The sequence below is a fragment of the Bartonella sp. AU55XJBT genome (genome assembly GCF_028618525.1).
In genome coordinates, this window is sequence record NZ_JAQITC010000009.1 from 1 (window position 1) to 100,882 (window position 100,882).

A 100,882-nucleotide genomic window follows, 5' to 3' on the forward strand; every position below is an offset into this window, starting at 1 on the left:
AGGTTTTAAAGACCCTTTTAAAGGTCTTTGAAGACCCTTTGAGAACCCCTTAAAAATCCTTTGAAAAAAAATAATTTGGTACAAAACCTAGTGTCAAAATATACAAAACCCGCCGACAAGCTACAGCAAAATATACAAAACCCGCTGGCAAGCTACATACATACAGTCAAAATATACAAAACCCGCTGGCAAACTACATCGGTAGCGGAGGAGGGATTTGAACCCCCGACACAAGGATTATGATTCCTCTGCTCTAACCTACTGAGCTACTCCGCCACAATAAAATTATAAGTGCAAATAATTACATCTTCTGCGGATATAAGAGGTAGAATAGTGAGATGTCAAGCATCGTTTTTAAGCTTTTCTCTTGTCATTCTATTTTATCCTCGATATGTAAAAGTATAATTTTATAGATAAAGTAAGGTAAGGCGTAAAAATGGTGCCACGTGTAGCGGTTTTAGGATGCGGTTATTGGGGTGAAAACCATATACGGACACTCCACTCTCTTGGCGCTTTAGCAGCAGTTTCTGATATTAATGCTGATCGTTCTGCCAGTTTTGCAGCGATGTATGGTGTAGAGGTTGTTCCACCAGATGATCTTTTCACTCATCAAAATATTGATGCACTCGTATTAGCGCTGCCACCACAATTTCATACGCAAAATGTGCTGCGTGCTGTTAAAAATGGCAAAGATGTTTTGGTGGAAAAACCAATAGCCTTGAATGTTGCTGATGCTAAACGCCAAGTTCAGGAGGCTAAGGACTATGAGCGGGTTTTTATGGTGGGCCATATTTTACGTTTCCATCCAGCTTTTGAAAAAATGTGTGAATTGGTGAAAAACGGGAAATTGGGGGAGGTGCGATATATTTACTCTCATCGATTAGGCTTTGGAAAATTTCACACGCACAGTGATGCTTTATGGGATCTTGTCCCTCATGATCTCTCAATGATTTTGGCATTGACAGAATGTGAACCCTCCGAAATTCGAGGTGAGGGGGCTGCCGTTGTTGATCAGATTTCTGATTTTTCTCATGTTCATATGACTTTTCCAAATGATGTGCGTAGTCATCTTTTTGCTTCACGTTTGAGCCCTTATCGTGAGAGGCGTTTAACTGTTGTTGGGACAAAGGCTATGCTCGTTTTTGATGATATGGAACCGTGGAGCCGTAAATTGGCAATGCATCATTTTGCCGTTTGGAAAGAGAATCAGGAGTGGGCTTTTAGCATGGATGAGCTAAGTTACATTGATGTTTGTGAAGATTTGCCACTTACTTGCGAATTGCGGCATTTTCTTTATTGTATTCAAACGCGTCAATCGCCTCGTACAAATGGTGATGATGCTATTGCGGTTTTACGGATTTTAACAGCTGCTGGTGTCAATTATGATAAATAAAAGAGATAAGTAGTGCTTTTGTATTCTTGTGATGATCAATGGAGTTAATATGCAATTCATCGACCTTGGGGCGCAGCGGGCGCGTATTGAAGATAAAATTAATTCTGCAATTGCGCATGTGGTCGCGAGTGGTCAGTATATTTTGGGGCCAAAAGTAACAGAATTTGAAGAGAAATTGGCTGAGTATCTTGGCGTTAAACATGTCATTGCATGTGCTAATGGAACAGATGCTTTGAAGATGCCTCTTATGGCTAAAAATATTGGTCCAGGGGATGCTGTGTTTTGTCCTAGCTTTACGTTTTCGGCAACAGCTGAAGTCGTTGCTTTGGTGGGGGCTGAGCCTGTTTTTGTGGATGTTTTACCCGATACATTTAATATTGATGTTGAAAAACTTTCTCACGCTATCGAAATGGTTAAAAAAGAAGGAAGGCTAAAGCCAAAGGCTATTATTGCTGTTGATTTATTTGGACTTCCTGCTGACTATGTGCAAATTGCTCAAGTGGCAGCAAAGGAAAATCTGTTTGTCATTGAAGATGCTGCTCAATCTATGGGTGGAAGAAGCGGTAATATGATGTGCGGTGCTTTTGGTGATGTGGCTGCCACAAGTTTTTATCCTGCAAAACCATTAGGGTGTTATGGCGATGGAGGTGCTATGATCACAAATAATGATGATTTGGCAGAACTTTTACGCTCTATTTTGTTTCATGGGAAAGGTAAAACACAATATGATAATGTACGGATTGGTATGAATTCACGTCTTGATAGTATTCAGGCTGCAATTTTACTCGAAAAGTTTGTGATTTTTGAAGATGAAATGGAAAAGCGTGGAGAAATTGCTCAACGTTATTCCAATGGGTTAAGAGATATTGTTACAGTTCCAGAAATAGGAGAAAATATTCGTTCTGCTTATGCCCAATATACGATGAAGGTAAGAGAGCGTGATAAATTAAAAGACTATCTACAAAAAAATTCCATTCCTACCATGATTTATTATAAAACTCCCTTACATCAACAGCTAGCTTATAAGCACTTTCCTTATGTAAAAGATTCCCTTTCTGTTTCAGAGTCTTTAGGAAAGTGTGTGTTAAGTTTACCAATGCATCCTTACTTGACGCAAACGGATCAGGATATGGTTATCCAAAAAATAAGAGATTTTTATCACGCTTGAGAGTATACTTTTATCTTTAAAACTTATGGTAAAAGCTTTATGGGTGGTCCATCTTAGAAGGTATTTTTTATTAGAGTATGCGATGAATATTTTAAGGTATTATTTGCCTCTAGGACTCGTGAAATGCCGTCCTTTAGGGCGCTGATGTGACAGGCAAGTGGAATCGTTAGATAAGAAGATGGATTTTTTCAAGTCGGTGTAGAGTAAGAAATTTTTTCTTTAGTTTAGCGGGAAAGTCACGTTTAGTAAAAGGCATTTGGATTATGAGAGCTACAATGAACCTTTATTAATTTTTACTCTTCATTGAAGGTGTTGTAAGAAATAATTTATTTAACGGGGCTTTTAGAGGAGAGATAAGTTATTTTTTTGCGAATACGTGATGCTAAATCATTTTTGCTTTTGGATTTTTGAATCAGTGTGTTGATGGGTGATGTATGCCCTTCCTGTAGGGCTATTTGAGCGGCTAATGTTGCTGCAAGGTCTTTTGTTTCTTCACGGAGCTCTTCCAGTAGTTGGTGGTTAGCAGTCGTATCAAGCGCATGAGTTTGGATTTTTTGTATACGTTGCTGATAATATGCGATTTTTTCACGCATCATTTTTGATTTCCTTTGAAGGTGTTTGTTTTGACAATATTTTGTTTGATGACGATTGATTCTTTGGGAGAAGTGTTTTGTGCGGGGAGGTATAGCCGATAAAGTTGTTCTGTTACTTGGCTCAGGTGTATTTTTTGTTGGGCGTATTTTTTTTGCAAAGATTCGTACTTTTGTTGGTTTTTTGCTAATTCTACAGCATGTTGTGCGCGGATAAAATCGTGGTTTGCTTGGATTTCCGTGAGTGATAATGGAATTTGTGCACAAACATCTTTATGCGCAAAATGAACGGCTTTACGCCAAATAAGAGGGGATAAAAGCACCAGTAACCAAGAAGTGGAGGCAGCCCCAAGAATAAAAAAAAGAAACGATTGAATAAGCATAATACCCCTTTTCAAATAAGAAGACGTTTAAAACGGATTCCATGTCGGTCTAGGTGTTAATTTTAAATATCCTATGTTGATACCAAGGCGTGCACCGATTCCTGTCCGTATTGGGATTAACAAGGTGTCATGGTATTTGAGCACATGAAAACCAACACCTGCAATTAAATAGGCCGAACCTGAAATACCACCATAGCGTCCCCATAAATTATTTATGTTCTTAAGATTGTAAACCAAGATCATGAGACGAGAACCTTGTCCACCAAAATCCCAGCCTACTGAAGGACCTTGCCAAAAAATTTTATGCTGACCATAACTTTTGGTAAAAACTTTTCCTTCGCCATAGGTTAATCCAGCAAAAAAGGCACCGGAAGCTTCTTCTCCTAAAATATAGGCATTGGGATAGCCGTATTGTGAAAAAATATTTTGAATTGCGATCGCTAGACCACTGGTTGTTTTTCCAAAAAAAATATGACCAGAATCAATTATTTCTTGAAGTGAATAATGAGGCTCATTTTGCTCTATTGGTTTTAGTTGAGCATGTGTAGTGTTTATGGTGACGAATAAAAGGAAGATTAAAGATATAATATTTTTGTACCAGTATTTTAGCAGAGAGAGAGCCATAGAGTTTTCTCCTTTTATTAGTGACGAACAAAAAGATAATATTAGGATTTTCATTCTATTCAAATAAAAAATAAGATGTAAGGTTATTTAAATTCTTGAATTTATTTCTGAAAACTTTTTAGCATGATTGTTAATGTTTTCTCTTATGCATCAGATGTTAAGAGTTTTTCTTTAAAATAAAGTTTGTTTTTTTGAATTTAGGAGTTTTCAATCGTTATGACGTTCGCTATTTCTTTGAAGCCTATGGATCTTGCTGCTTTGCTTTGTAGTCGTATGTGCCATGATTTAATTTCACCTGTGGGGGCTATTCAAAATGCAATGGAGCTTTATGACGACGGAGGCGCTGAAGAAGAGGCTTTGCAATTGGTGCGTTTATCCGTTGCAAGTGCTTCTGCACGTCTACAATTTGCGCGATTGGCTTTTGGTTTTGCTGGTGCAAGTGGAGGACAAATAGAGACACGTGCCGCAGAGCAGGTTGCGCAGCAATATATGCTGCAAGAAAAAGCAACTTTAAAATGGCAGGCTCCCTCTCTTTTGTTACAAAAAGATGAAGTTAAACTTTTGCTTAATTTGTTATTGATTGCAAATGCAACAGTTTCTCGTGGCGGTGAAATTGTTGTTATGGTTATGCAAGAGGGGAATAAACGTTCTTTTCAATTTGAGATTTTTGGTAAAACTCTCCGTATTCCTCCTTATTTTCTTGCGTTATATCATGGAGAAGCTCAAGAAGAGCTTATTGATGCACATGTCATCCAATTTTATTACACAATGTTACTTGCTGAAGTGACAGAGATGAAAATAAATATTGATGAACGGGATCATTGTATTGTTTTAGAAAGTGTGAAAAAGCTTTGAATAAGAAAGAAGCGCTTAAGCCGTATTGGGGAAAAAGAAACTTCGATTAGATTTACAAGCGATAAGATTATATTTGTGAGTAGAGTGTATTATTTCTTAAGCTTTAAGCGCTTTCCGTATGAGACTTTTTGTTTGTGAGTTTTTTATTTGCAACAGAGAAAAATCTGGAGAAAAATCTCGGCCCGCTACACTCCGAGATTTTACAATGTGTATTTTCACTGCTTAAGCGGTTTTTCGTACGTTCTCTTCAACTGGATCACGCAAGACATAACCACGTCCCCAAACGGTATCAATGTAGTTTACATTAGAAGAGACTGCTTCCAATTTTTTCCGTAATTTACAGATAAAAACATCGATAATTTTTAGTTCTGGTTCATCCATTCCACCATAGAGATGATTGAGAAACATTTCCTTGGTAAGTGTTGTGCCTTTGCGCAAAGAGAGAAGCTCTAACATTTGGTACTCTTTACCGGTTAAATGAACAGGACGTCCTGCAACTTCGACAGTTTTTGCGTCAAGATTAACGGTGAGATCACCGGTGACAATAACTGATTGTGCATGTCCTTTAGAACGACGAACAACTGCATGAATACGCGCAATGAGTTCATCCTTATGAAAAGGTTTTGTCATATAGTCGTCTGCCCCAGAACCAAAACCACGAACCTTGTCCTCAATGGCATTCATACCGGAAAGGATAAGGACAGGCGTTTTTATTTTTGCTAACCTTAGAGTTCGTAAGACATCGTACCCTGACATATCGGGCAAATTTAGATCAAGCAAAATGATATCATAATCATAGAGTTTTCCTAAATCGATGCCTTCTTCACCAAGATCAGTGATATAAACATTAAAATTGGCTGACTTTAGCATCAACTCAATGCTTTGAGTAACCGCTCTATCATCTTCAATTAATAATACGCGCATTTTAGATCCCTCACTTCGCTCCTTGACGAATCACAAGGAGCATTTCTATTTTATAAACAGTTGGTAAAACCACTGTTGATAAAAACAATTCATGAAATTAAACACTTAGCAATAAAGCGTTTATAAATATTTCAGTAGTACGCGTAACAATCACTACCAAATTCCCCACTATCCATGATAGTGGTTAACAAAATATTTTTATTTTTGAAAGAGGCTACAAAATTATTTTAAAAAAAATCGCGTATTTTTTCACATAATAAGAAATGAAGGGCTTTTCCTATAAACTTTAATCTAAAAAAATCTTTTAAAAAAAGTCTTATAAATTACTTTTTTACAATTTCAGTGTTTATTTACGGAGCTTTAAACCTCTTCATTTTATAGTGGAAGGGAAAAATAAAGAAATAGTTATGGCTCTTTAAAGAAGGTTGTGTTTGCAGATGCTTTAAGGAAGGGCGGAGTTATAGTCTCATTAATGGACTGTTTTTTCGGCTAGACATATAACTAAAACGATATGAATTGAGTATGAATGCGCGTTTTGAGTTGGCACAATCAAGGAGTAGTGAGTATGAAGCCACGGGAAAATATGGTGCGATTGAGAATGTTTCAAGTGCGTGGAAAGCGCCGTGAAATTGCACAGCTTGAGATGATGATCACAGAATTTGAACGAATGGTGTTAGAATTGGAAGCACAGATTTCTCATGAAGAACGTAAATCTGGAAACAATGATGTTCACCATTTTGCTTATTCTGCTTTTGCACGTGCTGCTCGACAAAGACGTGATAATTTGATCAATTCCATTCGTGATTTACAGCTTCAAAAAACAAATGCTGAAATTGCTCTTCATGAAGCGCATACAGAGCTGCAACATGCACAGCTTTTGGAAGCACGTGAAAAAAAGACTGCTGCCGATGATGTGGATGATGAAGGTATTTTGATTCAATCAAATTCAATGGTTGGCTAATTCAATGAATGAGTAATCAAAATAATTATTGAAAAAGCAATTCTTTCAGATTTATCTATTGAAAATAATATAAAAACAGCCAAACTTAGTAAAAGTTTGGCTGTTTTTATAAAGTGCTTTATGTTATCAAACCATGATCAATGGCAATTTAATGCCTGTAATGTTGAATCTTGGTCGTTCGTAATCCCGCTAAGCCGTGTTCATCGATCAAACTTTGCCATGAAAGAAATTCTTCCACAGTCAAAGTATAACGATGACACGCTTCGTCAAGACTTAACAATCCGCCTCTGACAGCCGCAACAACTTCAGCTTTGCGACGAATCACCCAGCGCCGTGTTGTTTGTGGCGGTAGGTCGGCAATTGTAAGTGGACTTCCATCTGGCCCAATAACATATTTCATTTGTGTTTTTATCAAATTGGTCATTCGTATCCTCTACCTCTCGTCAAGGATTTGATTCGTTTATAGAGTATGAAATTTAAAAAAGAGCTAAACGCGCTGAAAGAAAAAATTAATAAAGTGATTGAGCGGGTAAAAAGGGGCTTAAGCGAACTGTGTAGAAGCGCCTCTTGCAACATTTTGCCAGATTGGAAAAAAGAGAAAAAATTTTCCCTCAATGATTTTTCTAACTGATTTCCCCCAAGTGATGACCATCGTGCCTTATTTCTATCACTCTTTTTTATTTACAGCTGCTTTTAAGAAAATGATGCTACGGTTGTGGAAAGGATGAAAAAACAATATAAAGGCAATCAATAGCATAAAAGTTGCAATAGCATAAAAGTGGTGAAGAAGCGCATATAAGAATGTTAACATATGGGTATCCATTAATAGAGTACTAAATAGAGAATGAATACATGTTTTTGAACAGTCTTGATTTACCAGGACAACCTAAGGATTCTCGCATTGTTGTTGCAATGTCAGGGGGCGTTGATTCATCGGTTGTTGCGGGTCTTTTGAAAAAGGAAGGGTATAATGTCATTGGCATTACATTGCAGCTTTATGATCATGGGGCTGCAACGCATCGGGTAGGGGCGTGTTGTGCGGGACAAGATATTGAAGATGCGCGTCGTGTTGCAGAAACATTAGGAATACCGCATTATGTTCTTGATTATGAGAAACGCTTTCGCGAAGCTGTTATTGATCCTTTTGCAGAAAGTTATGCTCATGGAGAGACTCCAGTGCCATGTATCGCGTGCAATCAGACAGTTAAGTTTGCTGATTTATTAGCAACAGCGCGTGAATTGGGGGCCGATGCTTTGGCAACGGGACATTATATTCGTTCGCGTTCTCATGGGGCACATCGAGCACTCTTTCGTCCTCTCGATAACGATCGTGATCAGAGTTATTTTCTCTTTGCCACAACACAAGAACAGATTGATTATTTGCGTTTTCCCCTTGGCGACCTTCCAAAAGCGCGCGTTCGTGAAATGGCCGCGGAAATGGGCTTTGTGGTTGCCAATAAGCATGATAGTCAGGATATTTGTTTTGTTCCACAAGGAAAATATTCAGATGTTATCGCAAAGCTGCGTCCAGAAGCAGCCAATCCTGGCTTTATTGTTCATATCGATGGAAAGATTTTGGGCAAACATTCGGGGATTGTTAATTATACGGTTGGTCAACGTCGTGGTATTGGGGTGTCAACAGGGGAAGCGCTTTATGTGGTTTATCTCGACGTGGAAAATGCTCGTGTTATTGTTGGTCCGCGTGAAATGTTAGAGACATATAAGCTTTTTTTACGGGATGTGAATTGGCTTGGTGATGAGTCGTTAGATGATTTCCCTTCTCAAGGTATTGAGGTGGCTGTAAAGGTGCGTTCAACACGTCCGCCTCACCTTGCACGTTTACATTATAAAGAAGGTATTTTTTCCGTTGATTTGTTGGAATGTGAAAATGGTGTGGCACCAGGGCAAGCTTGCGTTCTTTATGATGGAAGTGCCCATGATGCGCGTATTCTGGGGGGAGGATTTGTAACGCATTCAGAGCGTGCGGCTGACATTGAAAGGATGTTGAAGCGTGTTTTGTGCAATCTTGAAACAGAAGATTCTGTTTCCTCTGAACTTAAAACAACAGCTTCATAAAAAGATAGTAAGTTAATTTATAATGATAATTTTTATCCTTCAATTTGAATGAGAGACTTATGTAAAACTTTCTCATTGTAATTTTTTTTTGTGATTGAATGCCTTCAACCATGTCTTTTGCCTATTACAAGGGGGGATAGTGGACAAGTGGGCATATGGTGGGGAAGTTGATAAAAAGAAATGTAAAAATGTCTTTGATGAATGCTCTCAAATGCTAGGGGATAGCAACTTGTGGGGTTGGCAAAGAACATACATCATTGGATATTTGTTACAACTTAAAATTTTATCATCTTAAGTGTTCAAAGTCGGTAAAATGGGCGAGGGCAATCCCTGAGGCTGTGGCAACATTGAGGCTGTCAAAGCCATCCGTCATGGGAATTCGTAAGGCTTTTGATTGTTGTAGTATATGGGGTGGTAAGCCATCACCTTCTGTTCCAAAAATAAGGGCCATTCTTTTGGTTTTGTTGGCTTGCTTAAGCGTGTGTGAGGCAGAAGGGGAGAGTGCATAAAGATGAAAGTTTTCATCGTTTAGAGCAGCTATAATGTCATCAATATCGGCGTTTTGCGTATAGGGCACTTTTAGAGCAGCGCCGGCAGAAACTCTGATTGATTTGCGATAAAGTGGATCGCATGAGGTTTTGTCAACAATAATTCCGTTAATGGCAAAGGCTGCTGCATTACGAAAAATTGATCCCATATTATCGTGATTTGAGATACCACATAAAACCAGAATCAAAGCTTTTTCTGGAAGATTTTGTAAAAAACTTTGTAATGATGGGAGCGTTTTGCGTTTACCAATACCCAGAACACCACGATGAACATGAAAGCCGGTGATATTATCCATGACTTTTTGTGGAACGCAATAAATGGGACAGAGAGGCTGTGTTTTTTCTAAAAGCGTTAGAAGTCTAGGCAGACGTTTTGCTACGATAAGCAGCGAGAGAGCAGAAAATTCTTTCGAATGCAATAATGCGGATAACGTTATTTTACCTTCAGCAATAAATTGATGTTGTCGTCCAACGAGATCTTTTTCACGAATATTATGATAGTCTCTCAGCCGTGGATCATCTGTTTCATTGATTGTTGTGATATTCAAATGCATGCGAGATTTTTAAGGCTTTTTTCTTTCAATTTCCAGATATTAGAATTTGCTTTATTAAAAAAAAGAGAGATGAAAAAATATTATTTTAAAACTTATGGTAGAAATTTATGTTGACAGCATATAATAATGGGTGTATTGTGAAGACACTGATGCGGGATAATAAATTTTGTTTTCGTATCGGGTGCAGTGTCTTGGGTCCCCGCTATTTCCCAAGTTCTGTATGCCCTTAAATTATAAGGGAAAAGAATCTGGGTCCCCAATGCCCAGATTCTTTTTGGGGGCATAACTTTTTTTCTAAATTTTTTAGCAATCATATTTTAAAATGTCCTTAAGCTGTGAGGTTACAGGAGAGCGCTCAGTCATTTTTTCTAAGGTGAAAAGATGTTTATAGATGAGTTATAATGCACATCATAAGAAGTGAAAATAATGCTTGATCATGATATATTTGAGCAAAAGCTAAGTTCTTCGTTCATAAGACGTGAGATGGCTTTATGTTATTCAGAAAACGTTTAATAGAGGGGATGTATTTGATTTTTGATGTGTATATTTCTCTCGGGAAAGCTGTTTGTTTATGACTTGTTTTCTTCATCCTTTATTGCTGATGTTCGTGTAACTTGAGCAGTTTTTGCGATAACAATAGTGAATTGAGACGTTTAGTATATGATGAAGCTTCTGTAATATTGAGAAAATATTGGTGATATGCCAAAAATATCATTATAGGGCTAAAAATATTATTCCTTGTTTTGTGAGGAAAAGGATGGGGTTCATGAATGTGAAAATCAATATACAAAGCTTAACTTTATACTCTATTTTTATTGCGTGTATTGTTTTTGCTTTAAAATATTGGGCATATCACATTACAGGGTCGGTTGCACTTTATTCTGATGCGTTGGAATCAATTGTCAATATCCTTGCGTCATTGGCGGCATGGTGGGCTGTTAAAGTGAGTATGAAGCCAGCGGATCATGATCATCCTTTTGGACACCATAAAGCGGAATATTTTTCCGCGATTCTTGAAGGAGTTCTCATTATTATTGCGGCAATTGTTATTTTAAGAGAAGCATGGATAGCACTTGCCACCGTTAAATTATTGCAGAAACCTGGAATATGGCTTGTTATTCATTTTGTTGCAACTGTCATAAACTGTATGTGGGGAGTGGTTCTGATTTGGCAGGGAAAACGGCATCGCTCACCGGCTCTTAAAGCTGATGGGGTACATTTTATAACGGATGTTTTTACTTCGCTTGCAATTTTAATTGGTCTGATTGCTGGTTTTGTCGGGGGATGGGGCGTTTTAGATCCAATTTTAGCGATAATTGTTGCCGTTAATATTCTCTTACAAGGCTGGAAGGTGATTAGGAATGCTGTTCAAGGATTAATGGATGTTGGCGTTGAATTGAATGAAACCATGCGGATTCGGGAGCTTATTTCTGCCAATGCATCTGGTGCACTTGAGATCCATGATTTACGCACGCGTGTTGCTGGGAGGGTTACTTTTATAGAGTTTCATTTGGTTGTGCCTGCTGTCATGCAGGTCGGAGAAGCCCATAAAATTTGTGATAAAATTGAAGGTGTTCTTCAAACAGAATTTGATAATGTGCGTATTTCTATTCATGTCGAACCTGAAGATGAGGCAAAATTGCCTCCCGGTACAACGATGATACCTTTTATATAAAAGGTATCATTTATATAAAATACTTTAATGAGATAACCATCATAACATACCTCGCTTTACTTATTCTTACAAAAAAATATGTCTTTCATATCGCTGTGATGTTATTAAAGAGCCCTTAAAACAATGATTCCTGGTGTTTTTGCAACATAATCCATAAAAGGGGAATCAACTACTTTTTCATTTGTTTTTCGTGAAGAAGCATTGCGTAACATTGGCCCTTTATCCGTCATGATAAAGAACCCCACATGTGTCACGTCTAATCCTGCAATTTTTGTATAAATGCCAATGAAATCACCTGATTTTAAACGGCTTATAACCTCTTCATTAATAAAGTTACTTGGAATATAGGTTATTGTGCGTTTTACAATTGGCAGTCCGAGAAGATAGGTTCTATCATCAGCTTTTTTATTGAGATACTTTTCTATGCTGACGGCATGAGGACTTATTTCAGCGGTAATATCAGCGGCGAGTTTATATTCTCTATAAGCCCAGTCTGTAAAAAAATGTTTTCGATTTAAAAAATGAACATTACCTTTAATGTAACGCGTTTTTATGACGTTATTGATGAATTCTTTTGGGGATGTTGATTTGCGCAATGCTTCAACATAATCTAGATACGTAAAGCAATCTAAGCCTCTAAAATCAATAATGAGTTTTTCTGGTGTATTTTCTGAGCCCTGTAACATATTTGCTTTGTAAGGTGTCCCTAAAAATGCTTTAGAAAAAAAATCAATCAGGGTTCCCTTTTCGTGATCATTTAATTCTGAACGTTTTTTGAGAAGAGCATTTAATTTATTTAAAGTGTAGGGATCTAGCTCTACGTTAGTTGTTTGTTGGTTTTCTCTTTTATTTTCTAAAGCACCCTTTTGTGAATCAGAATTTTGAACATCACATCCTGTCACAAACATTAAAGTAAGAATTAATAGGGATATTTTTCGCATTTTATACACTATTTTTAAATTCACAGCTCATGGACAACTGTCTCTAAAGGGGTAGAGCCTCATGCTTATTCGTTAGATCATTATTGGATTTAATAATAGCATATAATCATTGATGTCCTCAATAAATATGATCCGTTTTTACAGTGTAAAGCTATTCTGATGATGTTTCTTTAATCTTATCGTATATTCTGAGGATGAAATTTTTTTTAAGAGCTTATCTTTTGTAATGTTTTAATGATTATAGGGTCTCTGAGCTATTCAATAAAATTGCGATTTTTGAAAGGTGTGGTATGAGTGTGGAAATAATGATTGATAAAGTCAATTATAATTTCTTTAAAACTATATAATATCTTTAAAATTATTGTGATGTTCTATCATCTTATGAGATCTTATTCATTATTTTCTTTCATGAATATTTATTTGTTTAATGTAAAAAAATAATTTTTATACATTGTATACAAAGTAAAAAATAATTTTATATTTTTATCTTGACTCTTTTTAAAATTTTTACTTTGTTATTATTTTGTATGTGAAACTTATACGGTATAGAGTACTTAACAAGAAGAGGGTAAAAGAAAGCGGGGGCGTAACTGTGCGTGTAAAATGAGTGACTGAGTGTAAAATAGTATGTATGTTATGCAAGATCACAGGCTCAATCCGAAATTTGTTCGGCGTGGGCTCATTTTAGTGTTTATCACTTTATTGTTAGATATCCTTGGCATTGCAATGATTTGTCCCGTTTTGCCTGAATATTTTTCTCAGTTAACTGGAAAAGATGTCAGTACATCTTTTGTAGAAAGAGGAAAATTACTTGCAGCTTATTCAGTGATGCAGTTTTTGTTTGCTCCTGTTATTGGCAATCTGTCTGATCGTTATGGTCGTCGTCCTGTTTTACTTGTTTCTATTATCTGCTTTGCTCTTGATAATCTGATATGTGCTATAGCATGGAGCTATTCTATGTTATTTATTGGGCGTCTTTTGTCAGGAATAAGTGGGGCTAGTTTTACAACTTGTACAGCTTATCTTGCTGATATATCAGATGAAAAAAACCGTACACGCAATTTTGGTCTATTAGGGGTTGCATCCGCATTAGGGTTTATTTTTGGGTCATTTATTGGTGGTTTTTTAGGTCAGTTTGGTCCGCGTATTCCTTTTTATTTTGCCGCTGCTTTTTCGATCATTAATTTTATTTTTGCTTGGATTATGCTTCCTGAAACTCTCTCTTTATGGAATCGACGTTTTTTTGATATTAAGCGGGCAAATCCCTTAGGCGCTTTTTGGCAACTGAAGCAATATCCGATGGTTCTTTGGGTATTGTTGGTCTTTTTTCTTTATTGGTTTGCGGAATCTGTATGGCTAAGCATTTGGGCGTTCATTGCAAAAGAACGTTATGAGTGGAGTTCGTTTTCCATAGGGCTATCCTATAGTGTTTTTGGGATAGGCCAATTTATTGTTGTCGCTCTTATTTTGCCTTATTTTTCTAAACGATGGAGCGATTGGCGTATTACAATAGTGGGGCTTTTGTTTGCATCCGTTGCTATGCTAGGCTATACATTCGCAATAAAGGGGTGGATGGTTTATATGGTTTGTGCATGTACAATGCTTGAATATCTTGTTCATGCACCTATCCGTGCTATTGCTTCAGCGCAGGTGCCGACAAATGTACAAGGAGAACTACAAGGAGCCATGACATCTGTTGTTTCATTGAGTTTAATATTTGGTTCTGTTTTTTATGTATTTCTCTTTGAATGTTTTACAGATAAAAATGCACTGTTTTATTTTTCTGGTGCTCCTTTTGTTGGAGGTTTTTTGCTGCTTGTCGTTGCAACGATCATTTTTACCTTGCGGGTACGTTAATTTGTCGAAGAGAGCTGGTAAAAATATTTTGCGAGAGAATGCAATAATTTTTAATTTTTTTGTGATGTTTGTTTGGTAATATGAGTATGTATCGTAAAGCTCTTGTTTTTTGCTTAGTACCATTCAGTATTCATGGAGCATTACGTTAAAAAAATGCTCCAGTGTTAGATGCAGCAGTGTTATACGAATAATTTCAAATTTTTGATACTCAAACTGGAAATAAAATACTGCGTATATTTATTTGCATTTTATTTTAAGATATTTTTTTATAATTCATAATGAGATCAGAAAAATGCTGAAAGAGGTAGTGACTATCTTGTGGTCCTGGGGAAGCTTCGGGGTGATATTGAACAGAAAAAACGGGTTTTCCAATAATTCGAATACCACAGTTTGAACCATCAAAGAGAGAAATATGTGTTTCCTGAACATGTTTTGGTAAAGAGGTTACATCGACAGCAAAACCGTGATTCATCGATACAATTTCAACTTTTCCAGTGTTAAGGTCTTTAACGGGGTGGTTTGCACCATGGTGTCCTTGGTGCATTTTTACGGTTTTTGCACCAACTGTCAGAGCGAGAAGTTGATGACCAAGACATATTCCAAAAATTGGTAAATTATGATCAATCAATGTGTTGATTGTTGGTATGGCATATTGAGCTGTCGCTGCGGGATCTCCAGGCCCATTAGAAAGAAAAATACCATCAGGATTCATTGCCAGAATTTCTTTTGCACTTGTGTGGGCGGGTACAACAGTAATGCGTGCTTTTTGTGTTGCCATAAGGCGAAGAATATTGCGTTTAATACCATAGTCAATGGCAACGATGTGAAGATTGTGTACATTGTTTGTGCCATATCCTTTATTCCAACACCATGGTTCTTCATCCCATTGCATTGACGATTGAGATGTCACTTCTTTCGTAAGATCAAGATTGACGAGACCATGCCATTTTTGTGCACGTTTTTTTAAAGAAGGAATATCAAAATTTCCATCAGGATCATGCGCAATGACAGCATTTTGAGCACCCTTTTCACGAATAAGAATTGTGAGTGCGCGTGTATCAATACCACAAAGTGCAATAATTTTACGGGCTTTAAGCCATTGATGAAGGTTTTCATTGGCACGATAGTTTGAAGGATGCGTAATATCTGCCTTGAAAATAGCCCCAACAGCACCGTGGTCGTGGAGAGGCGTGAGCGCTTCAATATCTTCACTATTTGCCCCTACATTTCCTATATGAGGAAATGTAAAATTAATGATTTGTTGTGTGTATGATGGGTCTGTGAGGATTTCTTCATAGCCTGTGATGGCAGTATTAAAGCATACTTCAGCTTCAGCAATACCTGTCGCACCTGCTCCTTTGCCTTCAATAACGGTTCCATCAGCAAGGACTAAGAGGGCTGTAGGTTTGCTAACACTCCAAGGGCTGCTCGATGAAATCGTTTGTATCATAGTGTGTACCCACAATTTATTTTCTGAAAGGTATAATAATTAACTTTACACAAAAATCATACCTCTAACAGATGCTGTGTCTATTATTCTAGTCATGTTTTGCTTAAAACAGAGAGTATAAGGACATTCCATGAAGAGGTAAAGTCTTGTTTTATCTTTTCTAAGATCGAGTTCTTAATTATTTTTTTTTATCCTCCATTGCAAGATGGATAAAGATTGGTTAAAAGGCATTTTCCGTTTGAACAAAATTGGATAAATTTATGTTGCGTGACCAGATTGATGGGGCTCTTAAGGCTGCTTTGAAAGCGCAAGATAGGGCGCGTCTTGCTACACTTCGTTTAATGAATGCTGCGGTTAGAGATCGTGATATTCTTTATTATGATGAAGGAAAGCTAGAAGTGAATGATCAGCAGATACAGTCTGTTTTCATGAAAATGCTTCAACAGCGTGAAAAGTTGATGCGTGTCTATAAAGAGTCTGGCTGCTTGGAATTGGCAGAGAGAGAACAAGCAGAAATAGAAGTTATTCGTGAGTTTCTTCCTTATCAACTTAAGGAGATGGAAGTAGAACAGGTTCTTTGTGAAGCTTTGGCACAAACGAAAGCTAAAAAATTACGTGATATCGGTAAGGTGATGGCGTGGCTTAAGGAGCGGTACGCAGGGCAAATGAATTTTTCTAAAGTGTGCAATAGTCTTCGTAAAAAATTGCAATAGAGCTTATTAATTCAAGCAATTGAAAAATATTTTATTGTGCGTCACTTTTGTAAGTCAGTAAAAATATCAGTATATACTATTTATCTTTTACAATAAAACTCTTATCAAAAAAAATAACTCTTTGAAGTGAACGAATCTTTCTTAGGGATCATGGCGCAATAAAATATCTTTTCTATCTTATTATTTTCTGTTCTTCAAAGCTTTTAAATCATTAAAAAAACAAAAAGATTATAGAATTTTTCCTTTTAAAAAGATTTATTGTCTTCAATGTTAAAGATAAAAAAAGAGGATGATGAGAAAAGCTAACACATAAAAATTTCAAACTTTTTGTAGGTGTGTATTTTAGGCTTTTTTGGTGATTCACAGCGCTGGTTTGGTAAAGAATTGCTATTATTTTCCAAGAATGAAGATTATTCGGCAAAAAGTTTAAATCCAGATGATTTTATCGATATGGTGCGTGTCTGCTTAATTCAAGCACTTGTTGTCATGTTTGGGATAAGAAAGGCAGAACTTTAAACGTTTTTTCTAAGGAACATTTTTAAGCTAAAATAACAAGGTATTTCGAAAAGAAGTTTTCGTTTGTAATCTGTTTTGAGATAGTTTTGCAATTCTTTTCTTTGATTAAATCCCTTATAAGCTATATAAAATCTATACATTATGCAGAATAAAATGAGTATCCTCACTTATGGTGGAAGTACAGTGGTGAGTCTGCTAAAAACAACTCAGTGAGCAACAATGGCTCATCCGCTAGCCGCAAACGGGAACGGCGTGCCCAGAGCGCGCCTTGTTGCCCCATATGAATGTAATCGCGAGTTAGTTTGTCACTATTAAATAAATAGTGTCCTAAGGGGATCGTTCCTAAATGCATCAAGGCTTGATTGTGTTGAAGAGTTTCTTGTGGAATGACAGTGCGTCCAAGGAGCCAAGGTTTATTATCTCCCATCAATATGACTTCGCGGAGCCAATAATGCGTACTTTTGGGGAGATGTTTTGCTTCTTCTTTTAATTCATCTCGCGTAATAAAACATTCACGTTGTGGTTGAACTTGGAGGCAGGTACAATATTTTTTTAATCGAAGCGTCATCGAGCCTGATTCCATGAGCCAATCCTGAATGTTTTCTGGTACAGGAGGATTTTGATCAGAGAGCCACTTTAGAGGGGGTAAAATGGAATCTTCAAGATCAGACATTATTTTACTCCACATCTCAAATCCTATTCCATATGTTATGCTGAATGCGCTAAAGAGATGGCCCTATTGTAATATAGGCGTATAAAAGCAGCAAGATTTTAACAGAAAAATATTAAAGGGAAAATCGAAAGGAAAGATCTTTAAAACAAGATATGTGGAAAATAGGTTATAGAGTTATTTTCATTAAAAGAGCCAAATAATATATTGGTGCTTTATCTAAAGTGCTTTCACATAATGCGTTATAGAATTTTCTTTATGGCATGAGGGGGAATGGATAGGATATTTCGTGTTTTAGCATTCGTTTGTAACGCATATAAAAAAGAGATGAAGAATTCATCTGTGTAAGATGATGTAAAGAGGAAATTTTAAGAGGCGCAAAAGCGTTGTTTTATAGTTTAGAAAGTGAAGGGATCTCCAAATATTTTGCATTGAAATGGAAAGGTGATCGCATTTTTTATAATACAGAATTTTATAGTAATGTATTTTGGAAAAATTAAATAACGCATACACCCCTCCTGATATGCGGAGGCTTATATAGATATGGAAGGGTGCATTACAAAAATCTTTATTGCTTTTTGTTAAGGTACATGACTGTGTATGTCAGAAATCGCGACTTAAACACCTCTCACAATCATACCAAAACTGGTAGCGATGAGTTACGGGGAAATATTTCAAACTGTGACGGTTATTTCACAGTTTTTATTGAATCCCAAAAGGTGATTGAATAAATAAATGCTCTATGATCGAATTTTTCGTCCTATCCATATAAGAATACAGGCTCCTATAAAACCTGAAACAAGATAACCGAGCCAACCAGCAAAACTTACGCCTAAAAGACTAAAAAGGAAACTCGCTAACGCAGCGCCAATAATCCCTAAGATAATATTTAACAATATTCCTGTTTGGCTTTTCATAATATATTGTGCAGCCCAACCTGCAACTCCGCCGATAATAATAGCTGCAATCCAACCGATGTTTGCATTTTCCATGATACTCTCCTTTGCCTGAATTTAAATTGTAACTAGAGTAAACTTTTTAAAGATCAAGGTTTATTCCTTTTTTACCCAGTGAAAAGGACATTTCTGTTAGAGGTTTTACTTATTACTTTCTTGTATATTCAAATAATATACATTTATATAATGTATAATACTTATTAAATGTAAATATATATAACATATTTTAATTTATAAATAAATTATTTAAGTGAGAAATATGAATAAAAAAAGAAAATATTGGTAAAAATATTTTAAGAATGTATAAAGTGTATTTATAAGATTTTTTGCAATCTCTCTCTTAGGTTAAAAAAACAATAGTGATTAAAGCAACCGGTAAAATAGATATTTAAAAGTTTGGAGTTTGCCAATTGGTTTCAATGATGTTTGAAATGAAATTAAAACTGTTTTGTTGACGCGTTATAAAATGCTTTGTAAATTAGGTTTCTACAAATATTGATATAAATGTTGTAGTTGGGTGGGGTTTTGCATCTCTTATAGAAGATTTTTGTTTTTTGCTGTTGCTGTGGAGTGGTTCCATTTTTACAAGACGGATTTAGGTTGGCACCATCATTTCTTTTACCTTCTCTTTTATGTGGTTAACAGTTTTTGTTTTGAGATGGTGAGGCATTTTATGTCTTCCTTCAAGAGCTTTATTCTGTATGCTGCTCCGCGTGTCATGTGTAAGCAGAAGACTTTGAGTCATTCATTATGAATAATGAATAGATTAAAAATAAAGAAATTTACGATGAAGAGAGCTCATTCAAATCGTCAAATGATAAAATAATTTTATTAAATCAATATATTTGAATGTTCAAAATTGAGTAATCGATGCGATGCCTTTCTTGTTTGGAAAGTTTAAGATTTTTCTATCTGTTCTTCAGCAGGGTTGCGTAGGCGAGAACTTTGAAGAAGTCCCTGTTCTTCTAAAATGGGGTAGATCATTGAGGTCAAAAGAGAGTTAATTTGTTTGAGGTCACGAACAGTATCAAGATGAAGACTAGATGATTCTACGTTTTTGAGATCCCCTTCACGCAAGCGTTTAAAATGTTTTAAACTCATCTCTTTTTCTAAGTTTCGTAGTTGATCTTTTTTTTGTACCAATAGATGTGCTGTGTGCGTGTCCCGGGAGACAAGAACGTTAAATGCTATATGTGCGTTGGCGAGTACAATGGCATGGAAACGAAGGAGATCATCCCAGCCTTCGTTGCTGAACTTTAGATTTTTTTGTTGTTTCTTTTTAACTAGCATCAGCATATTGTGAATAATGATATCGCCTGCTTGGTCTAATTTTATACAGGCGCCTAGAAGTTCTTGCGTTTGAAGAGCTTCTTCATCGGATAATTTTTGTCCCGCTAATCGTGCAAGATAAAGTTTGATGGCGATATGTTTTCTGTCCAATATGGTGTTTAGTTGATTGAGTTCAGCAATAATATTGGGATCTGGTTCTTCATAAAGTTCCATGATTTTTTCTAACATGATGTCGACAAGATCACAAATATGAATAACTTCACGCATGACATTCGAGAGCGCTAAAGCTGGGCTTTCAAGAACGCTATCATCAAGAGCTGTTTGATCCGATAAATTAAGCGTTTTATCGGTTTGCATTTTTTTTGTACTCATATGAACGATTTTAGTGGTCAATTTCAAAACCCATTTTGAAAGCGGTATTCCAGCGAGGAGAATGAAAACATTAAAAATGATATGGGCATTGATCACTTGAGTAGGGGCGTTATTGCCAAGCCATGTGATGGGGGGGTGAAAAGACAGAAATAAGATCAGCACAAGGATTGAACCGGCTCCACGCATGAGTAAATTCCCCAAAGGAACAAGGCGGGTATTTGGAGAAGCGTTGCGTGTTAAAAGCGGTGCTATAAGAGAAGAGCCAAAGTTAACACCAAGAACCATGACAACGCAAAGTTGCGTATGGATAAGGTCGTAGTTGGCAAAATTAACCAGCAAAATGATTCCTGCAATGGATGAATGTAAAAGATAGGTTAAGGTGGCTGCCAGCAAAAAAGTTGAAACAGGATCGGTTGAAAGGTAACGAATGATGCTCGGCAAAATTTCGCTATCCCGTAAAGGTTCTGTCGCTGTACTGATCATTTGTAAAGACAAAATCAAAAGACCAATACCGATGACAATACGTCCTATTTGACGCCACTCACGTTTTTCTGTTGTCATGAAGATACAAGTGCCAATTAAAAGGCAAAGGGGTATAATAAGGGTGAGATCGTAGGTGAGAATTTTAACAACGAGTGCTGATCCTAATTCTCCTCCACGTACAGCCATAAGTCCCGCTAGCCCAGAGACAAAACCAGATTCAACGAAAGAACCAACGAGAAGCGTTATGGCTGTAGAGCTCTGTAAAATCATTGCTGTAAAAAGCCCAAAACTTACAGCAAACAATGGTTTGGAAATGATGTGGCGCATGTTATATTTAAGCTTGTCACCATAGGCGCGTTCAATTCCTGTGCGCACCATGCGTGTGGCCCAGAGAAGTAAAGAAACAGCGCCAGCAAGATGGAGGAGTACCAATGAGCCATTCATGATACTTTTTCTTTCTCTTTTGTTTATGAATAGGGTTAACTCAAAATTGATAACTTGAAGTTTATTGTTTTTACTTTGCTTTTAATATTTGATTAAAATCAGAACCGCTAGGATTTTGAAAAACCTTTAAACCAAAAAAGGGAAGAATGGAATAAAGGTGGTCAAAAATATCTCCTTGAATTTGTTCGTAGTCTAGCCAAACGGTGGTGTTCGTAAAGCAATAGATTTCTAAGGGTAAACCATTTTCTGTAGGGGGTAATTGTCGGGCCATAAAGGTCATATTGGGGTTAATGTTGAGATGCTGTTGTAGATAAGCAAAAACATAAGCGCGAAAAGTTCCAATGTTGGTTAAGCGGCGCGTATTGGCTAAAATATCATGATTTTTATCTAATTGTGCATTCCATTGATCGATTTCTGCTATTTTTTGCGTGAAATAATTTTCTAATAAATTAAATCGGGAAAGATATTTTTGTTCTTCTTCTGTGAGAAAATGGATACTTGATTGATCAATAAAAAGAGAGCGTTTGATGCGTCTGCCCCCTGATTCTTGCATTCCACGCCAATTTTTAAAAGGGTCGGTTACAAGCTTACGGATCGGGACAGAGGTAATGGTGTTGTCGAAATTTTGAACTTTAACAGTATGAAGGGCAATTTCAATTACATCACCATCAGCACCAAGATTGGGAATTTCAATCCAATCACCAACACGAACCATATCCGTGGATGAAATTTGAATGCCGGCAACAAGAGAAAGAAGTGTATCTTGAAAAATTAACATGAGAACTGCGGCCATTGCACCAAGACCGGAGAAGAGAATAAGAGGGGAACGGTCAATTAAGGTGGCGACCATTAAAACGGCTGCAATAGCAAAAAGTGCAATTTTAGCAATTTGAATATAACCTTTTATTGGTTTTAGTCGTGCTGTTGGTCGTTGTTCGTAAAGAATGTTAATGATATTGAGACAGGCAGAAATTGTCAGAACAACAAAAAAGATAATGAAGGCGTTGGCAACATTATCAATGACAGTGCTGAATGCATCAGGTAATGTCGGTATAAAATTAACACCGACTGAAAGAATAAAAGCTGAAATGATATTCGCTAGGTATTGAATAGCATTTTTAATATCAGTCGTTGTATTCTTGGGGAGGAAAGAAGAGAGCTTTTTTGCTCCGTGAATGAGTAATTTTCGTCCTACAAAGTTGATTAAAAGGGCCACTATAGTAAGAATAATAAGCCAAGAAATAGCTTCTAACCACGGATATTGAACAATAAATTCGATCACTTTATTTACTCTCCATTTTTAAAATTATAGGCAGTTGAGAGATTAAAATTTTACAACTGTTTAAGAGGAAGCCTTGGAATTATGCTCTAAAGTCGTTAAATATGCAAAAAAGAATTTTTAAACTCTGTGAGAGATAATGCGTTTTCCGCCTGATTTTCTTAATGAACTACGTAGCAGACTTCCAATTTCAACAGTGATTGGTCAACGGGTGGATTTTGATCCTCGAAAAAGTAAGCCTTCACGGGGAGATTTTTGGTGTTGTTGTCCATTTCATGGTGAGAAAACGCCCAGTTTTCATTGTGATGATCATAAAGGGCGTTATTATTGTTTTGGTTGTGGTGTAAGCGGAGATATTTTTACCTTCCTGTGCGAGCTTGATGGATTGCACTTTTCCGAAAGTGTCCAGCGTTTGGCTGATTTTGCAGGAATGAAACTCCCTATTTTGGATCCACAAAGTTATCAACGTCAAATAGAAAAAGCTGATCTTTATGATGTGATGAAAATTGCGACAGATTTTTTTCAATATCATTTACGCGATCAAGAAGGTGTGCAGGCACGTCGTTATCTGGAGGAACGTGGTGTTACGCAAAAGCTTATAGAGCGTTTTCGAATTGGTTTTGCACCGGTAAGGCGTACAGCTTTGAAAGAAGCTTTAAGTGCCCGTGGTATCTCAATAAAGCAAATGGAAGAATGTGGACTTCTCACAGCGTATGAGGAGAGGGCGGATTCTTATGATCGATTTAGAAATCGCATTATGTTTCCTATCGAAGATTTGCGCGGTCGTGTGGTGGCTTTCGGAGGGAGGGCGTTAGAGAAAGAGACACGCGCAAAATATCTTAACAGCCCTGAAACAGTGCTCTTTCATAAAGGCAATATACTTTACAATGCGGCATCGGCGCGCAAAAATAGTCGCTTTGTTGGCGATGAAAAAATTCATTCACTTCTGGTTGTTGAGGGGTATATGGATGTCATTGCATTGACTAAAGCCGGTTTTGAAGGAGTCGTAGCGCCCTTAGGGACAGCATTAACGGAAACGCAAATTGAGCTTTTATGGCAGATGGGCAAGGAGCCTATTTTGTGTTTTGATGGTGATGATGCTGGTTTAAAGGCTGCTTTTCGCGTTGCTGATCGGGTATTGCCTCTTTTAAAGGTTGGGGTTTGTGTCTGCTTTGTTTTGTTGCCACAAGGAAAAGATCCTGATGAAATTGTTCGTGCTGGTGGTGCGCCCCTTTTTTCTTCTTTTTTGCAAAAAGCCATTCCTTTGATTGAACTTTTATGGTGGAGGGCCACCTATGGAAAGAATTTTGAAACGCCAGAGACATGTGCGGCGCTTGAAAAACAACTCAAACAACAAATTTTTACGATTAAGGATGAAGATGTCCGTCGTTATTATTTGCGAGATATAAAGCAACGCCTTTTTGAGTTTTTTCGTCCCTCTTTTTCAAAAAAGAAGGGAGGAGGACGCTATGAAAAGACTTCACCCAATAGGATCTTTAAAGATCAATCCTTTTCTCTGTTAGAAAATTCTGAAATAGTACGAAATTCCTCGCAGGCTATTCCTTTACGTGAAGCTGTGATTTTACTCACTTTAGCTTACTATCCTGAGTTATGGCATGAAAATTTTGAAATTCTCTCTGAGTTAGAATTAAAAAATACACAATTGATGTATTTTCACCAAACGATGTTGGAAATTCTCGGGAATCAGCTGCTTCATGATAAAGAAACGATGGTTGCGTTCTTAGAAAAAAGAGGGCAAAAGGCTTTATTAGAGCGTATGAAACATCTTGTGCAGAATATTGGTATGCGTATTATCTTTGCTGGAGCTCCTATAAAAGATGCACGTGCTATATTAAAACAAGCTGTCTACTTGCATCTTCAGGAACACCACCTACATAAGAGGTTACAGGATATTGAAGAGCAACTTATAGAAAATCCTAAGAGTGAGGTTTTTGATCTGCTTCGGGAGATAAAAAGTGAGCTGGAGCAGATGCAGGCAACAGAAGCGTTAATTGAAGGGTTTGGAAGTTGGTTGGATGAAAAAATAGACGGGAACATACAAGATACGATAAAATGATTCGCTTTTTTAATGCGAATCAGTCACTTAAATTTTAGATGAGGAAGTGTATGTGGAGTGACATTTTCATAAAGATGACAATTGAATTTTAGAGTAAATTTTAGGAAAAGCGGGAAATTGGTTCTTACGATAGGGTACAGAGATTATCTCAGAAGGGCTGAGAGGTGTCGGGGAAACTTCTGGAGTTTTCCCGCGTTTTTGTCTGGATGGCAAGTTTGTCTGGATATTAAGGCGTATACAAAATGTATTCTTTCCAATAGTAATCTCTTAAAAGGAAGTATATATGAGAAACTGTTGGTTGATTTAAGTGAGAACAAAAAAAGCTGGTCACATGAAGACTATGGTTACATGGAAGCTATGAAGTGATCGAGTGGAGTTTATGGTATGGCAACAAAGGTTAAACAGAAAGATAATGCGGAAGTCACAAGCCAAGCGAGTTTGGATGGTCCTCTTCTTGATTTTTCTGATGATGCCATCAAGAAAATGATTAAACTTGCCAAAAAAAATGGTTACGTAACGATGGATGAACTCAATGCCGTTCTTCCTTCCGATGAGGTTACGTCCGAACAAATTGAAGATATCTTGGCGATGTTTTCTGAGATGGGGGTTAATGTTGTCGATGATGAGGATGAAGTTGAGTCTGAAAATTATGAAGACGAAGTTACGGTAGAGGGGGGAGACTTAGTAGAGGCCTCTAGCCACGCACTTGCAACGACAACAAATAAGCGCGAAGTAACAGATCGTACGGATGATCCGGTGCGTATGTATTTACGTGAAATGGGAGCTGTTGAGCTTCTTTCACGGGAGGGCGAAATTGCTATTGCTAAGCGTATTGAAGCAGGGCGTGAGACAATGATTGCCGGACTTTGTGAGAGTCCTTTGACTTTTCAGGCCCTGATTATCTGGCGTGATGAGTTAAAAGAACAGCGTATTCTTCTTCGTGAAATTATTGATCTTGAAACGACTTATGCTGGTCCAGAAGCAAAGCAGGCTCCTGTTATTGAGCGAAGTGAAGTTGATAAGATAAAAGAAGAAAAGGTGTCTTCTGCTATACGTAATATGGGGGAAAATGTAGGAGAAAGAAGCATTGAAGAAGATGATGAAGAAGACGATGATGATGTTAACTTATCTCTGGCAGCAATGGAAAATGAGCTTTGTCCTCAAGTTATGGAAACATTGGATTTTATTGCTCAAACCTATGTAAAATTACGCAAATTACAAGATCAGCATGTTGAAAGCAGTTTGGCAGAGCGTAAGGAGGGGGCTCTTACAGCTTCTCAAAAGAAAAAATATATTCAATTAAAGGGTGAGTTGATTCAAGCTGTGAAATCTCTCTCTTTGAACCAAAATCGTATCGAAGCTTTGGTTGAACAGCTTTATGACATCAATAAGAGATTGATTCATAATGAAGGTAAGCTGAAACGAATCGCGAACAGTTATGGGATTGGTCATGAAGATTTCTTAAGAGAATACCAAGGACGCGAATTGGATGCAGATTGGATGAATTATATTGCCGCTTTGCCTGCACCGGGTTGGAAAGAATTTTCAATGCGTGAAGCAAAAGAAATTCAGAAACTACGGAGTGAAATACAAAATCTCGCACAGGAAACGGCTATTTCAATTGGTGAATTTCGCCGGATTGTTATGCAGGTACAGAAAGGTGAACGCGAATCAACCATTGCAAAAAAAGAGATGGTCGAATCTAATTTACGTCTTGTCATTTCAATTGCAAAAAAATATACGAATCGTGGTTTGCAGTTTCTTGATCTTATTCAAGAAGGCAATATCGGTTTGATGAAGGCTGTGGATAAGTTTGAATATCGGCGCGGCTACAAATTTTCAACTTATGCCACATGGTGGATTCGTCAAGCCATTACACGTTCAATTGCGGATCAGGCACGCACTATTCGTATCCCTGTGCATATGATTGAGACAATTAATAAAATTGTTCGTACCTCACGTCAGATTCTCCATGAAATTGGACGAGAGCCAACACCAGAAGAATTATCTAGCAAGCTTTCTATGCCGTTAGAAAAAGTGCGAAAGGTTCTTAAAATTGCAAAAGAACCTATTTCACTGGAGACGCCTGTTGGTGATGAAGATGATTCTCATTTGGGTGATTTTATTGAGGATAGGAATGCATTATTACCTATTGATGCTGCTATCCAAGCGAATTTACGCGATACGACAACACGCGTTCTTGCTTCATTAACACCACGGGAAGAACGTGTTTTGCGGATGCGTTTTGGGATAGGGATGAATACAGATCACACCTTGGAAGAAGTGGGACAACAGTTCTCAGTTACAAGAGAACGTATTCGTCAGATTGAAGCAAAGGCACTTCGTAAATTGAAGCATCCTAGTCGCTCACGAAAATTACGCAGTTTTCTCGATTCTTAAATAAAGAATTGATGCATTCTAATCATTCCCCTTTTTTCTTCATAGAGGGGAAGATTTGTTACTGTGTACTTAGGTGTTTTTTTAAGAAAAATATGGGAAGACTTCGAATAATCTAGAAAATTTACGATATTTAACGTTTTTCGTAGCTTCGAGACTTTGTGCTTCTCTGTTTCAAAAAAACAGACATAGGGCAAAGAGTGGGTATGGAGCAGAGAGGTGAGGGAGGCTCAGTCAAGAAATGAACGATAAAATATTCTTTTCCCTAGAGCAGTTCGTTTTTTAAAAGATAGGATATCTCAAGACTACACTATAGTGCAGTGAGTTGAAGCTTTTTAAGAGACAGTAATAGATGAAATTATAAAAATTAAATTTTTAATTTTTTATCAATCGTCTTCATTAAAAAAGGTGTGCTTAAGTTTATGAGTGGAGAACTTCCTTTTTGGAAAGTAAAAAAATTAGAAGAGCTTTCCTTCTCTGAGTGGGAAAGCCTTTGTGATGGCTGTGGTCGTTGTTGTCTCCACAAAGTTGAGGATGATGATACGGGTGATTTGTATGCAACTAGTATTGCTTGTCGTCTTTTAGATGGGAAAACTTGCCAGTGTCGAGACTATGTTCATCGTAAATCAATTGTACCAGATTGTATATCGTTAGACATTACAACAGTTAAAACGGCGCGTTGGCTTCCAGAAAGTTGTGCTTATAAATTAATTTATGAAGGAAAAGATCTCCCATGGTGGCATCCATTGGTATCAGGAGATTGTCAGACGGTGCATAAAGCACACATTTCTGCACGTGGATACATAGAAATCTACGAAGATGAATTATCATCTGAAGAAAATTATCTCACTCATATTACTGGTCTTCTCTGTGAAGGCCAGTGATATGAGCGTTTTATACAATGCTTGGTGATTTAATCGATCGCAAAGACGACGGTGACACTCACATTATAATTTAATTCACCCCCTGCAAAATTTGTATCTGCGTAGCTTGCATCTGCTGCTCTACTCATGAGACGTGGGGTTGGATGATAGTAATCATCTCTTTCATTGATCTCAATAATTTTTCCTAATTTTAAATCAGCCGCTTGTGCTATTGTTTGCGCTTTTTCAATGGCTTCAGTAATGGCTTTTTTACGTGCTTCTTGATAAAATGGCTTCGTATCTGCATTGGTGAAAGTAATGCCGTTCACTGAATTAATCCCCAGAGCCATCGCTTGATCAAAGATTTTACCAGCATTGCTAAGATCACGAATGCGTACAGTTAAAGAATTTGAAACGTGATAGAGTTTTTCATTATTCTTTTTTTCCTGTGATGACTGATAAATAGATAAACCTGATGTTTGCAAATCATTTGCTTGGATGCCATTATTTTTAAAAGCTTTTATAATATCATTGATCGATTGATTATTGGACGCTAATGCTTTCTGAGCTGTTTTGTCATGGGTAACAACGGCAAGATTAATAATTGCCATATCCGGTGCAGCTTGACTTTCTCCGATTGCAGTCACTGTAATCGTTGCATCTCTTTTGTTTTCTTCAGCATAAGCATGGACAACAGTCAATGAAGTGGCTAAGAGTGTGAATGTTAATATAGCTATTTTAACCAAAGAACTCTTCAGTAGTTGAATTTTCTTTTCTATCATATCTATTCCTTTACATTTATCATGACGACTCTCTCATTTTTGAGAGTTCTTGTAAAGAAATTAGGGCATTAGAAAAAAAACCAATAGAAAAGAGAAAAAGATGGGTTATAATCTCGGTCAGCTCTTGTATCATGGAGCATTTTAGTTTAGAGAGAGACCACCTATATGGGGCCTGTAGCTCAATTGGTTAGAGCCAGCGGCTCATAACCGCTTGGTTGGGGGTTCGAGTCCCTCCGGGCCCACCAATAGGAAATTGTCCAAGAGAAAAATGAATAGCTGAGTGAAAGTTTGAGGATTCTGCATCCTTCATTCTTTTGATTTATTTCTCTGTTTGTTCTCAATTCTTTTGTCATTTTTTGTTGCAATGTTTTTCTATAAATCATTTTAATATATAAAGTGATGATATAATTTTCAGGCTCATTAAAAAAATGCTTTGATTTGCGGCATTAGTGCATCTGGATTAAATTTAATATGTATTGCTGTTTGCATTCTTATTTTTACCATTGTGCATTTTCTGCTTCATGCTCAAATTACAGTTTTTATGTCATTCAATTGAAGTCACGAGGTTTTTTTTGATTTTACGCTCATAAACTATTGGCTGTATTTCCTAAACCTTATCTTTTTTATTGCTAAATTTTTTTCGTATTGATTGTAAAAAGAGTTTTTTCTTTTCTACAAAATGACTGGCAAGGGAAGTGATTTTTTTTGGAAAAATTTAAAAGTCATGATTTTTTATTGATGTGAGAGAATTTCTTCCTTGTTGTAAATCGATATACAATTTACCTATGGAGATCATGGGTGATGATTCATTTTATTTTTTTTAACATCGCCATTTTTATTCATGATAGAGAATCAGTATTTAAAGAGTGTTTTTAGAGGGGAGTTTGCCTTGTCAATGTGTTACAGGGTTTTAGGGGACGCGGCTATTTATAAGGACTTATTCCTATAACATTGTTATATTCTTGCTTTGTAATATTGTTAAAAAAATATAGGTGGTGCTAGTTAGAATAAAATTTTGATATATTATCTCTTTTGAAATAAGCCTTTTCGTGTTCTCTTATAAAGAGTTCAGGGATATTTTCACATTAATTTGTTATTGGTTCGAATCAAAAGATTTGCGTAACATTATTCGCGTTGTTGATAGATCATACCAATTTTCATAAGAAGGTCTGGATCAAGCGATGCTTTCTTTTTCACCATGGTACATAACTCATAGAACTTTATCTGATTTTATAAAATAAGTTTGTACACAATTGCTTCCATACTGCCTATTGCAAATATTTTTTTCTAAGGTATGAGATATGTTTAAACGCTTTAGCGTTATATAGTTTGACAATATGGAGTGTGACTATGAAGAATGATGAAAAGTTTGAGGCGGTTTTATCGGATATTATTGTGAAATGGGAGTCTTTATCGACGTCTCAAAAGCAAGCGATATTGGATAGAGTGGAAAATTCTACAACTGCTTCTCATTCAACAGAACATTTAAAGCTTCAATCTTCTTTTTATCTCCCGACGAAATCAAAGCTATAAGTTTTAAGTCTTCATCAGAGATGTTGAAGCCAGTTATAACGTATATGGCACTAGCATTTCCGAGTGTGTTTAGAATCGCCATAAGTTTATCGACTGAAGGTCTTTTTCCTCCTTTTATCATTTGTTGGACATAGTTTTGTCCACAGCCTGCTGCTCTGCTTATTTCGATCATTGTCCGTCCGTCACTTTTTATTAATTCAATTAAGCGTTGGAACCAATCTTTTTCAGTCTTTGTCATTTTTAGACCTTTACACATTTACGCTATAGCGTTAATATTGCATCGCGAATCCAGAATACATGATACAAGGAGCGTGAAAATATCCATGTGTAGCTCTTCGCTAATGAAGCATATAGAGTTGTTTTTAACTAATAACAAAATGTCCCCATACACTTTTAGATTCGAATCAATAAAAATGGTTCCTTAGTTCCACGGTTGTGAAGAAATCAGCGCGTATACCAGAAACGGTGATACGCACGCGTGTGTTCATAAGATTTCGCTGTGATAGTATACGTAGCAGCATTATAAATCAAGATATACCCCAACATCAGCATTTGTAAAAATTCTGTGTTAAGCCGGTATATGAGCATATAACGAAGCTTTACAGCCTTAAGAGACAAGATCGTGATTGGAGAAAAAAAACATAAATTCATAGGTTTTAAACGCCTATTTCTCTTTTATTGTCATAAATTAGGTCACTATCAGCTGGTGTGTGCATTAAAAAACTTTGGAAAGATCAAAAAAAATGATTTTGGTGTTTTTATAGAATACAAAAATAATTTTGGGCACGAAGGTGGTTGTTTGATGGAATGGGATACACGTCACCAATGCTCCTATGAAGATGAGGGTGCTTTTGACGATACGACGGTTTATCATAAAGTTTGTGTTTTTGAGGATATTTTTGTTTATGATAATGCGCTAATATATGGTTGTCTTGGGGGACAAGAATTTGCATGTTTATGAGAGGGGAGAACTTTATTGTCATTTGAATATAAATGGAGAGGCATGTTTTTTCACTAATGTAGTTGTTTTTAGCTAAATTTTGAATGCTCAATATATTGAAGTTTTTAGGGATACTGGTGATTATAGAAAGATTTGTGGGAAGGTAAAAGATTACAGAAAAGCTGTGTTTTGTGACATCGAAGATTTTTGTAATAATGAAAGAATTCCCACATACAGCCATATTCCACATAGCGTAAAAGAGGAAGATAGGAGTGTTTCAGAGAAGACATGTATTGATTTTATTACGTCGTTCATTTTGTTGGAAGTTCCTTATTTTTTATATTTTTGATCAATAAATATGTCGCAAATAATTGGTGTAAGCGTGTGGATTTAGCCGCTTTCAGAGTATTTTGCGTTATTTATCATTATCTTAATGGAGAAAATACGAATACCGAGAGTGATTATTCGCACTTGGAGTATGGAGTTTATTAGCTTCTTTTTTGATGGAGGATGAAACAAAACAAATTGTTTAAGATGATCACTTGAGCGGCAATGAGAGGAGATCAAAATGAGTTTAAACGAGATTTTATTGGGAGCAATAATTATTATTTTGTTGTTCTGCGGGATTATATTCCGGTTTTCTTTATATTATCGTAGTCAAATTAAAGCTCTAAAAGAGGAATCCAGAAGGATAAAGCATGAATTTTTAAAGGATTCTATGAAGATGACTGAAGAACGAAATAGAACTCTTAGAGAGCAGAATATGGTGATTAAAAGACGCGATCAAGCAATTGAAAAACTGAAAAAACAAATTAAGCAATATGAAGAAAACGAAAAGAAATATCAAAAAGTGTTTAAATCTGAAGATGATAAAGAGTGATTGTATTCATATTTTGTATCGAACTTATGCATTAAAAGATTTGGAGATGTGTTAGAAAGATTGGAAATAATGAGAAAGAAATAGGCTTGTATGAAGTCCATAATGGTTGCTTGTGGAGAGGTTGTCTTGGAAGAGAATATTCAAGCTTACTCTGATCTATAATTCATAAAATCGTTAAAGTTGACAGAAAGGTCATTGTGACAAAATAAAAGTTTATAATGATGTCCCAGTTTATAGCTATGCTAAAGTATTAAAAAGGGGATCTATGCAATTCAGCTATTGTTGTGGTGATTTATATTATTGTAAAAAAAATTGCGCGTTCCTTTTAGATTTTAGGTATAATGTTGCGATATTATTCAAGGAATAGGCATAAAAAATTGCATCATAATAGAAAGAGATATTTGATAAAGACGAAGGGCATAAGTCAGTTATGATGATCTGATATAAAATAGGACGATGGACGCAAATGATATTGATAGCTAGGAAAGCACTCACATTCCTAATCTATAATCTATTTCTCTTCATGGGCGTTTGTTCTATAAAGAGACACAAGGCTTGAGGGATTTTCTTCTTGATAGATGCTACTAAAATCCAATTATCTTTGAATATAAACATACAGCTTGCGAAAAATAACGCAAAAAAATCCTCTTCATTGAGAAAAAATCAACCCCCTTTTATTCATTACAAAAATGTAACCAAAAATCTCATTATACAAATCAAACTCTTAATCTTAATGGTAAAGAACGTTAAGATTGCAGTTCTTTAATAAGAGCTTTATGGGTAATTTCTTTGATTTGCTCAATATTCATTAAGATATCTTGTTTCGTTGGATATCCTTTACTCGAAAAAGCAATTTTTTGTGCATCTCCTGAGATTAAACGCCAGTACCATTGATTGTGAACTCCTTGAAACACCTCAAAATACATGTTTCTCACCTCATAAAATAGCTGATAATTTTCAGGATAAATACTCAACTAACCCATTTACGAATACTAATGTATGTCTCTATAGGAAGTCGTCAATATATTCCCCTTAAATTTTCTGACCTAAAAAGTAATTTCTATGAGAGCTACTATTCTTTTAACGAGAAAAAATTTCTTGTCAATAAGATCTGAATGAGAATTTTATACTATAAAATCATTTTTTTAATTTAATGACACTATATGTCTATTTACAATACAAATATTTTTCTTTTACAGAAGTAAATTTTATAAAGCATACAAACCGCCACCCGTATAGAGAAAGATTTTTTTCCTCTCTCTATACGGGTGGCGGTTAATCATTTCTTGTTTTTTCTTTTGAAATAAACGCTTATTGATTAGCGATAACTTCTTTTTGGGACACGCTTCGAATGAGTAAATCAATGAATAAGCTGAGGGTATAAGAATTAGCCATTTTGGCTTTCATATCGATCAGAGATGTTGCAGTTTTAGGGTTAAGGCCATTTGATAAACCTTGTCTTGACAAATATTGCTGCAATTTTTCATAAGAGCTGTCGATTTTTTCTTGATTGAGTTTTTCATTACGATCACTATTGGCAAGTGTTTCTTCTAGTCCCTCAATTTTTTTAATAAAATAATTCCAGTCAAAATCACCTTTTGTATATTCTGCGTCAAACATTTTTCCTTGTCCGGTTAAAAGCCAATTAATATTGACACCATATAATGTGCGGTATGTTTGTAAGACACTAAGATTGGGTTCTCTTTCTCCACGCTCATAAAAAGCAATGGAATTTTTTGTCATGCTAAAACTTTTAGCTAAGGTCTCACGTGATGGATCGCCTAAAGCAAGACGTACATAACGTAAACGTTTTCCAAATATAGTTTTTGATTCAGTTTCAGGACGTGCCACGAATTATCTCCCTCAGTAAATCATCATGGTATAAATTATTAAATAATAAAAGCACACTATGTATTAATATTCTATGACATAATGTCAATATTTATCGTTTTAATTTTTCTTTATTTTTTTATTTTAACGGATAAAAAACAATCTCTCAACTCTATTGTATTGACGATTAATATTCATTTTAAAACAAAATTCTCTGTTTACTGCATTTATCTCTTGCTTTTTTTGAGAAAATTTTCATGTAACTTTACCATGTATATTCTATACACCTCTGCATTAGGAGATGCAACTTTAAAGAAATACAAGCTTTTGATTTGCACTATGTATGTGCTGTAGGTGGATTAGAAAATAAACTTTGAGGAATGATCATGGCCCTACTACGTTATTTTGGGTTTGCTTTTTTTTTCACGATTATTGGTGTCTTTTTAGGAGGGGCTATTGGTTGGTTTGAAACGGGAAGCATGACTGGTTTTCTTAAATATTTTTTTATTTGCTGTGTTTTAGGGGTTTTGGAAATTTCTTTATCCTTTGATAATTCTATTATCAATGCACGTGTTCTTGGTAGAATGAATCTGTTATGGCGTCGCCGTTTTCTTATATGGGGTATTTTGATCGCTGTATTTGGGATGCGGATTGTTTTTCCGTTGTTGGTGGTGGTTGTGGCTGTTGGGATTAATCCAATTGCTGCAGTTCAATTAGCAATAGGGGAACCTCATCGATATGCAGAAGTTTTAATCGATGCGCATATGGGAATTGCCGCTTTTGGAGGAACTTTCCTTATGATGGTTGGCTTAAAATATTTTTTTGATTCAGAAAAAGAGGTCCATTGGCTTAATGCTATAGAGAGATCTGCTCAAAAGTTTGGGGCGCTTGTGGGGGGTGATATTGCAATTGTTTTGATTTTGATCTTATTCGTGTCAGGGCAGATTGGTGCGGAAGATAAAGTCACTTTTTTATTAGCAGCCCTTTATGGGCTTTTGACTTTTATCGCTGTTGAAGCTGTCGGTCATCTCTTGGATGCTCCTAAGAAGACTTTGACGACAGTGACTCAAGGGGGAGTAGGGGCATTTCTTTATTTAGAAGTGCTCGATGCGAGTTTTTCTTTTGATGGTGTGGTTGGTGCTTTTGCTTTTTCACACAACCTTTTTATTATCGCAATTGGTCTTGGGATCGGTGCATTTTACGTTCGTTCTATGACAATTATGTTGGTCGAATCAGGGACATTGTTGCATTATCGTTATTTGGAGCATGGTGCTTTTTATGCAATTTTAGTTCTTGCCGTGATTATGTATCTGCAAACGATTATATCGGTTCCTGAAGTTTTAACAGGACTTGTGGGAGTCTGTATTATTGGAATGGCATTATATTCTTCGATTCGTTTTAAGCGTCGTCAATTGGATAAACATGTTGCGTCTTAAGTCATTAAAACTTCATGCTTTTGTTTATCGCATATTCTTAATAGAAGAGATCTTTCATGCAAAACAAAATGCCATTGTCTTTCTTATTGGAGTCCTTATTTTAAAGCTGAATCGATGGTATGATTCTTCCCGTGAAGGGAATAATGTAAAATTTCTTGGAGCGCTTTGACTTAAATACAAGGTGCAAATGGGCATTATGCTTTTTATTCGCTTTCAGTACGACGACAGCTTTTGTCTTTAACGATGCATAAGAAGCATTTTTGCTGCTTTTCTAGTTTCTCACTTAAATATGCAAAAAAATAATTTATTTCTTATTCATCAATACCTTGTAATATATTTCGAGAATACAATATTTTAGGAGACCATTAACAATTCGATACCAGCTTTGTTCATTGTTTTAAGCATCGTGTTTAGGGATTCGTTTACATCAATACCAGCGCAGGCATTTAATGAAACACTGACTTTAAAACCACATTGTATGGCGTGAAGAGCAGAAAATCCAACACAAAAGTCTGTTGCTAAGCCACACATAACGAGCTTGGTAAAACCATGTTCTTTGAGATAAACTTGTAAACCTGTTGGTGTTTTTTGATCATTTTCAAGAAAGGCAGAATAACTATCCATTTTTTGATTATAGCCTTTTCTAAGGATAAGTTGTGCCTTTTCCACTCTGAGAGATGGATGAAATTCTGCTCCTTGGGTTCCTTGTATGCAATGATCAGGCCAAAGTATTTGCGGACCATAGTCAAGATTGATGGTATCATAGGGCTTTTTTTCAGGATAGCAGGAAGCAAAGCTGCAATGATTTTTGGGGTGCCAGTCTTGGGTTAAGATAATGTGGTCAAAATGATTGATGAGATTATTGACGGCGGGTAAAATAGCATCACCTTGTGGTACTGCGAGTGCTCCACTGGGTAAGAAGTCATTTTGAACATCAATGACGAGTAAGGCTTTTTTTTCCATAAATATATTCCTATAGAAGATGAGCTTTTATCGTATTTTTAAAAAGCTATATTTCGTCTTGAAGTTTTGAAATGACTTGCTGAATATTGATCTTATTTTTATAATTATCAAGCCAAAAGAGGGGGATAGATAAGTTTTTACAATTCATTTTATAGTTTTTTACGAAGTGTAACCACGTACCAATGGGAAGTGCACTGTCGTTATTTGTTGCGACATGTTGACGTAAAGCTTTCATGATCATTGGGCTTGGGACGTCAGATCCCATAAGGCGGCGGTCGCTTTGTAAACGTAATTTAAGCCACATCAAGGCAAGGGGCGAAGTCCATTGTTTTCCGTAACAAAAAATCGATGAAAAAAGGGAAGGGTTTTTTACTGCGTAATATAAAGCCCATAAAGCAAAAAAAGAAGGTGCATAGAGAATTGCTTTTCTTTCTGGTTCCAGATTACACTGATAGGTTGGTTTAATACGGTAAAAATACACTGTTATCTCTGGTATGGAAAAGAGGGGCAATGTTTGATAACATGTTTCAGGTACCGCTAAAAAAATTTGCTTTTTGCTTCGTGAGAGGATGTTTTTTTGCATTTAGAACCATACTGGGGCTTGTGAGATGAGAAAAAATGTACCAATATTAAGGCGAAAAGCTTTTGAGATGATGTAAGCTCTATTTACTGTACAGTTTCAAAAAGCGAAAGCAGTTTTTTCAAAATCCTAATCTTTAATATCGCACAATATAAAAAGAAATTTATATAAAGAGAAATTTATGGCACGTCAATTTATCTACCATATGGCTGGGCTCAACAAATCTTACGGCAATAAAAAAATTTTAGAAAATATTCATTTGTCTTTTTATCCAGATGCAAAGATCGGTATTTTAGGGCCAAATGGTGCAGGTAAATCGACTATTTTACGGATCATGGCTGGGCTCGATAAGGAATATACGGGAGAAGCGTGGCTTTCTGAAGGAGCACGTTGTGGCTATCTACCACAAGAACCTGTACTTGATGCAAGCAAAGATGTGCGTGGCAATGTGATGGAAGGTGTTGCAGATAAACAGGCCATTCTTGAGCGTTATAACGAATTGATGATGAATTATAGCGAGGAAACGGCTGATGAAAGTGCAAAGCTGCAGGATATTATTGATAGTCAGAATCTTTGGGATTTAGAAAGTCAAGTGGAAATGGCAATGGCTGCTCTTGGTTGTCCACCAGCTAAGGGGGATGTGACAAAACTTTCGGGTGGTGAAAAGCGGCGTGTGGCGCTTTGCAAATTGCTTTTGTCAAAACCTGATTTGTTGCTTTTGGATGAACCGACAAACCATTTAGATGCTGAAACGACAGCTTGGCTTGAAAGGCATCTGCGTCAATATCCTGGCGCCGTGCTTTTGATAACCCATGATCGTTATTTTCTCGACAATGTCACGGGGTGGATTTTGGAGTTAGATCGCGGTAAAGGTATCCCTTATGAGGGCAACTATTCCGCTTATTTGGGGGCTAAAGCTAAGCGTTTGGCTCAAGAAGGGCGTGAAGAGGCTGCGCGTCAACGTGCTTTATCGCGTGAAAAAGAATGGATTGCTTCTAGTCCAAAAGGGCGACAAGCAAAGTCAAAGGCGCGGATTAAAGCTTATGATGAGTTGGTTCAGGCAGCACATGAGCGCCGTCCTGGAGAGGCGCAAATCATTATTCCTATAGGAGAAAGATTAGGACAGGTTGTCATTGAAGTTGATCATCTCTCTAAAGCTTATGGCGAGCGTGTGTTGATTGATTCTCTCTCTTTTAAGCTTCCTGCTGGGGGCATTGTCGGTGTTATTGGGGCTAATGGTATGGGAAAGTCGACCTTGTTTAAAATGTTGACAGGACAAGAACAGCCCGATTCAGGTCAAATACGGATTGGTGAAACAGTTAACATGAGTTATGTGGATCAGAGTCGCGATTCCTTGGCAGGGGATAAAACTGTTTGGGAGGAGATTTCTGGTGGAAATGACATTATTAAGTTAGGCAAATATGAGATGAATAGTCGTGCTTATTGTGGGGCTTTTAATTTCAAGGGGGCTGATCAACAGCAGAAGGTGGTAAATTTATCAGGAGGTCAGCGCAATCGCGTCCATTTGGCAAAACTTCTAAAAGAGGGGGGGAATGTGCTTCTTCTTGATGAACCGACAAATGATCTTGATACTGAAACATTGGGTGCATTGGAAGATGCTTTGGAAAATTTTGCTGGTTGTGCAGTGATCATATCGCATGATCGTATGTTTCTTGATCGATTGGCAACGCATATTTTAGCCTTTGAAGGTGATGGTCATGTGGAATGGTTTGAAGGAAATTTTGCTGAATATGAGGCTGATAAAGTTCGCCGTCTTGGGGCTGAATCCCTTAACCCTAAACACACAAATTATAAGCCTCTTACACGCTAGAATTTCTTATCTTATTGGAACTTTATTGAAAAAATAGTGTGTTTTTGTATTTATGACTTCATCAATAAAGTCGTGTGTCTTGCGTGGAGGTTTTTATTCATTGGAGAGAGGAGAGACCCTTTATGAGTCCATGGTGTAAATAAAGTCATTCTCTTCGTGATATAGCTGTCCTTGCTTGTAAAATGGCCATGAAGAGGGAGAATCTTTTTATGGAAAATGCCATTCTATAAATGTTCAGGTCGTTGAGCTTAAGTCTTACTTAAAAAGCGACAAGCTAAACCGTTCTATTATTTATTTTCCCTCCATGTTGGATCATTTTTGTTTTGAAATAGCTATAAGAGGCATTTCATTTACCTTTATGTTTTTTTATCCATAGGTCGCCGTTTCTGAGGGGCAAGAGAATGGTTTTGTTTGATTTACCATGAAATAGGTTTGAAATGAAAAAAATTACGCTACTTTAGTTTTTTATTTAGGTTGTAAATTATGGATTACTATTATAAATCAATATATTATAATTTCTTTTGGGCAATTGGATAAGATTTGTTCATCTTTTACAGGGGCCTATTTTTTTCATAGTATGATGAAATAGCGGGAACGAAATATATAAGAATATGCGTATTATGCTTGACTTTTGTCCCTATAAACAAATCTTTATAGGAATGTTTAAGGGGTAGTTATGAAAAAAAGTACAAGTTTAGATGCAATGATTGTACTGCTGAAAGCGGTTACAGAAGTGAGCCATTTACGTGTTCTCAGACTCTTAAATCATGAAGATTTAACAATTCCTGATTTTATTTTTATTCTTGATCAGTCGCAAGCGTGTATATCACGACATTTGTGTTTATTGTACGAAGCACGATTGATTGAGCGTTATCAGAAGGGAGGTTGTCTTTATTTTAAGCTTTGTCATGATTTTTGGAGTAAAGATATTGTGATGAGCATTCTTTCGGCTTTGCCAAAGCATGATATGTTGTTAGCGCACGATTTAGAACGTTTGAAGAATGTCAAAAAGCAGCGTCAAAAAACGAGGAAGAAACATTTCTTACAAAATACGTCGCAATGGGATGTCTTGCGATCGTCCTATGTGGCAGATCAAGGTGTGGAAAATGCTTTACTTAAAATCGTGGGTGATAAGCCATTTCAGACGATGCTGAGTATTGGGATGGGGGGAGATTCTCTCTTAAAATTGTTTTCAGATCTTTATACGCATGCGGTTGAAGTTGTGCTTGATCGTGATGTTTTGCATTTGCCTGTTGGAGAGACAACTTTTGATTTAGTTATTCTTCATTGGGTTTTACATTTTCTTGAAAACCCTGAAGTGGTTCTTCATAAGATATCAGGTGTTTTGCGTCCTCATGGGCGTTTATTGATTGTGGATTTTTGTTATCATAAAGTCCAGTCTTCACATTCTGATCAAGCGCCTATGCATTTTGGATTTTCGGCTTCACAAATAGAACAATGGCTTAAAAATGCGGGACTTGTTTTAGAGCAAACCATTTGTCTTACGCCTATACAAAATAAAAACAGTGAGGCGTGTGTGGTGACAATTTGGCTTGCTCGTGATCCGCGTTTATTGGTTGATGATATTCAAGATAAACAAATCGATTTTGCATAAATCACGTTTGTTAATGTGCAGTATTCTCCGGTTTCCTAAATAACATATAGGGATGCGTTGGCTATTGTAAGGTAGTTTATCGTTATTGGGAATGATTATAGGGTATGATTCGAAATAAATACCTTCAGAGGTTTCATTTTTTCGTAAGCTGTTTCAATTCTTTATTGATGTTGTTGCGTAAGAGATTTTACAATATTTTTAAAGGATCATTTTCAGAAATTTTCATGAAGATAGATAAGATTTTTTCTCTAATTTATTGTTTTTATTTAAATAATTCATCTGTTCTTTTGAACAGGTGTTTCTGCTTTTATTGTATAAGGCTTAAAGACGACGTTTTTCTTTTGTGGTGATCGCTGCTGGGCTAGTGATTCTGCTGATTCTATTTTTTATAGGGCGAATATATACAGATTACTTATTTTTTAATGATGATCATCAGGGTTGTAAAAGAAATTATTATAAAAATTATAATGGTTGTAGATTCTGATTGACGCCTATTGAAATAAAATTGCTTCAAATTGGGTCATTTTGAATTTTTTTTGCCTAAATTTCACCATTTTTAAACAATTTATAATTCTTTTGTGTTTTTTTTCGTAGAAGATAATAAGAATTTCTTGTTGTTTAAAGCATTTTATTCCATAGCAAGAATATTGCATCGGCTCTCTTAGTGGTTGATGCGAGAAGACGATCGGGGAACCTCCTCCCCCCCCCCCGCGTGGATCCCCTAGATTGTCTGGCCTGACTGAGGATTTCCTCAGTCAGGTTTTTTTGTAAATTGTTTTTAGGGCTTGGTAAGGTGTTTCTAGGGGCCTTAAAAGGTGTAAAATTTATTATTACGTAGCATGTAGTCTTAGGGGGATAAGAGTTCGTTGAGTGGTTCGTGTTATCGTGTTCATTTTCAATAATGAGAGTTTTTCTTTATTGAAAAGTCGTTGAATGCTATAAAGAGAATCTGTGTTTGATTCTGTAATCTTTAGGTAAGAGATAATGGGATTTTTCTCCAGTCGTATTGCTTTCATTTTATTTATGTTTTTTATTTTTGGTGTGAGCATTTTTGCTTCTCGCAGTGTTGTGAGTCATAAGTTTTTTTCCGGCTACGTATCTTCTTCTTCTTCTCAGCAGGTTGAGGTAACAGAGGCGTTATTGCTAGAGAGATGGGCGATGGCTTTTCCAGATGTTATTGAGCGCCTTTCTAAGATGAGTCCTCAGCAGCAAGAGCTGTTTATTGAGCAAGTACGTCGCGATGCGGTTTCATTTGCTTCTGAAAGTGGTCAGAGTCGTGAAGAGGCCTACAAGTTTGGCGAAACTGTCGCTATGGCTCTCTTAAAAGCGATGTCTCGTCCTTCCATTGCTAATGCTTATTTTTAATTATTTTTTTAATCATGCTTTTGGATTTGATTTTAAGGGGTAGAGCTTTTTGTTACGTTTTGAAAAGCACGAGGGAAATAATCAGAACATAAGGAAAAGGTTGCGATCATTACAAGAGTGATCGCAAGTTTATTGAGGGCACTTCAGGTTAGCTGCATCAATGACAAAGGAATAAAAAATAGCTTATATTTTTTAGAAAAGCAAAGATATGAATTGTTATAACAAAACATGTTAAGCGGATTTTAGGATGTTTATTCGTTGGTATGATTTGTAAAGATAAGGTGCAAGACTGATAAGATGCCAATCTGGAATTAAGTAAAAAATATTTAGATGAGGAGGAGAGGTCTCTTTTCCTTCAGAAGTCTTTGAGAGTGTAGCATTTTCGAGAAGTAAAAAACAAATAAAAGTGATCGTTAAGCTCTGTTATAGCAACAAAGAGGGTTATAATTTTTTCTAGCATATCGTTTTATAATTGTTATTTATCCTTTTACATGTGAAGTGAAAATCTCGAATATTTTGGAATTCTCTTGTTTTCAATCTGTTAAGAAATCAAAATCAGTTTTTTTATACAACACAAAGCGGGGGGCTTTTGTGGATAAAAACCCTTTTTAGAAAGAAGTAAAAAGCTTCTTTGAGTTATCTCAAAGACCAAAAGCTGTTGCCATATTTTGAATTGATAAAGAGTATGAAGGTTTTGGTATATTTATGAGCTTTTTATGCACGATGCTGGGGTGAGAGATTGGTTTTGGTTAATGGTTTATTGACGATAAAGAGTGTTGCGGTCATTCATTGGCGCGTGAGAAGCATGGATAACGGTTTTTATTTTTTGTGAAACTTGTGCGATATCGAGGATCTTCAGTAAAGATGATTCTGTCTCTATTTCTTTGTGGAATTGATCTCAATAAAGAATTTGCTCATTGTCTGTAAAAAAATATTATGCCTATTTAAATTGCTATTTTTGTTCTATAAAAATTGAGCGATACAATAGCAATAACAGAAATGGATAGAGTATATCATTTTATTGAATATTCTATAAGATTAAATATAGTCTCTTTATTTTTTTTATTTTATAATATAGGAAATCTATAATTTGTGCATAAAGAGATTTTCTTTTGTTGCAGAATTTTATCTTGAAATTGTCTTAGTATTTCCTTTTTAAAGCCGTTCTTTTGCTTTCTTTTTTTGTACAATACGCTCGCAAATTATTTGCGGATAGAATTTGAGAATGTTGTGAAGAGAAAGAAAATGCAATTTTTGAAAATCTTGTTAAATACAGCGTGTGCTGTATTTTTTGTATTTGATATAAGCTGGACTCATAGTGCTTTAAATTTTGCAGAATCAAAAGAAGGCTCAGTGATTGTTGCTTCTAAGACACCTGCTCGTCCTTATGAGTTTCTTATTCAGAAACTTGCAACTAAGCATAATGTTCCCGTTAATTTAGCACATGCTGTTGTAAAAGTTGAAAGTAATTATAAGGCGGGCATAAAAGGGGCGGCGGGCGAAATAGGTTTGATGCAAATAAAACCCTCTACGGCACGAGGCTTGGGCTTTAGTGGTTCTGTAAAAGATTTGTACGATCCTGCAACCAATCTTGAATATGGTATGCGTTATTTAGCACGGGCCTATAAACTCAGCGGAGGAAGTACGTGTGGTACAATCCTTAAATATAACGCAGGTCATGCAGCAAAAAAAATGAATTCCATTTCGGCGAAATATTGCGCAAAAGTGAAAATGTATTTGGCTTCATTAAAATAAAAACGTCTTTTGAAAGGGATTGGCTATAAAATATTTTAAGATGCTATTTTCACGGAGCAAAAAATGTTTTATAAGTTAGTGCGTCAGTCGGCTGGGCAGCCGCGCTTGTCCAATACTGAAAAGCGGCAGGTGAGGAAAGTCCGGGCTCCATGGAAAGACGGTGCCGGGTAACACCCGGCGGGGGTGACCCTAGGGAAAGTGCCACAGAAAGTAAACCGCCTATTTTTATAGGTAAGGGTGAAAGGGTGGAGTAAGAGCCCACCGCGCATTCAGTAATGAATGTGGCAAGGTAAACCCCACCGGGAGCAAGACCAAATAGAAATGACGTGCAAGATTTAATTTGCAGCCGATTTCCGGGCGAGTCATTCGGGTAGGTTGCACGAGGCGGGTGGTAACATCCGTCCTAGATGAATGGTTGCCATGTAAAGTACAAGCTTTACTATACAGAACCCGGCTTATAGGCCGACTGATATTTCATGATGATCTGCGATATTTGATAAGATCAATGACATATAGGCTTTTATGAAGTCTGTGTTTGAAATGGATACTTGAATAAAGAGCATTTAAAAAAAATTATAACATTTCTTTAAGTATAATACGTTAGGATGTGTTTTGGGATAGCTTTAACTTTTTTCGTTCATAGGGATTCATATGAAAGTTAAAGGTTGAGTTTTTCTGATCGGTTGCCATGAAAGAGCTGTTGATTTGAAATAGCATAACTTCAAGACGGATTATTTTGACAAAACAGGATCAAAGAGCTGAACGCCATATTCCAGTGTTGTTGCAGCCAGTTTTGGCTGGGCTTATGCCATTGGTTGGAGCAAAAGTGATTGATGGCACCTTTGGAGCTGGTGGTTATACGCGCGCCTTGTTAAAGGCAGGGGCACAAGTGATTGCTCTTGATCGTGATCCGCATGCTATTGGTGCCGGTCAGCCCCTCGTTGATGAATTTTTTCCACGACTTCGTTTGGTTCATATGGAATTTTCACAGCTCGATCGTGTCGTTGAAGAGAAGGTGGATGCGGTTATTTTGGATATTGGTGTCTCTTCAATGCAGCTTGATGAAGCAGAAAGAGGCTTTTCTTTTCAAAAAGATGGTCCCTTGGATATGCGAATGGCACAGACCGGTTTTACAGCGAGTGATGTTATAAATCATTTAAAAGCAAGGGATTTAGCGCGTATTTTTAAGATCTTAGGAGAAGAGCGTTATGCAGGGCGAATTGCACGAATGATTGAAAAGCGTCGTGTTATTCAGCCTTTTTTGCGTACAGGTGATCTTGCGCATGCCATTGAGGTGTTGGTCGGGCGAAAGCCTGGAGATCGTATTCATCCTGCAACACGGGTATTTCAGGCTCTTCGTATCTATGTTAATGATGAAATTGGTGAATTAGCGCGTGGTTTATTTGCTGCTGAACGCGTTTTAAAAGCTGGAGGCCGTTTGGGGGTTGTCAGTTTTCATTCTCTTGAAGATCGTATGGTGAAAAGATTTTTTGTCTCTCGTTCTGGAGAAGGTATGAGATCACGCCATTTACCTGAAATAAAGCATTCTCCAGCAACATTTTTCCCTTTGTTTAAAGGGGGAATAACGGCAAATAAAGAGGAATTACAGCAGAATCCTCGTTCACGTTCTGCAAGATTGCGTATGGGGGTGCGGACTGATGCAGAAGCTCTTGGGGAAGATATGAAATTATTTGGTTTAGCAGAGATTGCCGGTTTTGAAAGTGGCAAGAAATGACAGTTTTCCGTACATTTGATATGATTTTAGTGATGATTATGATTTGTATGGCAGGCCTTACTTATAAAGTAAAATATGATGTTCAAAAACGTATGAGTGAGGTTCGTCATCTTGAGCATGAAATTGCTGCAGCAAAAAATACAGTGAGTTTGCTTCATGCTGAGTGGGCTGTCATGATAAGGCCTTCACGCATGCAAAAACTTGCAAAACGTTATCAAAAACAACTTGGGTTAGAGGTTATAGAGCCGCATCAAATCGTGGAGCTTAAAGATATTCCGGTACGAGAACACGATCCAATTGAAGAAATAATTAAACAAAATATCTTGGAAGATCATCAGGATATTTTAGCAAATAATCGGGCTTCTCAAGTCAATCGCGTTGTTCAAAAAGGCGCACAGCAATGAAATCGTCCTTTTTATTCTCAAAGAAAAAAAAGTGCTTAAAGGATTCGTTGAATCATCATCATGTTTCTGTTCGTCGTTCGTACTCTAGTCGTCCACGTTTACTTTTTTCGTTGTTCTGCTTTTTAATTTTATATGGCATCATGGGAGCTTGCCTTATTTCTTACGGGCTGGAAGGTGGACAGATTGAAGAAGCAAAGGGACCAAGCATTCTGCAATTGACGGCACGACCTGATATTGTTGATCGTAATGGTCGGCTTTTAGCAACAGATATTAAAACCTATTCACTTTTTGCTGAGCCACGACGTATTATTGATGTGGATGAAACAATTGAATTGCTTTCAACAGTTTTGCCTGATCTGAATTGGCAGGAAACTTATAAGCGTTTAAAAAGAAAAACCGGTTTTTCTTGGATACAGCGTGGGTTAACACCCATGCAGAAAACGCAAATTATGGCTCTTGGTATTCCAGGAATTGGTTTTCGGACTGAAATTCGTCGTTTTTATCCCGATGGACCTATAAATTCCCATATTCTCGGCATGGTCAATGTGGATAATCAGGGCATTGCAGGTATGGAAAAATATATTGATGATACGGGATTGAGTGCTCTGCGTGCTGCTGGTCTTGCCGTGGAAGAATCATTAAAACAAGTTCAGCTTTCGATTGATGTGCGACTTCAGGCAATTGTTCATGATGAACTTATTCAGGCTATAAAGCGTTATAAGGCAATTGCTGCAGGCGCTGTTATTTTAAATATACACACGGGGGAAATTTTGGCTTTGGCATCACTTCCAGATTTTGATCCTGGAAATCCTATTGAAGCTTTAAAAAGTGATCGTCTTAATCGGATGACGGCTGGAACCTTTGAAATGGGATCGATCATTAAAAGTTTTACGACCGCTATGGCTCTTGATTCCGATATTTTTCATTTAAACAGTGTTATTGATGCTTCAAAGCCCATAAAAGCAAGTAGTGGCTATACGATTCATGATTTTCACGGAAAAAATCGTCCCTTAACGTTATGGGAGGTTTTTATTTATTCTTCCAACATTGGTTCTGCTAAAGAGGCATTAGCGATAGGGATTGATAAACATCGCAGTTTTTTGCAAAAGCTTGGGCTTTTGGATCGCCTTACAACAGAATTGCCTGAAGTTGCCCATCCTATTGTGCCCCATCATTGGAAGGATATCCATTCTATGACAATTTCTTTTGGGCATGGTATGGCAACAACACCCTTGCAAACAGCCGTTGGGGCTGCTGCTTTAATGAATGGTGGTTGGTTGATTACGCCGACATTTTTAAAACGGACAAAAGAACAAACTTTGCATCATGCAAAACAGGTTTTGAAGACTAAAACAAGTCAAAATATGCGTTACCTTTATAAATTAAATAGTGATATTGGCTCTGGACGTAATGCAAAAGTAGAAGGCTATCGAGTGGGCGGAAAAACAGGAACAGCTGAGAAAGTTGAAAATGGAAAATATTCTAAGACAAAAAATTTCAATAGTTTTCTGGCTGCTTTTCCGATTGATGATCCTGCTTATGTTGTTTTAACAATTATTGATGAACCTAAGCCAGAGGAGGGAAAGCATTCCGCAACAGCAGGGATGAATGCTGGACCAATGCTTGCTAATATTGTTCGTCGCTCAGCGATTTTTCTTGGTGTAAAGCCCGATTTTAAAAAAGAATATGAGCCTCTTTTAGGTCAAAAAAGCCATTCAAATTTTGTTAAACAGCGGTAAAATGAATATAAAGGTGCGTCGTTATGTTGTTTGGAACAGTTTTTACAGAATGTCTTGAAGATCAGAAGCTTTCTTCAATGGAAATAACAGGAATCAGTGCAGATTCTCGACAAGTTTTGCCGGGCTATGTTTTTGTTGCTGTTCGAGGAAAACAAGGGGATGGAAGAGATTATATCCATGATGCGATAAAGCGGGGGGCACGCGCAATCGTTACAGATTGTCATGCTGTTCTTGAGGATTTATCTGTTCCCATTTTACGAGTTTCTAATGTTCGTCATAGTCTCGCGTTGGCCGCTGCACGTTTTTATGGCGCTCAGCCTGAAACGGTCGTGGCTGTGACCGGTACAAGTGGTAAAACATCTGTTGTCTCTTTTGTTCGGCAAATTTGGACTCATGTTGGATTGTGTGCTGCCAGTATAGGAACGGTTGGTGTTGTTTCACCTCACCGGAATGATTATGGTTCTCTCACAACACCTGATCCGGTTGTCTTGCACCGTCTTCTTTGTGAAATTTCTCATGAAGGTGTGACTCATGTGGCTCTTGAAGCTTCTTCACATGGGCTTGATCAAGGACGCCTTGATGGAGTCCGTTTAACGGCTGGTGCCTTTACCAATTTAGGGCGAGATCACATGGATTATCACAGATGCGTAGAGGATTATTTACGGGCTAAAATGAGGTTGTTTGATACACTTTTGCCTGTATCTGCTCCTGCTTTGATTTTTGCTGATGATGTCTATTCACAAAAAGTTATTGATGCTGTTACACAAGCGCGCCGCCGTGTCTTGACTATTGGACGTAAGGGACAATTTATCACAATTAATCGTGTTGAACATCAACGCTCAAAACAGTGTATTGAGTGTCGTGTGGAAAACAAGATTTATACATTTGATTTGCCTTTAGCGGGAGATTTTCAGGTGGCCAATGCACTTGTGGCGGCAGGGCTAGCCCTTGCAACAGGACTTTCTCCTGATAAGGTTTTTTCTGCACTTGAAACTTTGCAGGGGGCACCTGGTCGGTTAGAGTTTGTTGGAAAGACAGAAAATAATGCGCCTGTCTATATTGATTATGCGCATAAACCAGAAGCTTTGGAGCAGGTTTTGCTTTCTGTTCGTCCCTTTACGCAAGGGCGTTTGGTTGTTGTTTTTGGTTGTGGAGGGGATCGAGATCAAGGAAAAAGAGCTTTGATGGGAAAAATTGCAGCAGATAAAGCGGATATTGTTATTGTAACGGATGATAATCCGCGCACAGAAATACCAGAAAAAATACGCAAGGATATTTTACAGGCGGTCCCAACAGCCATAGAGATAGCAGATCGCGGTGAAGCTATTTCTTATGCGGTGGGGCTTTTGAAAGCTGGTGATACACTCATTATTGCTGGAAAAGGTCATGAAGATGGCCAAATTATAGGGCAGACAACTTATCCTTTTTCAGATCGTCTGAAAGCGATAGAAGCTCTAGAGGACCGGAGGAGATGACAGCTTTATGGGATAAACAAGCACTTGTTGCGGCCATTGATGGTATTGTAATGGGAAGTGTACCAGAAACTTTTCCTGGGGTTTCCATTGATAGCCGTACTCTTGCAGAAGGCGATATTTTTTTCTGTATTAAGGGGCATCATCTTGATGGTCATGATTTTGCTGCGCAAGCTTATGCACGAGGTGCAGGCGTTCTTATTGTTGCAGAACACCGTTTGAAGGATATGGAAAAGATATCGGCTCCATTGATTGTTGTTCCTGATGTTTTGCAAGCCTTAGAAAAACTCGGAAAAGCCGCGCGCAAGCGTTCAAGAGCTAAAATTATCGCAATAACAGGATCGGTGGGAAAAACAACAACAAAAGAAGCTTTAAAACAAGTCCTTGCAACGGCTGGAAACGTTCATGCCAATCTCGCTTCTTTAAATAATTGCTGGGGGGTTCCGCTTACTTTAGCGCGGATGCCGATGGAGAGTGATTATGGTATCTTTGAAATTGGCATGAATCATAAAGATGAAATTCGTCCTCTGGTTAAGCTGGTTTGTCCGCATGTTGCTCTCATTACGCATATTTGTGCAGGACATATGGGTTTTTTCAAAGATCTTGAAGAAATAGCAGAGGCAAAAGCTGAAATTTTTGAAGGATTGGATGAGGAAGGCATTGCCATTTTAAATGCAGATAGTGATTTTTTTTCTTATCTTGTTCAAAAAGCAAAGCAATGCGGTGTGAAAAAGATCTTAAGCTTTGGTGAGATTGAAAATGCTGATTATCAGGCACAGAATATACGTCTTTTAACCGATCATTCTTCTATGATGGTGCGCATTGGAGAACAGGATAGGGAGGTTCAAATTGGTGCTCCTGGACGCCATATTGTGCAAAATTGTTTAGCTGTTCTTGCGGCTTGTGATGCCATTGGTGTTGATTTAGACCCTATTGTGCTTTCTTTGCGCCATTTTTCTTCTCAAAAAGGGCGGGGTGTTCGTTATCGATTGTCTTTATCGAATGGAGGCGAATTTTATCTCATTGATGAAAGCTATAATGCTAATCCCGCATCTATGCGTGCGGCTCTTGAGCTTCTTGCGACAGGGGAAGTCGGGGAAAGGGGGCGGCGAATTGCTGTTTTAGGGGACATGCTAGAGTTAGGGGGGTATAGTGAAAAGCTTCATCGTGATTTAATAAAGCCAATACGCCTTTCTGGTGCTAATCCCGTTTTTTTATTTGGTGAGGCGATGAAATCTTTAGTCAGTGATTTATCTGCTGATGTTGAGGTTTATTATGCTGAAAATATTGAGAAAATTTTACCACTTCTTTTGACAGAAATTTCTCCTGGGGATCTGTTGATGATTAAATCATCCAATAGCCTTTGTTCATCAAATATTGTGACGGCATTGCTTGAGCGCTATAAAGCGGTTTCTTCATAGTTTTAAGAGGTTTTTTGTTCCATGATGCTGTTTTTTTCTTCGTTGAGTGATTGGCTTCCAGGTGTGAATGTTTTCCGCTACATTACTTTTCGTACGATAGCAGCGATGCTGACTTCGGGACTCATTGTTTTTTTGTTTGGACCTAGCATCATTGCTTCTCTTAAGTTGCGACAGGGCAAAGGGCAACCAATTCGTGCTGATGGTCCTCAAACACATTTTAAAAAGGCTGGAACACCTACAATGGGTGGATTGATGATTTTAACCGGCATTGTTGTATCGGCATTTTTGTGGTGTAATTTATCGAATATTTATTTTTGGGTATCGCTTTTGGTTATGCTTTCTTTTGGAGCCATTGGATTTTATGATGATTATCTTAAGGTCACAAAACAAACAGACAAAGGATTTTCTGGGAAAGCACGGTTAAGCTTGGAGTTTGTTGTTGCAGCAATTGCTGCTTTTGTCATTCTGCAAATTGGCTCATCTGGATTCGCTTTGCCTTTTTTGAAAGATTATCTTATCAGTTTGGGCTGGTTTTTCATTCCTTTTTCTGCGTTTGTCATTGTTGCAACGGGGAATGCGGTTAATTTGACGGATGGACTTGATGGGCTTGCGATTGTTCCTGTAATGGTTGCTGCCTTATCTTTTGCTCTGATTGCTTATCTTTGTGGGAATATGAATTTTGCTGATTACCTCCAAATACACTATGTATCGGGAACAGGTGAACTGGCTGTTTTATTGGGTGCTGTTGTGGGGGCAGGGCTTGGCTTTTTGTGGTTTAATGCACCGCCTGCTGCTATTTTTATGGGGGATACTGGCTCGTTGGCTCTTGGAGGTCTATTGGGGACTGTTGCGGTTGCTACAAAGCACGAAATTGTTTTGGCTCTTATTGGTGGGCTGTTTGTTGTGGAAGCGTTTTCAGTCGTTATTCAGGTTGGTTATTTCAAATTGACAAGAAAACGTGTGTTTCTTATGGCACCAATCCATCATCATTTTGAGAAAAAAGGCTGGACTGAAAGCCAAGTGGTGATACGCTTCTGGATTATTTCGATTGTTCTTGCTCTCATTGGTCTTTCAACACTTAAATTGCGGTGAGATTTTGATTTCTGTTACGTGTTATAAGGGGAAAAAAGTTGCTCTCTTTGGATTAGGGAAGTCTGGATTAGCAACGGCACAGGCATTGATGCGTGGCGGGGCAGAAGTGGTGGCATGGGATGATCATCCTGCGAGCGTGCAAGCAGCTTTTCGGCAAAATATTCCAACAAGAGATCTTCACGGTGAAGATTGGTCAGAATTTGTAGCATTAATTCTCGCACCTGGCGTTCCTTTAAATTATCCTCAACCCCATTGGGTTGTTGAAAAAGCACGTCAAGCAAATATAGAAATTATCGGTGATATTGAATTATTTGTTCGTGCGCGCCATCATTTTTTACAGCATTCTGGTTTTTGTGATGAGGATATTCCTTTCATTGCGATTACGGGGACGAATGGAAAGTCGACAACAACAGCTTTGCTTGCGCATTTGTTAGAAAAAATAGGCTGTGATGTGCAAATGGGGGGCAATATTGGACAGGCAATATTGACGCTTAAGCCCTTTGTTAAAAAACGTATCTATGTCATTGAATGTTCATCGTTTCAAATTGATCTTACGCCTTCTTTACAGCCAACTATTGGACTTTTATTGAATTTGACACCTGATCATATTGATCGTCATGGGAGTTTTGCTTGTTATGTGCAAACCAAAAGGCATCTAGTTGCTCAAGCTTCTCAGGCTTTTATTTCCGTTGATGATGCAGCTTGTGAGATGTTGTATCAACAATTGCTTCACGAGGGGCATCAAATTGAGGCAATTTCCAAGGATCATTTTGTTGAAAATGGGTTTTATGCAGAGGGGACCAAGCTCTTTTCTGTTCGTCAAGGGCAGCGCCATATGCTTGCAGATCTCGTGTCTATGACTGCTTTGCGCGGTTGTCATAATGCGCAAAATGCTCTTATGGCCTTGGCAACGTTGCAGGCTTTAAAAATAACGGATCCTTCTATAGAAAAACATTTAGCAAGTTATAAAGGGTTGGATCATCGTATGCAGCAGGTGCGTAAAATAGGGACGGTTTTATTTATCAATGATAGCAAGGCGACGAATGCGGATGCAACAGCGCCGGCACTTTGCGCCTTTAATGATATTTTTTGGATTGTTGGGGGGCAGGCAAAAAAGGGAGGAATTGAGTCTCTTAGAGAATTTTTTCCTAAAATTCGTAAAGCCTATTTGATTGGGAGTGCAGCGGAAGAATTTGCGCGCATGATTGGTTCTGCTCTTCCCTTTTCTATGAGCTTAACTTTAGAAAATGCAGTGCGTGAAGCCACCATTGACGCAATGCATTGCAAGGCAAAGGAGGTGGTGGTTCTTTTGTCACCTGCTTGTGCAAGTTATGACCAATTTAAAAATTATGAGGTGCGAGGCGAGGCATTTATCTCTTTGGTGATGCAATTACAATAACAAAAAGCATTACTTATAAAAAAATATTTTTGCGTTAAGACTCCAGAATCTTTTTTTGTGTAATTTAGTTTTTAAAGTGTTTGTTGGACAGGTTGGGGAACCTTATCACTTTGAGATAATTTATAAAACGGATAAGGTGGCTATAAATGATTACGCGTGCAGATAGAGACCCAATTGCGAATTGGTGGTGGACGATTGATCGCTCTATCTTTGCAGCTTGTTTAATTTTAATGGGGATTGGCATTATGCTGTCTTTTGCTGCTAGCCCCACTATTGCAAAAAAAATCGGAATTGCTGATAATTTTTATTTTGTTCGCTGGCATATCATTTTTAGCATTTCAGCATTTTTTATGATGGTTACCATTTCTTTTTTTTCGCTTCCTAATATTCGTCGTTTATGTGCTCTTTTGCTCATTGTAACGCTTGCTCTTATGGTTGCAACACTACTTTGGGGTCCTGAATTAAAGGGAGCACGGCGGTGGATTTTGCTCTTTGGTTTTTCTGTACAAGCCTCAGAGTTTATGAAGCCAGCTTTTGTGGTGATGTCCGCTTGGCTTTTTTCAGAACAGATACGCAAGAGGGGAATTCTAGGTTACATATTAGCAACTCTACTTTATGCCATTTGTTGTGTTCTTCTGGTTTTACAGCCTGATATTGGACAAACAATTTTAATAAGTGCAACATGGGGTGGGTTGTTTTTTATTGCTGGTGTGCCTCTTACGGTTATTTTTTTCTTTCTCATTTTTGGCGTTGTAGGAATTATTCTCGCTTATCTTTTTCTGCCTCATGTGCGCGATCGTATCAATGGTTTTTTGACAGGGGAAGGAGATACCTTTCAAGTGGATGTAGGACGTGAGGCTATTTTAAATGGTGGTTGGTTTGGACAGGGGCCTGGAGAGGGAACAGTAAAACGGATCATTCCTGATAGCCATACAGATTTTGTATTTTCTGTTGCTGCTGAAGAATATGGTATTATTCTTTGTTTGTTAATTATGATGCTTTTTGGCTTTATCGTTATGCGTTCATTGTATATAGCTATGAATACACGAGATTCCTTTATACGTCTAGGTATTACGGGCGTAGCCATGATGATAGGCTTTCAATCAGCTATTAATATGGCTGTTAATCTTCACTTAATCCCTCCCAAAGGCATGACATTGCCGTTTATTTCTTATGGTGGTTCATCAATGGTGGCAATTGCGTTTTCAATGGGAATTTTACTCAGTTTAACACGTCGTTGGCCAGAGGCCCGTCTTTCAGCTTTTTCTTCTTCTGTCTTGGATGGCTCTTCATGAATGATAAAAAAGTTATTGTTTTGGTGGCGGGGGGGACAGGTGGACATCTTTTTCCTGCTGAAGCACTTGCTGTTGAATTAAGGCGGCGTGGATATGATATTCATTTAATAACAGATGAAAGAGCGCGATCTTTTGTACGGAGCTTTGATAAAGAACATACACATATCGTTTCATCGGCAACATTTACACGACGTCATCCTTTTGCTTTGATAAAAACGTTTTGGTCTTTGCTCAGAGGTATGGGGCAATCGTTGAGGCTGTTTTATAAGTTACGTCCTGTTCTGGTTGGTGGTTTTGGGGGATATCCGAGTTTTCCTCCTCTTTTTATTGCGGCCTTAATGCGGCGCGTAACATTTATTCATGAGCAAAATGCTGTTATGGGACGTGCCAATCGGGTGTTGGCAATTTTTGTGCGTGCAATCGCTGGTGGTTTATTGTCGCCACATGGTCCTTATGCTCATAAAACGCTTTTGACGGGGAATCCTGTCCGTGAGTCTGTGCTAAAGGCGGCCGAAATTTCCTATCAGCCTTCTACAGGTGATGAGCCATTTTATTTTTTGATTTTTGGGGGTAGTCAAGGGGCTTCTTTTTTTTCACATATTGTTCCAGAAGCGATTGCTTTGCTCGATGATCAAAATCGTAAACGCTTACGTATTGTACAGCAAATTCGTGGTAACGCTGAAGAATTGATTAAAACCTATTGCGATATGGGCGTACAAGCTGAGGTTGCTTCTTTCTTTGATGATATGGCTGAACGTATGGCACATGCCCATTTTATTTTATCGCGTGCTGGAGCTTCATCGGTTTGTGAGATAGCGGTGATTGGTAGACCCGCTTTGCTTGTTCCTTATCCTCATGCTTTGGATCATGATCAGGCCGCCAATGCTGCCCTTCTTGCACGTGTGGGTGGTGCGCAAATTATATTAGAAAAAGATTTAAATGCACAAAAGCTTTCTGCCCTGCTAGCGCAAGCTTGTTGTGCACCCAATTTATTGGAAAAACAAGCGCTTGCTGCAAAAAAAGTTGGGAAACCTCATGCAACCCGTTGCCTTGCTGATATGGCTGAAGCCTTAATTGCAGGGCAATTGTTGTCAAATATAAAAGAGGAGCTTTTTGATGAAAATGCCACTTGATATAGGCGTTATCCATTTTATTGGAATCGGGGGGATTGGTATGAGTGGAATTGCGGAGGTTTTTTATAATCTTGGCTATAAAGTTCAAGGGTCCGATCAAGTTGAGAGTGCCAATGTTGAACGTTTGCAGAGAAAAGGAATTAATGTTCATATTGGTCATTGTGCTGAAAATTTAGGAAATGCGGAGGTTGTTGTTTTTTCTACTGCCGTTAAAAAAACAAATCCTGAGTATATTGCTGCAAAAGAAAGACATTTACCGCTTGTCAGACGTGCAGAAATGCTGGCGGAGCTGATGCGGTTTCGGCGTGCAATTGCCGTGGGTGGTACACATGGTAAAACAACGACCACATCAATGGTCGCAGCGCTTCTCGATGCTGGTCGTTTTGATCCGGTGGTGATTAATGGGGGTATTATTAATGCCTATGGTACGAATTCTCGTACGGGAGAGGGCGATTGGATGATTGTTGAAGCCGATGAAAGCGATGGAACGTTTTTAAAGCTGCCTGCTGATATTGCTGTTGTTACCAATATTGATGCTGAACATTTGGATCATTATGGAAGTTTTGATTCTGTGCGGGATGCTTTTCGGCAATTCGTAGAAAATGTTCCTTTTTATGGTTTCGCTGTTTTGTGCCTTGATCATCCAGAGGTTCAGTCATTGGCGGGTCGTATTGATGATCGTTGGGTAATTACTTATGGTGCAAATCCACAAGCGGATGTTCGTTTTCTTAATCTTTCGATGGATGGCCAAAAAACGTATTTTGATGTTCTTGTTCGTTCACGTAAGACAGGAAGAAAGATTGAGTTGAAAAATTTGCTTTTGCCCATGGCAGGAGAGCATAATGTTGCCAATGCAACAGCGGCAATAGCCATTGCGCATGAACTTGGCATTTCAAATGAATTGATAAAGAAGGGTTTAGCGGAATTTGGAGGTGTAAAACGACGTTTTACGCGAACAGGAAGTTGGTGTGGCATTGAAATATTTGATGATTATGGTCATCACCCTGTTGAAATAAAGGCTGTTTTGCGCGCGGCACGTGAGAGTGCAAAAGGGCGTGTCATTGCTATTGCACAACCCCATCGTTATTCACGTTTGTATCATTTATTTGATGAGTTTTCTGCTTGTTTTAATGATGCCGATACAGTGTTGATTGCCCCCGTTTACGCGGCTGGTGAAGAGCCTATTGTAGGGTTTGGTTCGCAAGAATTGGTAGAGCATATTAAAATGGCGGGTCATCGTGATGTGCGCTTGATACATGGTTTGGAAGATGTTGTGTCTCTTGTCTCCCAATTTGCTCAGGCAGAGGATTATGTTGTTTTTCTTGGTGCTGGCAATATCACACAATGGGCTTGTGCGTTGCCTCATAAGTTGTTGGAACTTGGTGGTCATGATAAATTTTCAGAACATTGATGGTGAGGCGCTATTGGCGCAACTGCAACCGCTGTTGGGTAATGTCAGAGGCAAGCTTACTCCGAATGTTGAGATGCGTAAGGTGACATGGTTTCGCACAGGCGGATTGGCAGAGCTTTTTTATCAGCCTGTTGATGAAGAAGATTTGGCTTTCTTTCTTCAAAATTTACCTGAAACTGTTCCTGTAACAATTGTAGGTATCGGTTCTAATCTTCTGGTGCGTGATGGGGGTGTTCCTGGGGTTGTGATTCGTCTTTCGCCTAAAAATTTTGGGCAAGTGCAGCAAGTTTCTCCAAAAGGATTCTTGGTTGGCGCTGGTACAGCAGATAAACATTTAGCTGCTGCCGCTTTAAAGGCAGAAATTGCTGGTTTTCATTTTTATCATGGTATTCCTGGTGGCCTTGGAGGAGCTCTCAAAATGAATGCGGGGGCGAATGGTGTTGAAACTGCAGCGCGTGTTGTTGAGGTCTATGCGTTGGATCGTAAAGGACAACGTCATATCTTGAGTTTGAAAGATATGCATTATTCCTATCGTCATTGTGATATTCCTAAAGATTTTATTTTTACGGCTGCTTTATTGGAAGGGGAACCCAGTCATAAAGATGCTATTCGTGCTGCTATGGATGAAGTTGCTCTCCACAGAGAAACTGTGCAACCTATTCGCGAGAAGACAGGGGGATCAACTTTCAAAAACCCTGAGAATACATCCGCGTGGCGTGTGATTGATGAAGCAGGGTGTCGAGGTTTACGGATTGGTGGCGCTCAAATGAGTGAAATGCACTGTAATTTTATGATTAATACAGGGCAAGCAACAGGCTATGATCTTGAAGCATTGGGAGAAACAGTGCGTGCGCGTGTTTTTGCACATTCAGCTCACCTTTTACAATGGGAAATAGAGCGTATTGGTCAATTTGAACCTGGTCGAAGTGTTTCTTCTTTTGATCCATTTCATTGATTTATTGTTCACTAAAAAAGTATCAATAAAAAATTGAGTCATTTCAAAGAGATAATAAAAAATTTCTATTAAGAATCAATAAATTAACAAAGAATCTCTTGCATCAGGCTTTTGAGTCTGATTCATTATGCAAAATGCTAGGTTATTGATTCGCAAGGATAAACTGTGTTTTTCCTGTATGTGGTACTGATGTCTTCTATATAGGCTACATATAGTATGCGAAAGAGGGTGATTTATTATGAAAGATAAACATATAGCTGTGTTAATGGGAGGTGTTTCTTCTGAACGGTCTGTAAGTTTATCTTCAGGAACGGCTTGTGCTGATGTTCTTGAGGCGCAGGGGTATCGCGTAAGTCGCGTGGATGTTGACGCTCATATTGCTTCTGTTCTTGAACAGTTGCAGCCCGATATTGCTTTCAATGCATTGCATGGTCCATTTGGTGAAGATGGCCGGATTCAGGGAATTCTTGAATATTTAAAAATTCCTTATACTCATTCTGGTGTAATGGCGTCCGCTTTGGCTATGGATAAGGGACGTGCAAAAATTATTGTTGCAAGTGTTGGGGTTTGCGTTGCTCCTTCTCGTATTATGAACCGCTTTGCTATTGGGCAAGTGCATCCCATGGAGCCTCCTTATGTCATTAAACCTGTGTGTGAAGGATCAAGTTTTGGTGTTCTCATTGTCCAAGAAAATGAAGCTGAACCACCGCATAATATTGGGGGAGCTGAGTGGGGATATGCCGATGAGGTGATGGTTGAGAAATATATTCCTGGTCGTGAATTGACTTGTGCTGTTTTAGGGAATGAAGTGCTGGAAGTGTGTGAAATTCTCCCCAGCCAACATTTTCCATTCTACGATTATGACTCAAAATATAAGACGGGTGGTTCTCTTCACATTTGTCCTGCACAACTTTCACTAAATATTTACCAAAGTGTGCAAAGAATGTCTTTAGCAGCCCATCAGGCGATAGGGTGTCGAGGTGTTAGCCGTTCTGATTTTCGTTTTGATGAGAAAACAGGAGAATTGGTTTGGCTTGAAATTAATACGCAACCAGGTATGACATCGACGTCTCTTCTTCCTGATATTGCAAAAGCGAGCGGTCGTACTTACGGCGATATTGTTCAATGGATGGTGGAGGACGCATCATGTATGCGTTGAATGTTAATAAAATAAATGTTCCGATGGAGGTGCTTTCAGTGCCGGCTTTGCCACGTCTTTATCGTCGTTTTCTTCGGTTTATGTTTGAGTTTGTTTTTGTCAATATTCATATTCCACGCCATTTCGGTTCTTTTGCTGTTGTATGGTTTTTCTTTGTGACAGCTTTTTATGGACTTTCATCAAGTGGTCAGATGGCTATGATCGTAAACACGATTATATCGGATAGTGGTTTTGTGGTTGTTGATGTCGATGTTAGTGGTAATAAACGCTTGGCAAAGCAGGATATTTTGAAAATTTTAGAACTTGATGTTGCGCCTTCTATATTCACTTTTGATGTTGAAAGAGCACGTTCTCTTTTGGAAAAACAGGCTTGGGTTCAATCGGCAAATGTTCAGAAAATTTATCCCAATAGAATGCGCATTTCCATCGTGGAGCGTGAGCCTTATGCTATTTGGCAACATGATGGTGTGGTTGATATTGTTGATCATACGGGGCGTGTTATTGTGCCCTTTAAAGGAGAAATTGTTTGGGATTTGCCTCTTGTGGTTGGGCAGGGTGCGCAAAATGCAGCTAAAGGATTTATTCAAGCGCTGTCAGTTTATCGGCAAGTGTATGATCGTGTTCGTGCTTTTGTGCGGGTAGGGGATCGGCGTTGGGATCTTGTTTTGGATAATGGAATACGCCTTATGTTGCCTGAAAATAATGTCCTTGAAAGGCTTTCTTCTCTTATTTCATCTGGTACAATGCAAGATCTTTTATCGCGCGATATTCTCAGTGTTGATTTACGTCTTGCTGATCGAATTACTGTTTCTTTATCAGATGAAACGTTGGAGCGTTATCAAGCTCGTGTCGCAGAAGAAGAACGTATTTTAAAGGCGCGAAAGGTAGGAAACCCATGATGTTGCTCAGATCACATCATCGGGGGGGGCGTAAGACACGTTTTTTAACGGTTCTTGATGTTGGCTCAAGTAAGATTGTTTGTCTTATTGCTTGTTTGCGTCCTTTGAAATATGCGCACTATTTGCATGGTCGTACGCATTCTATGGAAATTCTAGGCTTTGGAGTACAGCGTTCACGCGGTATTAAATCTGGTGTTGTCATGGATATGTTTGCAGCAGAACAATCAATACGCTTGGCTGTTGATGCGGCAGAAAAAATGGCTGGTTTGGTGGTGGATTCAGTAATTGTGAATTTTTCCTCAAGTCGATTACAAAGTGCTTTGATTCAAGGAAAAGTTCATTTGAATGGTCGTGAAGTTACCAAGCGTGATATGCGTATGGCCTTTTCAGATGTTTCGCGTAAAGCTTTTGATGCTGAACGTCATGTTATGCATTCAGTTCCAGTTTCTTATATCTTGGATGGAGATAAAGGAATTTCTGATCCTGTTGGCATGGCAGGGGAAACATTTGGTGTCGATGTGCATGTGGTAACAGCAGAAACAGCCTCTTTGCGTAATTTAGAAACGTGTATTAATCGTGCTCATTTGAGCGTTGAAGCAATGGTTGCTACTCCCTTTGCAAGTGGTCTTGCTGTCTTGATGAATGATGAGGCACATTTAGGAGCTGCATGTATTGATTTTGGTGGTGGGACAACAACGTGTTCAGTATTTTTTGAGGGAAAATTTGTTCATGCCGATGCTCTTGCTGTTGGGGGGCATCATGTTACTCTTGATGTTGCACGTGGCTTTTCTATGTCTCTAACAGAGGCGGAGCGTTTAAAAGTTGTTTATGGTTCGGCACTTTTAACAAGTGCTGATGAGCGGCAAATGATTAATGTAGCAGAAATTGGGAGTGAACAGCGTGAAATTCAATATCCTCGCGCGGTTCTTGGGCGCATCGTTCGTGCGCGTGTTGAAGAAATTTTAGAAATGGTGCGTGATTGTTTAAATCGTTCTGGTTTTGGTCACATCATTGGTAAGCGTGTTATTTTAACTGGGGGAGCAAGCCAGTTAACAGGATTGCCAGAAATGGCACGTACTATATTAGGAAGAAATGTTCGTATCGGGCGGCCTTTAGGGATTTCGAGGCTTCCTTCTCTTGCAAAAGGGGCGGCGTTTACATCTGCTGTTGGGTTGTTAATTTATCCGCAATTGGTGGGTTTTGAAGAAAAAACAATGCAGGCGGCAGGAAATCATTTATCGATGAGCACACGTGGGTATTTTCAGCGTGTTGGTCAGTGGTTGCGTGAGAGTTTTTAGTTAAGTCTAGTTGGATAAATTTCATCGCTTTGGCTTGCGGTGTCTTATGAGAAGGAAAAGAAAATGACGATTAATCTGCATCGGCCAGATATCGCGGAATTGAAGCCACGCATTACCGTTTTTGGTGTTGGAGGTGGTGGCGGGAATGCCGTGAATAATATGATTAATGCTGGTCTTCAGGGAGTTGACTTTGTTGTTGCAAATACGGATGCACAAGCTTTGGCTATGTCAAAGGCTGAACGTGTTATCCAGCTTGGTGCAGCTGTGACAGAAGGTTTGGGTGCTGGGGCTTTACCAGAAGTTGGACAAGCGGCAGCAGAGGAATGTATTGATGAAATTATCGATCATCTTGCAGACTCTCATATGGTTTTTATTACTGCTGGTATGGGGGGAGGTACTGGAACAGGGGCTGCTCCCGTTGTTGCGCGCGCAGCGCGTGAAAAAGGTATTTTGACCGTTGGTGTTGTAACAAAGCCGTTTCAGTTTGAAGGGGCACGGCGTATGAAAACGGCTGAGGCTGGTATTGAAGAATTACAAAAGTCTGTCGATACATTGATTGTTATTCCCAATCAAAATCTTTTCCGTATTGCAAATGATAAAACAACATTTGCTGATGCTTTTGCTATGGCGGATCAAGTACTTTATTCTGGTGTTGCTTCCATTACGGATTTGATGATTAAAGAGGGTTTGATTAACCTTGATTTTGCTGATGTTCGTTCTGTTATGCACGAAATGGGCCGAGCCATGATGGGAACGGGTGAGGCATCTGGTGAGGGGCGTGCTTTGGCTGCTGCTGAAGCTGCTATTGCAAATCCATTGTTGGATGATACCTCTATGCGTGGAGCACGTGGTTTATTGATTTCTATTACGGGCGGGCGTGATATGACTCTCTTTGAGGTTGATGAAGCTGCTAATCGTATTCGTGAAGAAGTGGATGCTGATGCGAATGTAATCTTTGGGGCTATTGATGATGAATCATTGGAAGGTGTTATTCGTGTTTCTGTGGTTGCCACTGGTATTGATCGTGAGGGTAGTGATGTGGTTCAGTCCTCTCAGCCTCAGCTCCAACGGCCAATCTCTTCAATACGCAAGAACGATCCTGGAACACCACACAGTTCTTTTCATGTTCAGTCACCGCCTTTGCGTTCTGAATCAATGGTAGAAGTCATCGAATCACTTGAAATAGAAAAGAATAAGCCAACAGGAGAACAGTTCCGCCCCAAAAGTCAAATTTTTGCACAGCCTGCAGAAGCAATGATGACACGAAATGTGACAAAAACTGTTGCTTATGGTTCAAATGCTGGGCAAGATCAGATATCAAATGCTCCACGTATGCAAGGAGGTCGTATTTCTCAACAAACTATGACGGCTCCCGTGAGCATGGAGGCTACAGCGCATGTTCTTGATGAGATGACAGGGGTTGTGAAGCAAAAAGAAAAGATAGTGCAACCAAAACAAACGCAACAGATGCAAGCACGCGCTCCAATGCGGATGCCTGAGTTAAAGGATTTTCCTCCTGTTGCTCATGGACAGAGACAAAGAACATCTGTGACTGATCAAGGTCCTCGTAATCTTTGGCAGCGTTTGAAACAGAGCTTGACACATCGCGAGGATGAAGAGCCAGAAGCAAGATTGGAACCTGCTGTGAGATCCTCACAGCAGCAAGAGTCCTCTCTTTACAATAAAAACTCTCAGGCGCTTTCTCAAGATGCTTCTGTTTATGTTCCACGTCGTTCTGGTGCGTTGCATCCTCAAGTTCCACAAGATCAGCGTACTTTTATCAGTGAAGAAGATCAGTTAGAAATACCAGCGTTTTTACGTCGTCAGGCAAATTAATTGCTAAAAAATGAGGTAAAGTCAGAGATTTTATGATCTCTTTGACGATGAGTTAGAAATTATGAAGTAAAATATATTGTTATTTTAGATAAAATACTTTATTTTTAAAAAAACCGCTTATTATGAGCGGTTTTTTTATTATTTACTATGAATATTTTTTTTATGGTTTTATAAATTTTGTTGAAAGATGTAAAAGAAATTTAATAAAATAATATGATGAATTTGGTGCCAAAATATCAGTCTACTCTTAAAAAAGCAGTAACATTTAAGGGGATTGGCGTTCACAGTGGCTGTTTGTCAGTGGTAAAAGTTTGTCCAGCAGATGTTGGGTGTGGTATTCTTTTTAAGCGTTGTGGATTAGACGGAACAGAAAAAATATTTCAAGCCCATGCATCGCAAACGGGAAAAACTGAGTTATCAACGGTGCTTGGAGATGGAGAAGTAAGGGTTGAGACAATTGAACATTTGATGGCAGCCATTGCTGCTTATAATTTGGACAATCTTATTATTGAAGTGTCGCATAATGAGGTCCCGATTTTAGATGGTTCTGCATGGCAATATTGCCAAGCTTTTGAAGATGTTGGCATTGTCCAGCAAAATGCATACCGTTCTTATTTTATGATAAAAAAGCCGTTGCGGGTTGAAGGAGCGCATGGTTTTGCAGAGCTTTTGCCATTTGATGGACGCCGTTTTGATATAACGATCTCTTTTCCTTCTCCTGCAATTGGTAAGCAACATTTCAGTTTTGATCTTACTACACGAGGGTTTCGAGATGATTTGTCACGTGCACGCACTTTTGGTTTTATCAAAGACGTGGAAAAATTACGGCTTTCTGGAAAGGCGAGAGGCGCTTCTTTAGAAAATTCTCTTGTTATCGGTTTTAATGACGAAATTTTAAATTCCGATGGTCCTTATTGGGAAAATGAATGTGTTCGGCATAAGATGCTTGATGCGATTGGTGATACTGCTTTGCTCGGGGGCCCTTTTATTGGATTATTTCGTTCTTATTGTAGTGGCCATAGAATTAATGCACAATTGGTGAAAGCTCTTTTGGCAGACGAATCATATTACGAAAAAAACTCTTTAGAGAAAGAGTAAAAGAAAATTGACAAGATTTTTTTATTGTTTATTTGATTTTTAAGGGGGTAATTGACCTAAACTGCTAAATTGGTTATGTGCATTTTAAATTGATATGGTATAAAAACTTTTAATAAATTATTTTTGCTGCAAGGTGATATTCTCTGGAGGCCGGAAAAACTATGAAAAAATCTCATGTGTGCATTAGAAATATGGCATATAGAAAATCTAACATTGTACGCAAGATATTAGGGGTGGTGCTTTTGGGAAGCACCTGTATGTTAGCGGGATGTCTCTTTAAAGAGAAAAATACCCTTGATCCATCTGCTTATGTTTTAAAAATGGATCCACCAGATGTTCTCTATAATCAGGGGCTTGCGAGCCTTGAGAGTGGACGGCTTGGAGATGCTGCGAAAAAGTTTTTGAAGATTGAAAAACAGTATGCTTATACAGACTGGGGTCGTAAATCTTTAGTCATGGGGGCCTTTACAAATTATCGTCTCGGAAAATATGATGATTCAATTAGTATGGCTCAACGCTATATTACTCTTTATCCTGGGTCTAGTGACTCGGCTTATGCGTACTATATTATTGGTCTTTCTTCTTTTCGTCGGATTCCTGATGTTACGCGTGATCAACGTGATACGAAACGCGCTATTGCTGCGATGCAGCTCCTTATAGAGCGTTATCCCAATTCTGAATATGTCAAGGATGCTAAGGATAAAATACGTTTTGGGCGAGAACAGTTGGCTGGTAAAGAGATGCAGGTTGGCCGTTATTATGAAGAAGGGCGGCGTTATCTTGCCGCAAGTAGACGGTTTCGTACCGTCGTTGAAGAGTATTCCGATACAAATCAAATTGAAGAAGCGCTTTTCCGCTTGACAGAAGTTAATTTGGCTCTTGGTTTAACGGCTGAAGCACAGACGGCAGCAGCTATTTTAGGGCAGAATTATCCCAAAAGTGAGTGGTATAAATTTTCTTATAATCTCTTGCAGAAGAATAAAATATCACCACATGAGCATAAATCTTCTTGGATCTCAAATGCTTTAGGTGGTGATAAGAAAAGGATACGTTGATTCTCTCATGCTGGTGCAGCTTTCGATTCATAATATTGTTTTGATCGAAACGCTCGATATTCATTTTACGGCGGGGTTAACGGTTTTAACTGGAGAAACAGGAGCGGGGAAATCTATATTGCTTGATGCTTTATCACTTGCTCTGGGGGGGCGGGGTGATGCTTCGCTTGTACGTCATGGTACTGACCGTGGGCAGGTCACGGCTGTTTTTGATGTTCCTCTTTCTCATCCTGCACGTCAGCTTATTCGTGAGAATGGTCTTGATGATGAGGGCGATATTATTTTACGACGCGTACAATCAAGTGATGGGCGCAGTCGTGTCTTTATCAATGATCAGGTATCTAGTGTTGCATTGATGCGGAGTGTTGGTCATCACTTGGTTGAAATTCATGGACAGCATGATGATCGTGCGCTTGTTGATGTTGCGACGCATCGCCAATTATTAGATGCTTTTGGTGGGCTTGAAGATGATGTGAAAAATTTACGTCAATGTTATCGGGTATGGCATGAATGTGAAGAGCGTTTGCAACAACAGCGTCTTAAAGTAGAGAATGCAACGCGTGAGATGGATTATCTTCGGGCATGTGTAGAAGAGCTTGAAAAACTTGATTTTCAAGTTGGTGAAGAAGATACTCTTTCTCTTCGCCGTGCTGATATGCTTAAATTAGAAAAAATAGCGACGGATATTAAAGAAGCAGATGATCTTTTAACGGGGCAAAAATCGCCAATACCCGTTCTTTCTAATTTGGTAAGGCGTTTGGAGCGGAAAATTCCTGAGGCAGAAGAGCTTATTACACCAGTGGTGAAATCTCTTGATGAGGCATTGCATGCACTTGCAACAGCACAGGAAGGGATTGAAACGGCTCTGCGGGCATTGGATTTTGAACCTGATGAATTGGAACGGATAGAAGAACGCCTTTTTACGCTTCGCGGTTTTGCTCGTAAATATCAAGTTTCTGCGGATGAATTGGTTCAGTTACGCGATAAAATGGATGCTGAACTTACTGATTTTGAAGAGGCTCAGAACACGTTAACGCGTTTTGAAGATGAGGCAAGGGAGGCACAGAAAAATTATGATACATTGGCACAAGCCTTAACAATAAAGCGTCGAGAGACAGCAAAGCATTTATCTGAAAGTGTTATGGCTGAGTTGCCGGCGTTAAAATTAGAAAAGGCAGAATTTATTGTTGAAATGCAGACTGATGTTGAAAAACGAAGTGCAGAGGGGTGTGATCGTATTGAATATTGGGTGCGGACAAATCCTGGAACACGGGCTGGCCCCATGCTGAGTGTTGCTTCTGGTGGTGAATTGTCTCGTTTTTTATTGGCATTAAAGGTTGTGTTATCTGATCGCGGATCTGCGCCCACACTGATTTTTGATGAAATTGATACAGGTGCTGGGGGGGCTGTTGCGGCTGCTATTGGCCAACGGTTGCAACGTTTGTCGGAAAAGATTCAGGTTTTTGCTATTACGCACGCACCCCAAGTTGCGTCGAAAGCGCATAGTCATTTTCTTATTTCAAAGATTGAAAGTGATGATAAAGGGCGCTTTGTTACAGCTATTCATAAAATGGAAGAGCAGGAGCGTGCAGAAGAAATTGCTCGTATGTTGGCAGGAGAACAGATTACTGAGGAGGCACGAGCGGCTGCTCAAAAGCTTCTTGCCTAGTCATCATTGAGAAAAGATAAAAAAACTGAAGAGCATGTGTTCATTTGAATTCACTTCATGATTAAAGAGTTGAGATTTTTATGACGATAGTCCACCATTTGGAATAGATTTTATGAAAAAGGACGGAATTAAAAAACTTACTGCTCTTGAAGCGGAAAGTGAATTAGAGTGGTTAGCACAAGAGATTGCGCGTCATGATGTGCTATATAATCGTGATGATCAACCTGAAATTTCTGATGCTGAATATGATGCTCTTCGCCAACGTAACGCAGAAATTGAAGCTCTCTTTCCTGAACTCGTTCGTATAGACTCTCCTTCACATAAAATTGGAGCACCGGTTTCGGAGAAGTTTGAAAAATCTGTTCATACACAACCGATGCTTTCCCTTGATAATGCGTTTAGCTTTGAAGATGTCACTGAATTTGTTGAACGTGTGCGTCGTTTTTTACGGCTTTCAGAAACACAAATATTAGAAATAACAGCGGAGCCAAAAATTGATGGTTTATCGTTGTCTTTGCGCTATGAAAAGGGACGGCTTGTATGTGCCGCAACGCGGGGTGATGGGACTGTTGGTGAAAATGTGACAGCGAATGCACGAACAATTTCTGATATTCCAAAAGTTTTACAAGGCAAATTTCCTGATATTCTTGAGGTTCGCGGTGAAGTTTATATGGGGCGGGAGGATTTCCAAGCGCTTAATATCAGCCAGCAAGAGAAGGGTAAGTTAACCTTTGCCAATCCTCGAAATGCGGCGGCTGGTTCACTGCGTCAATTGGATTCACGGATAACTGCCAACAGGAAGCTGCGATTTTTTGCTTATGGTTGTGGTGAGGTGAGTGAAATATTTGCAGAAAGCCAAATGGAGATGATGAAAAATCTCAAAGAATATGGCTTTATTATCAATCCATTAACAAAAGTTTTTAAGACAGTAGAAGAAATTATTTCCTATTATCGTGATGTCGAAGAATGCCGTCATTCTTTAAACTATGATATTGATGGCATTGTTTATAAGATTAATGATTTAATGCTCCAAAAGCGTTTGGGGTTTGTTTCTCGTTCGCCGCGTTGGGCTATTGCACATAAATTCCCAGCAGAAAAAGCGATGGCGCTTTTGGAAGCTATTGATATTCAAGTGGGGCGTACTGGAGCTTTGACGCCTGTTGCGCGTCTTGCTCCTATTACTGTTGGTGGTGTGGTGGTGACCAATGCTAGTTTGCATAATGAGGATTATATTAAAGGAATTGGTCATAAAGGAGAGCCCATTCGTGAGGGACGTGATATTCGTGTCGGCGATACGGTGATTATACAGCGTGCTGGTGATGTAATTCCTCAAGTTGTTGATATTGTTTTAGAAAAACGCCAAAAAGATTCTCCTGCTTTTGTTTTCCCTCATCTCTGCCCTGCTTGTGGAAGCCATGCTGTTCGTGAAGTGGGAGAAGCAGTGCGTCGTTGTATGGGGGGGCTTATTTGTCCTGCACAAGCCATTGAGCGGATTCGTCATTTTGTGGCACGCAATGCTTTTGATATTGAAGGACTTGGAAGAAAACAGGTAGAGTTTTTTTTCCATGCTCAAGATGAAGCGCTTTGTATTCATACACCTGCCGATATTTTTACTTTAGAACGGCGCCAAGAAAAGTCTTTGATACGTTTGGAAAATATGGAGGGTTTTGGTACTATTTCAGTGCGGAAATTGTATGATGCTATTAATGCACGCCGCAAAATTCCTCTCAGTCGTTTTTTGTTTGCTCTGGGGATTCGTCATGTTGGAGAGGTCAATGCACGCCGGCTTGCGCGGGCTTATCAAACTTATACAGCTTTTGAAACTGCGGCGTTGGGAGCACTTATGCCATGTGAGAAGGAAAATAAAGAAGGCAATGAAGCTTGGCTGGAGCTTACCAATATCGAAGGAATTGGACCACAGGTAGGAAGTGCAATTGTTGATTTTTATAAGGAAGCACATAACCGTGAGGTTTTGGCTGTCTTGCTTGAAGAAGTAACTCCTCTTGATGAGGAGCCTGTTTTGACAGCATCTTCACCGTTAGCAGGAAAGATCATTGTTTTTACAGGAACTTTGACGCGCATGTCACGCGATGAAGCAAAAGCATTGGCAGAGCGATTAGGGGCAAAGACTTCCGGTTCACTCTCTAAAAAAACAGATCTTCTTGTTGCAGGACCTGGAGCGGGATCAAAATTGACTAAAGCTAAAGATCTAGGTGTTGAGGTTATTGATGAAGAGGCTTGGCTACAGCTGATTGAGGGACATTATGGTTAAGAAGGATGACTTCTCAAGCATGATGGATATGCTTGTCTTTTATTTTTCCTCATCAGATGCAATTTATTTATATTGAAAGGCAATTTATAATTATTGTTTAATACTGTAAAATATTGTCTTTCAGGATGATAAGATGATGCAAAGATTTTATATATTTCTTCATAGTAAAGGCAGATTTTTGCTTGGAAAAAAGTGTAAGTATTTTTTCTAGAAGATGTCTGCGCTGCTAAAGAGGCATGGTTGCTTCTTTTGCCCATTCTTTCTCTTCTTCATTTAAATAAGGTTCATTCATCTGATAAACACGTGCATGGTAATCATTGAGCCATTGTCGCTCTTCTTGTGTTAAAAGCTCTGGAAGGATGAGCTTTCGATCAATGGGACAATGGGTGAGCGTTTCAAACGAGAGCATTTCTTTCTCTCCATCAGCAATTTTTTGTGCTGGTTTCACAATGAGTAAATTTTCAATACGAATACCAAAAGCACCTTCACGATAATATCCAGGCTCATTAGAAACAATCATTCCAGGGATCAATTCTTGGCACCCTCTGCGCGAAATATTTTGTGGCCCTTCATGAACAGAGAGATAAGATCCAACACCATGACCCGTACCATGGGCATAATCAAAACCGGCTTTCCACAAGGCAATGCGTGCTAGAACATCAATATCTTGTCCGCGTGTTCCTTTTGGAAAACATGCTGTTGAAAGAGCAATCATGCCTTTAAGAACCAGAGTAAAACAGCGTTTTTCTTCTTCTCCAATATTCCCAATTGCGACCGTGCGTGTAACATCTGTGGTGCCATCACGGTATTGTCCACCTGAATCCACAAGATAAAGTTCTCCAGACTTGAGTTGTTTATTGGTTTCATTCGTTACACGGTAATGGATAATAGCTCCATTTTCTCCTGCTGCTGAGATTGTATCAAAAGAAAGATCTTCAAGTTTTTTCCCCATGTCTTTTGCTGTATTTATGCGAAATTCTTCTAATTTTTGAGCAGCAGAAATTTCATTTATTGTGCTTGGTGTTTGTTTGTCTAACCAAGCAAGAAAACGGGTAAGAGCAATACCATCGCACAGATGTGCTCTCCGCGCCCCTTCTAGTTCTGTGTTATTTTTAATGGCACGGGGTAGAGCAGCAGGGTCGGTCAGTGTTATGAAAGATTTTCCATCCTCTTCAAGTACAGTGCGTAACTTTTCGCATGCTAACTGTGGATCTAAAGCAAAAATCATGCCTTTTTGATTATAATCTTTGATCTTTACAATAAACTGTTCTGGTTCATATAATTTTGCATAACGTTCCAGATATTGTTTTTCTTTTATACCAAGCTTTTTGCTATCAATGAATAAGGCTGGTGTTTCTTCTACGGGTATTAGGGCAAAACAAAGAGAAAAAGGTGTATTGGAAACGTCATTGCCACGTATATTGAATATCCATGCAATAGAGGAGGGATCTGTAAAAATAAAAGCATCTGCACGGGCTTGTTGTACGTCTTTGCGAATTAAAGATAGCTTTTCATCACTATCCCATCCTGCATATTGGAGAGGGTGAATCGATAAGGCAGATTGTGGTGATGGTGGTTGATTATGCCAAATAAGATCAATAGGATTTTGTTGAACTGCTATAAGCTTTCCACCTGTTTTTATCTCTAAGGATTTTTTTAATACATCTGTAGCGGCAATGGTGTGGAGCCATGGATCAAAGCCAATAGAAAGTTGTTTTCCATTTTTTTCAAGCCATTGTGAGGGGGGATAAGTTACGAGATCTTCATATTCAAAAATATGAGGATCAGTTTGTTGGCGAACTTGGAGTTTGTAGCGTCCATCAGTAAAGATAATAGCTTTATTTTTTAAAATGAGAGCGATCCCTGCTGAACCCGTAAAGCCAGTAAGCCAGCTTAAGCGTTGAGCATGGGGAGGGACATATTCTCCTTGATGTTCATCGCTACGGGGAACAAGAAAACCATCAAGCCCAAGACGATCAAGCTCTTTACGAAGAGATGAAATACGCTCGAGAGCATGGCTGGGATTTGTTGTTGCTTCAAAAGATTGATACATAACAACGTCCTTTTCATTTATTTCAGATGTATCGTAACCCATCCTTGACGGTGGTATGTTTCAAGATGCTTTAATCCCTGTTTTACATAAGCTTCCAAGACAAGATCATGTTGTTCATCAAGAATTCCAGAAAGTACAAGTGATCCACCTGTTTGGAGGCCTTGAACCATTTCTGGTGCAAGTTCAATAAGCGGATTAGCAAGAATATTGGCAATGATGAGATCAAAGGGCGCACGTGATGCAATTTCATCATGGGCAAAACCTGTTGCTGTAATTGCTGTAATATATTTTTCTACGCCATTGAGTGTAATATTATGTTGTGCAACTTTAATAGCAATGGGATCAATATCGGACGCGAGAATAGTTATGGGGTTGAGCTTTGCTATGCCAATGGCTAAGACTCCACTGCCAGTTCCAAGATCAAGGGCATTTTGTGGATTTTCGTGTTGCATTATTTTGGCAATCATTTCCAAACAACCGGCTGTTGTTCCGTGATGTCCAGTGCCAAAAGCTTGATTTGCGTCAATTTCAATGGGAAGAACATTTGCTGGAATGGCGTCTCGGTTATGGCTTCCATGAAGGAAAAAGGGACCGGCATGTATAGGTTGTAATCCTTCTAGGCTTTTTTGTACCCAATCAATATTAGGTAAAACTTCATGGTTAATTTTATGAGGATCTATAGAAAGGATCTGTGCAAAACGTTGCAAAATACGCTCTTCATTGTCTTGGTCTACATAGAGTGAAAGTTCATAGATGGTGTTTTTTTCATCTATCTCTGTAAGAGCCAAAGGATATCCTGCTTCGTCAAAAGCTGCTTCTATAAGCGTATAAAATCGCTCTGCTTCACTTTTAAAAGCAGTATAATACAGACGAATTTGCTGTGACATCTTGTTCTTTCTTTATGATTGGCTTTTTATTTAGTTTGAGACAAGTTTTTTGAGTCGCTCAATGGCGATTTCGTCTTTTAACTCATTATCGTCTTCTTTGGGTTCATAAGGAATAATACCAGCGAGTTTGCCACCTTTTTTAAGCAAAAAAATTGCTGCTGTATGATCGTAAGTGTAGTTCCCATCTGTTCCTGGTACTTTTTCAGCAAAAATATTAAAGGAATTGATCATTTTATGAACTTTCTCAGGCTCTCCGCTAATACCAATAATTTTATTGGTAAAATTACTGAGATATTCATGAAGTGCTTCTGGTGTATCTCGTTCAGGATCAACAGTAACAAACCATATTCCTAATTTATCAGCCTTTGGTCCAAGAGCCGTTAACCATCGATCAAGATTCATCAATGTTGTAGGACAGATTTCAGGGCACATCGTAAAACCGAAGAAAATAATTGAAGGTTTACTGCGAATATCAGCTTGCGTAACAGTTTGTCCATTTGAATCGGTGAGAGTAAAGTCATCACCTAAAGGTTTATTGATCAATGTATCATAAATAAAAATCCCCGTAAGAAATACAACTGTTAGTCCTAAGATGCGGATTACATTTTTCATAGCTTGTCTCTCTTAAAAGCGCTAAAAAATTCTAGCATTGGCTGGTTTGTTTTGCAATCTTTGTTTCATGGTTGATTTTGCTCATCTGATGGTTATGTCTCTTGTGTTAATTATCGGACAAAAATTGGTGAAAGCTAAATGAATATTGAGAATGATCTTCGATTCCATGAAAGTAAACCGCGTATTCACACAACGGCACGGTTGCATGGTTGTAAATTAGGTCGCTATGTGGAAATTAATGAGCGAGTAATTTTGCGGGATGTAATCGTTGGGGATTTTTCTTATTTATACCGTAACAGTGAGGCTATTTATAGCGATATTGGTCGTTTTTGTTCTATTGCATCTCATGTACGGATAAATGCGTTGGAGCATCCCATGGAGCGCCTTTCAACCCATAAAATAACCTATCGGCCAAATGAATATTTTCGTTATAGGTCACTCGATTGTTCTTTTCGCGAAAGGCGTTGTGCAAAACGTGTTATCATTGGGCATGATGTGTGGATTGGGCACGGAGCGGTTATTATGCCTGGGATAACAGTGGGACATGGGGCAGTTATTGGAGCTAATGCTGTTATAACAAAAAATGTGATGCCTTATACGATTGTTGTTGGAGTTCCGGCTAAACGCTTGCGGATGCGTTTTTCCACTCATCTGATAGAAGATCTTTTAGATATGGCTTGGTGGGATTGGCCGCTTGATAAAATTCACAACGCATTGCCTGATATGCAAAATTTACCCATTGAAGCTTTTGTTCGCAAATGGAAAGGACATTCAGAATAAAATAAAGTGGTCTTTTGAAAAAACTGATTGTGGTTTTTTTCGTTAAGCTTTGTCTACAAAATTATCCAGTACACGCTTTTCTCCAGCTTTTTCAAACATTATTGTCAATTTATGATCATCTATTGCAGTGATATGACCATAACCGAACTTTATATGAAAAATTCGATCATTGATTGCAAAATTTGATGGTGCGTCAGAGACTGATTGAGCGATAACTTTGCCTTCAATATTTTTGTTTTTTTGTGCACGTTTTTGTCTTGGTGTTGCATAGTCATTATAAAAGGAGTCTTGATGTTGAAAGGAGTATTTTCCATAACCACCATAAGATGTGTCCATGGCTACGGCTTCTACATGTTCTGCTGGTAATTCATCTAGAAAACGGGAGGGAAGAGCAGGTTGCCAAAGTCCGTGAACTCTGCGGTTGGATACAAACCATATATGCAGATATTTTTTTGCTCTTGTAAGCCCCACATAAGCAAGACGCCGTTCTTCTTCTAATCCTGAACGTCCACCTTCATCTAATGAGCGCTGATGGGGAAAGAGTCCTTCTTCCCAACCTGGAAGAAAAACTGTTTCAAATTCAAGCCCTTTAGCGGAATGAAGTGTCATGATGTTGACGGCATCCATGTTTTCATTATTTTCCGTTTCCATAACCAGTGCAACATGTTCTAAAAAGCTTTGAAGATTTTCAAATTGTTCCATGGAACGGATCATTTCTTTAAGGTTCTCTAGTCGTGTGGGCGCTTCTGGTGAGCGATCTTCTAACCACATGGTTGTATAACCAGAATCATCAAGAATGATCTCGGCAAGCTCTCTGTGAGGAGTGCATTGCAGCATATTTTGCCAGCGGCGGAAGTTTTCAATGAGGCTTCGTAAAGCACTGCGTGCTTTAGGTTTTAACTCGTCTGTTTCAATGATATCAGCGGCAGCGGAAAAAAGAGAAACAGCACGTGCGCGCGCACTCTCATAAAGAATGCGCAGGGTTGCATCGCCTATGCCGCGTTTAGGTGTATTAATAATACGCTCAAAAGCTAAATCATCAGCAGGGTGGACAACAACGCGTAAATAAGCCATGGCATCACGTATTTCCATTCGCTCATAAAAACGAGGACCACCAATGACGCGATAGTTAAGGCCAAGCGTTACAAAGCGATCTTCAAATTCACGCATTTGAAATGATGCACGTACCAATATAGCCATATGATTTAATGCATGACCGCTTTGTTGGGCGCGCTCGATTTCTTCTCCGATTGCTCGCGCTTCTTCTGCTGAATCCCATGCTGAATGAATTTTTACTTTTTCTTCCTCACTCTTTATTTGAGCAGAAAAAAGGACTTTGCCCAGTCTTTCTTCATTATGAGCAATCAGATGGGAGGCGGCTTTAAGAATATGGGATGTTGAGCGATAATTGCGTTCTAGACGAATAATTTTGGCAGAAGGAAAATCTTTTTCAAATCGTAATATGTTCTCGACTTTTGCACCACGCCATCCATAAATGGATTGATCATCATCGCCAACACAACAAAGATTAACATTTTGACCTTGAGGATGTTGTGCCAAAAGGCGAAGCCAAAGATATTGTGCTGTATTTGTATCTTGATATTCATCGACAAGAATATAGCGAAATTGAGAATGATATTCGCGAAGAATATCTGGATTGTGTTGGAAGATAGAGATACAATGAAGCAAAAGATCGCCAAAATCACAAGCGTTAAGATCTTTTAATCGATTTTGATAACTGCGATAAAGTTCTCGTCCCATGCCGTTGCCAAAGGAATGCGAATCACTTTTTGAGAGATGCTCTGGTGAAAGTCCTTGATTTTTCCAAGAATCAATCATCATGGCAAGGTTTCGTGCGGGCCAACGCTTATCGTCTAATCCCTCAGCTTGAATAAGCTGTTTTAAAAGTCGGAGAACATCATCGCTATCAAGAATTGTAAAGTTTCTTTTTAAATCAATAAGCTCTGCGTGGCGGCGTAAAATTTTAGCTCCAGTGGAATGAAAAGTTCCAAGCCAAGGCATCCCTTCAACAACTTCACCAATGAGTTCACCAATACGTGTTTTCATTTCACGGGCTGCTTTGTTGGTGAAAGTGACAGCAAGTATTTGTTGAGGAGAGGCCAGTCTAGAGCGTAGAATGTGAGAAATACGGGTTGTTAAAACGCGCGTTTTTCCTGTACCAGCACCTGCAAGAACTAAAAGTGGCCCCTCAGTATTCATAACAGCTTGTTGCTGTTCTGGATTGAGCTGTTCTAAATAGTCTATGTTATATGATTGTTTGTCTTTTAGAACATGAGAAAAAGTCCCAGAGTTCTCCTCACCATGGGGGGGGGCGGCATCTTCTTCAAAGAAAGGTATGTGATCGGAACGATTATTCATTATACCTTTTTTGTAATCTTTTTTTCATTAAAGCGCTAGGTTTAAAAAACTTTTTTAAAGCCACAACCGTCTTAATTGCAAAGAGAGATGTTAAAACAAAAGCAAGTATTTAAAGACGTTGAGTAAGAATACTTTGAAGAGCGTAAACGCGTAACGAGGCTGAAAGATTGACTTGTTGTGGTCTTTGGCTATCAATATTAGTGATAATAAAGGCTAAAGATTGTCCTTTTTTGCGGGCTATATCTTTGAGAATTTCTAAAAATGGCGGTTCTAAAGAGACGCTCGTTGCGTGTCCATCAACGCGAACAGATATCTTTTGCGGAATGACTTTTGACCAATCAATAGAAACACTTTCGTTCATTTTCTCCCCTTTATTCGTCGTTTCGTAAACGATTTTGATCAAGAAATTTTTGCGTTTTAAAAGATTTTTGTTGCTCGAAAAGTTTTTCAGTTTTTGTCCGTCCAAAACGATAACGATTTTCCTCAGCATGAAGAGCTTTTTCTGCACGCCTTTTTTGTTTTCGAAATTGGCGAAGATTTATCAGTTCAGTCATGAGAAAATTTATTTTTTCCGAAAAGAATCTAAAGAGACAACATCAGCACTTTGTTTTGTATCGTTATTGGAGGGTTCTTTATTGGCACTGAGATTTTGTTCTTTTGTGAGCGTATTTTCTTTTTTTTGTTTGTTTGATGGAGCGGTGGGTGTAGAAGAGGTATTTTCTAAATTTTCACTTTCTACAGTGGGAAGTTTTGTGGGCAGATCAAATGCTGCTTCAAATGTTGCTACAGGATCGTAAAAGACTTGAATGGAAGTAAAAGGAATCACAAGTTTTTCGGTAATTTCTCTGAAAGAGAGGGTCACTTCGAAGGCTGTTTCTGAAACACTGAGATCTCTAAACTGATGTTGCAAGACGATTGTCATTTGTTCAGGATAGCGATTTTTTAGCCGAGGAGAAATTTTAACGCCTGGGGCATTTGTAAAAAAAGTTATAAAAAAATGATGATTTCCCGGAAGTCCTGCTTTAGCAACTTCTGATAAAACTTTACGGATAACTCCACGAAGCGCATCCTGAACGAGAATATCGTAACGGATTTGATCTTTAACCATCGAAGTTTATTCCTTTTATTTCACGTAGCAGAATGGCTCGTATTGATCTTGTGTAAGAGAATATATTTAAAAATCAGCAGTATTTTGTCTATGAGGTACCTCATTGAATCGAAAAAAACACGAAAAATAATGTCTGATAATGTCTCAAAGATCAATCAATAACATTTTAAAAAGTGAAGGCTTCTGTTGCCAGGTGCCTTCCAACCCCGCTTAAACCTGCGACGGTTTAAGAGTCAATTTGAAACATTCACACCACCTTAAGCGGCGAGACGTGCTTCCGCATAGTTGTCATTTGCAACTACTCATTTAGCCCGATAACGGTGGTACAATGCCGAGTAAAAGAGCGATCTTTACACCCTTGTCGATCCTATTTCGCCCCCACCAAAATATAATTTTGGTGGTTTATACTTTGGTGGAGGCGCCGGGTACCGCCCCCGGGTCCAATAGGTTTATTTCACCGTCCATTTATTACCATAGCTGGTAAGCCAGCCCTTTAAATATAGATGAAGAACAGTCGTAGGAAAAGGGGGGGTTGTTAATATTTTTAATCCTCTAATTATTTATGGAGCTATATGATGCGGCTGGACAGTATAGCCGCTCATTTTTGAAGAGGAGATGATGCAAAATGACAAATAATCTAGCAGATATTAAACTATATGATCCAAATCCCGATATAGCAGCAGTCGAACGGCTTAGCCGTCGTTTAGCTTTGGTGATGAAAAAGCAGGATGCAGCGCTTGTTGCAACATCGGATCCAAAAGAGTTAGAACGTGTTGAAAAATGGGTTCAAGATGTTTTAGAAGCTGATGAGAAGAGTGCTAAAATGGCTGTTTCAAAAGTTGCTGAGATGATGTCTGGAGAGCGTAGAAAAAGTCGTGTAACTTTTTATTATTTAGTCGCTAAGCAACTCAATGCACTTGATAAAATTTAAACAATATTAAATTTGTGATAATGATAAAAAAGCCCAATTTCTTGGGCTTTTTCGTTTATAGAGAGCGTTAACGTTTTTCATCGTCTTGGAGGTATCCTCCTTTACGCATACTTGGGACAAAGAGAAGCGCAATGAAAGCCATGATCATTACAATGGTTATGTAAAAATAAAAGAGTGATTCATAACCGTGTTTTTTTAATCCAAGCGCAACGTATTCAGCAGAACCACCAAATAAGGCATTCCCAATGGCATGAGAGATGCTGACACCTAATGCACGTATGGAAGAGGGAAACATAGCTGATTTTACGACACCAGAGATGGATGTATACATGCTCATAATGAAGAGCAAGCCAATAATAACAGAGAAGGCAACCAATATACTATGGGTGTTACCGACGATCCAAAGCCCAGGAAACGTAAAGAGTGCAGAGAGTATACTCCAAATGATGAGTAAAGTTTTTGTTCCAATTTTATCAGCTATAATACCGGCTATGGGTTGGAACAGGATGAAAATAAACAGTACAGCTGTCATGATCGTTGTTGCGGTATGTTTATCAAAGCCGGTGGTGGTGATCAGATACTTCTGCATATAAGTCGTAAAGGTATAAAATGTGAGTGATCCTCCTGATGCAAAGCATGCAATCACGACAACGGCTTTTGTATGTTTGGTGAGAAGTTCTTTAAGACTACCAGAGTGTTTGTGAGAGCGGCTTTCTTTCGTGGTTGTTTCGTGGAGCGAACGACGTAAATAAATCGCAACCAGTGCTCCACATCCACCAATCACAAAAGGAATACGCCAGCCCCATGCTTTTAACTGATCTTCAGTAAGGTAAATGGCTAAAATAAATATAATGAAACTGGCAAGAAGCTGTCCTGTAATAAGGGTGGCGGATTGAAAAGAAGCAAAAAGCCCACGATGCTTTTTGAGGGCTACTTCGCTCATATAAGTGGCTGCTGTACCATATTCGCCACCCGCTGAAAGTCCTTGCATCATTCGAGCTAAAAGTAAAAGGATTGCTGATGTTATTCCCCAAGTTTCATAAGTGGGGAGTATGGCAATGAAAAAAGAGCCACCACACATCATAAAAATGGATACAAGCATTGAGCGTTTACGTCCATAACGATCGGCAACAAATCCTAAAAACCAAGCTCCAATAGGGCGCATAAGAAAGCCAATAAAAAATACCCCAGCAGTTTTCAACAGTGGCGTAATTGTATCACCATCTGAAGGAAAAAATTGTGAGGCAAAATAAATCGATGCAAATGAATAAACGTAAAAATCATACCATTCTACGAGATTTCCTGATGCGCTTGCTATAATAGCAAAAACACGTTTTTTTGCATCTTGTGATGCTGAAGTTGTTTCACTTTTCATGAAATGTTCCCCTTTTAGATTTATAATTTATTTTTTATTATTCAGTTTGTTTTATGATTTGTATCACTAAAATTTAATTGTACCATAGTAATTTCTTATGAAAGCTATTTAAGAGAGTCTGTTTGTATATAGGTTTTGAGCCTTTTGAGGGCGTTATTGCGTTGTAGAATAAAGTGCATCACAGCGAATGTAAGGGGAAGGGGGCATTGAAAAGGAGATTTAAGCGGGATGAAATGTTGGTAAAAAGAGTGCTTAAATGACTGGCTTAAGAATTTTCTATAGGATATTTGAACAGTGCAAAGAAGTTATGTAATTTTTATGGTCTTGTCGCTTCGTGATTAAAGATCTTTGAAAAATCTCAATAATATAGATTTATAGATTCTCCACCTTATGCAAGAAGCATAATGTTTTTCCTGTATGGAAACGGTCGAAAATGAATTATTTTATGTTTGTTGTTTTTTAAAAGGCTTTATAACATTCATAAAAAGCCCAAGTTCTTGGGCTTTTTATTGTGTGTAAAAATTTAATGGATCTCATCATCTTTCAGATATCCTCCTTTATCGATATCGGGCATCATGAGAATGGAGATGAGGGCAATGATCATCATTCCAACGATGTAAAAAAAGAAAACAGATTCGTGTCCCATATTTTTTAATCCAAGCGCTACATATTCAGCAGAACCGCCAAAGAGTGCATTCCCGATGGCAAAAGCAAATCCAACACCAATTGCTCGGATTGAAGCGGGAAACAATTCTGCTTTTATGATACCGGCGATGGAAGTATAAAAACTCATAATACAGAGTATGCCAATAATGATGAAGAGTGCTGTCCATGCGTTATGGGTATTTCCAATCATTTTAAGGACAGGAATGGTGCAGATAATGGATAATACACTCCAACTGATGAGTGAAAATCGTGCTCCAACTTTGTCGGCGAAGGCACCTAAAAGAGGTTGGAATAACACAAAAACGAAGAGGGCAGCAGTCATGATCGTTGTTGCGGTTTGTTTATCAAAACCAGTAGTTGTGATCAGATATTTTTGCATATAAGTGGTGTATGTATAAAATGTGAGTGATCCGCCAGCTGTAAAGCCAACAACCAAAAAGAAAGCTTTTTTATGATTGCGAAAAAGCTCTCTAAGACTACCAGCATGTTGTTCAGAGCGGCTTTTGAGGGTTGTTGTTTCATGAAGTAAGCTTCGCAGATAAATTGAAACGATTGCTCCAAAACCACCAATGACAAAAGGAATACGCCATCCCCACGCTTTTAACTGATCTTCAGTAAGGTAAATGGCTAAAATAAATATTATAAAACTTGCGAGAAGTTGACCTGAGATCGTTGTTGCATATTGAAAAGAAGCAAAGAGACCACGATGATTTTTGGGTGCAACTTCGCTCATATAAGTGGCTGCTGTACCATATTCACCGCCAACGGAAAGTCCTTGAAACATTCGGACTAAAAGGAGAAGAAATGCTGCTGTTATTCCCAAGGTTTCGTAAGTGGGAAGTATGGCAATAAGGAAAGATCCCCCACACATCATAAAAACAGAAATAAGCATTGAGCGTTTACGTCCATAACGGTCGGCAATGTATCCAAATAACCATGCACCAATAGGGCGCATAAGAAAGCCAATAAAAAATATTCCTGCAGTTTTTAATAGTTGTGTAACGGTATCATTATCGTTAGGAAAAAATTGTGATGCAAAATAAACCGATGCAAAGGAGTAAGCATAAAAGTCGTACCATTCTACCAGATTTCCTGATGCGCTGGATATGATAGCAAAAATACGTTTTCTTGTATCATGTGGATCTAAAGTTGTTTGGTGATTCATGAATTTTTCCCCTTTTATATTGATAACTTTTCTACTCGTTAAAGTTGTTGACGATGTGTATCATAGAAACATAATTGTATCATGATAATTTCTTAGGGAAACACTTTAAGATCATTTGTTGTATTTTTATTTTTTTAAAGAGCTTTGCTTTGTAACTTAAAAAAATAAACAATATTTATATTAATATAAATAAAGTAAATTTAAACTAAATTATATTATGAGTTATAATTTAATTTATACTTTTGGTAATCATTAAATATTATTTTATAAAGGCTAATGTATAGGTTAAAAACTTATGATGGTAAAAAAATGATCTTGCATACTTCATTTTTGTGGTTTCACTGTAAGATTTTTTCTAGAGTGATTAATGCTGTTTTGGGCTTATGGTGTATTGTGTCAATCGTGTGCTTTTGGTGATCTTTTAAGGAAATTGTTTTTTGTTTCATGGTGAATTATTTGCATATGAGAGTGTTTGTGAGGATATAGATGCTCTTTGGCTTTATAGGTTTGATGTTGTGTCGTAAAATGGTGTTATTGGCTATTAGATGTGAGGTTGGTGTGTAGGTAAAAATCTCTTGATGAACTATCTTAAGTATCAAGGGAATGTGCAATCTTAAGGACTAGAGAATATAGTATAGTAGGCTAACAAATAGTATAATGATAGCGGCTTGCACTTTTATTAATATTAAGCGTGAAGAGGTTGGTCCGCAATGTTAAGCAGCTCTTGAGCCCTTGAGTTTTTGAAACGGTTTATAAGAGGCATTTTTAGCCCTTTTCTTGTACAATTTTATCCAACATGGCTTTTCCTCTCCTTGTAATGTGCAAGCGAGGGGTGTTTTGAGTGATTCAACATAAAACAAACGTCAAATGAGAAAATTCTACGTGATACTGGGGCCTAGTTCAAGTTGAAAGATGCTAAATATATCATTGCAAATCAATATGTTGTGCAATTCCCCCCTTTTTAGAGGGCTTTCCCTTTATGCTATTCACAGACGCCATTATGAAATGGACTTGGGTATATTTGAGAAATGTTTCTTAAAAAAGTGCCGGAATTCATAACATAATGGTATTTTCTATTTTTCATGGGGCTTTGTTTTGCATATGGGGTCCATTAAAGAGCGTATTAAACAATAGCATGAGACAATGTATCATTTATTATTGATAAAATTTCTTGAAAGATGATCGTTTGGCTTCGGTTTTGATGAGGAATAGAAGTATTAAAATAAATCAAACGTTTCTTATCTTCAGTGAACTCAATTCAGCGAAAGAAGCATCTCTTTGATAACAATGCGGAGCCGTTCGTTTTTTATAAGCATCCCATGCGGGAGGAGAGAAAATTTCTTCTTTAGCGTGTTTATAGGGATAAAAATAAAAAATTGTAAGCTTTAAATTTCCGTAGAACAGATATAAAAAAAGCCCAGAATACTGGGCTTTTTTGTTAGGATTAAAAGTTAATCGATATCATTTCCTTGTAAATACCCTTTTTTGCGAGCATCTGGCATTAAGAGAATTGCGATGAAGGCAATGATCATCATGCCGGCTATGTAAAAATGGAATATAGATTCATAGCCGATTTTTTTAAATTCAAGTGCAACAGCTTCAGCTGAACCACCAAATAGTGCGTTAGCAATGGCATAAGAAAGTCCAACTCCCATGGCGCGTACTGAAGCAGGAAACATTTCTGCTTTTACGATACCAGAGACGGATGTATAAAAACTCAAAATACACAGCATTCCTATAACGATTAAGAGTGCAATCCACGTGTCATGAGTGCTCCCTATGGTTCTAAGCCCTGGGACGATAAAGATGATGGACAGGGTACTCCAAATAAGCAGTGAAGTTCTTGTACCAATTTTGTCCGCTAAAGAACCAAAAAGGGGTTGGAGTAACATAAAAACAAACAGTGCAGCGGTCATTATTGTATTAGCAGTGTGTTTATCAAATCCACTCGTTGTGATCAGATATTTTTGCATATAGGTTGTGCTAGTGTAAAATATGAGTGATCCACCAGCTGTAAAACCAATGACTAAAAGGAAGGCTTTTCCATGATTGCGTAGAAGTTCTTTAAGACTACCAGCTTGTTTTTTAGAGCGGCTTTCTTTAGTGGTTGTTTCATGAAGTGAACGACGCAGATAAATCGCAACAATTGCGCCACATCCACCAATCGCAAAAGGAATACGCCAGCCCCATGCTTTTAATTGATCTTCAGAGAGATAGAGGGCTAGAATAAACATAACCAAACTTGCAAGAAGTTGACCTCCAATGAGCGTGGCATATTGAAACGAGCTAAAGAAACCGCGACGTTTTTTAAGAGCGACTTCGCTCATATAAGTCGCTGTCGTTCCGTATTCACCGCCAACTGAGAGTCCTTGAAGCATGCGGAGTAAAATGAGAAGAATTGGTGCTACTGCTCCAATCGTTTCATATGTAGGAAGAAGAGCGATGAGAAACGAACCACCACACATCATAAAAACAGAAATCAGCAAAGAGCGTTTACGTCCATAACGATCTGCAATAAATCCAAAGAGCCAACCGCCAATTGGACGCATGAGGAAGCCGATAAAAAAGACGAAGGAAGATTTTAAAAGTTCGGTAACAACATCTCCATTGGAGGGAAAAAACTGTGAGGCAAAATAAATAGATGTAAAAGAATAAACATAAAAATCATACCATTCCACCAGATTCCCTGATGCACTCGATATGATCGAAAGAACACGTTTTCTTGTATCATGTGGTGCTAAAGCTTCTTGTTTTTCCATAGTCAATCCCTTCATTTTACGTTCATCCATCTTTATTCATTATCCCTCTATGTTATTTTCTTAGAAGCTGTCTATAGTATTTTATCTTTTGCATCAAAATTTTAGTCAGATCGTGATAATTTCTTGTGTAAGATGTTTTCGGAAAAAGATTTGAATTATGTTTATACGGATTTTATAGTTTTTATTTTCTATAATGAAAAGAATCGGACATAATAGCCTTATGAAATCATATCTTGCTCTTTTATCGCATGTTTTAAATCAGGGTATTGATCGTACGGATCGGACGGGGGTGGGAACACGATCTATTTTTGGGTATCAGATGCGTTTTGATTTACAAGCAGGATTTCCATTGTTGACAACAAAGAAATTACACTTACGTTCAATTATTTATGAGCTTCTATGGTTTCTTAAAGGCGATACAAATATTGCATGGTTGAAGGAGCATGGTGTATCTATTTGGGACGAATGGGCTGATAAACAAGGAAATCTTGGTCCTGTTTATGGGTATCAGTGGCGCTCTTGGCCTGCTCCTGATGGACGCTATATTGATCAAATCAGTGATCTGTTGACGATGATTAAGGAGACGCCTCATTCTCGTCGCTTGATTGTGTCAGCATGGAACCCCGCATTAATAGAAGAGATGGCTCTGCCACCTTGTCATTGTTTTTTTCAATTTTATATTGCTGAGGGTAAATTATCCTGTCAGCTTTACCAGCGTTCGGCGGATATTTTCTTAGGGGTTCCATTTAATATTGCGTCCTATGCATTGTTAACGATGATGATTGCGCAAGTCAGTGGCCTTAAAGTTGGTGATTTTATTCACACGTTGGGGGACGCGCATCTTTATTCTAATCATTTTGAACAGGCAAAACACCAATTGTCTCGTATACCAAATGCTTTGCCCTGTATGCGTATAAATCCAGCGGTAACAGATCTTTTTTCTTTTAAATTTGAGGATTTTGAATTGCTTAATTATGATGCACACCCCCATATTAAAGCGCCGGTAGCAATATGAAGATTTCCATTTGTTTAATTGCTGCTGTTGCAGAAAATGGCGTTATTGGTTGTAAAGGTGAAATGCCTTGGCATTTATCGACAGATTTGCAACGCTTTAAGGCGTTGACGTTGGGTAAGCCTATTATAATGGGGCGAAAAACTTGGGATTCTATCGGGAGACCTTTACCAGGGCGCAAAAATATCGTCATTACGCGTGATTGTACCTTTAGCGCTGAAGGGGCTGTTGTTGCGCATTCTTTATCACAGGCATGTTCTCTTGCAACACGTGTTGTTTCTCAAAATGATGTAGAGGAAATTTTTATTATTGGTGGGGGTGAAATTTTTCAACAAGGGTTTGGTCTTGCTGATAAAATGTTCCTTACAGAAGTTTTAGCTTCTATAGATGGTGATTGTTTTTTTCCTATTTTTGATAAAGAAAAGTGGACTATTGTGCAAACACAAGATATTCCAAAAGGGGATAAAGATAGTCATCCGACACGTTTTGTTGTTTATGAGCGGAAATAATTTTTTGTCATATGAAGTGGAAAGGGTTTATCCGTTGCGTAATTGAGATAAAAGGAACCCTATAGGCTTTAAGTGAAGGGTTGGTATTTGAATGAATGGTAGTCAGTTAAAGAGGTGATAATGCCCTGGACAAATCAAAATGGTGGTGGCCCGTGGAGTGGCGATAAAAATAAGAACAGTGGTGACAAAAAGGCATCGGCTAAGAATCTTTTTGGTTCTGGTGGCAATAATGGTGGCGGAAATGGCCCCAATCTTGATGATATTTTGCGTAAAGGACAGGATCACTTTAAACAATTTAGTCGAGGGGGTGTTTTTGTTTTGTTCCTTCTGCTTGCTGTGTGTTTTTTCCTCTATCAGTCACTTTATATTGTTCAACAAAATGAGCAAGCAGTAGAATTACGTTTCGGTGTGCCTAAAGAAGAAATTATCGGTGATGGATTGCATTTTCATTTTTGGCCCATTGAGACTTATATGAAAGTCCCTTTAACGGAAAAAACAATTGCAATTGGTGGACAGCCTGGACAGAGACAACAAAGTGAAGGTTTGATGCTGTCGAGTGATCAAAATATTGTGAATGTCAATTTTTCTGTTTACTATCGCATTTCACATCCAGGACAATTTTTATTTAATGTGAATGATCAAGAAGGAACAGTTCGTCAGGTCGCTGAAAGTGCAATGCGAGAGGTCATTGGCTCAAGACCTGTTGATGATGTTTTACGCGATAAAAAAGAAGAAGTTGCTAACGATGTGAGAAAGATTACCCAGTTGACTGTTGATAAGTATCAACTCGGGGTTGAAATAAGCCGTGTATCGATCAGTGAAGCTGCTCCTCCTACCAAAGTTGCTGCGGCGTTTAATTCTGTGCAGCAGGCTGAGCAAGAACGTGGTCGGATGATTGAAGAAGGAAATCGTGTGCGTTTTACAAAAATTGGTTTAGCAAATGGTGAAGCTTCCCGTACACGAGAAATTGCAAAAGGTGAAAAAGCACAAATGGTTGAAGAGGCACGCGGGCGTGCTGAACGTTTTCAGGCTATAGCCCGTGAGGCTGCAATTTCACCAGAGGCTGCGCGTTATCGTCTTTATATGGAGACGATGGGGCGTATTTTTTCTTCACCCAATAAATTGGTTCTTGATCAAATTAATTCTCCTGCGGTGCCTTATCTTTCTTTGAATGAATTGCTGCGTAATAATTTATCAGAAAAAGCAAAAATAAAATCAGCACGTTCTACATCGCTCTTGGATACTCAGATTTCTGGAGGACGTTAATCATGCAGCAGTCTCGTTTTTTGTTTGTTTTTAGTACCATAATAATTTTTTTGATCATGTTGTGGATGTCATTTTTTGTTGTCTATCCTCGTCAACAAGTTGCTATTAAGCGTTTCGGACAGATCGTTAAGGTAGAATCTAATCCTGGAATTTATGTGAAAATACCTTTTGTGGATAAGATGATTGTCGTGGATAATCGGTTGTTGCGTTACGATGTTCCTACACAATCTGTGCAAGTTCGTGGGGGGGCTTATTATGAAGTGGATGCGTTCTTTATTTATCGTATTATGGATCCTAAATTGTTTTTACAGCGTATTGCTTCAGGGCGCCCGCAAATTGCAGCACGTGAAAATCTTGCACCACGCTTTATTGACGCTTTGCGGGCTGTTTATGGTAAGCGAGAATTTAAAGCAGCCTTATCGGATGAACGAGGTGCGATGATGGCTGAGGTTCAAAGGCAATTTTCTATAGATGCAGGTTCGCTGGGTATTAAGATTGTTGATGTGCGTATTCGAAAAACCGATTTAACCGATGCTGTTTCAGAAGATGTTTATCGGCAAATGGCTGCGGAGCGGGAAGCGGTTGCTGAAAATATTCGCGCTCGTGGTCAGCAAGAGCGAGATCGTATTGTCGCAGAGGCAAATCGTGAATATGAAGAAATTGTGGCGGCTGCAAAGCGTGATGCTGAAATTACGCGTGGTGAAGGACAAGCTGAAAGTATTCGCATTTTACTTAAAGCGCGAGAAGCTGATCCATCTTTTTACGATTTTTGGTTAGCGATGGAGCAGTATAAGAATTTAGAGAGAATACCGATGGTGATTTCACCAAATGAGGATTTCTTTTTTTATTTTCGAAATTCTCCGCAAGCAAAGAAAAAACTTTCATCAACAATGAGTTCTAGTTTGAGTAAAACTGATTCAAAGTCCAGTGGGGAATAGATGAAACAATGTGTGGGAGGGTACTCGTATGAGCAGTATCCTCTATAGCTCCTTGTTTTTATGATGAATGTAAGAGAATGTTAAGCCATACTGATTTTGCATAATAGTATTAAGTAAGGCTCTCTACGGCTTTGGTTTAAAGGCATGTCATGGGTAGAAGTATTGTGAGTAGAAATATATTTTTGAAGTCTTTTATCACAAGAGTTGTCTTTTGTGTGTTTTTGTTTTTATCAGGATCCATGCGTTTGTCTTGGAGCGCAGAGACAAATAAAACATTTCCTTCCGTTCCTGATTTAGCTGCTGAGCTTTTGGAGACGGTGGTGAATATTTCTACGGCACAGACTGTTGAAGGAACAGAACAGGATGAAAATACTTCGATACCCATTATTCCAAAAGATTCATTGCTGGAAGAATATTTTAATGATTTTTTTACACCCAAAGAGGGGGGAAAAAATAGTCAATTTCAAAAGGTACGCTCTCTGGGGTCTGGTTTTGTAATTGATGCGCAAAAAGGGCTTATTGTTACAAATTATCATGTTATCGTTGATGCTGATGATATTGAAGTGAATTTTACGGATGGTGCAAAACTCAAGGCAAAACTCCTTGGCAAGGATAGCAAAACGGATTTGGCGTTGCTTCAGGTGGATGTGGGAAGTAAAAAATTAAAAGCTGTACGTTTTGGTGATTCAGAAAAAGCACGTATTGGTGACTGGGTTATGGCCATTGGTAATCCTTATGGTTTTGGTGGGAGTGTAACGGTTGGTATTATTTCTGCTCGTAACCGTGATCTTAATGCTGGTCCTTATGATAATTTTATTCAAACAGATGCAGCGATTAATCGAGGCAATTCTGGTGGTCCGTTATTTGATAGAAATGGTGAAGTCATAGGCATTAATACAGCCATTGTTTCCCCTTCTGGAGGATCGATCGGTATTGGGTTTGCTATTCCGTCGGATATGGCTCTTTCTGTGATTAACCAGTTGCGTGATTTTGGAGAAATAAGGCGTGGTTGGTTGGCTATTCGTATTCAGCCGGTGACAGAGGATATTGCAAAAAGTTTAAAACTAGACAATGCTGTAGGAGCGTTAGTGGCTGGTAAAATAGAACAGACGGAAAAAAATAATGTCGATAATAGCCAGTTGCAAACAGGAGATGTTATTTTTTCCTTTGGGAATTCCAAAATTAAGCATGCACGTGATTTAACCCGTTTAGTTGCGGAGAGTTCAGAAGGAAAAGTTGTGGATGTTACTATTTTTCGGAATGGGCAAGAAAAAACTGTAAAAGTTAAGCTTGGACGTTTGATTGAGACCGATGACAATGAAGATACAGAAGAAGAAGTCGATGATAAAAAAGGCAATGATCTGCCGAAAAGTGCGACAATGCAATTGATGGGCATGACGTTATCTGAATTGACAGAGGATTTACGTCATCGTTATTCAATTTCAGATAAACTTCGAGGACTCATGGTGACATCTGTTACACAAAATAGCGCTGCAGATAAAAAGCGTATTCGCGTTGGTGAAGTGATTGTTGATATCAATCAGAGTGCTATTACAACAATTGATGAGGCTAAAAAACGTTTTCATAAATTACGTGAAGCTGGACGCAAAAATGCTCTATTCATTGTAGCGCGTCCAGATGGAGAGTTACGGTTTGTAACGATCCCAATGGATTGATGCCTTATAGGATTGATGTTTGAAGAATTCGTTTTTTTGTTTTTATTAGCCTTGATATGTGGGTATTTAGGTAGCTCAACCTGATATCTATCTAGTATTTTAAAAAGCCTATTTTATGATGGAGAGTGTGGATTGTATGACATAAAGTCCATTGGACGGCTCCATTTTTGCGCTAAATAAAGTACAAGTTAGTAATCATATTTGCCGTCTTTCTTAAAGCGATTTTTATAACTTCTGTCGCGCAGGTGAATGGTATTGATATCGTTTCTGATGAGAGAAGGAACAAAATAAATCAATCTTATGGAGCTCGCAGGTAAATTGCAAAACGCTCAATTATTATAAATAATGTTTTATCTAGGAAGATTTTCAGCACTTTGTAATTATACTTTTTATGCTGTAGAGAATGTTTTTTCTCTTCAGGGTGAAAAAGTCATTCCATAGAAAAATGGTATTAGACTCAATAAGCTATCGATATATTGACATCTTTCTTTATGATGAATGAAAAAAAATAATGATACCAAAGAAAGAGTGAAGAAGAAAGTTTCTAGGGCTTTTATTCTTAAGCTAGAGCAATATGCTGTTGTTATAGGCAAAATAAATCTGTTTGATTGTATAAGTTTAGCTTAGTATTATTGTCATAAATGAAGACAAAGGGCTTAATGGACAGAATGATTATGGCTATGGTTTATTATTGAAGTATGATAGCAAAAGATTCTTTGAAATTCCTTTGATGTTGTTATTAAGTCCATTTTTTCTTTTTTAATTTTCATAAGGATTTTCTTTATCTTGAAGGTGAAGTCTTGTTCGTATTTTTATAAAGTTTTTACTTTATGATAATGGATAAAAAATACAGGAGCTTTGCAGGTAGTTATGCATGTTGCAATAAGTTTCTGATGGGTAGGAATTTCTCTTCATGACACAGAGAACAATTACATTGATAGCAGGGCCCACGGCAAGTGGGAAATCAGAACTTGCTTTGCAAATGGCTCAAGAAAGAAATGCTCTCATTATTAACACTGATTCAATGCAGGTTTATGACGTTTTAAATATTTTAACGGCACGGCCGAGGGCAGCTGATACTGCGATTGTTCCCCATTATCTTTATGGCCATGTGAGTCCTGCTTTGAATTATTCTGTAGGACAATGGTTGTGTGATGTTGAGAAACTGTTGGTTACTTTTACATCGAAATCCATTATTTTTGTTGGTGGAACAGGACTTTATTTTCGTGCTCTTTTGGAAGGGATTTCGCAAATTCCTCATGTTCCAGATGTTGTGCGGCAGAAATGGCGCTTGCTGCTTGATAAAGAGGGTGTTGCAAGTCTTTATCGCCAGTTGTTACAGATTGATGCTGTTGTTGCTGAAAAGATTTCTTCGCAAGATGGACAGCGTATTGTTCGTGCTTTGGAAGTTTATGAGGCAACCGGTGAGAAACTCAGTTGGTGGCAGAAGCAAAAAACAACGCCTCTCATCGCGTCTCATTGTGCTGAAAAAATTCTTCTCATGTTACCACGTCCTTTGCTTTATGAACGTATTCATAAACGCTTGGACTCTATGATTGAACAAGGCGCTTTAGAAGAGGTGGTGGCCATAAAGAAACTTATGCTTTCCCCTTCACTACCAGCGATGAAAGCGATTGGTATACCTGAATTTATGGCTTATTTGGATGGATATAGAAGTTTTGAAAATGCTCTGGAAGCGGTGAAAACACAAACGAGAAGATATGCAAAAAGACAAATGACGTGGTTTCGTCATCAATTTGATGAAGAATGGAGGCTTAATTCTTGAAGAAAGCACTGGAGCTTTAAGAAGAAATTTTTGAGAAAATATTAATTTTTTATTGACGAAAGGGTTCAATGGAATTAAAAATTTCTCTACAAAGAGTTTTTTATATATTTTATGCGTTGGAATAAAGGGGGAGATCATACAATATGTGTTGTGTAGTGGGCTCCTTGAGAGTCTTTTTTTATGGGCTCCGTTAGGGGCTTTTTTTATTGTCCTATCAAGTAGGTGAGTGGGAAAAATGAGAAACGATCCAAGACAGCAAGAGAGTGCAGATGGAAAAGTAATGTCGGGGGCTGAAATAGTGGTTCAGGCTCTTATAGATCAAGGGGTTACACATATTTTTGGTTACCCTGGTGGGGCTGTTCTTCCTATTTTTGACGTTCTTTATCACCAAGATACACTCCAGCATATTTTGGTGCGTCATGAACAAGCAGCGGGGCATGCCGCTGAAGGCTATGCACGCAGTACTGGAAAGGTCGGTGTGATGCTTGTGACTTCTGGTCCAGGGGCAACGAATGCTGTGACACCTTTGCAAGATGCTCTCATGGATTCTATCCCTCTTGTTTGTTTTTCTGGTCAAGTAGCGACAACACTGATTGGAACAAATGCTTTTCAAGAGGCTGATACAGTTGGAATTACAAAGCCTTGTACGAAGGGTAATTGGTTGGTTAAAGATGTCAATGATCTTGCGGACATTATTCATGAAGCTTTTTCTCTTGCACGTTCGGGACGCCCAGGACCGGTTTTGATTGATATTCCCAAGGATGTTCAATTTGCTTCAGGATTTTATAGGGCGCCTCAAGTTCAAGAGTCTTTGCATTCTTCTCTATCGTTGAAAGGGAATAATCGTGAGGCTATTGAAACTGCTGTTTCTCTTTTAGTTGAGGCAAAACGTCCTGTTATTTATTCTGGTGGTGGTGTTATTTCATCGGGGGGGCAGGCTATCCAGCTCTTGCGTAATTTGGTTCAATGGGGAGATTTTCCGATTACTTCAACCTTAATGGGACTTGGTGCGTATCCTGCTTCTGGAAAAAATTGGCTCGGAATGCTGGGAATGCATGGAACCTATGAGGCTAATATGGCTATGCATGATTGTGATGTTATGGTGGCTGTTGGAGCTCGGTTTGATGATCGTATCACAGGGCGCCTTGATGCATTTGCACCTCATGCGCGTATTATTCATATTGATATTGATCCTTCTTCAATCAATAAAATCGTCAAAGCAGAAGTTTCACTTATTGGCGATGTGGGGCATGTTTTGGCAGATATAATGCAACATTTGCATGAGCATCAATCAAAGTTTGATCAAGAAAGTCGAAAAATATGGTGGACGCAAATTAATCGCTGGAGAACTCGTAATTCATTGGCATACATGGAAAAAAAAGATCTTATCATGCCCCAATATGCTCTTGAACGGCTTTATGCACTGACCAAAGATGCTCGTGCTTATATTACAACGGATGTCGGACAGCATCAGATGTGGGCAGCGCAATATTATCACTTTGATGAACCAAAACATTGGATGACTTCTGGTGGTCTTGGAACGATGGGGTATGGTCTTCCTGCGGCAATTGGTGTTCAAATCGCCCATCCTGATGCGCTTGTTTTGTGTATTTCTGGTGATGCTTCCATTCAGATGAATATTCAAGAACTTGCAACAGCTATTCAGCATGATACACCTGTGAAAATTTTTATTTTAAATAATCAATATATGGGGATGGTGCGACAATGGCAGCAATTGTTGCATGGTAATCGCCTTTCTCATTCTTATACGGAATCAATGCCTGATTTTGTGAAATTGGCACAAGCTTATGGAGCCTTAGGGATTTATTGTTCAAAACCCGATGAACTTGATGATAAAATTCAGCAAATGATTGACAGTGATAAGCCTGTTCTTTTCGATTGTCGTGTTTATCATTTAGAAAATTGTTTTCCCATGATCCCATCGGGATGTGCCCATAATGAGATGTTATTACCCGATGAAGCAAGCGAGGAAGCTGTTGCAAATGCTGTTTCTTCCGAGGGAAAGATTCTTGTATAAAATGAATATGTTAACCAAATAGTGAAGGATGATGATGATGAAGTCTTTGAAGTCTTCATCTCTGTCTCTTTTTTGTGGAGCGTTCCTATTATCCTTAGAGCTTATTTTATGATTTTCATTCTTTGTTTAAAGACAGGGGGTGTATGATTATTTGTTCATTTGAAAAATGTTATAAGTCGTGTGCCCAATTATGTTTGAATTTATTTGTACGCGATGTTTGCTTATTGTAGGGGGATTTTATAGTTCTCCTCAATCTAGTGGCGCTAAATCTGTTTCTTCATGGTTTCCACAATCGCAGCGCGGATTTGCATAGAACGAAACTTTTGCCTTGCTTTTGGGAACGATAGCGACAACTTTTGCTGGTGCGTGAGAAAAAATAATAAAGATGCATCCCCCTAAAAAAGAAACGATGGCACCGACCAAAAACGCATCTTGTATGCCATTTGTATGCCATAGACAAGCGCACTCGCAGGAAGAACCATCCCAGCTAATGCCCCACCTAATGGTAGTCCCGCCTGCCTTATTCTCATTGCAAATCCGCGCTGCGATTGTGGAAACCATGAAGAAACAGATTTAGCGCCACTAGGTTGAGGAGAACTATAAAATCCCCCTACAATAAGCAAACAAACAAAAAGGGAAATATAGTTATCTGCGATTGCTCCCAACAAAAGAGCGACAGAAACGCCGAGTGCGCCAACGCCAACAATATAGCGCTCGTTAAACTTGTCTAGTAATTCGCCAGCTATAAGTAATCCAATAATAGGTAGGAATTGCGCTGCTGAAGACAGCAAACCTATTTGAGAGTCATTCAGCGAGAAATCCCTCTTAAAAAATCAGCTAAAGGACCAATCCCTTGAACAAAGAAGCAAGCTGATGCTTGAGCGATAGTAGCAACAAACAACACAACCCATCGATAATATTTTTTTCTATAAATTTATTATTGCTCACTATGCCCCCTCCAGTGAAAGTATCTTCCAATAAAATCACCTTTTTTATAATGATTGCAGCAATCAATGAGGTATTTTATGCGGATGACATAAAAATCTGTCAATATGATTGAAAGCCAAGGTATACGCTTCATTTAAGGAAATAAGCTATTATGTGTCGTGCAAATTTGATAGGCTAGCAGGATATAAGATAAATTTTACAAACATTAGCTCAGCCAGCATTAAGTTCTCTTCATAAAAGACGCTATATTTTGGCAAGCTTTTTCCATATAATTCTCAAAGCTTTCTTCAGTCACATAGCCCAAGTGCGGTGTGCAAAGAACTCTCTTTGATTGCAATAATTTGCTCTTATATACTGGCTCGCTGTCATAAACATCCAGCGCAAAGTAAGTTGAATTTTCCAAACTTAGTATTTTTTCTATCGCGCCTTTTTCAACCAAAGCTGAACGCGCTGTGTTGACAAAAATAGCATGAGGTTTCATGCTCAGTAGATCCTCTAATTGAATGATTTCTATGGTTTTATCGCTTAAACGTAAATGTACAGATATAATGTCAGGACGTCTAAAAAATTCATCTTTTGAATGCGTAAAATGATAACCTAAATTTTTTGCTTCTTGCGTTGAGCGTTCGCTCCCATAAACCAAAATGGACATGCCAAAAGTTTGAGCATATTGAGCAACCATTTTACCAATACGCCCAAACCCGAATATTCCAAGAGTAGCTCCTTTCATTTGGTTGCCAAATGTTGTTTGCCACCGCCCTTTTTTCATATCAGACACAGATTTATAGAGTGTTCTCCGTGCAGACATCATTAAGAGCCATGCAAATTCAGCAGCAGAAGTTGGATCTCCACCACCATCTAATATTTCAATTCCGAAGTCTCTACAAGCTTCTATGTCAATATGTGAACCTATAGGGCCTGTTTGGCAGATTAATTTTAAATTTGGCAGTTTCAGGAGAAAATTTCTATCAACGATAGTCCGCTCTCTGATTAAGATAAGAATATCTATCTCTTTGAGCTTATCTTCTAAATCACATTCTTTAGCTAAATTATTTATAACCAGCACTTCATGCGATTTCATTAATTTTGTAATAGACTGCAATGTTAGGGTGGCTTTTTGATAGTCATCTGGAATTAATATTTTCAATTTAAACCTCCCCTGTATATTTGTGCGAGATAAAGCGTGCTTCATATAAGCGTGATGTCTCTCTTTATTCGTTGAGATATAACTTATTTGTAGCATGAAGAGTCAATTTATTAAAATCATGATAAGAGGGAGATAGGAACTTTATAGATGTATCATCATAGGATTAATTCGTTTTGTTGAGAGCTATGTCTTTTTCTGGCAAAAGGTTTTTGATATATTTAATTATTATTTCGTAATAGTGGATGTACTTTATTTTTATGTGCAAGAAAGCTGATTGATTGTGTCAAATAGTATTCATAAAATTACAATATCTTGAAAAAGAAATGGGTAAATAATTGATAATTGTGCTATGTAAAGTTGTTAGATGGGCGTGTGTCAGCAATTCTTAATAAAAAAGTTTTTCTTGATCGTCGTTTTTTTTCAAAATGCTTGCTCTTTTTATGCGAATCTTATTTTGGTAAATAATGCAGTTTTCGTCGGAACAGGATAATGCATTGAAGGCTGTTTCCGCATGGTTGAGGGAAGGGCGTTCACCTCTTTTCCGTCTTTTTGGCTATGCGGGAACGGGTAAGACGACGCTTGCGCGCTATTTTGCAGAGACAGTTGATGGTTCTGTCCAGTTTGCTGCTTTTACAGGGAAGGCGGCGCAGGTTTTGCGTTCTAAAGGTGCAAGCAATGCTTGTACGATTCATTCATTGATTTATTGTCCACGTGGAGAAGAGGAAGTTTCCGATGAAATTACGGGAAAAAAGTCTATTGCTCCAACATTTACATTAAATCGAAGAAGTGCTGCTGCACAAGCTAAACTCATTATTGTTGATGAGTGCTCGATGGTCGATGAACAATTGGCGCGTGATTTAATGAGCTTTCGGACGCCAATTCTTGTTCTTGGTGATCCAGGTCAATTGCCTCCTATCTCAGGTGGAGGCTTTTTTTCCAATGGGGAACCAGATTTTCTTCTCTCAGAAATTTACCGACAAGCGCGAGATAATCCGATTATACGTCTTGCTATGGATGTACGTGAAGGACGCGATATTGCTTATGGTGACTATGGAGAAGCGCGCGTTGTGACACGTAAAGAGGTCAATCAACAATTGGTTTTGGATGCGGATCAGGTCTTGGTAGGGATTAATCGTACACGCCACCTTTATAATCAGCGTTTGCGTATGTTAAAGGGATTTACAGCAGAGTATCCACAAGCAGGAGATAAGCTTGTGTGTTTGCGAAATGATCCTCCTAAAGGTTTGTTAAATGGCTCTTTATGGAAGGTGATGACTTCACAGAAAGAAACAGTTAAACCAAGTATTAATCTGCTGGTGAAACCAGAAGAAAGTGAGCGTGGGGTAACAAAGATTAAACTTTTAAAAGCAGCCTTTGAAAATCCTGATCAGGAAATTTCGTGGGCATTAAAAAAGCGATATGATGATTTTGATTATGGGTATGCCTTGACGGTTCATAAAGCACAAGGTTCTCAATGGAATAACGTCGTTTTGTTTGATGAAAGTTTTGCATTTCGTGATATGTATGCACGCTGGCTTTATACGGGAATTACGCGCGCAGCAGAACGTTTAACGATTGTTCGATAGAAAAAAATGTATATCATCTAAGTTTCAGATGGAAAAAGCCTTTTTTCTATCTTGTTACACGCTATAAAAAATGGAAATGGGCATGGCAATAAAACTTTCGGTTAATCTTAATGCTGTTGCTGTTTTGCGCAATCGACGTAATCTTCCGTGGCCAAGTATTGAGAATATTGGGCGTATAGCGCTTGCCGCTGGAGCGGCAGGTTTGACGGTTCATCCGCGCCCCGATGAAAGGCATATTCGTTTTGCGGATTTGCCAGATATATACGGTTTAATAAAGAACACTTTTCCTACGGCTGAGTTTAATATTGAAGGTTATCCAAGTGATCGATTTTTGAATATCGTTGAAAATTATGCAGATCAGATTACTCTTGTTCCTGATGATCCAGATCAGTCAACGTCTGATCATGGGTGGAATTTTGCTCATGATGCAGAATTTTTAGCGCCTATCATTCAGCATTTGAAAAAAAGAAAGATTCGTGTGTCACTTTTTGCTAATCCTTCTATCGATGGTCTTGATATTGCTAAAGCAATAGGGGCTGATCGTGTGGAATTTTACACGGGACCTTACGGTGGTGCATTTCAGAATAAAATAAAACAAGATCAAGAGCTTAGTAAGATTGTTTTAGCCGCAAAAAAAGCGAAAGAGTTGCAATTAGGTACGAATGCAGGGCATGATCTGACACTTATGAATCTTCCTGCTCTTGTCAAAAATATTCCTTGGCTTGATGAAGTTTCTATTGGTCATGGGCTTATTGCTGATGCGTTGGAATATGGAATGCATGAGACTGTTCAGCGTTTTCTTCGGTTATTATCGTAATCTTTTTCTCTTTATAAAGTTGGAAGAAAAATTTTTATAAAACTTTACCAGTTTATCTGAATTATTCTATTTTTTATGTTTTTTAATACATGAGATACTTTTTATTCGTACCATTCATTATGAGGAATTTTAAAGATTTCCTTGTTATAATTTCTTTGAAGCGATGAAAAAAAGGGTTTTGAAAGTATTTTCCTTATAAAGGATTGCGTAGGATTTTAATGGGTGAGTGCATTCATTTTTTGTCTGATTTAATGTTGCAGCAGCTTTTACAAAGAGATAGCTTCATAAGAAATACTACTAAAGAATGTCAAAAGTATAAGTTTTCTTTTCATGATTTTATAGATATTGCTGTATATGCTTATGAAGGCTGTATTAAAACAATACTTGTTATTGTATAATTTTTCTTGCTATCCGTATTGATTTGGTTCATGTTAAAATTGTATGTTGTATCTTAATTTTTAGGCTATAACGTTCTGTTGCGTGATAGAAGAGTAGAATCTTAGCAGATATATTTTCTTTGAAAATATTATTTTGTGTAATTATCATCTTTGTAGGACAGCAGTTGAAGTTTATTTGGGGATCCGTATATGTTTTGGGAATGTCTGAGGAGCACAGTCTTTTCTGTGCAATATGTATGTGTAAACTTTAAAGATTGTTCAATTTCTGTGTTCTTATAAGCGGCGTTTTTTGTCTTTATGAGATTGTGTGATGCATTGAAGATAATGTTTCTTGTTTAATAAAAATAATCTGAAATCCAGTTTAAATAGAAAAAGAAGGAAGTGTTTTTATGCGTGTTTATTATGATCGTGATGCGGATGTTAATCTCGTAAAAGGGAAAAAAGTAGCCATTGTTGGTTATGGTTCTCAAGGACGTGCGCACGCTTTAAATTTGAAAGATTCCGGTGTTCAAAATATTCAAATAGCTTTGCGTTCAGGGTCGGAAACAGTTAAAAAGGCTAAGGCTGATGGTTTTGAAGTGGTGAGTGTTGCTGAAGCAGCAAAATGGGCAGATCTCATCATGATGGCAACACCAGATGAGTTGCAAGCTGATATTTATAAAGAGCATATTCATGACCATTTACGTGATGGGGCGGCGATTGCTTTTGCCCATGGTTTGAGCATTCATTTTGGCTTGATTGAACCTAAAAAAACCGTTGATATTGTGATGATTGCTCCTAAAGGTCCAGGCCATACAGTTCGTCATGAATACCAACGGGGGTGTGGTGTTCCTTGTTTAATAGCGGTGGCACAAGATGCTTCAGGGCATGCGCATAGTGTAGCATTATCTTATGCGTGTGGACTTGGTGGTGGACGCGCTGGGGTGATTGAAACAACATTTAAAGAAGAGTGTGAGACTGATCTTTTTGGTGAACAAGCAGTTCTGTGTGGTGGTCTTGTTGAACTCATTCGAGCAGGGTATGAAACACTAACACAAGCAGGCTATGCACCAGAAATGGCTTATTTTGAGTGTTTACATGAGGTTAAACTGATTGTTGATCTCATGTATGAAGGGGGCATTGCAAATATGAATTATTCGATTTCTAATACAGCTGAATGGGGCGAATATATGTCTGGTCCACGTGTGATTACGGATGAAACCAGAGCAGAAATGAAACGTATATTGAAAGATATTCAAACGGGTAAATTTACATCGAATTGGATTCAAGAATATAAGGCAGGTGCTGCTCATTTTAAAAGTATGCGGCGTTTAAATGATAATCATCCTATTGAAGAGGTTGGTAAAAAGCTTCGTTCTATGATGCCTTGGATAAAATCTAATGCTTTGGTTGATAAAGAGCGTAATTAAAGCCTCTAAGAGATGTTTTTCACGTCTATAGTTTTATAAACAAATATCAAAAAAGGGTAACTTGAGTTACCCTTTTTATATGTTTTTTGCACATAGGTTTTATTTTTTAGGGGCTTTATTTTTTAAGTTTTTGCATAACTCTTTCTTCCAAAAAGAAAATATACAATGCCTAAAAATATAAACCATGCTGGCGTATATTTTAAAGCTATGGCGGTATCTGCTTCTAATGACAATAAATAAATAATGAATACAAAGAAAACGAGAAGCGCCCAACACATCACAACACCCCCTGGCATTTTATAAGGAGAGACAGTATGCTGGAGAGGACGATTGCGACGATAAATGATATAGCTGATCAAAATGATAGACCATACAAATATAAATAAAATTGCGGCAATTGTCGTAACAATTGTAAAAGCAGCTATAAGGGTTTGAGATAACGATACAATCGCATAACCTAATAAGATACATAAACATGAAAAGAATAATGCGTTGGCTGGAACATGTTTACGAGAAAGTTTTCCTAAAAATTTAGGAGCTCCTTTTTGTGTTGCTAGTCCATATACCATACGGCTGGTAGAAAAAATTCCACTATTTGCTGAAGAGGCGGCAGCTGTGAGGACAACAAAATTCATCAAACCAGCAGCAGTTGGAATACCAATAAGTGCATACATTGTTACAAATGGGCTTTTTTCTGGACTAATTTGATCCCAAGGCATTACAGACATGATCACAAGAAGAGAGAAAATATAAAAGAATACAATGCGGACTGGTATTGAATTGACAGCCTGGGGTAAAGCTTTTTGAGGCTCTTTTACTTCAGCTGCCGCTGTTCCTGCGAGCTCAATGCCAACAAAAGCAAAAATAGCAATTTGAAATCCAGCAAAAAAGCCAGTAATCCCTCGTGGAAAAAGATTTCCACCATTCCATATATTGTTAAGGGAAGCAACCGTACCGTTTGGAGAGACAAAACCGGTGAAGATCATATAAAATCCCACAACAATTAAGACTAAAATTGCTACGATTTTGATAAAACCAAACCAGAACTCAAGTTCGCCAAAGAGTTTTACGGCGACGAGGTTAAGGATTAAAAAGGACATAAGAGCAATGATAACAGGAATCCATGGGTTGAGTTCAGGCCACCAAAAATGTGCATAAGTGACAATAGCAATAATTTCAGCAGTTCCAGTAACAATCCAACACAACCAATATGTCCAGCCGATAAAGAATCCAGCACATGGTCCTAGAAGATCGGTCGAGAAGTCAATAAAAGATCGGTATTGTGTATTAGAAAGCAATAATTCTCCCATAGCACGCATGACAAAGTATAGAGCACAACCAATAATCGCATAAACGAGGAGGATTGAGGGGCCTGCTACACTGATTGTTTTTCCTGATCCCATAAAGAGACCTGTTCCAATCGCTCCACCAAGGGCTATAAGTTGTATGTGGCGGTTATGTAGTCCACGTTGCAATTTCTTCTTAGTTTTTTTTTCTAAATTTTGTTTGTTCATTTTTGGGAAGTTCCCTTTAGTTATTTTAAGATAAAAATTACCCTAAAAAAGGTAATCCTTTCTATCGGAACATGATATGCTTAATGAGTAAAGGAATTTTTTTCTATTATTTTATATAAATAAAGAAAAAATTTTATTGATTAATGTTATAATTATTTTATCAAAAATTAATATTATATAAATATTAGTATAAAATTTTAATTTTTGGATAT

At 38.2% G+C, this 100,882-nt stretch carries 83 protein-coding genes, 2 tRNA genes, 2 other RNA genes and 1 pseudogene; 55 read left to right on the plus strand and 33 right to left on the minus strand.

Annotated features, from left to right (window positions below; translation table 11 throughout):
* Positions 1-202 precede the first annotated feature (202 nt).
* Positions 203-276: transfer RNA gene (locus PVV70_RS05675), tRNA-Met, on the minus strand.
* A gap of 160 nt (positions 277-436) precedes the next feature.
* Here PVV70_RS05675 and PVV70_RS05680 point away from each other — a divergent pair.
* Positions 437-1,393 (plus strand): Gfo/Idh/MocA family protein, encoded by a 957-nt coding sequence (locus PVV70_RS05680; protein WP_273758307.1) that lies wholly within the window; start codon positions 437-439, stop codon positions 1,391-1,393.
* A 49-nt stretch (positions 1,394-1,442) separates the two neighbouring features.
* On the plus strand, positions 1,443-2,561 hold the full coding sequence (locus tag PVV70_RS05685; protein ID WP_273758384.1) for a DegT/DnrJ/EryC1/StrS aminotransferase family protein: 1,119 nt from the start codon (positions 1,443-1,445) through the stop codon (positions 2,559-2,561).
* 326 nt (positions 2,562-2,887) lie between these two features.
* Here PVV70_RS05685 and PVV70_RS05690 read toward each other — a convergent pair.
* Together PVV70_RS05690 and PVV70_RS05695 are read right to left on the minus strand one after the other, a co-directional pair.
* Positions 2,888-3,534 (minus strand): annotated as a pseudogene (locus tag PVV70_RS05690) (hypothetical protein).
* Between the two features lie 27 nt (positions 3,535-3,561).
* Positions 3,562-4,158, minus strand: coding sequence for a DUF1134 domain-containing protein (locus tag PVV70_RS05695; protein WP_273758308.1), 597 nt, complete (start codon positions 4,156-4,158; stop codon positions 3,562-3,564).
* Positions 4,159-4,374: 216 nt separating this feature from the next.
* Here PVV70_RS05695 and chpT point away from each other — a divergent pair, with 216 nt between their 5' ends.
* Positions 4,375-5,013, plus strand: a complete 639-nt coding sequence (chpT, locus tag PVV70_RS05700) for a histidine phosphotransferase ChpT (protein ID WP_273758309.1) — start codon at positions 4,375-4,377, stop codon at positions 5,011-5,013.
* A gap of 222 nt (positions 5,014-5,235) precedes the next feature.
* Here the strand turns inward: chpT and ctrA are convergent, their stop codons facing one another.
* Positions 5,236-5,937, minus strand: a complete 702-nt coding sequence (gene ctrA / locus PVV70_RS05705; protein ID WP_254492950.1) for a response regulator transcription factor CtrA — start codon at positions 5,935-5,937, stop codon at positions 5,236-5,238.
* A gap of 565 nt (positions 5,938-6,502) precedes the next feature.
* On the opposite strand from ctrA, the gene PVV70_RS05710 reads away from it, so the two are divergent.
* Positions 6,503-6,898: a flagellar export protein FliJ gene (locus PVV70_RS05710; RefSeq protein WP_273758310.1), complete on the plus strand. Its 396-nt coding sequence runs from the start codon at positions 6,503-6,505 to the stop codon at positions 6,896-6,898.
* 148 nt (positions 6,899-7,046) lie between these two features.
* Here PVV70_RS05710 and PVV70_RS05715 read toward each other — a convergent pair whose 3' ends face one another.
* On the minus strand, positions 7,047-7,322 hold the full coding sequence (locus tag PVV70_RS05715) for a DUF1153 domain-containing protein (RefSeq protein WP_273758311.1): 276 nt from the start codon (positions 7,320-7,322) through the stop codon (positions 7,047-7,049).
* 45 nt (positions 7,323-7,367) lie between these two features.
* On the opposite strand from PVV70_RS05715, the gene PVV70_RS05720 reads away from it, so the two are divergent.
* Complete coding sequence (locus PVV70_RS05720; RefSeq protein WP_273758312.1) at positions 7,368-7,529, plus strand: hypothetical protein; 162 nt, start codon at positions 7,368-7,370, stop codon at positions 7,527-7,529.
* Between the two features lie 221 nt (positions 7,530-7,750).
* Entirely contained in the window at positions 7,751-8,974 is a 1,224-nt protein-coding gene (gene mnmA / locus PVV70_RS05725; RefSeq protein ID WP_273758313.1) for a tRNA 2-thiouridine(34) synthase MnmA, read from the plus strand.
* A 286-nt stretch (positions 8,975-9,260) separates the two neighbouring features.
* Here the strand turns inward: mnmA and PVV70_RS05730 are convergent, their stop codons facing one another.
* Positions 9,261-10,076: an RNA methyltransferase gene (locus PVV70_RS05730; protein ID WP_273758314.1), complete on the minus strand. Its 816-nt coding sequence runs from the start codon at positions 10,074-10,076 to the stop codon at positions 9,261-9,263.
* A 766-nt stretch (positions 10,077-10,842) separates the two neighbouring features.
* Between PVV70_RS05730 and PVV70_RS05735 the strand changes: the two genes are divergently transcribed.
* Positions 10,843-11,751 carry a cation diffusion facilitator family transporter gene (locus PVV70_RS05735; RefSeq protein ID WP_273758315.1) on the plus strand — a complete coding sequence of 303 codons (909 nt, stop codon included), beginning with the start codon at positions 10,843-10,845 and terminating at the stop codon, positions 11,749-11,751.
* Positions 11,752-11,855: 104 nt separating this feature from the next.
* Here the strand turns inward: PVV70_RS05735 and PVV70_RS05740 are convergent, their stop codons facing one another.
* The gene (locus PVV70_RS05740; RefSeq protein ID WP_273758316.1) at positions 11,856-12,692 is read right to left on the minus strand and encodes a DUF1460 domain-containing protein; all 837 of its coding nucleotides are present in this window, start codon (positions 12,690-12,692) and stop codon (positions 11,856-11,858) included.
* A 636-nt stretch (positions 12,693-13,328) separates the two neighbouring features.
* Between PVV70_RS05740 and PVV70_RS05745 the strand changes: the two genes are divergently transcribed.
* Positions 13,329-14,549 carry an MFS transporter gene (locus PVV70_RS05745; RefSeq protein ID WP_404977262.1) on the plus strand — a complete coding sequence of 407 codons (1,221 nt, stop codon included), beginning with the start codon at positions 13,329-13,331 and terminating at the stop codon, positions 14,547-14,549.
* A 253-nt stretch (positions 14,550-14,802) separates the two neighbouring features.
* On the opposite strand, the gene carA is transcribed toward PVV70_RS05745, so the two are convergent.
* Positions 14,803-15,999: a glutamine-hydrolyzing carbamoyl-phosphate synthase small subunit gene (gene carA / locus PVV70_RS05750; protein WP_273758318.1), complete on the minus strand. Its 1,197-nt coding sequence runs from the start codon at positions 15,997-15,999 to the stop codon at positions 14,803-14,805.
* 248 nt (positions 16,000-16,247) lie between these two features.
* On the opposite strand from carA, the gene PVV70_RS05755 reads away from it, so the two are divergent.
* Both PVV70_RS05755 and PVV70_RS05760 read left to right on the plus strand, forming a co-directional pair.
* The gene (locus PVV70_RS05755) at positions 16,248-16,712 is read left to right on the plus strand and encodes a GatB/YqeY domain-containing protein (RefSeq protein WP_273758319.1); all 465 of its coding nucleotides are present in this window, start codon (positions 16,248-16,250) and stop codon (positions 16,710-16,712) included.
* 333 nt (positions 16,713-17,045) lie between these two features.
* Positions 17,046-17,228 carry a hypothetical protein gene (locus tag PVV70_RS05760; RefSeq protein ID WP_273758320.1) on the plus strand — a complete coding sequence of 61 codons (183 nt, stop codon included), beginning with the start codon at positions 17,046-17,048 and terminating at the stop codon, positions 17,226-17,228.
* A 163-nt stretch (positions 17,229-17,391) separates the two neighbouring features.
* Here PVV70_RS05760 and ubiC read toward each other — a convergent pair whose 3' ends face one another.
* The 4 genes from ubiC to PVV70_RS05780 form a co-directional block, all read right to left on the minus strand.
* Complete coding sequence (gene ubiC / locus PVV70_RS05765; protein ID WP_273758321.1) at positions 17,392-17,901, minus strand: chorismate lyase; 510 nt, start codon at positions 17,899-17,901, stop codon at positions 17,392-17,394.
* A gap of 737 nt (positions 17,902-18,638) precedes the next feature.
* Complete coding sequence (locus tag PVV70_RS05770) at positions 18,639-18,890, minus strand: GlsB/YeaQ/YmgE family stress response membrane protein (RefSeq protein ID WP_273758322.1); 252 nt, start codon at positions 18,888-18,890, stop codon at positions 18,639-18,641.
* A gap of 861 nt (positions 18,891-19,751) precedes the next feature.
* The gene (locus PVV70_RS05775; protein ID WP_273758323.1) at positions 19,752-21,443 is read right to left on the minus strand and encodes a Na/Pi cotransporter family protein; all 1,692 of its coding nucleotides are present in this window, start codon (positions 21,441-21,443) and stop codon (positions 19,752-19,754) included.
* Positions 21,444-21,513: 70 nt separating this feature from the next.
* Positions 21,514-22,725 (minus strand): mechanosensitive ion channel family protein, encoded by a 1,212-nt coding sequence (locus tag PVV70_RS05780; protein ID WP_273758324.1) that lies wholly within the window; start codon positions 22,723-22,725, stop codon positions 21,514-21,516.
* 136 nt (positions 22,726-22,861) lie between these two features.
* On the opposite strand from PVV70_RS05780, the gene dnaG reads away from it, so the two are divergent.
* The 3 genes from dnaG (at position 22,862) to PVV70_RS05795 (ending at position 28,080) form a co-directional block, all read left to right on the plus strand.
* Positions 22,862-24,799, plus strand: a complete 1,938-nt coding sequence (gene dnaG / locus PVV70_RS05785) for a DNA primase (protein ID WP_273758325.1) — start codon at positions 22,862-22,864, stop codon at positions 24,797-24,799.
* Positions 24,800-25,183: 384 nt separating this feature from the next.
* A complete protein-coding gene (rpoD, locus tag PVV70_RS05790) occupies positions 25,184-27,199 on the plus strand; it encodes an RNA polymerase sigma factor RpoD (RefSeq protein WP_273758326.1) in 2,016 nt (671 codons plus the stop codon).
* Positions 27,200-27,618: 419 nt separating this feature from the next.
* Entirely contained in the window at positions 27,619-28,080 is a 462-nt protein-coding gene (locus PVV70_RS05795) for a YcgN family cysteine cluster protein (protein WP_273758327.1), read from the plus strand.
* 29 nt (positions 28,081-28,109) lie between these two features.
* Here PVV70_RS05795 and PVV70_RS05800 read toward each other — a convergent pair whose 3' ends face one another.
* On the minus strand, positions 28,110-28,841 hold the full coding sequence (locus PVV70_RS05800; protein ID WP_273758328.1) for an SIMPL domain-containing protein: 732 nt from the start codon (positions 28,839-28,841) through the stop codon (positions 28,110-28,112).
* A gap of 168 nt (positions 28,842-29,009) precedes the next feature.
* Between PVV70_RS05800 and PVV70_RS05805 the strand changes: the two genes are divergently transcribed.
* Together PVV70_RS05805 and PVV70_RS05810 are read left to right on the plus strand one after the other, a co-directional pair.
* Positions 29,010-29,086: transfer RNA gene (locus PVV70_RS05805), tRNA-Ile, on the plus strand.
* A gap of 1,105 nt (positions 29,087-30,191) precedes the next feature.
* Positions 30,192-30,374 carry a hypothetical protein gene (locus PVV70_RS05810; protein WP_273758329.1) on the plus strand — a complete coding sequence of 61 codons (183 nt, stop codon included), beginning with the start codon at positions 30,192-30,194 and terminating at the stop codon, positions 30,372-30,374.
* On the opposite strand, the gene PVV70_RS05815 is transcribed toward PVV70_RS05810, so the two are convergent.
* Positions 30,298-30,612 carry a helix-turn-helix domain-containing protein gene (locus tag PVV70_RS05815; RefSeq protein WP_005773173.1) on the minus strand — a complete coding sequence of 105 codons (315 nt, stop codon included), beginning with the start codon at positions 30,610-30,612 and terminating at the stop codon, positions 30,298-30,300. The two genes, PVV70_RS05810 and PVV70_RS05815, sit on opposite strands and share 77 nt — an antisense overlap.
* Positions 30,613-30,996: 384 nt before the next feature.
* Between PVV70_RS05815 and PVV70_RS05820 the strand changes: the two genes are divergently transcribed.
* Positions 30,997-31,335: a hypothetical protein gene (locus PVV70_RS05820; protein WP_273758330.1), complete on the plus strand. Its 339-nt coding sequence runs from the start codon at positions 30,997-30,999 to the stop codon at positions 31,333-31,335.
* Positions 31,336-31,882: 547 nt separating this feature from the next.
* Positions 31,883-32,194 carry a hypothetical protein gene (locus PVV70_RS05825; protein WP_273758331.1) on the plus strand — a complete coding sequence of 104 codons (312 nt, stop codon included), beginning with the start codon at positions 31,883-31,885 and terminating at the stop codon, positions 32,192-32,194.
* Between the two features lie 746 nt (positions 32,195-32,940).
* On the opposite strand, the gene PVV70_RS05830 is transcribed toward PVV70_RS05825, so the two are convergent.
* The gene (locus PVV70_RS05830) at positions 32,941-33,120 is read right to left on the minus strand and encodes a YegP family protein (protein WP_139413477.1); all 180 of its coding nucleotides are present in this window, start codon (positions 33,118-33,120) and stop codon (positions 32,941-32,943) included.
* A gap of 385 nt (positions 33,121-33,505) precedes the next feature.
* Entirely contained in the window at positions 33,506-34,045 is a 540-nt protein-coding gene (locus PVV70_RS05835; protein ID WP_005773177.1) for a helix-turn-helix domain-containing protein, read from the minus strand.
* Positions 34,046-34,410: 365 nt separating this feature from the next.
* Between PVV70_RS05835 and PVV70_RS05840 the strand changes: the two genes are divergently transcribed.
* Positions 34,411-35,460 (plus strand): DUF475 domain-containing protein, encoded by a 1,050-nt coding sequence (locus PVV70_RS05840; protein WP_273758333.1) that lies wholly within the window; start codon positions 34,411-34,413, stop codon positions 35,458-35,460.
* A complete protein-coding gene (locus tag PVV70_RS05845) occupies positions 35,447-35,629 on the plus strand; it encodes a hypothetical protein (protein WP_273758334.1) in 183 nt (60 codons plus the stop codon). Before PVV70_RS05840 ends, PVV70_RS05845 begins: the two co-directional genes overlap by 14 nt.
* A gap of 185 nt (positions 35,630-35,814) precedes the next feature.
* Here PVV70_RS05845 and pncA read toward each other — a convergent pair whose 3' ends face one another.
* Both pncA and PVV70_RS05855 read right to left on the minus strand, forming a co-directional pair.
* The gene (gene pncA, locus PVV70_RS05850; RefSeq protein ID WP_273758335.1) at positions 35,815-36,423 is read right to left on the minus strand and encodes a bifunctional nicotinamidase/pyrazinamidase; all 609 of its coding nucleotides are present in this window, start codon (positions 36,421-36,423) and stop codon (positions 35,815-35,817) included.
* 46 nt (positions 36,424-36,469) lie between these two features.
* On the minus strand, positions 36,470-37,006 hold the full coding sequence (locus PVV70_RS05855; RefSeq protein ID WP_273758336.1) for a hypothetical protein: 537 nt from the start codon (positions 37,004-37,006) through the stop codon (positions 36,470-36,472).
* A gap of 178 nt (positions 37,007-37,184) precedes the next feature.
* On the opposite strand from PVV70_RS05855, the gene ettA reads away from it, so the two are divergent.
* The 24 genes from ettA to ligA all read left to right on the plus strand — a co-directional run bounded on the left by ettA (position 37,185) and on the right by ligA (position 68,911).
* A complete protein-coding gene (gene ettA / locus PVV70_RS05860; protein ID WP_273758337.1) occupies positions 37,185-38,834 on the plus strand; it encodes an energy-dependent translational throttle protein EttA in 1,650 nt (549 codons plus the stop codon).
* A gap of 676 nt (positions 38,835-39,510) precedes the next feature.
* On the plus strand, positions 39,511-40,449 hold the full coding sequence (locus tag PVV70_RS05865) for a methyltransferase domain-containing protein (protein ID WP_273758338.1): 939 nt from the start codon (positions 39,511-39,513) through the stop codon (positions 40,447-40,449).
* 984 nt (positions 40,450-41,433) lie between these two features.
* On the plus strand, positions 41,434-41,814 hold the full coding sequence (locus PVV70_RS05870) for a hypothetical protein (protein ID WP_273758339.1): 381 nt from the start codon (positions 41,434-41,436) through the stop codon (positions 41,812-41,814).
* A 1,245-nt stretch (positions 41,815-43,059) separates the two neighbouring features.
* Positions 43,060-43,569 carry a lytic transglycosylase domain-containing protein gene (locus tag PVV70_RS05875; protein ID WP_273758340.1) on the plus strand — a complete coding sequence of 170 codons (510 nt, stop codon included), beginning with the start codon at positions 43,060-43,062 and terminating at the stop codon, positions 43,567-43,569.
* An 83-nt stretch (positions 43,570-43,652) separates the two neighbouring features.
* An RNA gene (gene rnpB, locus PVV70_RS05880) (RNase P RNA component class A) lies at positions 43,653-44,043 on the plus strand.
* 262 nt (positions 44,044-44,305) lie between these two features.
* Positions 44,306-45,304 (plus strand): 16S rRNA (cytosine(1402)-N(4))-methyltransferase RsmH, encoded by a 999-nt coding sequence (gene rsmH / locus PVV70_RS05885; protein ID WP_273758341.1) that lies wholly within the window; start codon positions 44,306-44,308, stop codon positions 45,302-45,304.
* On the plus strand, positions 45,301-45,708 hold the full coding sequence (locus tag PVV70_RS05890; RefSeq protein ID WP_273758342.1) for a hypothetical protein: 408 nt from the start codon (positions 45,301-45,303) through the stop codon (positions 45,706-45,708). Before rsmH ends, PVV70_RS05890 begins: the two co-directional genes overlap by 4 nt.
* Entirely contained in the window at positions 45,705-47,447 is a 1,743-nt protein-coding gene (locus PVV70_RS05895) for a penicillin-binding protein 2 (protein WP_273758343.1), read from the plus strand. The genes PVV70_RS05890 and PVV70_RS05895 overlap by 4 nt, the downstream gene beginning before the upstream one ends.
* Positions 47,448-47,470: 23 nt before the next feature.
* Entirely contained in the window at positions 47,471-48,922 is a 1,452-nt protein-coding gene (locus PVV70_RS05900) for a UDP-N-acetylmuramoyl-L-alanyl-D-glutamate--2,6-diaminopimelate ligase (protein ID WP_273758344.1), read from the plus strand.
* Positions 48,919-50,340, plus strand: a complete 1,422-nt coding sequence (murF, locus tag PVV70_RS05905; RefSeq protein WP_273758345.1) for a UDP-N-acetylmuramoyl-tripeptide--D-alanyl-D-alanine ligase — start codon at positions 48,919-48,921, stop codon at positions 50,338-50,340. Before PVV70_RS05900 ends, murF begins: the two co-directional genes overlap by 4 nt.
* A 21-nt stretch (positions 50,341-50,361) precedes the next feature.
* Positions 50,362-51,432, plus strand: a complete 1,071-nt coding sequence (mraY, locus tag PVV70_RS05910; protein WP_273758346.1) for a phospho-N-acetylmuramoyl-pentapeptide-transferase — start codon at positions 50,362-50,364, stop codon at positions 51,430-51,432.
* 4 nt (positions 51,433-51,436) lie between these two features.
* Complete coding sequence (gene murD, locus PVV70_RS05915; RefSeq protein WP_273758347.1) at positions 51,437-52,831, plus strand: UDP-N-acetylmuramoyl-L-alanine--D-glutamate ligase; 1,395 nt, start codon at positions 51,437-51,439, stop codon at positions 52,829-52,831.
* A 146-nt stretch (positions 52,832-52,977) separates the two neighbouring features.
* Entirely contained in the window at positions 52,978-54,126 is a 1,149-nt protein-coding gene (locus PVV70_RS05920; protein WP_273758348.1) for an FtsW/RodA/SpoVE family cell cycle protein, read from the plus strand.
* Positions 54,123-55,259, plus strand: a complete 1,137-nt coding sequence (gene murG, locus PVV70_RS05925) for an undecaprenyldiphospho-muramoylpentapeptide beta-N-acetylglucosaminyltransferase (RefSeq protein WP_273758349.1) — start codon at positions 54,123-54,125, stop codon at positions 55,257-55,259. The genes PVV70_RS05920 and murG overlap by 4 nt, the downstream gene beginning before the upstream one ends.
* Positions 55,243-56,670, plus strand: coding sequence for a UDP-N-acetylmuramate--L-alanine ligase (gene murC / locus PVV70_RS05930; protein ID WP_273758350.1), 1,428 nt, complete (start codon positions 55,243-55,245; stop codon positions 56,668-56,670). The genes murG and murC overlap by 17 nt, the downstream gene beginning before the upstream one ends.
* Complete coding sequence (gene murB / locus PVV70_RS05935; protein WP_273758351.1) at positions 56,648-57,625, plus strand: UDP-N-acetylmuramate dehydrogenase; 978 nt, start codon at positions 56,648-56,650, stop codon at positions 57,623-57,625. Before murC ends, murB begins: the two co-directional genes overlap by 23 nt.
* A 238-nt stretch (positions 57,626-57,863) precedes the next feature.
* Positions 57,864-58,784 (plus strand): D-alanine--D-alanine ligase, encoded by a 921-nt coding sequence (locus tag PVV70_RS05940; protein WP_273758352.1) that lies wholly within the window; start codon positions 57,864-57,866, stop codon positions 58,782-58,784.
* Positions 58,772-59,683 (plus strand): cell division protein FtsQ/DivIB, encoded by a 912-nt coding sequence (locus tag PVV70_RS05945; protein ID WP_273758385.1) that lies wholly within the window; start codon positions 58,772-58,774, stop codon positions 59,681-59,683. Before PVV70_RS05940 ends, PVV70_RS05945 begins: the two co-directional genes overlap by 13 nt.
* Positions 59,680-60,981 carry a cell division protein FtsA gene (gene ftsA, locus PVV70_RS05950; RefSeq protein WP_273758353.1) on the plus strand — a complete coding sequence of 434 codons (1,302 nt, stop codon included), beginning with the start codon at positions 59,680-59,682 and terminating at the stop codon, positions 60,979-60,981. The genes PVV70_RS05945 and ftsA overlap by 4 nt, the downstream gene beginning before the upstream one ends.
* A 63-nt stretch (positions 60,982-61,044) precedes the next feature.
* Positions 61,045-62,817, plus strand: a complete 1,773-nt coding sequence (gene ftsZ, locus PVV70_RS05955) for a cell division protein FtsZ (protein WP_273758354.1) — start codon at positions 61,045-61,047, stop codon at positions 62,815-62,817.
* A 213-nt stretch (positions 62,818-63,030) separates the two neighbouring features.
* Positions 63,031-63,915 (plus strand): UDP-3-O-acyl-N-acetylglucosamine deacetylase, encoded by an 885-nt coding sequence (lpxC, locus tag PVV70_RS05960; RefSeq protein ID WP_273758356.1) that lies wholly within the window; start codon positions 63,031-63,033, stop codon positions 63,913-63,915.
* Positions 63,916-64,076: 161 nt separating this feature from the next.
* Complete coding sequence (locus PVV70_RS05965) at positions 64,077-64,970, plus strand: outer membrane protein assembly factor BamD (protein ID WP_273758357.1); 894 nt, start codon at positions 64,077-64,079, stop codon at positions 64,968-64,970.
* 7 nt (positions 64,971-64,977) lie between these two features.
* The gene (gene recN, locus PVV70_RS05970; RefSeq protein WP_273758386.1) at positions 64,978-66,639 is read left to right on the plus strand and encodes a DNA repair protein RecN; all 1,662 of its coding nucleotides are present in this window, start codon (positions 64,978-64,980) and stop codon (positions 66,637-66,639) included.
* A 112-nt stretch (positions 66,640-66,751) separates the two neighbouring features.
* On the plus strand, positions 66,752-68,911 hold the full coding sequence (ligA, locus tag PVV70_RS05975) for an NAD-dependent DNA ligase LigA (RefSeq protein ID WP_273758358.1): 2,160 nt from the start codon (positions 66,752-66,754) through the stop codon (positions 68,909-68,911).
* 226 nt (positions 68,912-69,137) lie between these two features.
* Here ligA and PVV70_RS05980 read toward each other — a convergent pair whose 3' ends face one another.
* The 3 genes from PVV70_RS05980 to PVV70_RS05990 are packed head-to-tail and all read right to left on the minus strand — an operon-like array spanning position 69,138 to position 72,463.
* On the minus strand, positions 69,138-70,964 hold the full coding sequence (locus PVV70_RS05980; RefSeq protein ID WP_273758359.1) for an aminopeptidase P family protein: 1,827 nt from the start codon (positions 70,962-70,964) through the stop codon (positions 69,138-69,140).
* Between the two features lie 17 nt (positions 70,965-70,981).
* Entirely contained in the window at positions 70,982-71,851 is an 870-nt protein-coding gene (locus PVV70_RS05985) for a 50S ribosomal protein L11 methyltransferase (RefSeq protein WP_273758360.1), read from the minus strand.
* Positions 71,852-71,881: 30 nt separating this feature from the next.
* A complete protein-coding gene (locus PVV70_RS05990) occupies positions 71,882-72,463 on the minus strand; it encodes an SCO family protein (RefSeq protein WP_273758361.1) in 582 nt (193 codons plus the stop codon).
* Positions 72,464-72,601: 138 nt separating this feature from the next.
* On the opposite strand from PVV70_RS05990, the gene PVV70_RS05995 reads away from it, so the two are divergent.
* Positions 72,602-73,243, plus strand: a complete 642-nt coding sequence (locus PVV70_RS05995) for a DapH/DapD/GlmU-related protein (RefSeq protein WP_273758362.1) — start codon at positions 72,602-72,604, stop codon at positions 73,241-73,243.
* Positions 73,244-73,285: 42 nt separating this feature from the next.
* Here the strand turns inward: PVV70_RS05995 and PVV70_RS06000 are convergent, their stop codons facing one another.
* From PVV70_RS06000 to ssrA, 5 genes are all read right to left on the minus strand, one after another.
* Positions 73,286-75,622: an ATP-dependent helicase gene (locus tag PVV70_RS06000; protein WP_273758363.1), complete on the minus strand. Its 2,337-nt coding sequence runs from the start codon at positions 75,620-75,622 to the stop codon at positions 73,286-73,288.
* Between the two features lie 109 nt (positions 75,623-75,731).
* Positions 75,732-75,983 carry a ribbon-helix-helix domain-containing protein gene (locus tag PVV70_RS06005; protein ID WP_273758364.1) on the minus strand — a complete coding sequence of 84 codons (252 nt, stop codon included), beginning with the start codon at positions 75,981-75,983 and terminating at the stop codon, positions 75,732-75,734.
* A 10-nt stretch (positions 75,984-75,993) separates the two neighbouring features.
* Complete coding sequence (locus PVV70_RS06010; RefSeq protein ID WP_273758365.1) at positions 75,994-76,176, minus strand: DUF4169 family protein; 183 nt, start codon at positions 76,174-76,176, stop codon at positions 75,994-75,996.
* A gap of 8 nt (positions 76,177-76,184) precedes the next feature.
* Positions 76,185-76,730, minus strand: a complete 546-nt coding sequence (locus PVV70_RS06015) for an SspB family protein (protein WP_273758366.1) — start codon at positions 76,728-76,730, stop codon at positions 76,185-76,187.
* Between the two features lie 172 nt (positions 76,731-76,902).
* Positions 76,903-77,259, minus strand: a transfer-messenger RNA (tmRNA) gene (gene ssrA / locus PVV70_RS06020).
* Between the two features lie 96 nt (positions 77,260-77,355).
* Between ssrA and PVV70_RS06025 the strand changes: the two genes are divergently transcribed.
* Positions 77,356-77,661, plus strand: a complete 306-nt coding sequence (locus PVV70_RS06025; protein ID WP_273758367.1) for a DUF2853 family protein — start codon at positions 77,356-77,358, stop codon at positions 77,659-77,661.
* A gap of 67 nt (positions 77,662-77,728) precedes the next feature.
* Here PVV70_RS06025 and PVV70_RS06030 read toward each other — a convergent pair whose 3' ends face one another.
* The 3 genes from PVV70_RS06030 to PVV70_RS06040 form a co-directional block, all read right to left on the minus strand.
* Entirely contained in the window at positions 77,729-79,036 is a 1,308-nt protein-coding gene (locus PVV70_RS06030) for an MFS transporter (RefSeq protein WP_273758368.1), read from the minus strand.
* A 523-nt stretch (positions 79,037-79,559) separates the two neighbouring features.
* Positions 79,560-80,867, minus strand: a complete 1,308-nt coding sequence (locus PVV70_RS06035) for an MFS family transporter (protein ID WP_273758369.1) — start codon at positions 80,865-80,867, stop codon at positions 79,560-79,562.
* A 1,451-nt stretch (positions 80,868-82,318) separates the two neighbouring features.
* Positions 82,319-83,626, minus strand: coding sequence for an MFS family transporter (locus PVV70_RS06040; protein WP_273758387.1), 1,308 nt, complete (start codon positions 83,624-83,626; stop codon positions 82,319-82,321).
* A 220-nt stretch (positions 83,627-83,846) separates the two neighbouring features.
* On the opposite strand from PVV70_RS06040, the gene PVV70_RS06045 reads away from it, so the two are divergent.
* The 7 genes from PVV70_RS06045 to PVV70_RS06075 all read left to right on the plus strand — a co-directional run bounded on the left by PVV70_RS06045 (position 83,847) and on the right by PVV70_RS06075 (position 92,851).
* Positions 83,847-84,641 carry a thymidylate synthase gene (locus tag PVV70_RS06045; RefSeq protein WP_273758370.1) on the plus strand — a complete coding sequence of 265 codons (795 nt, stop codon included), beginning with the start codon at positions 83,847-83,849 and terminating at the stop codon, positions 84,639-84,641.
* Positions 84,638-85,147, plus strand: a complete 510-nt coding sequence (locus tag PVV70_RS06050) for a dihydrofolate reductase (RefSeq protein WP_273758371.1) — start codon at positions 84,638-84,640, stop codon at positions 85,145-85,147. Before PVV70_RS06045 ends, PVV70_RS06050 begins: the two co-directional genes overlap by 4 nt.
* A 120-nt stretch (positions 85,148-85,267) precedes the next feature.
* Complete coding sequence (gene hflK / locus PVV70_RS06055; protein ID WP_273758372.1) at positions 85,268-86,413, plus strand: FtsH protease activity modulator HflK; 1,146 nt, start codon at positions 85,268-85,270, stop codon at positions 86,411-86,413.
* A gap of 2 nt (positions 86,414-86,415) precedes the next feature.
* Positions 86,416-87,351: a protease modulator HflC gene (hflC, locus tag PVV70_RS06060; protein WP_273758373.1), complete on the plus strand. Its 936-nt coding sequence runs from the start codon at positions 86,416-86,418 to the stop codon at positions 87,349-87,351.
* Positions 87,352-87,500: 149 nt separating this feature from the next.
* Positions 87,501-89,027, plus strand: a complete 1,527-nt coding sequence (locus PVV70_RS06065; RefSeq protein WP_273758374.1) for a Do family serine endopeptidase — start codon at positions 87,501-87,503, stop codon at positions 89,025-89,027.
* 913 nt (positions 89,028-89,940) lie between these two features.
* Positions 89,941-90,813, plus strand: a complete 873-nt coding sequence (gene miaA, locus PVV70_RS06070; RefSeq protein WP_273758375.1) for a tRNA (adenosine(37)-N6)-dimethylallyltransferase MiaA — start codon at positions 89,941-89,943, stop codon at positions 90,811-90,813.
* A gap of 235 nt (positions 90,814-91,048) precedes the next feature.
* Positions 91,049-92,851 (plus strand): acetolactate synthase 3 large subunit, encoded by a 1,803-nt coding sequence (locus PVV70_RS06075; RefSeq protein ID WP_273758376.1) that lies wholly within the window; start codon positions 91,049-91,051, stop codon positions 92,849-92,851.
* A 249-nt stretch (positions 92,852-93,100) separates the two neighbouring features.
* Here the strand turns inward: PVV70_RS06075 and PVV70_RS06080 are convergent, their stop codons facing one another.
* The 3 genes from PVV70_RS06080 to PVV70_RS06090 form a co-directional block, all read right to left on the minus strand.
* Complete coding sequence (locus tag PVV70_RS06080) at positions 93,101-93,274, minus strand: hypothetical protein (RefSeq protein WP_273758377.1); 174 nt, start codon at positions 93,272-93,274, stop codon at positions 93,101-93,103.
* Positions 93,247-93,642, minus strand: coding sequence for an MFS transporter (locus PVV70_RS06085; protein ID WP_273758378.1), 396 nt, complete (start codon positions 93,640-93,642; stop codon positions 93,247-93,249). The genes PVV70_RS06080 and PVV70_RS06085 overlap by 28 nt, the downstream gene beginning before the upstream one ends.
* A 377-nt stretch (positions 93,643-94,019) precedes the next feature.
* A complete protein-coding gene (locus PVV70_RS06090) occupies positions 94,020-94,946 on the minus strand; it encodes a D-2-hydroxyacid dehydrogenase family protein (protein ID WP_273758379.1) in 927 nt (308 codons plus the stop codon).
* Between the two features lie 464 nt (positions 94,947-95,410).
* Between PVV70_RS06090 and PVV70_RS06095 the strand changes: the two genes are divergently transcribed.
* The 3 genes from PVV70_RS06095 (at position 95,411) to ilvC (ending at position 99,156) form a co-directional block, all read left to right on the plus strand.
* Positions 95,411-96,532: an ATP-dependent RecD-like DNA helicase gene (locus PVV70_RS06095; RefSeq protein ID WP_273758380.1), complete on the plus strand. Its 1,122-nt coding sequence runs from the start codon at positions 95,411-95,413 to the stop codon at positions 96,530-96,532.
* A gap of 82 nt (positions 96,533-96,614) precedes the next feature.
* Entirely contained in the window at positions 96,615-97,349 is a 735-nt protein-coding gene (locus PVV70_RS06100; RefSeq protein ID WP_273758381.1) for a pyridoxine 5'-phosphate synthase, read from the plus strand.
* Between the two features lie 787 nt (positions 97,350-98,136).
* Positions 98,137-99,156, plus strand: a complete 1,020-nt coding sequence (ilvC, locus tag PVV70_RS06105; RefSeq protein WP_273758382.1) for a ketol-acid reductoisomerase — start codon at positions 98,137-98,139, stop codon at positions 99,154-99,156.
* 122 nt (positions 99,157-99,278) lie between these two features.
* On the opposite strand, the gene PVV70_RS06110 is transcribed toward ilvC, so the two are convergent.
* Positions 99,279-100,670: an amino acid permease gene (locus tag PVV70_RS06110; protein WP_273758383.1), complete on the minus strand. Its 1,392-nt coding sequence runs from the start codon at positions 100,668-100,670 to the stop codon at positions 99,279-99,281.
* Positions 100,671-100,882 lie beyond the last annotated feature (212 nt).

What these genes read in the sequence shown, in the direction of transcription:
- PVV70_RS05680 (WP_273758307.1), top strand. Translation starts at nt 437, where the DNA reads ATGGTGCCACGTGTAGCGGTTTTAGGATGCGGTTATTGGGGTGAAAAC.
- PVV70_RS05685 (WP_273758384.1), top strand. Translation starts at nt 1,443, where the DNA reads ATGCAATTCATCGACCTTGGGGCGCAGCGGGCGCGTATTGAAGATAAA.
- PVV70_RS05695 (WP_273758308.1), bottom strand. Translation starts at nt 4,158, where the DNA reads ATGGCTCTCTCTCTGCTAAAATACTGGTACAAAAATATTATATCTTTA.
- chpT (WP_273758309.1), top strand. Translation starts at nt 4,375, where the DNA reads ATGACGTTCGCTATTTCTTTGAAGCCTATGGATCTTGCTGCTTTGCTT.
- ctrA (WP_254492950.1), bottom strand. Translation starts at nt 5,937, where the DNA reads ATGCGCGTATTATTAATTGAAGATGATAGAGCGGTTACTCAAAGCATT.
- PVV70_RS05710 (WP_273758310.1), top strand. Translation starts at nt 6,503, where the DNA reads ATGAAGCCACGGGAAAATATGGTGCGATTGAGAATGTTTCAAGTGCGT.
- PVV70_RS05715 (WP_273758311.1), bottom strand. Translation starts at nt 7,322, where the DNA reads ATGACCAATTTGATAAAAACACAAATGAAATATGTTATTGGGCCAGAT.
- PVV70_RS05720 (WP_273758312.1), top strand. Translation starts at nt 7,368, where the DNA reads ATGAAATTTAAAAAAGAGCTAAACGCGCTGAAAGAAAAAATTAATAAA.
- mnmA (WP_273758313.1), top strand. Translation starts at nt 7,751, where the DNA reads ATGTTTTTGAACAGTCTTGATTTACCAGGACAACCTAAGGATTCTCGC.
- PVV70_RS05730 (WP_273758314.1), bottom strand. Translation starts at nt 10,076, where the DNA reads ATGCATTTGAATATCACAACAATCAATGAAACAGATGATCCACGGCTG.
- PVV70_RS05735 (WP_273758315.1), top strand. Translation starts at nt 10,843, where the DNA reads ATGAATGTGAAAATCAATATACAAAGCTTAACTTTATACTCTATTTTT.
- PVV70_RS05740 (WP_273758316.1), bottom strand. Translation starts at nt 12,692, where the DNA reads ATGCGAAAAATATCCCTATTAATTCTTACTTTAATGTTTGTGACAGGA.
- PVV70_RS05745 (WP_404977262.1), top strand. Translation starts at nt 13,329, where the DNA reads ATGCAAGATCACAGGCTCAATCCGAAATTTGTTCGGCGTGGGCTCATT.
- carA (WP_273758318.1), bottom strand. Translation starts at nt 15,999, where the DNA reads ATGATACAAACGATTTCATCGAGCAGCCCTTGGAGTGTTAGCAAACCT.
- ubiC (WP_273758321.1), bottom strand. Translation starts at nt 17,901, where the DNA reads ATGTCTGATCTTGAAGATTCCATTTTACCCCCTCTAAAGTGGCTCTCT.
- PVV70_RS05770 (WP_273758322.1), bottom strand. Translation starts at nt 18,890, where the DNA reads ATGGAAAATGCAAACATCGGTTGGATTGCAGCTATTATTATCGGCGGA.
- PVV70_RS05775 (WP_273758323.1), bottom strand. Translation starts at nt 21,443, where the DNA reads ATGAATGGCTCATTGGTACTCCTCCATCTTGCTGGCGCTGTTTCTTTA.
- dnaG (WP_273758325.1), top strand. Translation starts at nt 22,862, where the DNA reads ATGCGTTTTCCGCCTGATTTTCTTAATGAACTACGTAGCAGACTTCCA.
- rpoD (WP_273758326.1), top strand. Translation starts at nt 25,184, where the DNA reads ATGGCAACAAAGGTTAAACAGAAAGATAATGCGGAAGTCACAAGCCAA.
- PVV70_RS05795 (WP_273758327.1), top strand. Translation starts at nt 27,619, where the DNA reads ATGAGTGGAGAACTTCCTTTTTGGAAAGTAAAAAAATTAGAAGAGCTT.
- PVV70_RS05800 (WP_273758328.1), bottom strand. Translation starts at nt 28,841, where the DNA reads ATGATAGAAAAGAAAATTCAACTACTGAAGAGTTCTTTGGTTAAAATA.
- PVV70_RS05810 (WP_273758329.1), top strand. Translation starts at nt 30,192, where the DNA reads ATGAAGAATGATGAAAAGTTTGAGGCGGTTTTATCGGATATTATTGTG.
- PVV70_RS05815 (WP_005773173.1), bottom strand. Translation starts at nt 30,612, where the DNA reads ATGACAAAGACTGAAAAAGATTGGTTCCAACGCTTAATTGAATTAATA.
- PVV70_RS05825 (WP_273758331.1), top strand. Translation starts at nt 31,883, where the DNA reads ATGAGTTTAAACGAGATTTTATTGGGAGCAATAATTATTATTTTGTTG.
- PVV70_RS05830 (WP_139413477.1), bottom strand. Translation starts at nt 33,120, where the DNA reads ATGTATTTTGAGGTGTTTCAAGGAGTTCACAATCAATGGTACTGGCGT.
- PVV70_RS05840 (WP_273758333.1), top strand. Translation starts at nt 34,411, where the DNA reads ATGGCCCTACTACGTTATTTTGGGTTTGCTTTTTTTTTCACGATTATT.
- PVV70_RS05845 (WP_273758334.1), top strand. Translation starts at nt 35,447, where the DNA reads ATGTTGCGTCTTAAGTCATTAAAACTTCATGCTTTTGTTTATCGCATA.
- pncA (WP_273758335.1), bottom strand. Translation starts at nt 36,423, where the DNA reads ATGGAAAAAAAAGCCTTACTCGTCATTGATGTTCAAAATGACTTCTTA.
- PVV70_RS05855 (WP_273758336.1), bottom strand. Translation starts at nt 37,006, where the DNA reads ATGCAAAAAAACATCCTCTCACGAAGCAAAAAGCAAATTTTTTTAGCG.
- ettA (WP_273758337.1), top strand. Translation starts at nt 37,185, where the DNA reads ATGGCACGTCAATTTATCTACCATATGGCTGGGCTCAACAAATCTTAC.
- PVV70_RS05865 (WP_273758338.1), top strand. Translation starts at nt 39,511, where the DNA reads ATGAAAAAAAGTACAAGTTTAGATGCAATGATTGTACTGCTGAAAGCG.
- PVV70_RS05870 (WP_273758339.1), top strand. Translation starts at nt 41,434, where the DNA reads ATGGGATTTTTCTCCAGTCGTATTGCTTTCATTTTATTTATGTTTTTT.
- PVV70_RS05875 (WP_273758340.1), top strand. Translation starts at nt 43,060, where the DNA reads ATGCAATTTTTGAAAATCTTGTTAAATACAGCGTGTGCTGTATTTTTT.
- PVV70_RS05890 (WP_273758342.1), top strand. Translation starts at nt 45,301, where the DNA reads ATGACAGTTTTCCGTACATTTGATATGATTTTAGTGATGATTATGATT.
- PVV70_RS05895 (WP_273758343.1), top strand. Translation starts at nt 45,705, where the DNA reads ATGAAATCGTCCTTTTTATTCTCAAAGAAAAAAAAGTGCTTAAAGGAT.
- PVV70_RS05900 (WP_273758344.1), top strand. Translation starts at nt 47,471, where the DNA reads ATGTTGTTTGGAACAGTTTTTACAGAATGTCTTGAAGATCAGAAGCTT.
- murF (WP_273758345.1), top strand. Translation starts at nt 48,919, where the DNA reads ATGACAGCTTTATGGGATAAACAAGCACTTGTTGCGGCCATTGATGGT.
- mraY (WP_273758346.1), top strand. Translation starts at nt 50,362, where the DNA reads ATGATGCTGTTTTTTTCTTCGTTGAGTGATTGGCTTCCAGGTGTGAAT.
- PVV70_RS05920 (WP_273758348.1), top strand. Translation starts at nt 52,978, where the DNA reads ATGATTACGCGTGCAGATAGAGACCCAATTGCGAATTGGTGGTGGACG.
- murG (WP_273758349.1), top strand. Translation starts at nt 54,123, where the DNA reads ATGAATGATAAAAAAGTTATTGTTTTGGTGGCGGGGGGGACAGGTGGA.
- murC (WP_273758350.1), top strand. Translation starts at nt 55,243, where the DNA reads ATGAAAATGCCACTTGATATAGGCGTTATCCATTTTATTGGAATCGGG.
- murB (WP_273758351.1), top strand. Translation starts at nt 56,648, where the DNA reads ATGATAAATTTTCAGAACATTGATGGTGAGGCGCTATTGGCGCAACTG.
- PVV70_RS05940 (WP_273758352.1), top strand. Translation starts at nt 57,864, where the DNA reads ATGAAAGATAAACATATAGCTGTGTTAATGGGAGGTGTTTCTTCTGAA.
- PVV70_RS05945 (WP_273758385.1), top strand. Translation starts at nt 58,772, where the DNA reads ATGTATGCGTTGAATGTTAATAAAATAAATGTTCCGATGGAGGTGCTT.
- ftsA (WP_273758353.1), top strand. Translation starts at nt 59,680, where the DNA reads ATGATGTTGCTCAGATCACATCATCGGGGGGGGCGTAAGACACGTTTT.
- ftsZ (WP_273758354.1), top strand. Translation starts at nt 61,045, where the DNA reads ATGACGATTAATCTGCATCGGCCAGATATCGCGGAATTGAAGCCACGC.
- lpxC (WP_273758356.1), top strand. Translation starts at nt 63,031, where the DNA reads ATGATGAATTTGGTGCCAAAATATCAGTCTACTCTTAAAAAAGCAGTA.
- PVV70_RS05965 (WP_273758357.1), top strand. Translation starts at nt 64,077, where the DNA reads ATGAAAAAATCTCATGTGTGCATTAGAAATATGGCATATAGAAAATCT.
- recN (WP_273758386.1), top strand. Translation starts at nt 64,978, where the DNA reads ATGCTGGTGCAGCTTTCGATTCATAATATTGTTTTGATCGAAACGCTC.
- ligA (WP_273758358.1), top strand. Translation starts at nt 66,752, where the DNA reads ATGAAAAAGGACGGAATTAAAAAACTTACTGCTCTTGAAGCGGAAAGT.
- PVV70_RS05980 (WP_273758359.1), bottom strand. Translation starts at nt 70,964, where the DNA reads ATGTATCAATCTTTTGAAGCAACAACAAATCCCAGCCATGCTCTCGAG.
- PVV70_RS05985 (WP_273758360.1), bottom strand. Translation starts at nt 71,851, where the DNA reads ATGTCACAGCAAATTCGTCTGTATTATACTGCTTTTAAAAGTGAAGCA.
- PVV70_RS05990 (WP_273758361.1), bottom strand. Translation starts at nt 72,463, where the DNA reads ATGAAAAATGTAATCCGCATCTTAGGACTAACAGTTGTATTTCTTACG.
- PVV70_RS05995 (WP_273758362.1), top strand. Translation starts at nt 72,602, where the DNA reads ATGAATATTGAGAATGATCTTCGATTCCATGAAAGTAAACCGCGTATT.
- PVV70_RS06000 (WP_273758363.1), bottom strand. Translation starts at nt 75,622, where the DNA reads ATGAATAATCGTTCCGATCACATACCTTTCTTTGAAGAAGATGCCGCC.
- PVV70_RS06005 (WP_273758364.1), bottom strand. Translation starts at nt 75,983, where the DNA reads ATGAACGAAAGTGTTTCTATTGATTGGTCAAAAGTCATTCCGCAAAAG.
- PVV70_RS06010 (WP_273758365.1), bottom strand. Translation starts at nt 76,176, where the DNA reads ATGACTGAACTGATAAATCTTCGCCAATTTCGAAAACAAAAAAGGCGT.
- PVV70_RS06015 (WP_273758366.1), bottom strand. Translation starts at nt 76,730, where the DNA reads ATGGTTAAAGATCAAATCCGTTACGATATTCTCGTTCAGGATGCGCTT.
- PVV70_RS06025 (WP_273758367.1), top strand. Translation starts at nt 77,356, where the DNA reads ATGACAAATAATCTAGCAGATATTAAACTATATGATCCAAATCCCGAT.
- PVV70_RS06030 (WP_273758368.1), bottom strand. Translation starts at nt 79,036, where the DNA reads ATGAAAAGTGAAACAACTTCAGCATCACAAGATGCAAAAAAACGTGTT.
- PVV70_RS06035 (WP_273758369.1), bottom strand. Translation starts at nt 80,867, where the DNA reads ATGAATCACCAAACAACTTTAGATCCACATGATACAAGAAAACGTATT.
- PVV70_RS06040 (WP_273758387.1), bottom strand. Translation starts at nt 83,626, where the DNA reads ATGGAAAAACAAGAAGCTTTAGCACCACATGATACAAGAAAACGTGTT.
- PVV70_RS06045 (WP_273758370.1), top strand. Translation starts at nt 83,847, where the DNA reads ATGAAATCATATCTTGCTCTTTTATCGCATGTTTTAAATCAGGGTATT.
- PVV70_RS06050 (WP_273758371.1), top strand. Translation starts at nt 84,638, where the DNA reads ATGAAGATTTCCATTTGTTTAATTGCTGCTGTTGCAGAAAATGGCGTT.
- hflK (WP_273758372.1), top strand. Translation starts at nt 85,268, where the DNA reads ATGCCCTGGACAAATCAAAATGGTGGTGGCCCGTGGAGTGGCGATAAA.
- hflC (WP_273758373.1), top strand. Translation starts at nt 86,416, where the DNA reads ATGCAGCAGTCTCGTTTTTTGTTTGTTTTTAGTACCATAATAATTTTT.
- PVV70_RS06065 (WP_273758374.1), top strand. Translation starts at nt 87,501, where the DNA reads ATGGGTAGAAGTATTGTGAGTAGAAATATATTTTTGAAGTCTTTTATC.
- miaA (WP_273758375.1), top strand. Translation starts at nt 89,941, where the DNA reads ATGACACAGAGAACAATTACATTGATAGCAGGGCCCACGGCAAGTGGG.
- PVV70_RS06075 (WP_273758376.1), top strand. Translation starts at nt 91,049, where the DNA reads ATGAGAAACGATCCAAGACAGCAAGAGAGTGCAGATGGAAAAGTAATG.
- PVV70_RS06095 (WP_273758380.1), top strand. Translation starts at nt 95,411, where the DNA reads ATGCAGTTTTCGTCGGAACAGGATAATGCATTGAAGGCTGTTTCCGCA.
- PVV70_RS06100 (WP_273758381.1), top strand. Translation starts at nt 96,615, where the DNA reads ATGGCAATAAAACTTTCGGTTAATCTTAATGCTGTTGCTGTTTTGCGC.
- ilvC (WP_273758382.1), top strand. Translation starts at nt 98,137, where the DNA reads ATGCGTGTTTATTATGATCGTGATGCGGATGTTAATCTCGTAAAAGGG.
- PVV70_RS06110 (WP_273758383.1), bottom strand. Translation starts at nt 100,670, where the DNA reads ATGAACAAACAAAATTTAGAAAAAAAAACTAAGAAGAAATTGCAACGT.